The organism is Alkalimonas collagenimarina, from assembly GCF_030717845.1.
In the GTDB taxonomy this organism is placed as follows: Bacteria; Pseudomonadota; Gammaproteobacteria; order Enterobacterales; family Alteromonadaceae; genus Alkalimonas; species Alkalimonas collagenimarina.
In genome coordinates, this window is record NZ_JAUZVZ010000017.1 from 1 (window position 1) to 81,313 (window position 81,313).

The following is an 81,313-nucleotide window of genomic DNA, read 5'->3' on the forward strand; positions in this document are numbered from 1 at the left end:
AATGACGGTAAAAATCCCAATGGTCATTTTGCGAACGAACAATGGTTGGATTGTGTGGGAAAATTTTGCATAATCAAAAATGATTCAAATACGATTTTTAAATTATCACTTTGTCAGTGCCAGGGTGTTTGCCGCATGCGCAACGCTATGAAATTTATGTGTAACGATACATAGGGTGCTGAAGCGCAGTCGTTTTGGGCTGGAATAATTTAAGGACAAAATTATTGATGACAATACAAGCACTGTTAGGTATAGGTACTGACTTTTCACCGGTGAAGTCCGATCTCAAGCCGGCTGGAGAGATGGCATTCAGCATGATGTTTTTCTCAGACATCCGCAAAGACATTACTAGCTCAGAGAAATACGACTTTATCACCGCACTGACCCAGTTTGCAGATCAGTCTAAGTTCACCGCGGTTTACTTGCCTGAACGCCACTTTCATGAGTTTGGCGCGATTTTCCCAAACTCTGCGGTCATGGCGGCTTATCTTATCCCACAAACAAAACATATCCGCTTTCGAACTGCGGGCGTGAGCCTGCCACTGCACCACCCTGCAGAAGTGGTGGAGTGGTGGGCCATGAATGATATTCTCTCCAATGGGCGTGTTGATCTCGGGTTTGGTTCAGGGTGGAATAAGCCAGACTTTATTTATGCCCCAAATAACTATGATGACCGTCGCGAGAAAATGACGGAGCAGATCTCCATTGTTAAACGACTGTGGGCGGGTGAAAGTGTTGAGTTTGAGGGGCCTGACAACGCTTACTATGCGACCAAAGTTTACCCAAGACCAATTCAAAAGTCGTTGAAAGTGTGGATGTTAGTCGCGCAAAATGACAAGGGGTTTGAACAGGCTGGGGCGAGTGGATACAACGTATTCACCATGCTTTACGGCGCTGATCTAGCCTCCATGGAGCGAAAAATCAGCATTTACAGAGCCGCGAGAGAACGGGCCGGTTTTGACCCTGAGACGGGCGAGGTCACACTGATGTTACATACCCTGATTGGGGATTCCATTTCGCAAGTGAAGCGCGCGGTGGAAAACCCATTCAAAGCATATATTCGCAGTGCCATGGAAGCGCACTTAGCCAGTGACGCGTTGCAGAAAAAGGGGGCCGCTGAATTTGGTGAGCAAGACAAAGACAGTATTTTGGAGTATGCGTTTCAGCGATATTTTAAGACAGGTGCGTTGTTCGGCACCGTTGAAGATGGAAAGCGGATCGTGAAACAGGCGCAGGACATTGGCGTGAATGAAATTGCGTGTTTAATGGACTTTGGCGTTGATTATGCCTCAGTAAAGGACTCTTTACTCCATTTGGAGCAGCTCGTAGCAGCATATACAGGAGTGAAATAAGTTTTGGATATAGAAAAACAGCGACTGGCGATCAAGGATTTTATGCGTGAATACGCGAAAAAACACACCGCTCAATCCGCCGACATAGACAGTGCCGAAGCAGGTCATACCGACTCCTCAGAATTAGAGCCCATCGCCATTGTGGGATTAGAAGGGTATTTACCTGGTTGTCAATCAGTGGCCGAGTTTTGGCAGCACTTAGATAAAGATGAGTCACTGATCGAGGAAATCCCTCAATCGCGTTTTGACTGGCGCTTATATGCTAATGAAGCGCCAACATGGGATGCTCAGCCCGATAAAATGCGCTGTCGTTGGGGTGGGTTTATTCCCGATATCCAAAGCTTTGATCCACACTTTTTTAAGTTATTACCCGATGATGCCCAGCGTATGGATCCCCAGCAACGGTTGCTATTGATGTCGGTGTATAACACTTTGGAAAATGCAGGCTATCGTCCGCAAGCACTGAAAGGCTCAAATACCGGGGTCTTTGTTGGTTTTGAGCGCAATGAATATTTATTGAACTTGATTGAGTCGGGCTATGATACTGGTGAGAGTCTCCATCAATCAGACAGTATGATAGCCAATAATATTTCATACTATTTTGATTTTTCAGGTCCCAGTGAAGTGGTCAATACAATGTGCTCTAGTGCTGCCGTGGCGATACACCGAGCTGTGGTTGCCCTGCGGACGGGGGAGATTGATCAGGCCATAGTCGGGGCGGCGAATCTATTGCTGCGACCAGATACGTTTGTTAAGTTGTCGCAAACACAACAGATGAGCCCAACACCGACCGTGAAGTCATTTGGCGATGATGCGGATGGCTATTTACGAGCGGAAGGGGTGGCCAGTATTCTCCTTAAACCCTATTCCCGTGCGCGCAAAGACGGGGATGCTATCTATGCCGTGATCAAGAGCTCAGCGGTAAATTATAATGGCAATCGATCTGCATCCATTGCAGCGCCCAATACCAGTGCACATGCGTCTCTGATCCAAGCATGTTACGCCCAGGCCAACATAGATCCGCGTGAGGTCGACTATATAGAAGCACAAGGCATGGGTAATCCGGTCTCCGATATTTGCGAGTGGGATGCATTTAACCTTGCACTGAATAACCTGGCGCAGCAACAGGGGGTCGCATTGCGCCCAGCTCAATGCAAGGTGAGCACCTTAAAACCTATGATCGGTCATATGCACTCTGCATCTTCATTGGGGGCTTTATTTAAAGTCATACATAGCTTACAGAGCGAAAAAATACACAAGATACTCGGTATTGAGCAGATCAGTGCGGATATTGATACTGAACACAGCGTGTGTCAATTGGCAACAGAGACCATACCGTGGCCAAAGAAGTCGGGCAATCGACTGGCGGGGATCCATGCGTACGGGGCGGGTGGCAATAATGCCCATGTATTAATTGCAGGCGTAGACTGGGAGTCCGAACCGACCGTCAAGGAGGCGGCTGAAGGCGAGCAAGTTTGGGCGCTGCCGGTGTCAGCACTGAACAAAGCGTGTTTTACCGCTCAGCTCACTGCGCTACAAGCGGCATTACGTCAGTGCGCATACCCAATTTCACATCTGGCATTTACATTGCGACATGGCCGAGACAGCCATGCCTATCGCTGCATATTTTTGGCATCATCGAGGGAGCAGCTATTGCAACAAATCGAGGATGTGTTGGATGCGCGAACGAATGCAAATGTATTTGAACATGGACACAGCCAAGCGCTGGGTGAACGCGATCAACCGATTGCGGCACAATGGCTGGAAACCGGCCACTGTGAGTGGCCTGAAATGTCATCTGAAGGGCGTCAGCGCGTGCATCTGCCTGGCACACAATTTAACCTAAAAGAGTATTGGATAGCACCCGACATAGCGCCGCAGGCGCACGATACCTCGATGGATATCACCTTAGAGCCTGCACCGACGGACGCTGATGAGCAGCGTATTGCCGACATACTGATTGCAATACTTGCGGAACATTTGCGCGTTTCAGAGCAGGAGATTGATCTTGAGCGTGAATTTAGCGATATGGGGTTTGACTCCTTATTGGTTTCCAGGGTGTCAAAAGCATTGAGTGCGAAATTAGCCACCCAGATAGCGCCGGCGGTGTTGTTTGAAGCAACGACCCCCGCCAAGCTGATTGATCATTGTAAACGGCATTTTCAGCAAGCAACGACAGGCGCAAGTTCACGCGGGAAATTGACCGTGAGGAAGACGTCGTTCACGAGACAGCCGATTGCCATCATCGGGCTTGCCGGGCAATATCCTGATGCGGACAATGTGTTTGAGCTTTGGCAAAACCTGGCGGCGGGTAAAAGCAGTATTCGAGAGATCCCCAATGAGCGCTGGCCCATTGCAAATTACTTTGACACACAGGCTGATGGTGAAGGAGATAGCTTTAAGTCGGCTGCAAAGTGGGGCGGTTTTTTAGACGGGCTCAATTATTTCGACAATGAATTTTTCAATTTACCGCCTTTTGAAGCCGCTTATATGAGCCCCAAAGAGCGGCTCTTTATGCAATGTGCGTGGCATGTTGTTGAAGATGCCGGATACACCACAAAGACATTGGAGCGCGATACCGTCGGTGTGTTTGTGGGGATCTCTAAAGCGGGGTTTGACAATTATAAGGACTCTTATTTTTCTGCGGCCAACCGGATCTCTTACCGCTTTAATTTTGGCGGCCCCAGCATGCCCGTCGACACCGCGTGTTCGTCGTCTTTGTCAGCCATCCATGAAGCTTGCTTGCACCTCTATGCAGGAGAGTGTGATGTGGCCGTTGCCGGTGGGGTGAATGCCTATACTCACCCCTCTACATTTGCCGAGTTCACGAGGCTGAACGTGTTATCCAAAGATGGGACGTTAAGTGCCTTTGGCGCGCAGGCAAACGGGTTTGTGCCCGGAGAGGGGGTGGGCGCGGTGTTATTAAAGCCCTTGGCCAAAGCCATTGCTGATGGTGATCACATTTATGGGGTGATCCGCGGCACAGCAATAAACCACGGGGGCAAAGTGAATGGCTACACCGTACCGAGCCCGTTAGCGCAGCAAAATCTGATCCGTACCGCCTTGTCCAGAGCCGGGCTTTGTGCTGCGGACATCAACTACGTTGAAGCGCATGGCACCGGGACTTTATTAGGGGATCCAGTAGAGTTTAAGGGGTTAGATGAGGCGTACAAAGCGGATACATCGGCACAGCAATTCTGCGCGTTAGGGTCGGTAAAAACCAATATTGGTCACCTTGAAGCGGCTGCGGGTATTGCAGGGCTGACAAAAGTGTTATTGCAAATGCACCATAAAAAGCTCGCGCCGACCTTAAACGCCGAGCAATCAAACCCACACATTGATTTTGCGGCCTCAGCATTCAAGTTACAGCAGACCCTGACAGATTGGCAGCTGGACACGACCGAGCGTAACGCGAAGCGGCGCGCAGGCGTGTCGTCGTTTGGTGCTGGCGGTAGCAATGCCCATATTGTGGTTGAGGAAGCGCCTATTAGCACACAAAGTAGTGCGCCTGAATCGTCTTACTTATTTGTGTTGTCTGCAAAAAGTGGATCGGGACTGGCGCGTTATGTCGATAAGTACATTGATTTTCTGAGCGAGCAGCCATCCTTATCACTGGCCAATATGAGCTACACCTTGCAAGCAGGCAGAGAAGCCATGCCTTATCGGCTGGCATGTGAATTTGACTCGCTAGAGGCCTTACTCGAGATGCTCAAAGCATACAAGCAGGGCACGGCATGTGCGCAGCTGTGGCAAGGCCAGGTAGATAAACATCGAGGGGTTGAGGCACTGTTTCAGGAGTCCTCAGCACAAGCGCTGGTAAGGCATTGGCTCGCAGAGAGAAAATTTCAATATATCGCTGAGTTGTGGACCCAAGGGGGTGAAATCGATTGGCATCCTGGCAAGCCTGCGCAATATCAGCGTGTCAGTTTACCCGGCTATCCTTTCGCACAGATTGACATCCCAAAAGCACCGATGCTTGTGCCCGTAACGGCACATGGCCATGGCGCTTTGGCACCGTCGACAACAGACAGTGTTGTGGGGATGTTGCTGATGACGCTGAGTTGGCGCGCACTTGATGAGACGCCTCATGAGCTGCTGGACGAAGACCTAGAGCAACACATTGTGCTGTGCGATTATCCGGCGTTGTCGGCACTGGACGGGATGGTCCACTTGTCTAGTTCGGCGGCACACCCTGCTGCCAGTTTGACGCAATTTTGTATTCAATTGACGGCTCGATTTGACGCCATTATACGTTCAAAGTGTGCGTCACATAAGATCTTGCAAGTGGTCGTTCCGAAAGAGCCGAACTTACAGTCAACCCTGCCCGCGATGTCGGCGTTGTTAAAAACATGCTCGCTGGAAAACGATAACGTCACAGGGCAGCTCATTGAGTTGCCGGTGAACTTGCCCCAGGAGCAGGTATTTAACTTGCTTGCTCAGGCGAAACGGCACGCGCATTGCCACTGGTTTAAAGCTGAGGCTGAGCACTTGATGGCATGCGATCTGGATGTGCTTGACACAATTTCTGTCCCGCATCCGTGGCGTGATCAAGGGGTGTATTTGATCACCGGTGGGCTGGGTCAGTTGGGGTATTTGTGTGCGTGCGATATTGCGCAAAAAGTGCAGGCGCCTATCTTGATTTTAACGGGTCAGCGGCCTTTGGATACCCTCAGAGAAAACCAACTCGCACGCTTGAAAGAGATGGGCGCAACGGTGCACTATGAGGCGGTGGACTTAACGGCGCTCGACGCAGTAACAATCTTGGTACAGAATACCGTGCGTGCGCATGGTGGGATCAATGCGGTGCTGCACTGTGCCGGGGTTATCCAAGATGGTCTGTTACGCAATAAGGATGCAGAAAGCATACGACACGTTCTCGCGCCAAAAACCTATGGTGCATGGCACTTGGGACAGGCATGTGAAGAGATAAAGCTTGAGCACTTTGTGCTGTTCTCCTCAGCGGTTTCCATGGTCGGTAATGTCGGGCAGGGCGATTATGCCGCCGCCAATGCCTTTTTGGACCTGTATGCGCAGCAGCGACAACAACGGGTTAATCAGGGCCTGTGTTTTGGTCAAAGTTGTGCTATCGGCTGGGGGTTGTGGCGTGATGGTGGGATGCAGGTATCTGATGATATTCTCGCAGCATTGTATGACATGTCGGGTATGCAGCCGATTGACAGTGATGTGGGGTTGTCCGCGCTGTATCAAGTGATGCACCAAACGCATACCCGCACCATTGCCATTGCTGGTGATACGGCGAAACTTGCGCATCACTTCTCTCGCTCGATTGGCGCAGCACAGCCTGTCGCAATGGCAACCAAAACCACACAGCCGGATCATGACCAAGTGCAGCGTGAGTTAATGTCGCGATTTATCGCCGCTGCCGCTGCGGTTGTCGGTGTGGCACAGAGCGCACTTGATCTGCATGTCGGGCTCGATGAGCAAGGCTTTGGGATCGTTGAGTTGCACGCCATTATCAATGAGTTAAATCAACATTTTGATTATGACTTCAGTTTAAACACCGCGAACGTCTATCGTACGTTACACGACTTGCTCGATGCGTACAGCGACGCTTTAACCGGCAAAACCAAGGTGCAAGGGCACACTGGCGCCTTATCATCTGCCGATGATGATGTCCTGTTGGCGTCAGTATGTGATCAATTGACTATGGTGCTCTCACAGGTGACAGGGTATGCAAAGGAAAAGCTCGCTCAGGATACCGGCTTTGATGAGCTGGGCATTGACTCATTGGTGGTGACCAAGCTGACCAATAAGTTGGAATTTATGTATGGGGCACTGCCAAAAACCCTGTTTTTTGAACATCACACAATTGCGCAATTGGCTGAGTACCTGTTTACTGCACACCGCAGCCAACTTGAGACGTATCATACGCCTCCCCCCAGTTCGAGTGATGCCCACCGTGCAACCAGTTTGCATGAGTCGGTTGAACCGCAAAGATCGTCCGTCGCTGGCGCATACACAGATCACAGTCGTGATGCACAGGATACGGATATTGCCATCATCGGTATCTCAGGACGCTACCCTCAGGCAAATACACTGCAAGCGTTTTGGCAGGTGCTGGCTGGAGGTCAAGATTGTATTACTGAGGTGCCAACCAGCCGCTGGTCTCATCGTCATTATTATGATGAGGAAAAAGGCAAACCTGGCAAGACGTATGCGAAGTGGGGCGGTTTCATCGATGGTGTCGATAAGTTTGATCCGAGTTTCTTTAATATTTCACCTCGCGAAGCTGAAATCATCGAACCACAGGAAAGGCTGTTTTTACAAACCGCCTACGAAGCGATTGAAGACGCGGGCTATACCCGGACGTCTTTGGCACAAACCACCGCACTCGATGGTTCGCCCGGCGCGGTCGGTGTGTATGTTGGGGTGACGTATCAGGAATATCAATTGTACGGCGCGCAGGAAACCATGCTGGGCCGGCCTATGGTATTGTCAATGAGCCCGTCGTCTATTGCCAATCGCGTATCCTATTTTTGCGACTTTCACGGTCCGAGTTTGGCCATTGATACTATGTGTGCTTCGTCATTGACGAGCATTCACCTAGCTTGTCAAAGCTTACTCAGCGGTGAGTGCAAAGCAGCCATTGCCGGAGGCGTTAATGTGTCTATTCACCCGGCAAAATACTTGATGCTGGGATATGGCGGGTTCGCATCGCAAACAGGCCGTTGTAAAACCTTTAGCGCTGAGGCAGACGGATTTGTGCCCAGTGAAGGGGTCGGGGCTGTGCTACTCAAACCATTGCGTGAAGCACTGCAAGCTGGCGACCATATTTACGGGGTGATCAAAGGCAGTGCGGTCAATCATGGCGGCAGAACCTATGGTTACTCTGTACCTAGCCCCATGGCTCAGCAGGCGGTGATCGCTCGGGCATTGGCTCAAGCCAAGGTTAAGCCTCAGCAGATCAGCTATGTGGAGGCACATGGTACGGGGACTTCGTTGGGCGATCCCATTGAAGTGGCCGCTTTGAACAAAGCATTCTCTGCCGGAGACAGTAAAGACCGTGTCTGTGCGATTGGCTCTGTGAAGTCCAATATTGGCCACTGTGAAAGTGCTGCGGGCATCGCGGGCCTGACCAAGGTGCTCTTGCAAATGAAGCACCAGCAATTAGTGCCTTCATTACACAGTGAACAGATAAATCCTAAGATTGAGTTTGCTCAGTCCCCCTTTGTTGTGCAACAACAGCTAGCACCTTGGCCAAGTCGCGATGACGCCCCGCGTATTGCCGGTGTATCATCGTTTGGCGCCGGGGGCTCAAATGCCCATCTTATAGTACAAGAAGCGCCTGAACAGGCCGAGCTACAAGGGGATAAACGATCACATGTTCAAGTGATCACGCTATCTGCCAGAAGTCACGCACAGCTCAAAGAGATGGCTAGTAATTTACTACACCACTTAAGGCGAGAGCATCTATCTCAATACGATGCACAGCGCATTGCGTATACATTGCAAACGGGTCGAGAAACCTTTGACCATCGCTTGGCATGTATAGTGATCGACTTGACGGAGATACAGGCAGGGTTAGCGCTATTCTTGGCGGCTGATAGTGCGCCAGCGGCGTCTGAAATCTGGTTGAATGGCACGGTATGCATGGGGGTTGTCGACGATACACAAGCGCAGTCTGCGCCACTCGATCCAAGCTTTTTAGGTACCATCAGTAGCACCGATGAAGCGCAAAAAGATGTGCGTTGTAAAGCGCTTGTCAGCGCGTGGTCGCGAGGGGCGGACATTCAGTGGTCTGTGTTATATCACCTGCAGAGCCCCAGGAAAATCAGTTTACCGACCTATCCATTTGCGGCAAAACGTTACTGGAAACCGGCAAGTGATGAAGCGTTACGCGCTCAGAGGGTGAATGAACTATCGCATAATACACCTGTGTTGCCAGCGCCGCAGGAACCTAAGTCGGGTAAGATCCAACTAGTCGAACCACACGTGTTTGCTGTGAAAAAAGCCGCTTTGCCCACGCCTGCTCAGTCGGGTGAAAAGGTGCCTGCTCCTGCACCTCAGCCAGACTCGCCAGTCGAAGCGGTGACAGCGAGTGACATGCCTAACACCCATGCCAGCGAAGACACTGATACCTTCAACAAGACCTTTTTACGGGCTAGTTTGGCCAGGGCGTTAATGATGAACGAAGATGAAATATCTGATAATACCCCGTTTTCAAACATTGGCTTAGACTCCATCGTTGGTGTAGAGTGGGTACGTGCCATTAATGCTCAGTATAAGTTGGCGTTGGCGGTCGAGCGCATACATGAGTACCCCAGTATTAATCAGTTGCATGCGTACTTGCTGCAAAGTGGGGAAGGCGAGACGTTGGCAGCGCAGCCAGAAGTGAGGGAAACGAGGTTATCGACACCTGCACAAGCAGAAACGGCTGATGATGCGGCGGTGATCAATACCGTTATCTCCACCTTGGCAAATGCCTTGTTACTCGATGCGGGAGATATTCGCGCGCAATCTCGCTTTGTTGATTTGGGCTTAGACTCTATTGTTGGGGTTGAATGGATCCGCGCCATCAATGCCCATTTTGGCACGCAGATTGAGGCAAATGCGGTGTATGAACACCCGACGCCAGCCGCGTTTGCTCAGTACCTGACTTCGTTGTTTGCTGAGCCACAGACCTCGACCGATGAGGCTGCAAAGGCTGACTCGACAGTGTCATTGCAAGCGCCAAATGAATACACTACGTTAGACTTTTTGCGCACGTCGTTGGCAACGGTTCTGATGATGGCTGAGCTGGAAATCAAAGTTGTGACTCGATTTGCGGATTTAGGACTGGATTCGATTACAGGGATGGAGTGGATCAAGGTGATCAATCAGACCATGCAGCTCAGTTTGAACGCCGATATCGTCTACGAACACAACACGTTGGAAAGTTTTTCAGGGTATATCCAAAGTCAGTTAGAAAGCAAAGGGATGCAACACACACAGGAAATAATCCAAGCCTTACAAGCTGTACAGCGCAGCGATGAGGCGGCACAAGGCACACACTTGGGTGTGGCCGGTCAACATAAAGAACATAAACAGATGGAAGAAGTACTATGAATATCGCAGTCAATGTCGAAAGAAGTCGGGTACAAGCAGTGGTGTTAGATTGTATTCGTCAGCTAGTCCCCACTTTGCAAGATCATACGTTTAAGCAGGGCGATAGCCTAGCCGCTTTGGGTATGAACTCGATGGAGCGGGTTGAAATTATCGTGGATATTCTGGCGGCATTGTCGCTCAGAATACCGATGACTGACACTATGTCAGCGACCAATTTGGATGAACTGATAGATCTCTTGCATGACAGACTCAATCGCCGTTAATATGCGTAATTCGCCTGCGCTGATCACAGGTATGGGCGCCGTGACTGCGATCGGGCAGGACATAACAGCCATCTCTCAGTCACTCAAAAAAGGCACTTCGGTGTTTTCATTTATGACCCGGGAAGGGCGCTGTTCTGACGACTTATTTATTGGCGCAGAACTGCCTGCACTGACGATGCCAACGCAGTTTGACGCATATAACCTGAGTACCTGTTCACTGAGTGCAAAGGCGGCATTAGTTGCGCTACAGCAGGCGTGGACAGACGCAAGGTTAGATACCGTCGAGCCTGAAAAAATCGGCCTGATTGTCGGTGGCAGTAATGTACAACAGCGACACTTAAATAATTTGCGTGACAAGCGTAAAAATGCGCCGTATTTTATTCAGCCCAGCTATGCACTGAATTTCATGGACTCAGATATCTGTGGGATCTGTACTGAGCTATTTGGCATACGCGGCAGTGCTTTTTCGCTTGGTGGTGCGTCTGCCAGTGGACAACTGGCAGTGATAGAAGCGGCAAAAGCGGTGACAAGTGGGGCACTGGATGTGTGCGTTGTGGTTGGGGCGCTCATGGATTTATCCTACTGGGAATGTCATGCATTTAGCTCTTTGGGTGCCATGGGGAGTAGCCGGTTTTCTGATGCACCCACCCAGGCTTGTAGGCCTTTTGACCAACAGCGAGATGGGTTTATTTATGGTGAGGGCTGTGGCGTGTTAGTGCTTGAGCGCCATCAGCACGCGTTGCAAAGAGGGGCTCACCTTCGCGGAGCTATCCCCGGGTGCGCGGTGGTGATGGATGGTAATCGCAATCCGGACCCTTCTTTGGCAGGGGAAATCGCAGTGATCCAACAGGTATTGCACAACTCAGCGATGACGGCATCAGACATTGATTATATCAATCCGCATGGCAGTGGCTCGGTGCTGGGAGATGACACCGAGTTGCAAGCATTGGCCAAAACAGGACTACGCAGTGCGCCATTGAACGCGACCAAGTCACTTTTTGGTCATGCTTTGAGCGCAGCTGGGTGCCTTGAGATCATCGCGACCTTGATCCAGATGGAACAGGGCTTTTTACACCCCAGTTTAAATCTAGACAACCCGATACAAGCAGATTTCAATTGGGTGACGACGACAAGGCATGAAACCAACATCAAGCAAGCGCTGAGTTTGAGTTACGGGTTTGGTGGGCTAAACACCGCGGTGTGTATCATTAAGCCTTGACAAAAGTGAGTAGGAGTAAGTAATGGAATGCTGTGAAGTAGGTATTGAAGCGATGAACGTATATGCTGGCACTGCGTGTTTGGATGTACGTAAACTGATCGATCACCGCGAGCTTGATATCGCGCGTTTTAATAATCTATTGATGTCAGAAAAAACCGTGGCACTGGTCAGTGAAGATCCGGTAACGTTTGCAGTCAATGCGGCCAAGCCCATTTTGGATGCATTGAGTGAGGCTGAAAAAAACAGCATTGAAATGTTGATCACATGCACTGAGTCAGGCATTGATTTTGGTAAGTCCATTAGCACCTATGTGCATGATCACCTTGGCTTGAATAAAAACTGCCGGGTGTTTGAGGTTAAACAGGCGTGCTACTCAGGTACGGTTGGCTTACACAATGCGGCGAACTTCATTTTGTCTAACACCTCACCTGGGGCGAAAGCCTTAGTGATTGCGGTGGACCTATGTCGCTTCATGGTGTTAGGCGAAGAGGACGTCAATAAAAAAGACTGGGCGTTTTCAGAGCCCTCGGGTGGCGCCGGCGCAGTGGCGATGCTGATCAGCAACAAACCGGAAGTTTTCAGGTTGGATGTTGGGGCCAGCGGTTATTACTCCTATGAGGTAATGGATACCTGCCGACCTCAGCCAGACAGTGAAGCGGGCAATGCAGATATCTCCTTGATGTCCTATCTGGATTGTTGCGAGCAAACTTTTTTGCAATACCAGCAACGTGTCGACGGCGCGAACTACGCACATACATTTGACTATTTGGCATTTCATACCCCGTTTGGTGGTATGGTTAAAGGCGCACACCGCTCGTTGATGAGAAAATTTACGCAGCAGCCACCGGCGCAAATCGAAGCCGATTATCACCAGCGAGTGACGAACGGACTGACCTATTGTCAGCGTATTGGTAACATTATGGGCGGGGCGCTGTACTTGTCTTTGGCGGGGGTGATAGAGACGGGTGATTTTAGCACACCCAGACGGATAGGGTGTTTTGCCTATGGATCTGGGTGCTGCTCTGAATTTTACAGCGGTATTGTGACGGAGCAGGGACAAGCACGCTTAAAGTCACTGGAAATCGCATCGCATTTGGAGAGCCGATATCAGCTCTCCATCGAGGAGTATGAAAGGTCTTTACGGCAAAACAAGGACGTGCGTTTTGGCACTCAGGATGTGATTGTTGAGTGCCCAATCACCGATAAGATCCAACAACAGCAGTTAAGTCCGCGTTTGTACTTGAAGCGGATCAACAATTTTCACCGGGAATATGAATTCCAATAATGATGTGTGAATGCCAATCGTGACGTATGAGATGATCAAGGTTAGTCACAATGCGGAGATATGCACGCTCCAATTTAACCGGCCTAACCATAAGAATACTTTAAATAAGCAAATGATTGAGGAGTGCTTGCGGGTGATCTCCGACTGTGAGTCGCGCAGCAAGATTTTGGTTATCAAAGGACTGCCGGAAGTGTTCTGTTTCGGCGCTGACTTTTCCTGGATGGACAAACAAGAATACACAGACAACCAGCAGGGCAGTGAACACGATCCAAGTATACTGTACGCGCTGTGGAAGCGAATTGCGCTGGGACCCTTTATCTCTATTGCCGTGGTAGAAGGGCGGGTGAATGCCGGAGGAATGGGATTTGTCGCTGCGTGTGACATTGTGTTGTCAGGCAGTCGCGCACAATATAGCTTGTCCGAGCTCATATTTGGGATTTTGCCCGCCTGTGTAATGCCGTTTTTGATCAAAAAAATTGGCTGGCAAAAAGCCAACTATATGACCTTGATGACCGCCCCTTTTAACGCCAATGATGTTGCTAATTGGGGGCTGGCTGATACCGTTTCTGATGACTTAGATGAGTTGCTAAGACGGCACCTGCTGCGCCTGAGACGCTTACCTCGCGATGGCATAATACGGCACAAACACTATATGAATACACTGAATCCACAATTACTTGAACACGAGCCGATCGCGGTACAGGAAAATCGTGCAACGTTTTCTTTGCCCACTGTGGTGACCAATATTGGACGTTATGTGCAAAGCGGCAAGCTGCCATGGGAAAGCTAGAATAATGACAAAAATAATCATCAACTCGGTTGTATCCATCATCGAGCAGAGTAACGGTGTTGTCCAGATCACCATGGAGGACCGTGATAATAAAAATATGTTTAGCCGTGATATTTTGTCAGGGTTGATGCAAGCGTATAAAAAAATTGAGGAAAACCGTGCTTGCAAGGCGGTTATCATCACTGGCTTTGACAGCTATTTTTGCAGTGGCGGCACTCAGGATAGCCTGCTGTCGTTAAATGACACACAGGGTAACTTTAGCGACGTCAATATTTATAGCTTGCCATTGGAATGTCGGGTGCCTGTGATATCTGCCATTCAGGGCCACGCCATTGGTGGCGGGTTTGTGATGGGGTTATTCTCCGACATCGTGTTGCTCAGCAAAGAGAGTTATTACACCCTAAATTTTATGAAGTATGGATTTACGCCGGGGATGGGCTCGACCTTGATAGTGCCCACCAAACTGGGCGTGGATCTGGGCAGTGAAATGTTATTAAGTGCCAATCAATATCGCGGTGATGAATTACAACAACGCAGGGTGGGGCTGCAAGTACTGCCGCGCAAAAGCGTCCTAAGCCGTGCTTATGAACTGGCTGACCTAATCGCTCAAAAGCCGTTGCGCTCAGTCTCTTTATTGAAAAAACATCTCTGTCAGCAGGTGAGCGAAAAGCTGCCAAAATATATTGAACAAGAGCTGGCGATGCATGCCCAGACCATGCATCAACCAGAGGTGACGGACAATATCAAGCGCCTGTTCGGTCAGCCAAGCTCCACATCAGCACGTCTGTCCAATGCACTGGAGCGCGCACCGATTGAGACTGCAGTGCACAACGAGCGTAGCGGGGATACAACGCGTCGCGACACCACAACCTCAGCGATTTCAGAGCAAGATATTGCGATCGTCAGTGTCGCTGGGCGCTTTCCGGAAGCTGAAAACGTCGATACATTTTGGGCAAACCTACAACAAGGTATGGATTGTGTGGTAGATATACCCGATGAGCGAGCGGCGTTATTTGGTTCTGAAAGTGCTGCGTTGAGATGTCGTTGGGGCGGATTTATCCACGGAGTCGATAAGTTCGATCCGCTGTTTTTTAAGATCTCCCCGCGCGAAGCACAGTTGATGGACCCACAAGAGCGCTTGCTCTTAGAGGAGGTTTGGCACCTGCTTGAGCGTCGTGGCTACACAAAGCAAAAACTGGCACAGCAATACGACCACAAGGTGGCGGTCTACACCGCATCTATGTACCAGCAGTACCATGCTTTTGATACCGAACAAGATAAAAAAGCCATGGTCGCCATGTCATCGCTCTCCAGTATGCCCAATCGTATTTCCCACTTTTTTGACCTTCATGGCCCAAGTATGGCGGTGGATACCATGTGCTCGGGCGCTGCCAGTGCAATCTATCTTGCCTGCCAAAACCTGCTGAGCGGGGCGTGCCGGCTGGCCATTGTCGGGGCCACCAATTTGTCTATTCACGGCTACAAATACCAGGCGTTAAGTCAGTCTCAATTGTTGGCTGAGCAAAGCGCCGTACGAGGGTTTGGTGAATCTGGAGGGTTTATTCCCGGCGAGGCGGTCGGTGCGGTGTTATTGAAGCCTTTGCGTGATGCGATCCAGGACAATGATGATGTGCTGGCCGTGATCAAAGGCGTGCATACCGACCATAAAGGCGCGACAGATGGGTTTAATGCCTCAGATCCCGATGCTCTAACACGTTTGATGACCGGGTGTCTGCAAAATGCCAAGATGACGCCGCAGCAGATAGACTATGTTGAAACCTCAGTGGCGGGCGCCACCGTATCAGACAGGGCAGAAATTCAAGCGATGAAGCAGGTATTTTGTGACATCGCGGGCAAGAGAAAACTGCCCATAGGCACCGTAAAACCAAGTATCGGCCATGCTGAAGCCGCATCCGGGCTGACACAGCTGATCAAGGTCGCCATGCAGCTGAAGCATGGGGTGCTGACCCCATCCATCTTGCACCAGCCGCTCAATCCCAAACTTGATTTAGACTGCACCCCATTTACTATCCAGGACCAGTTTGGCTCGTGGACAACTGCCGACCCTGAGCAGCCAAGAAGCGCGATGATCAATACGTTGGGCGCAGGTGGGTCGGGTTGTTGTATGGTGCTGGAGGCGTGCCTGAGTGCAAAACTCACAACGAAACCAGGCCGTGCACACAGTGCGCGTGTGATGGTGTTTTCAGCGCAGAATGAAGCACGCCTCAGGGAATTGGTGACACGTTATATAACGCACTTTAGCACTGTGCAAGACACTCACCTCGATGATGTAGCGTATACCTTGACAGACGGCAGAGAGGCGATGCCGACTCGACTCAGTTGTGTGGTTCGCACCATTGAGGCATTGCGTGACTGCCTTGCAGCGTGGCTCTATGGCAAGGCACCGGCGCAAGTCTTTTTTCATGATACTGAACATTCGTCGCGCCAGGCATCCATTGAGCTAGACGCTGCGAACGATACTGAACTGGTAAAACAGGCCAAGTTATGGGTGCAAGGAGGGCAACTGAGCTGGGAGTCGCTGTATGGTGAACCGCATGATGTCTCGCCACAGATCATTGCCTTGCCGACTTATCCGTTTGCGCGTCGTCATTGTTGGTTACCCAAGCCGGCGGAAAAACCACCTCAGGTCGGTGCACAAAAGAGCAACACGCCCGCTCAGCCAGCCACGGACATTGCGCAGGATATGGGGGCCAATTCGGCGCAGTCATCCCTTCACACCGAGGTGGTTGAGTTAGTGCTAGAGACGGTTGGAGAAATCTTAGGTCTTGGCCGTGATGAGCTGCAACTAACCACGCCGCTCAAAGCGTTAGGTGTCACGTCAGTCACCAAGATGTTGATAGTGTCTGCACTTTGCGATGGTATTGAGCAACTCGATGAAACTCAAGTGGGCAGTGAGTTACTTCAAGCCGATAGTGTGTCAGATCTTATGACTGTGATTGAACGCGCACAACCGGCACCTGCTCAGGTGACTGGGGCCAATCACATGCCTGTTGACCTTCCGGGCTATATCTCTGAGGCCACGAGCCGTGGTTTTCGCTTTGAATAAGAGAACGGTGCCACACAGATGCTAGATGAAATAGATGAACACAGTGTAGTTGTGATCGGTGCAGGTCCTGTGGGGATCATGGCAGCGCTGAGCGCCGTGCTCAATGGGGTTGAACAGGTTTACTTGTTTGAAAAACGCTTGGCCGTTGACCGAATGCAAATGGTAACCCACTATCAAAATGCGTTGCCCTATTTACAGCGCTTTGGTGTACTGACGCAGATCTTTGAGCGCGGCACGCCCATTTTACAGCACAACTTCTTTTATACCGACAGTGATAATGAGTCTAGGCGTTATTATCAAAAAGAGATAGATGAGGCACAGCTTGCTGCGACCCAACTCAATGCAGCAGGAAACACACTCAAGCGTGCCTACGATGAATTTGTAGGCGAGTCGGTGTTGGCTATCTCTTTGGCTGATCTGCAAGATGTGCTGCTCATTGCTACACGCGAGCAGGGCGTGCATATTTACTTTAATGTGGAGGCAGAGGTCGTGCCGACAGAGTTTGAGCAAGCCAGCGTGACATTGAGAAATTTGCAGCTGAAGTCACACGCCACTGTCACACCTGAATTGGTGATCTTGGCCGATGGTGAGTGCAGTGAAAATGCACAGGCTATGGGGATCTGTTACGACATTGAAACCGCCAATAAGGGGGAGAAATGTTGGTATATTTATCACTGCCGTGTCACTGGTAATAGCTCAACACTCAACTACAAATTCTCTTTTGATGATCAACAGCAGCTATCAGGTTGTGAATTTGGGCTCTTTTACCCAAATCGTGATGAGCTGGGAGTGGTGGTGTACAGCGCGCGCAGTTCTTCTGTGATTCGCAGCAAAGCACGGTGGGAGGCGTATTGTGGATCAGTAAACCCATTGATGTGCACTATACACGTGCGAGTACCTTTATCAGTAAAAACATCATGCTTACCGGAGATGCGTCAGGAACGGGCTCGCCTGTTGCTGGCATGGGCGCAGTGCTGCCCATATTCGTCTATGCCAGTGCGATAGATGAGTACTTTAAGCTCAGAGAGCGTGACAAGCAGGCGGCTGAGCAGGCGTATAACGAGCGTCAGAGTGCATTTGTGGATGCCTGTCATGATCGCAGCTGCGATATTTGGTCAAAGATAGATAACTTGCCGAGTTCACATCAATCGAGCGGGCAATCCGCGCAGTAAAATTTGCAAATGGAAGCACCTTTATGAAAGTACAAGCACATGATGGATTAATGCTGGACGTTAACCTTAATCAGTTTGATAGCACCAAGCCTACTGTGGTCTTCATCAATGCGCTGGGTGTGGACAGCTGTATTACACAGGCGCTGTCTGACGCCATGGTGGCGCGCGGTCATAATTTTGTGACTTGGCGACGTCGGGGATTTCCAGGAGTATACGATGAACGTTTTCGCGAGTATTCCGTGCAGGATCAAGTTCAAGATTTAACCAGTATCGTGACTGAGTTAGCATTGCCCTCGTTCACTTTGGTTGCTTGGTGTACGGGTATCCAAGTTGCATTGGTTGCAGCGGCACAAAAGTCGTGTCGAATAGAAAAAATGGTGCTATTCAATGCGCCGAATTTCTTTAACCAAGGCACACCTGGCCTCACTGGCGATACCATAGGCCAGGTTTGTCGCATGTTGATCCATGATGAAAAGAAGCTTGATTTCCTCCATCAGAATATCGTGGCGTACAACACAAAAAGCATGCAGGACAAGCTGGCGCGTATTGATGATAAACAGTACCAATACATGATCCAGGCACCTTTTAATAGCGGTAAAGAGGCGTTTTTACGGTTTGCCCATCTGGTGAACACCACCCATGAATTTAAGATAAACCGCACCTTAACTGAACAGATCAGCTGCCCAACCTTCATTGTCGGTGGGGGGAACGATGATATGGTCGCTTGGCAAGAGTCCGTGGCGCTTGCCGAAATTATTCCGGATGCCGAATATAAAATTTTTGCTAATTGGGGGCATTACAACCTATTTACCGACACCAAAGAGGTCTGCGAAGACTTAATTTTAAACGGCCATTAGACAAAGTACGAACAGCAAAGCATTTAATCGTCACCACGGGCTTGATAAGCGCTTGGATTTGGGGCGGTGCAAAATAATGACAGAAGGGGATCGGAGTGAGCAACCAAAAAATAGCGATCATTGGGATATCAGGAAAATACCCAGGCGCAGATAACCTAGATGAATTGTGGGAAAACCTCAAGCAAGGCAAAGATACCGTCACGGAAATACCCAAAACGCGATGGGATCACGCTTTGTATTATCAGCCAGGTAACCGGGTGTATGGTAAAAGTTATAGTAAATGGGGCGGATTCATCAATGACGTCGATCAGTTTGACTCCCTTTTCTTTAATATGGCGCCAAAAGTTGCTGAGCTGATCGATCCTCAAGAAAGGCAATTTCTCCAGTGTGCTTATCACACCGTTGAAGATGCAGGATATTCGTGTGAAGGGCTCTCAGAGAGAGGGCCTGTCGGGGTCTTTTGCGCGGTAGAGTACAATGAATATTTGATGTACAGTCAGGCCAATACGCCTGTTTCCGCACTCAATGCCTCTATCACCAACAGAGTCTCTTACTGTTGTAATTTTACCGGCCCCAGCATGACCATTGATACCATGTGCTCGGGCTCCATCAGTTCGGTACACTTGGCGTGTCAAAGTATTATAAACGGCGATTGTCGTGCCGCCATCGCCGGTGGCGTCAACCTGACGCTGCACCCCAATAAATTTATTTTACATAGTGCGGGGCGCTTCTCATCGCAAACCGGGCGCTGTCATAGTTTTGGTGATAAAGCGACAGGCTATGTGGCCTCTGAAGGGGTGGGGGCTGTGTTGCTCAAACCGCTAGACGATGCACTCGAAGACGGGGATCATATCTACGGGGTGATCCTGGCGACGGCTATCAACCATGGGGGCGCGTCGAGAGCCTATACCGTACCAAAAGCCTCTTCACAGGCAGAGGTGATAAGCCAGGCGCTGGCAAAAACGGCGTCTGATCCCATCAGTTATATTGAGGCGCATGGTTCAGGCACCGCGATAGGAGATGTGATTGAAGTCGATGGCTTACAAAGAGCATATAATGATAGCTATCTGGCCAAGAATGCACAGGGCGAAGCGGCATGTTTAATCGGTTCCATCAAATCGAATATAGGTCACTGTGAAAGTGCATCAGGCATTGCCGGGTTAACTAAGGTTTTGCTGCAAATGCGCCATAAAACCATTGCCCCTTCTATTCACTCACAAACGCGCAACCCTTATATTGATTTTGACAACTCACCGTTTGACGTGCCACATGAAGCGCAGCATTGGCAAGTTGCTGAGGGGAAAAAACGCGTGGCAGGTATCTCAGCATTTGGCGCTGGCGGTTCGAATGCGCATATGGTGATTGAAGAATATGTCGCAGCGGCGCCCGTTGAACACCAGTCCGTATCTGTGCCCTGTTATATCGTGTTGTCGGCTCAATCCCTAGAGCAGCTGCACAGAGCGGTAAAGCAACTACACACCACACTTGAACACACCGGCCAGAGTATCCATGATGTGCAGGATCTTCGTCGCATTGCCTGTACTTTGCAAGTGGGTCGATCTCATCATGAGCACCGACTTGCCCTCGCAGTGAATTCGGTGGATGAGCTTAAACAGCAACTCGCCTACACACTGGCGCATCAACTTGATGACATTAACAAACCGACCCATTGCTGGTACGGAGAAATGATTAAAGGCAAAGCGTTGGATGCCTTTATTACCGCCAACAATTTAGTCTATGCCGATCTCTTATCTAAGGCGGATTGGCCTGCCTTGATAGGGTTGTGGATCCAGGGTTACCCGGTTGACTGGCGCGCCTTATATGGCGGCGCCTTGCCAAACAAAGTGAGTTTGCCGGGGTATCCCTTTGCAAAGCAGCGTTACTGGGCACCTGACACCGATGTTGAACGTACCTATCCGCCTTTAGCACAGCTCGAAGCGCTGGCTGCGAATACAACGCCGCTGCGCGAGCGGGCGGCATCTTATTTAAAGCCTTTGCAATCGATTATACACTTGACCGGCAGTGAGTATTTTATCGCGCAACATGGAGTCAACCAGCATCCGATCCTACCCGGTGTGGCATATCTGGAACTGATCAGAGAGGCGCTCAGCACCTTATTGGCGGAACATCAGCATTACTCAATCGACAATGTGACTTGGCGTCGCCCGATGATTTTTGATGGTCAGAGCAAACAGGTTGTGATCGAGCTGTCTTGCCTGCCGCAAGCTGGGCAGCGTACGCGGTTCAGGATTTACGATTTGCGCGATCAATCCAGCGGCGACTTTTGTCGTGGGGCTGTAAACTTATGTGAGCGCGAAGCACCCAGCCAGGTCCCGGAGTTAGCGCAATTGCGCGCCACGGGTAAGGTTATTGAGGTGGATAAGCAGACATTCTATCGCCAATTTTTGCAGGCTGGGTTGGATTATGGACCCGTATTTCGCGCGGTTGAGTCATTGCAACGCAGTGGCTCATATGTGGTGGGGCGACTGCAAGCGCAGCAACCACAGCCGCAGCTATCCCATGCGATGAAGTGGCGCCCGGAAATACTCGATTCAGCATTGCATTGCATCTTGGGCTTTTATCTCGGCGAACAGTCCTGTGTGGATGAGGCTGACGCTGACGCTCAACAAGGGCCGATGGTGCCCTTTGCGCTCAGTCAGGTGAGAGAATATGCTCCCTTGCCAGAATCGGTCTGGGTGCTACTTGATGCCAAACAGTGTACAGCCAGCACTCAGAATATTGATTTGTCGTTGTGTGATGAGCAGGGCAATGTGTGCCTGCAATTGCTCGGTTATACTGCACGCGTCATGAAGCAGTCGACAGCGTCGACAAAAGAGCAGGCTGAGGCACGCGGACCGAAAAAAACAGAGCGAGCAGAGCCTGTGGGTGAAATCAAACTATTATCACCGACGTGGCAGCCACAGCCCTTAACCGATGCGACCACAAGTGATGACTTTAATGGCGATGCGACGTGGATTGTTTTACTGGGCGAGGCGGCACAGTGGTCCGCTCAATTAGACGCGCGCTTTAGCGACGCAGAGGTGCTGTGCATCGATGCACCTGCCGAAAAGCCGGGCACGCCCTTATGCAGGGCAGATCATTACCAGCACTATGCACAAGCGCTGCTGGCGGTTTTACAACAAGTTATTCAGCATCAAGAAGCCAAGCCAGAGCGGATCCAATTGGTGACGTCATCTGGCACTGAACAACGCATGTATATGGGGCTGTTGCCGATGCTCGAAGCGGCCATTCACGAGCATGTGATTAAATTTGCGGATGTGATCATGGCAGACTCTGGCGCTGAAGTTGAAAAGCAGATCAGACGTAATGGCCAAATACATACCCCCAGCTGTGTTGAACTCAAGTCGCAACAAGGTGACATAAGGCGTTGGCAGGCTTTGCCTGCGGCTGAAAAAACCGTGTCGCCGTGGCAGGAGCAGGGAGTGTACCTGATCACTGGCGGCTTTGGTGGCCTTGGCAAAATATTTACCCAAACGATTCTTGCCCAGACGCGAGTCAGCACGGTGATCCTATGGGGCCGAGGCGAGCTGGATTTGGTGCGCCAGGAATGGCTGACACAGTGCAATGCGCAGGGTGTCAGGGTGCATTATCAAGCGATTGATATCACGCAATTAAACGTGGTGGAAGATGCCATTACACAGGTGTTGGAAGAGTTTGGCCACATCACTGGGATTTTGCATGCCGCGGGGGAATTACAAGATGGCATGATCGTCAGAAAATCGGCAGAGCAGATGGACCGAGTGCTGTCGCCAAAAGTACAAGGGCTCGTCAATTTGGACGCCGCGACGCGCATATGTGATTTGAAGTTTTTTGCCCTGTTCTCATCGATCAGCAGTGTGCTGGGCGCGCCTGGTCAGGCCGATTATGCGGCGGCAAACGGATTTATGGACTGGTTTGCCCACGACAGGGCACAGCGTGTTAAACGGGGTGAATGCGCCGGCCATAGTGTGTCCGTTAATTGGCCGCTGTGGCAAGATGGCGGAATGCGAATGCCCCGTCATGCGATGCGCGAACTGAAAGAGACATCAGGATTAATCCCTCTGCCAACTGAGGCAGGGCTTGACGCATTTTCGAGCGCGTTGGCCGCCAAGGTATCACAGGTGCTGGTGTTGTATGGTAAGGGGGAGGCCTACCAAAATTTAGCGCATACATTACAGGCTGTGGATGAGCATCACACCACTGAGCAGCCAGAGCTGCGTCGGGAACCGGTGTCTTTCAATATGCAGGATGTTATCCGTGCGGCAAGTGATTTACTGAAAGTCCCTCAGTCGAGCATTGATGGCACAACGGCACTGTTTGATATTGGCTTTGATTCAGTGTCTATCAGCGAGTTAGCGCATGTGCTGACCCAAGCGACTGGGGTAGAGCTGCCTGTCAGTGTATTTTATGACTGTACTCAAATTGATGAGCTGACCCACTACTTGCAAGCGCAGATGTCTCAAGATGAAGAGACCACAACAGCACAAGAGACAACCGCTGTGCATCAACCGCCCGGTACTGCTGAGATAGCGCCATCGCTCAGTGAAGAGACCGTGATTGCAATGATCAGTGAGTTACTCAAAGTGCCTGCATCGAGCATTGATGCTAATACGGCGTTTTCGGACATTGGTTTCGATTCGGTTTCACTGGGAGAGCTTGCCAGTCATTTAAGTCAGGAATTGGATATTGAGATCTCTGCTACGCTGTTTTATGAGTGCACTGTGGTGGCTGAGCTGGTTGCATATGTGCAAACACAGCTCACCCATGCATCCACTCAGCCTCCCGCGCAACTAACCAATACGGCACCAAGCACGCCATGCAATGAAAGGGATGTTATTACTGAGATCAGTGAATTGCTCAAAGTACCCGTTGCCAGCATTGATGCAGACACGACATTTGAGCAGATCGGCTTTGACTCGGTTTCCCTGACCGAGCTGGCAAGTGTCCTCAGTGCACGCTATGAGGTTGAATTGTCCACCATGGTTTTTTATCAGTGCACCAGTGTGGGTGAATTGACGCAACATATGAATGTGTTGCTCAGTGATGCACAGTCCCAGGGGCGCAGGAGTGTGCCTGTGCACTCATCGGCGTACACCGTTAAATCGCGCAATGAGATGCGCTCAGACATAGCACAAACACTGCTGATGTTGATCAGTGAAATGTTGAAAATCGCCCAGCATGACTTTGACGTCCATACCCCGTTGGAGCAATTGGGCTTCGATTCGGTGAGCTTTGCCGAGTTAGCTCAGGCGCTTAATCACCGCTACCAAGCAGAGCTGGCACCCACCATTTTTTACGACATTAACACCGTGTCGGCACTGGCTGCTCACCTTGCGGACTTACAGCGCGACGATAAAGCACCGCTTGAATACGTCGAGCAAGTCAAGGCAGGGCATTCACAACCGCCGGTCGAGCCTTCGGCGAGGCCGTCCGCAGACGATATGCCAGGGGCCGAGCAACACGCACACCAGGCGAAGGTAAACCCGGATGATGATAGCATCGCCATTATCGGCATGGATGGACAATTTCCCGGCGCCAATGATATTGCGCAATTTTGGGATAACATGGCACAAGGGAAAGATTGCGTCACTGAAATACCGAGGGATCGCTGGGATTGGCGCGAGGTGTATGGAGACACTAAACAGGACCCCCGAGTAACGCGCAGTAAGTGGGGCGGATTTCTGGCTCAGGTTGACCAGTTTGATGCGGGGTTTTTTGGCATTTCCTCTCATGAAGCCAGACAGATGGACCCCCAGCAAAGGTTGCTGCTGCAAAGTGCCTGGCACGCAATTGAAAACGCAGGGTATGCACCGGAATCGCTATCAGGGTCAAATACGGGAGTGTACATAGGCATTGCACATACCAGCGGATATGGTTCTGTCGATAGTGTTAGTGATCAAGATGAGGACACATCGACGGAGTTGTCTGGGCCTATCAACGCACCATCTTTAGGACCAAATCGGATCAGCTACTTTTTGAATTTAAAAGGCCCAAGTGAACCGGTTGAGACAGCGTGTTCGAGTGCTTTGGTCGCTTTACACCGGGCTGTCACAGCGCTGCGGAGTGGTGACTGCCGCTTATGTTTGGTCGGGGGCGTCAATGTGATCGTGACAGCACAGGGCCACATAAATTTGAGCCGTGCAGGCTTACTTAGCGAAGTGGGCCAGTGCCGTGCCTTTGCTGCAAATGCGGATGGCTATGTGCGCAGTGAAGGCGTTGCGACTGTATTATTGAAGCGCTTATCTGAGGCAAAGCGAGACGGGGATAATATCCTTGCCGTGATACGCAACAGCAAAGTGGGCTATACCGGTAAAGGGAGCGGATTCGCAGCACCGAATAGCAATTCACAAGCGGCGTTGATCAAAGCATGTTATGAAGAGAAAAATATCGACATCGCCCGGGTGAGCTGTATTGAAGCGCAGGGAACAGGTACTGAAATAGGGGATGCCGTTGAGTTTCAGGCATTAACCAAGGCATTTAAGGGGGCGCAACAAGGTCGGTGTGCTCTCGCCTCGGTTAAAACCCATGTTGGACACATGGAAATGGCATCGGGCATGGCTTCTCTGCTTAAGGTTGTCTTGCAAATGCAACACAACCATTTGGTTGCAAACTTGCACTGCGATGAGTTAAATCCGCACATCAACATTACACAGTCGCCATTTTATATTCCCTCAACGGCCAAGCCATGGACAAGTGGTGCACTGCGCGACCCCAAAGTGGCAGGGGTCAACGCCTTTGGATTTGGTGGCGTTAACGCACATGTCATTGTCGAGCAATACCTCGCACATGATACCCATAGCACGCAGCAAACACATGGCCCCTATGCCATGTTGCTGTCTGCGAAAACTCGGCCGCAAATTGAAACCCAGGCGCGCAATTTACTGGCTTGGCTTGATCGTGAACCTCAACTGGATCTGTATCGTGTCGCCTACACACTGCAGGTGGGGCGCAGTGCGATGGAAGAGCGACTGGCCATGGTGGTCAATTCGAAGGCCGAATTCGTTGAGCGCCTCACCCAGGTAGCGCAAGGTGAATACAATACCCCTGGCGTGTATCAAGGTACGCGCGCGAGTAGCTCGTCGATTGTGTCTTTGCTGCAAAGCGACACTGCGTTGCAGGCGGTGGTAGATGGTTGGCTGAAATCTCGTGAACTGAGCATGCTAGCGTCACTATGGTGCAACGGCTTATCTATCGCATGGCAAAACATGTATCAGGGTGAAGGGGTACGACGGGTAAATTTACCAGGATATCCGTTCAAAACGACGCGACATTGGATTGGTGAATTTGAACAGCAAGTCAACCAATCAGCGGACCACGCTGAGCAGGTGACTGCGGACACTGAGCTTGCCGAACACTTATTGAGGCTGGCGCAAGATAGCATGGCCGGGCATCAAAATCTGACCCTTACTGGTGCGCTGGACCTGAGTGGGTGCAGTTCAGTGGAGCTGGTGCAGTGGCAACAAAAAATTCACCAGACGCTCAATGTTCAAGTTGCCACCGAGGACTTAATGGCCACCAACAGTATTCGTGCACTTGCTGCGCAGTTACGTGCCCTTCAGGCTGATGCGTCCCCTCAAGCAAAGCGCGCCATGGTGTCTCTTTCTGGCGCTAAGGGCGTGGGACCTGCCCTGATCTGCGTACCGGCAGCCGGTGCTATGCTGAGCAGTTTCTCCTCCCTGGCGAAGCTGTTACAAGGCAGTATGCGTCTGTATGGCTTTGGCCATCGTGGGTTTCATGATCAGCAAACCCCGCATGACAGCATTCAGACTATGGCACAGGACTATGTGGCGCAGCTGTCATCGCTACCCGAGCAACAAACGATCTATTTACTGGGACATTCCCTGGGCGCTAGTGTGGTGTATGAAATGGCCTGTTTACTGCGCAATGTTGGTCGTAAAGTGCATATTTTCATGCTGGACAGTGAGCTGTACGCACAAGGTGGTATCTCTTTGTCGACGTTTTTCCAATTTTTTGTTCGCGATAAACAGGTGGCCAATACATTGGCTCACAAACAGGCCCATGGTGACGATGTTGTTGCGCCTCTGGCACAAGCCTTACTGGATGAAACCGCGGTATCAACGGTTCACAGTAAGGCGTATTTGCAACAGATCATGCACGCCTATGCGCAACAGATATTGATGGGATTGCAGTATGTGCCGTCGCAAAAATACGATGGAGATATTACCTTGTTGTTGGCTAAGCAAAGCCATATGGGAGGTGAGAACCGCCAACAAACGCTGGCGAAATATCGCCGCTATTGCTTACAAAATATCTCCCTCGTGTCGGTCTCAGGCGGCCATTACAGCGTACTGGAAAAAGCCCATGTAGCGGATGTGGCGCAGATCTTACGTCAGACGATTACGCCGCAGTCAATCGTGCCGGCCGGTGAGGTAAATGATGCTTAACAACCGAACAATGGCCGCTATAGCGCGCCCCTGTTGCTCCCCTCGCATGTTGACTCATAGGCAGGAGGGTCGCTTATGTCACTAGTATTTATGTTCGTTGGGCAGGGCTCTCAACATTACAAAATGGCCGAGACACTCTTTAACAACAATGCTGCGTTTCGCAACATTATGCAGCGCTTGGACAGGGTTGCCATTGAAGCGGGGGGAAGATCCATACTCGCCAAGCTATACTCGACCACAGAACAGGCAACCCCTGTCTTTGATGAGTTGCGTTATACCCACCCAGCTATCTACATGCTGGAATATGCATTGGCAGCAAGCTTGATACAACAAGGCGTTAAACCTGACTTTGTGCTGGGCTCGAGCTTGGGTGAGGTTGTGGCTGCAACCATCGCCGGATGTATTGAGCCTGAACAAGGGATGCGTTTTGTAATCGAGCAAGCTGATATTTTTGAGCGCTATGCTGAAGCCGGTGGCATGACGGCCATTTTGGCAGATCCTCAACAATGTAGCGAACTCAAGTTGGCGGAGCGCGGCCTTGAAATTGCTGCGCTGAACTATGATGCCCATTTTGTGGTTTCGGGGTCACGTGAAGCATTGACTGAACTCGAGGCGCAATTGCCGCAGTACGGACATGCATTTATGCGTTTGCCCGTCACCCAGGCCTTCCACTCCTCGAAACTTAACCGGGCAAAGTCTGCATTTCTCGAGTTGTGTCAAAAGTATCGATTTTCTGAACCTGTCCTGCCTTTGATCTCCAGCACGACCGAGCAGTTGGTGAAGCGAGTGGATGGCGATTATTTTTGGCAGGTTGTCCGTCAAGTTATTCAATTCCCACAGGCTGTGGCCACCGCAGAAAAACTCGGTGCCCGCCATTTTTGTGATTTAGGCCCGTCAGGCACGATGGCGAATTTTGCCAAAAGGTGCCTCATGCACCGTAGCGCGTGTGAGATCACTGCGTTACTTAACCCTTTTGCAGCAACTTTGGATTTATTCAATGAGTTGATAGCAACATATTCGCATTCAGAACAAGGTAATAAAAATATGAGCATGACCAATACAGCAATCGACCCAACCGCCAAAGTGTATATGTTTCCAGGCCAAGGTGCGCAACAGGTGGGCATGGGCCGTGAGTTATTCGACAAATACCCTCAGTTAATACGTGCTGCAGATGAAATTTTAGGCTATTCAATCAAAGAACTATGTTTGAATGGACCGGTCAGTAAGTTGAGCAACACGCAATATACACAAGCGGCATTGTATACGGTCAGCACACTGAGCTATTTAGACAAAGTCGCCAATGAAGCCGAACCTGACGTGGTCATGGGGCACAGTTTAGGTGAGTTCAATGCGCTCTTTGCAGCGGGTGTATTTAGCTTTGAAGATGGCTTGAGGCTGGTGAAAAAACGGGGTGAGTTGATGGCGCAAATGTCCGACGGGGGGATGGTTGCGGTGATGAAATGTGCGCCCGAGGTGATCCAGAAAGTGATGGATGCCGCGCACATCAAAGATATTGACTTTGCGAATTACAACAGCCCTTCACAACTGGTATTGGCAGGGCCCAAAGACAGTTTGGCGCGTTTAACCTTAGACCTAGAAGACGAAGGTGCCGCGGTTGTACCGCTGAATGTCAGTGCACCGTTCCACTCTCGTTATATGGCGCAAGTACGGCGCCACTTTGCGCACTATTTGACACAGTTTTCATTTGCCAACCCAAACAAGGTCATTATTTCAAATGTGCATGCTCAGCCATATGATGTGGCGCAACTAAAACAGTGTCTGGCGATGCAGATCTCTTCACCAGTACGCTGGTGCGATAGCATCGAGTACTTATTGCATAAAGGGGTGAGCAACTTTCATGAGGTGGGCCACGGTCAAGTCCTGAAAAATTTACTGGCAAAAATCCAAACTGCATGGGTAAGTGCGCACGCCACACAGGTACAGAGCAAGTCATCAACGCCTGCGCCTGCAAATGTAGCGCGCCCGACTCTCGCCGTGGCACCGCTCACGGCACGACAGCTCGGCTCTGAACACTTTAAGAAGAAATATGGCTTGCAATATGCCTACGCAACGGGGGCCATGTATAAAGGCATTGCCTCAAAAGCGCTGGTGACCCGTATGGCGAAGGCCGGGTTTTTGTCCTTCTTTGGCACAGGTGGGTTAAGTGACGAAAACATTGCACAGAATATTGATGACATTCAGCAGGCCCTTGGCAGCGCGACGACGGTTGGGATGAATCTGGTGTGTAATTTAGCCAATCCAGATAAAGAGATGCGTACGGTTGAGCTGTTTATGCAAAAGGGGATCACAGTGATTGAAGCCGCTGCGTTTCTCAGTGTGACACCGGCCTTGGTACGATATCGTTTACAAGGCCTGAGTCGAGATGCACACGGCAATGTGCATGCGGCGAATCGCATTATGGCGAAGATCTCCAGACCAGAAGTCGCCGAGCAATTTTTGAAACCCGCTCCCGCGCATGTGGTTAAGAAATTACTGGAGCAGGGGCTGGTGAGCAGTGCGCAAGCCGAGCTGGCGAAAACCATTGCGATGGCGGACTCACTTTGCGTTGAGGCGGATTCCGGCGGGCACACGGATATGGGGGTGTTGTCGGTGATTCTGCCCACCATTATTCGGTTACGCGATCGGGTCGCCCAGGAGTACAGCTACCAAGCGCAGATCGATGTCGGCGCAGCTGGCGGGATTGGTACTCCAGAGTCAGCAGCATCCGCTCTGATGCTCGGAGCAGACTTTATTTTAACCGGTTCAATTAACCAATGTTCGCCAGAGGCGGGAACCAGCGATGAAGTGAAAGCGCTGCTGCAAGACGCCAATATCCACGACACGCGATATGCCCCGGCAGGAGATATGTTTGAAATTGGTGCAAAAGTACAGGTGCTGAGAAAAGGGGTCTTTTTTCCAGCCAGAGCAAACAAATTGTATGAGTTGTGGCAGCGGCACCAAGCGTGGCACGAGGTGGATGCTGAGACACGAGACTTAATCGAAAAGAAATACTTCAAGCGTTCTTTTAACGCCGTGTATCAAGAAACGTGTGAGTATTACAACAAAGCGAAGCCACAAGAGATAGTGCGCGCCGAAAAAGACAGCAAGCATAAAATGGCCTTGGTATTTCGCTGGTATTTCATTCATACCAACCGCATTGCTATCAGCGGCGCTGCCGATAAAGTGGACTATCAAATTCACTGTGGCCCGTCCCTTGGGGCGTTCAATCAATGGGTGAAAGGTACCCGATTTGAGGCGTGGCAAAACCGGCACGTTGATGAAATCGCCCACTTGTTATTGGAGGGTACCGCAGAGTACATGACACAAAAATATGCGCAACTGATGACTCGCGCGCAACAGCCTAAACAAGGTGCAGCAATGCCTGAGGTGGCATTACAAGATTAAAAATCGGTTGCGTCAATTACGGCACACAACCCTGTAGTTTAAAGATGAGACGAGTGTTCAAGGATAATAAGAATGTCGACAATTTCACATAAAGATATCGCAATTATTGGTATGGCGTGCCGCTTTCCCAAGGCTGAAAATTATCATCAGTATTGGGAAAACCTTTTGGCTCAGAAAAGCTGTATTTCTGATATTCCACATACCAGATGGGATTGGAGGCATTATGATGGTGATCCACTCGTTGAAGTCAATAAGAGCAATTCTCGATGGGGTGGGTTCATCGACAAAGTGAACTGCTTTGATTACCGTTTTTTTGGTATTTCCCCTTCCACGGCACAAGCGATGGATCCGCAACAGCGGATCATGCTGGAACTCTCATGGGCATGTATGGAAGATGCCGGAGTGGTACCGCAATCGCTGGCTGGTCAAAACGTGGGGGTGTATATTGGGGCGTTTAACTTTGATTATAAGGAGCTGTTAGAAAAACATGATCGACCCATTGAGGCCTATCAGTCGACGGGCACCGCGAATGCTATTATCGCCAATCGGATCTCGCATTTTTATGATTTTAATGGTCCCAGCGTGACCGTGGATACGGCGTGTTCGGCATCAATGAACGCGGTACACAGTGCCATGCAATCCCTGCAATTAGGAGAGACAGATTTGGCGCTGGCTGGCGGTATCAACTTGATCCTGACGCCCACACGACACATATCATTTTCAAAAACTGGGATGCTGTCTCCGAGCGGCCAGAGCAAATCATTTGATGCGGGCGCTGATGGTTATGTGCGCAGCGAAGGGGCGGGACTCATTTTGTTAAAGCCCTTAGCGGCTGCCCTGGCCGACAACGATCAGATCCACGGAGTGATAAAAGGGGGGGCCGTTAATCACTGTGGTAAGACCCATACACTGACCTACCCTAGCTATCAAGCCCAAGCCCAGGTTATCTCCCGTGCGATGCACAATGCCCAGGTGACCCCAGATACGATGACCTACATCGAAGCCCATGGCACCGGGACACCCAAAGGCGACCCGATAGAGATCCAGGGACTCCAGCACGCATTCCAACACAGCACCGATACTCAGTACTGTGCCATTGGCTCGGCCAAGTCCAATATCGGTCACCTTGAAGCGGCTGCGGGCATCGCTGGGATCATCAAAGTGTTACTCTCCATGCGCGCCGGTGTACTACCAGGGTTGGCGAATTTTAAATCGCTCAATCCGCGCATCACCTTGGATGACTCGCCGTTTTATGTGCTGCAAAACACCCAGCCATGGCAACAGCGCACCGATAGCCAAGGTTACTTGCTGCCGCGACGTGCAGGCGTCAGTGCATTTGGTTTTGGTGGCACCAATGGACATATTGTGCTTGAAGAAGCCCCCGCAAGGGCGCAGCCATCACCGCAAGAAGCGGCTCAATCACCACATATATTTGTGTTTTCAGCCAAAGCTGAGGCCAGCTTGCAGGCGCAACTGACCAATATGCACGCTTGGTTGTCACGTCAAACTACGTTGGCGTTAGCGCAGCTCAGTGCCAACTTGTATAGGCATCGCACGCACTTTAGTAAACGTGTTGTGGTGATAGCGAGCTCACAAGCAGCCTTGTTGGAAAATTTACAAGATGCCATCGCGGCGGTTGCTGAGCAGGCATATGGTAAGCCTTTTCATCGCGAGCGCCAGAGAGAGGCGCCTGTGTATGACCAGGCGGCGCAATGGCTACAGGGGATGGACATTGACCATCACCAGGTTATCCCTGAACTGACGCAGCATATCAGCTTGCCCAGTTATGCCTTCGAACCATCACCGTGCTGGTTTGAGTTGCTACCTGAAGCTGACAACCAAGCACTGTATGCGCCAACAGAGGCGACACCAGAATTGGCTGTGCACCGCGTAGTGCAGGGGGAGAATATGGCTGCGGGCGTCGGAAAATGTGCGCTTGTACCGCGTTGGGTACCACTTGAACCACAGCTTCAAAATGACGTAGCGAGCAGCCAAACCGGCACGGTGTGTCACGAGGGGGTTGTTTGTGTGGTGGGGGCGAATGTATCGCAACAAACGACACTGTCAGCACTGCATGACAGGGTCTATTTTTTTGACGCGCAGCAATCGCCGGATAAGGCATTGGCTGAGATAGCCTCACAGCACATCAGCCATGTCATTTGGATCCCACCGATGGCTGGTGATGACGTCCCTGGCGGCGCTCAGAACCGCGCAGTGCAGGTCTGTTTTCAATGGCTACAGTTTGTCTTACACGGGCTGTCGGTTGCACCATCCTGTGTGACATTGCTGATGCAACAAGATAAAGACCTGCCAGAAGATATTGCTTTTGAGCACGCACCTCTGGTGGGCATGCTTGGCAGTATTAGCAAGGAGTATCCGGCGCTGAATGTACGCTTGTTTGATGTGGGGAATGACACTGAGTGGCCGCTACAGATCATTGGTGACATACAGCGACGTGTTGACGGGGTCCATCTGTATCGTAATGGACAGTGGCTCGTGCGTCAGTTTGTGCCGATCAAATGGGCGAATACCTTATCAACAACCGCGCAGGAGTCTGTGTTATGTCGCCCTGGTGGCGTGTATGTACTCGTGGGAGGGGCAGGGGGAATTGGTCGCGCTGTCACAGCATATATGCTCAAACAGCAAAATGTGCATATTGTCTGGCTGGGCCGCAGAGCTTTGGATCCGCAAATTCAATCATCTATCGAGCAATTGCGCAAAGAGGGGGGGACATTGCAGTATGTGCAAGCCGATGTCACAGAGTATGGTGCTTTGCAAACGGCCTACCACACGATTCTCAAGCAGTTTGGTCGGGTCAATGGCGTGATCAATGCCGCGATGGTTTTTAAGGCCTGCGCCTTTAAAAATATGAGCTTTGATGATTTTTCCGCCGTCTATGATGCCAAAGTACAGAGCAGTGTGAACCTTGCCCGGCTATTAAAATATGAATCGCTGGATTATTTGGTGAACTTCTCATCGATCAATAGCTTTATCACCGCTGCAGAGCAAAGCCACTATGCGGCAGGGAGCATGTTTCAAGACACCTTATCAAATGCGTTACAACGGGTAGTACCGTTTCAGGTGAAAACCATCAATTGGGGATACTGGACGGCTGAGGGGGCACTGGCTGACTCTGACATGTTCCAATATTGGCGTGCCAAATCCGGGGTGGGGGATTTAACCATCACCGATGCGATGGCAGTCCTTGAAACCGTAATGCGCTCAGAGCTTCATCAAGTGGCGTATATTAACGCCTTGACGGCATCGGCTAACCTGCCAAATACCGACCTAAAACAGCGCTGTTACGTTGATGCCGTGGCGCGTCGTGATGCACTGGAACTCAGTGATTTGAATCGCTTTTTGTTGCCGGCTGGGCCTGAACTGGGCGGTGGCTTGACGTTTCGTGCGGCAGATGAATTGACCATCCAATATATGTGGTACCAACTTTACCGCTGCGGCCTGTTTGACGGTTCGGATTTGACTCTGCAAGCACTCCAGCAGCGTTTGCAGCAATTGCGCGCAGAGCAAACCGTTTCTTATCTCCAGCTTTGGTTACACAAGGCCATCAATTTACTGTGTGAACGCGGCATGCTTGCTTATCAGACCTCTGAGCAAGGTGCACAGTGCGGATTGTCTATCACCGAACAAGGTCGACAACTTGCGACGGATGAGCGGATCTTAACGCAGTGGGCTGAGGCGTGTGCAAACTGGACCGCGGATCCTGCTACGGCGGCACAAGCCCGGTTACTCGACGCGACTTTATCGGCACTACCAGCCGTTCTCAGCGCAGAAAAACGGGCGACTGAGGTCATGTTTCCTGAGTCCTCCATGCGCCTGTTGGAAGGCATTTATAAACATAATCCGGTATCGGATTACTTTAACCGTTTGGTGGCGGATGTGGTTTCGCATATTATCCGGCACGGCTTTATGCACGGGAAAAAAACGCGCATATTAGAGATAGGCGCAGGCACTGGGGGCACCAGTGCGCTGATCTTCGAGACCTTGCAAGGCGTGCAACATCAGGTAGAAGAATACTGCTATACCGATATTTCACGCGCTTTTTTAATGCATGCACACACGCACTATCAAGCGCACAACCCGTTTTTGAAAACGGCGATTTTTAACGTTGAGCAGCCAGTCGACGAGCAAGCAGTGGAGCGCGGCAGTTATGATATGGTGATCGCAACGAATGTGTTGCATGCGACGCGAAATATTCGCAACACGTTGCGAAATGCCAAGGCGCTGCTGAAAGCTGGCGGCGTTTTGATCTTAAATGAATTATCCGAAGATTCCATCTTTTGTCATATGACCTTTGGCCTGCTCGAAGGATGGTGGTTACACGAGGATTCCGCGATCAGGATCCCCGAATGTCCGGGGCTGACATCACTTGGCTGGAAACAAGCGCTAGAGCAAGAGGGGTACCATGATGTGGCTTTTCCACAGCTGAGCGCACATCCGCTGGGTCAACAAATTATTGTTGCCAAAAGCAATGGCGTACAGTTTGCGCAAACACAGCCATCCGCAGACACTCAACCGCCACCTGCTGCGGCCAACATTGACACGGATGGCGCAAGTATAAAGGATGAGACTGAGACCAATGTGCAGCCTGTGGCCACGCAGGCGCACAGCGTATCAGAGCTGAAAAACACCATCAAGCAGGTCATCGCGGATGCCTTAAAATACAGTGTGAATGACATTCAAGTCGATGAGTCATTTGCGGATTATGGGGTAGATTCTATTACGGGCGTGAATGTCGTTCAGGCTTTGAATGAGGCACTGTCACTGACTTTACACAGCACATGTTTATTTGATTATACCAATATCACACGGCTGGTTGACCACATTGCCTCGCAGTTGCCCGAAAAGCACATTGCTCAGAATGAGAGCACAGATGATGAGGGGGCGGCTCAAAACCAGCCTGAGCTACAGAGTCGTGCACCAGCAAGCATGCCTGCGGCATCATCCGATGACGATATCGCCATTGTTGGCATGAGCGGTCGCTTTGGTAAAGCGGACAATGTATCCGCGCTATGGGCTGCACTGGAAAGGGGCGAAGATTTGGTTGAGCCGGTGCGGCGTTGGAATTTGGCGCAATATTATCCGGATACTGACCCGAGTGAGTATTGTGATACGGGAGCATTGCTGACGCGTATTGATCAATTTGATCCTGGCTTTTTTAACCTGTCTCCCAAAGAAGCCACTTATATGGACCCGCAGCAGCGGCTGTTTATGGAGACCTGCTGGCACGCTTTGGAAGATGCCGGGCTCAGCGAGCAAAGCCTAGATGGTGAAGCGGTCAGCATCTATGTGGGGTGCGAGCAGGGAGATTACGACCACTTGTTTGACGATGCGCCGTTAGCGCAGGCTTTTTGGGGCAATGCGCCGTCCATTATACCTGCCAGAATATCTTATCACTTGAATCTAAAAGGGCCGGCCATCGCGATTGATACCGCGTGTTCAAGCTCATTGGTCGCTATCCATCACGCCTGTGAGAGCTTGCGACATGTCGACGTCGATATTGCCATTGCCGGTGGGGTATTTGTGCAATCCACCCCAGATTTTTATCTTAAGTCTAATCGCGCCAATATGCTGTCTAAGTCTGGCAAGTGTTATACCTTTGATGAGCGTGCCGATGGATTTGTACCCGGCGAAGGGGTCGGGGTGGTTGTGCTCAAAAGATTGCGTGATGCCATTGCCAACAAAGATAGAATTTATGGCGTGATCAAAGCCAGCGGTATAAACCAAGATGGTACCAGCAATGGGATCACCGCGCCAAGCTCGATGTCTCAAGAGTCTCTGATCAGAGATACCTATGACAATTTCAATATTAATCCAGAAAACATCCAATTGGTTGAGGCCCATGGCACAGGCACTCGCTTAGGCGATCCCATTGAATATGAAGCCTTAAGCCGCGCATATCGCCACTATTCCAAGCACACCGCCTGGAGTGCATTAGGATCGATAAAAACCAATTTAGGACATGCCGCGACGGCTGCGGGCATGGCCGGCCTGTGTAAAATATTGCTGTCGCTACAACATAAAAAAATACCCGCATCGCTGCATTACAACACGGGGAATCCCGCGATCCAATTTGATGGTTCCCCTTTTTATGTCAACACCGAGCTGTCGGACTGGCAGTCGCATGGGCAGCGCCCCAGAGCTGCGGCGATCAGCTCGTTCGGGTTTAGCGGCACTAATGCCCATTTAGTGATTGAAGAAGCGCCCGAATTGCCGCCCACAGAAGCGACACAAACCCATTACTTACTCTGCTTGTCGGCAAAGACGGCGCAGCAGCTCAGTCGCCGCGTTGAAGATCTCCTGGTACATGTACAAAGAGGGCTTGTCAGCAGTTGTGCGGATCTGAGTTACTCTCTATTGCTGAGACGGTCTCACTTTGAGTACCGCTTTGCGTGTGTGGTTGAAAGTCTGGCGCAGGCTGAGCAGACCCTAAAGCAGTGGATAGCCCGTGAGCCGGGCGCGCAGGTTTACGACAATATTCAGTCAGTGACTGCCAGCGCGGCGCGACCAGGCTACGCACAGTTTGCAATGGACTCACTGAACAAAGCGATCACTGCGCAAAATCATGAGCTTTATCAGCAAGCCCTTGCTATGCTTGGGCAGCTCTACAGCGAGGGCGAGGCATGTGATTTTTCAGTGCTATTTCAGCACAGTGCAGCCCGGGTAATCACACTGCCTGACTACCCTTTTGAACGCAAGACTATTTGGATAGATAACCCAGGTGAAACCAAAAGCAGCGCGGCTGTGCAGCAGCGGGCCAACACTCTTCACCCATTAGTGCATCACAACGCGTCTACCTTTTTGCAGCAGCGTTTTGTCAGTCACTTTGACGGCCAGGATTACTTTTCACAACAACATGTGATCCATGGCAAAAAGATATTACCCGGTGTCAGTATGGTTGAAATGGTGCGTGCGGCGCTGTCAATGTCAACGCACGGTACGAAGCCCGTTGAGCAACAAACACTGGTGATGAACAACATTGGATGGTTGACACCTTTTATCCTCGATGAGCCCGCAAAAACAGTGCACATTGACCTGTCTCGTGATGAAACCTGCACGCGATTTGAAGTCAACAGTGTTACGAGCTCAGCGCAAGCCGAGCCACTGACGCATTGTAGCGGAGAAGTGCAATTGGAAACATCTTCTGCGCCATCGAGTCGTGCTGAGCCTGAACGCCCTGAAAGCGGGTCGCTGGTGTTATCTGCTGAGTCTGTCTATGCGTATTTTGAACAGTGCCAGATTGCGTATGGTGTGCAGTTTAGGCGGGTTTCACAATTGACCCTCTCAGGCACGCACGGGGTGGCGGATATTGTGGCGCACCCGGAACAAAGCGTGACACAAAAAGAGATGATGATTGAACCGGGTATGTTTGATGGGGTGTTGCAATCCGCTGCTGTCCTGATTGCCCGCAGTTGTCATATTCACGAGGCACTGGTGCCAATTGCGCTAGAGCAATTGTGGATCTATGGTGCATTCAATGGCACTGTGCGCGCACATATCAACCTGCATTCCGATCTCAGTGCGCACGCCGGTGTGCACAAAGTGAATATTGAAGTGTTTAGCGAAGATGGAAAATTGATTGCGAGCATGACCGGGTTGAGTTTTCGAGCCATGGTACCGACCTCTCCCTCACCGGACAAGGTGCCTGTGTCAGCGGCGCAGGACGGGCAAACGTTACAGTTTAGCCGCGCGATACAACCGACAGCGCGTACGGTGAGTTTCGCACCGAGTGACCGTGTTACACTGGATAAAGCGCAGTTGATTGTGGTCTTGGATGAGGGCCAAGTGCAAATCCAGGTCGGCGCCGATTCTGCGTCGTGTCAGGCACAATTGCAGCAAGTGTGCGGGCAATTTAATGGCGCTATTCATCAGGACTTTGACAAGACTTTGGCGCAGTATTCGACCTGCTTGCTGGCTATTTTGCAGTTGCTTATACAGCAAAAACATCTGACTGAGATCCGCTTGCAAGTGGTCGCCGTCGCACCGATGGCTGAAGATGATGCAAACATCCTGACATCGGTTACGTCGAGCTTATCCGCGTTGTTAAAAACCATCGCACTGGAAGATCCGAGATTTCATTGCCAGTTTATCGACCTCGCAGCGCGACAAGGGACTGCGCCACCCAGCCAGGCACACATTAGTGGACTGTGTCATGTCGCTGCTAAGCATCAGGGTGAAGCGTATTTGCTATATAAAAACAACACGTTATACCGAGAGACTTGGACAGAAATGGATCCAGTTGCAACGCCTTTGAGTCCGTGGCGTGATGATGCGGTATACCTGATCACCGGCGGTTTGGGCGGGATTGGCTATGCAATTGCACAAGATATTGTGCAGCATGCGCGCACCGCACGTATTTTCTTACTGGGGTCGCGTCAAGCGGACAGGCAGACTGAGCAGCAGATAGCTCAACTCAACGGGCTTGGTGGTCACGCGTCTTATCACAGTGTCGATGTGACGCAAGTGGGTGCACTCAATACCTTTATTGCTGCCCACAAAAATGCGCTGAAACGTATCACCATATTGCACTGTGCCGGGGTGACGCGTGACAGCCTGGTGGCCTATATGGCACCTGCGCATTTGCACCAGACATACCAGCCAAAAACTGCTGGCGTGGTGAACCTGGATATCGCCACCGAGCATTTAGATGTTGAACACCTGGTGCTGTTTTCTTCTGTGAGCGCCGTACTGGGGAACGTGGGTCAGGGGAATTATGCCACTGCCAATAAGTTTATGGACTGGTATGCGACTTATCGCAATCAGTTATCTCAGCGCGGTGAACGCAGAGGTCGTACTGTGTCCATCAACTGGCCTATTTGGGGCACTGAGGGGATGGCAATTGATGCGCCGACCCTTGCGCGCATGCACCAGGATTGGGGGATGAGCACGATGGCGCCGCAAGAAGGCCTGCAAACGCTCTACCAAGTCTTACAGGGTCGACACGACAATGTGTTTGTCATGCATGGTGTCAGCGCGCGGATCCGGGCGCTGTTCAACGCGCCATCTGAGCCCCAATCGTCTGATCAGACAATGGATTTTTTGATAGCACAGAGCTGTGAATTGACTGGTGTGGCAGCGCATGAGCTGGACACGCATCTTGCATTTGATGAGTACGGTTTTGATATGACACAGCGGAGCGCGCTAATCGACCGGCTCAGTGCAAAGTTAGGTGAGAGTATCGACAAAGCAATTCTGTATAGCGCACGCTCTCTCGACGAGCTAAATGCGTATCTTAATCACCCAACTGATCACCCTCAGCAGAGCCCAGAGCTGTCCAACTCAAGTGCGCAAGTCAGCTCAGAGCAGCACACGCCAGTGGCGACGCAACAGTTCACTGACAATGTTGCGCAGCTGTTGCGTGAACTGGTGCAGCAACATACCGATATCGCACTGGAGGACATTACCAGTGAGGCGCATTTTGAGCGCTACGGCATTGATTCTCTGATGGTGGTGAGTATGACGAGTGCGCTTGAGAAGATATGTGGGCGTTTACCCAAAACGCTGTTTTTTGAATACAATAGCATTGCCCAGATCAGCCAATATATCTCAGAACATTACCCTGACAAGTTGCAAGCGCACTTTGCGCCCACAACTGATGTGGACGCTCGTACAGCTGCGACGGAGGGAGAAAGCATTGACGGTGAGCTCACTCAGCACTGCGCCGCATCACAAAAAGAAGCGCAGCAAGCGGAAAACACGGCATTGCCAGCGCAACCAGAACACATTGCCATCGTGGGTATTGCAGGTCGCTATCCCAAAGCGAGTTCGCTCCATGAGTTTTGGCAAAATCTCGTACAAGGTGTTGATGCCATTACTGAGATACCGGCCTCGCGTTGGGATCACAGCCGTTACTTTGATGAGCGCAAAGGGGTGCTCGGTAAAACATACAGCAAATGGGGCGGTTTTATTGATGGAGTGGATGAATTTGACCCCTTATTCTTCAATATCTCTCCCCATGATGCGGAGTTTATGGATCCGCAGGAGCGTATATTCTTGCAGTGTGCCTATCACGCGTTAGAAGATGCTGGTTATGCCGATACCTATTGCGCTCAGCCAGGTGCCAACCCGCTGGGTGAACAAGTGGGTGTATTTGTCGGCGTCATGTATTCGGAATATCAACTTTACGGCGCGCAGCAAGGTGTGCACGGCACACCGATTTCACTGGGCGCAAGTGCAGCCTCAATAGCCAATCGGGTGTCATTTAGTCTCAACTTTACGGGACCGAGTTTGGCTGTCGACAGTATGTGCTCAGCGTCATTGACGTCAATTCATTTAGCGTGTGAAAGCATTCTCAATGGTCACTGTGATGCCGCGATTGCTGGCGGGGTTAACTTAAATCTGCACCCGAATAAATATTTAAACCTGGCGCAGGGTAACTTTGCTTCATCAGAAGGGCGTTGTAAGAGCTTCGCCGCGGATGGCAATGGCTATGTGCCCAGCGAGGGGTGTGGTGCGCTGATCCTGAAGCCACTTTCACAGGCGTTACGGGATAATGATCACATCTATGGCCTGATAAAAGCATCGTCGATTAATCACGCGGGTAAAACCAATGGTTACACTGTGCCCAGCCCCAATGCGCAAGCTGAGGTGATCAGCCGTGCCCTGTCCAGTGCCGGTGTGGATGTGACCACGCTTGGCTATATCGAAGCCCATGGTACAGGCACATCGCTGGGCGATCCGATTGAAATTTCAGGGTTAGAAAAAGCCTTTAATGGCATGAGCAGTGCACCATTTAGCTGCCGGATCGGCTCTGTAAAATCGAATATTGGACACTGTGAGGGTGCGGCAGGGGTGGCTGGTGTGAGCAAAGTGCTGTTGCAGATGAAGCATCAAAAATTAGTGCCATCAATCCACGCTCAAACACTGAATCCAAATATTGATTTTGAGCATTCTTTGCTGCAACTACAAACCGACTATGAAGATTGGCCTCACCAGCAGCTGGGTGGCACCATGTTACCTTATCGCGCCGGTATCTCTTCGTTTGGTGCCGGGGGGGCAAACGCACATATTGTGCTTGAAGAGTATCCCGCACCTGCCCGAAGTGCCGCTGATGACCGTGATGTGGTGCTGCCATATATGTTCTCTGCTGTAACGCCTCAGCAGTTGAGTACCTTGGTCAGTGATTTCTTAGCGTGGTTTGCAGCGGGGCATTTTGACTTAGTTACGCTTGCTGATATCGCGTATACGCTGCAAGTGGGACGCAAAGCACTCAAAGAACGTTTGGTGATCATTGCCAGTTCTCGCACAGAGTTGGTTGAGAAGCTCAAATCGTATCAAGGTGGGCAGGCCGTAACCGGCGTGTTCAGTGCAAATATCAAAGCGGCGCGCGAAGCGCCAGACCAAGTCGTTTCAGGCTTTATCGCCTATCCCTGGTTGCTCGACTGGTGCTTGGGGCACAGTGTGGATCCCCAGGCACTGTGGTTTGCACACCAGCAGGTTCGCCGCGTGTCTTTGCCGACCTATCCATTTAAGCAGGACTCATATTGGTACACATCAATTTGTGATGATGCACCACAGCTTGCGCCTGTGACGCCACACCAGCATCCGTTGTTACAGCGTAATACATCCAATTTTGCGGGCGTATGTTATGAAAACGATTTTAACGGCCAGGAGTGGTTCCTGCGCGACCATCAAGTGAGTGGCGAAAAAGTTCTGCCGGGCTTGGCCTATCTGGAAATGGCGGTGCAAGCTGCCAAAGACGTCAGTCAACTCAGCGATAGTAACCGTCTCTCGCTGTCAAATATTATCTGGCGCCGCGCTGTGGTCGTGGGTGAACAGGGGGGGCGAGTTGATATGACCCTGACACCCAAAGACAGCAACAACGACATTGAGTTTATGGTGCAACATAACGGCGCACTGTGTATGAGTGCGCAGCTAAACATCCATCAACCGGGGTCACAGGACGACCGCTCTGGTGGCAATAAACAACCCGATTTACAGCAATTAAAGGACAGTGCACGCGCCATGGCACCTGCTGGTTTTTATGCGGAATTTGCGCGCCACGGCATTACTTATGGTGAGACACACCGTTTGGTTCAAGCGCTGTACGTCACGCCAACTCAGGTACTTGCCAGTATCGCGCTTGCGCAGACGCAGCAAGACCAGCTGCGTACGTTCACTTTACATCCGGGCCTGATGGATGCCGCTTTGCAATCAATCAAAGCATTTTACATACAAGATGCGGATCCACGTTTGATGGTGCCGTTCTCCTGTCAGCAAGTGCTCATCCACGCAGCGCTCAGCCCCACTATGTGGGTGCTGTGTCGCCGGGATAACAAGGGGGCAAAACATCAATTTGATATTGAGGTGTTCAATAACACAGGTGAACTAAGCGTGCAATTTAAACAGTTAGCAGTGATGCCATATCATGGGCCGGGTAGTGTCCATCACGCGCCTTCAGATGAGCAGGACAATATGACCAAAATCAGCGCAAGCCAGAGCGCGACGTCAAGGGTAGCAAGCCAGCACGAAGCGTGGGATCAATATTTGATACCGCGCTGGACAACGGTCGCCGTTGCCGCTGAGCATGAAAGTCGCGATACGCAACGCAATACGTTAGTGGTGGAGCTGGGAGACTACTCAAAAGCGCTCAGCGTATTGCAATATAACAAAGGGACAAGCATTGCGCTCAAAGAGAGCTACTCTGTCGAGGACATCGTCAACAAGATCACCCATGCAGGCGAATTTGATGAAATCGTGTGTTTAGCTGCCAATGTTGAACTGGACTATGAGAGGGCGTCAGGTCATGATTTAGACCTTGCATACACTAAGCTCAGCAGTATGCAAAAAGGGAGCGCATTGTTGTGTTTTAATTTTATCAAGGCGTTGCTACAGAGTGGTTATGCGAATCGTGCACTTGATATCAAACTGGTTACGATCCATGCCTTTTCGGTCTTGCCGGGTGAAGGTGCAGATCCCGCTTATGCGAGCTTACATGGCCTATTTGGCTGTCTGGCCAAAGAGTATAAAAACTGGCAAGTCACGGCTGTGGATAGCGATTTTATCAGCGGCTTGCCAATACACGCGCTGAGCCGTATTGAGCAAGCTACGGATGGCGTATCGATAGCCTACCGACAAGGGCAATGGTTTATCCAACAACTATACTCTTATACGCCACCGAGTGTGTCGGATGAGCCCTATCGCGATGGGGGGGTTTACGTGGTTGTTGGCGGCGCGGGCGGTTTAGGTCAGGTGTGGAGTGAAATGATGATTAAAACTCATCAATCCCATGTGATCTGGATTGGCCGTCGTGAGCAAGATAGCGCGATCAGCGACGCCATAGAACGTCTTGCACAATATGGCCCTAAGCCCTGGTATCTGTGCGCGGATGCCAGTGATCCCGTTGCGATGCGTGACGCGTTAGATGCAATTAAGTTACGCCATTCGCACATTCATGGGGTCGTGCACTCAGCATTGGTGCTGCAAGATCGCAGTTTGGCCAGAATGTCACAGGATGAGTTCCTCGGTTGTTTAAGTGCCAAAGTGGATATATCCCTGTGCTTGGCACAAACATTTAAGGCAGAATCGTTAGATTTTGCTTTGTTTTTCTCATCCTTAATTGCCTTTACACGCAATCCAGGGCAAGCAAACTATGCCACAGGATCGGTGTTTGAAGATGTCTTCGCGACACAAATAAACCGCCATTGGTCATGCAAGGTGAGCGTGATCAACTGGGGGTATTGGGGGGATGTCGGCGCGGTTAGTGATGCGTCTTATCGTCAGAGAATGGAGCAAGCTGGGATATTATCGATCCAACCAGCGCCTGCCATGGCGGCTATTCATCACTTGCTGAGCAGTGATGAACCACAACTTGGATTTATTCGTGTGGATAGCGGGGCGCAGGTAGGCGGCGTGAACGAGCACGCTCAGATCACACGTGCTCAGGCGCTGCCTGATGTATTACCGGATATTCAGGCTGAATTTAACTTGGCCTACCAAGCAGGCACTGCGCGTCAACAAGCCCTCAGTCACCTTGAACAATTAGATCAGCAAGCCAGTCAAGCCCTAGCTGACGCTTTGCTGCCATTGTTAGCCGTGCAACTACGTGCTGCGGGAATCTTTGCTATGAACCATGGCTCAGAGGTGAGCATGTCCGATCTGGTTGGCAGCATACAAAGACTGGGGTTAAATGCGTTTCATTCGACGATGTTTAGTCAGTGGTTGACTTACAGTGTGGAGTTATTACAGCAAGCAGGATGGATCAAACAAGCGGGGCAGCAGTTGCTCTCATTGCAGCCAGTGCAGGCACTTAATGCGGACACCTGTTGGCAGCGCTGGAAACAATATTGCCAGCATAACCAGGACAATAATCTAATCGCGGCTAAAGCGACGCTATTGGATGCCATGGTTACGGCCATACCTGGCATCATCACGGGTAAGCTAAAAGCCACCGATATTATGTTCCCTCAGTCGTCCATGGCTTTGGTCGAAGGGGTGTACAAAAACAATGAGGTGTCGGACTACTTTAACCATGATGTCGCATTGACTGTATGTGCTGCTATTCGAGCCTGGCAACAACAGGGGCATGGTCGCACCTTGAGAATACTGGAGATCGGTGCCGGCACGGGCGGCACCACCGCTGGTTTGTTAGAAAAGCTGCGACCTTTTGCGCCACAGATCGCTGAATATTGTTACACCGACGTCTCACAGGCATTTCTCAATCATGCACAAACCCATTATGTGGCAGACTTTCCATTTATCAAAACACAGTTGCTCAACATCGAACAGCCCCTCTTGGCGCAAGGGGTGAATACAGGCAGTTATGATATTGTGATAGCAGCACAAGTATTACATGCCACTAAGAGTATCAGTACGACACTGGTCCACACCAAAGCACTGCTCAAACGAAATGGCGTATTGATCCTCAATGAACTGAGCGAGCGCTCTGTATATAGCCATCTGACTTTTGGTTTGTTAGATGGTTGGTGGCTGTATCAGGACGCCGCTTTGCGAATGCCGTATTCGCCAGGGTTATCCTCATCAGGCTGGCAACATTGTTTGGCTGCACAAGGGTTTAGCCAAAGCTACTTCCCCGCACCACAATCTCATGGCATGGGTCAGCAAATTGTCATTGCGATCAGTGATGGCAATTATATTCTACCCAGGCAGGCAGGTAGCACAGAGCTTCCTTTAGGTGTCGGTAAACCGACAGAGCAGGCAGCACAGACTGTGCCTGCGGCCAGTGCCAGTTCAGGGCAAACTGCACATGCGCTGACACAGGTAAACTCAGTGATCATGCAGGCATTTTCGGCGGCCTTGAAAGTGCCAACAGAGTCCATTGACCCCACAGAAGCGTTCTCGGATTATGGCTTGGACTCGATCACGGGCGTTAATGTGGCGCAAACCATTTCCACTGAGTTGGGGGTGGATCTGAATACGACGGCGCTATTTGACTATGTGAATGTGGAGCAGCTGGCACAGTATGTGGTGTCTTTGTTATCAGACCAGGCTGAAAATGATATACCCCACGTCAAGCCAACGATGAGTCGCGCAGCACCCGGGCACTCGTGGCAAGTTGATCACGCTGAGGTGATGGCCGTTATCACGCGTGCGCTCTCGTATGCATTGAAAGTGCCGCCAGAGGTGATTGAACCAACGGAAGCCTTTTCGGATTATGGGCTAGACTCCATCACGGGTGTGAGTGTGGCGCAAACCATTTCCAATGATTTAAACATTGACCTCAACACCACGGTGTTATTCGACCACGTCAATGTGGAGCAGCTCTGTCAGCATATATTGGCACAAAACCCTGACATCACCGAAGCAACAGTATCGACATCAGCGCCACCAGAGTGGGCAGCGGCGCAGAGCAGCCAGTCAAAGGTCGCGGATGATGCGCAGCAAGCTGCAATTTATGCGGTGATCACACAAGCGCTGTGCGATGCATTGAAAGTGCCTGCGGCTGACATTGATCCCCACGAAGGGTTTGCGGACTATGGTTTGGACTCGATCTCTGGGGTCGGTGTGGCACAACAAATTTCCCAGCAGTTGGGCATTGAGCTCAGTACCACCGTGTTATTTGATTATGTGTCAGTACACCAGCTAGCGGACCATATTTTGACGAGCTATCCAAGACTCGGCATCGCAGTAAAGGCGAGCAGTGCTGACGATGCGCAAGCGGTTCAAACCGCTTCGGATAATGATCTGATGCCTTCGGCCAATGACGTTCAGCAGACGCCTAAACATGATGTGCAAGATGCGCCAGCTTGGCGTGAGTACCCAGATGAGGCGATCGCGGTGGTGGGAATGAGTGGCCGTTTTCCAGGCTCCGAGAGTGTGGATGCGCTGTGGCACAATATTGCCAACCGAGTTGATCTGGTGACGCCATTAACACGTTGGGATATGTCAAAATACGCAGGACTATCCGCTGATTTTTGTGCGCAAGGGGGCTTTCTTAGTCACATCGATCAATTTGATCCCGGGTTTTTTAATATCTCCGGGACAGAAGCAACCTATATGGATCCACAGCAGCGATTGTTCTTACAAGAGTCTTGGAAAGCGCTTGAAGATGCAGGTTATGCTGGCGACCCCAACTTTGGTGAAAAAGCGGGTGTGTATGTTGGCTGTAATAGCGGTGACTATAAGAATATTTTGTCGCAAGAAGCCCCTGCTCAGGCATTTTGGGGAAATGCCAGCTCTATCACACCGGCGCGTTTATCTTATTACTTAAACCTGATGGGTCCTGCCGTGGCGGTAGATACGGCCTGTTCAAGCTCTCTGGTTGCGATCCATTTAGCATGTCAGGGGTTGTGGTCTGGCGAACTTGATGTGGCGCTGGCAGGTGGGGTGTTTGTGCAATCAACCCCTGAATTCTATCTGCAAGCGGATCGTGCCAACATGCTGTCTAAACGTGGCCGCTGTCAGACGTTTGATGCCGCAGCGGATGGCTTTGTGCCCGCTGAAGGGGTCGGTGTGTTAATACTCAAACGATTAGCGGATGCCCTGGCGGATGGCGATCATATCCATGGTGTCATTAAAGGCAGTGGTACCAATCAAGATGGTGCCAGCAATGGCATCACAGCACCCAGCGCAAAGTCGCAACAAAAGCTGATAAAAGAGGTCCACCGTCGTTTTAACATTGCACCTGAGGATATTCAGTTGATCGAAGCCCACGGTACAGGTACTAGTTTAGGGGATCCAATTGAAAGTGAGGGTCTCAAGGCGAGCTTTCAAAGTGACAGCGCTCAGCCAGCGAACGCGTGTGCTTTAGGGTCAATAAAATCCAACATGGGGCATGCGATCACAGCGGCTGGCGTTGCCAGTGCGATCAAAGTCTTAATGGCGTTAAAGCATCGTCAGCTACCTCCGACAATTCATTATGAGAAGCTCAATGCGAAAATCAATTTTGGCGACACGTCATTTTACGTAAATACTGAACTCATGCCGTGGGCGCAGCCTGTGAGCAAGCCAAGAACAGCGGCGATCAGCTCATTTGGATTCAGTGGTACCAATGCACACCTGGTGCTTGAAGAAGCGCCGATCACCGGGCATGTCCAACCGCAGCGCGCACAGTATTTATTTATCTTGTCGTCACAGTCACAGCCCCAACTGGTGACCATGGCCAAACAACTCCTTGCACACAGTCAAAGTCACGAACTTGATCTGGCAGCAACGAGCTTTACCTTACTCAATGGTCGGAAGCACTGTGCACACCGCCTGGCGTGGGTTGCCCGTGATCAGCAAGAATTGGCACAGATCTTAACGGCATATATCGAAGGCACAGAGCACCCCGCCTACAGTTATGCGCAATTTGATAGAAAAGCGTTTAAAAAACAATTATCACTACAGGCATATAGCAACGAGTGTGTACAGCGCTTTACGAGCAGCCAAAGTGCACAGGAGCAGTATGATGCATTGCGTATCATCGCTGATCTGTTTGTCCAAGGGTATCGCATTGAATTGAGCCGTCTATTTTTAGACACAGAGCGCCGCCGAGTGCCTTTGCCTACTTACCCCTTTGAGCAGAAAAAATATTGGGCTCCTGCCTCTGAGGGGGGAGACGATACTGGCGCTGAGCCGGCTCCTGTGTCCAATGCGCAGCCTTTTTCTTGGCTGTTAACACAGCCTCATTATATCCCAGTTCCCTTTGATGCCGTGGCTTCATGGGATAAAGCCGTGGCGAAACTGGCGGGTAAAACCCTGTATCTGTTAGGAAATGAGCCGCAAACAGCGGCGTTGGCTAAGTTACTCAATCAAGTGTGTGATAAAGCCGGGCTGGTCGATGTTCCAGCGCTAACCTGCTTGTCCTATCAGCAAGCCGCAGTCATGGACTCGTTAGCGTCATTGCCTGATCATATTTTATGTATAGATACGTTAGACGACAGCGCACGACAAGCGCAAACAGGCTTGCAGGGGTTATTTGGATTACTCAAAACCACGATGAAAAGTAATTGGCATCAGGCTGTTGAAGTGTATTATATCTATGAAGACAGATCTGCCAGCCAAGCGTATCTTGATGCGATGTCCGGATTTTATGAATCCGTGAATCGAGAAAATGAAGGCTATCGCTTTACTTTGATCCAGCATCGTTCTCAGCAGCAAACCTTACAACAAATGTTGCTACAAGAGGTATTACAGAGCGATGGCGTCAACAAAGCGGTTAAAAAAGTGCAGTATCAGCAAGGGATGCGCCACGTAGAGCAACATGTTGAATACCACCAAGATGAGGCTTTCGGGGCTTCAATGAATGGGGCTGAGCCGGTCGCCTTTGAGGCTGGAAAAACCTACCTCATTACAGGCGGGTTTGGTCCTGTTGGTCGTTTGTTATGTGAACGACTGGTGAAAACCTGGCAGGCCAACTTTGTCGTGCTGTCGCGCTCTGTGCTGGACGATGAACAGCGAGCGCTGTGCGAGCAGCTCAACCAATACAAAGGGCGCATCCATTACTATGCGGTGGATATTTGTGATCAACTGGCACTGCAGCATACCCTGGATCAGGTTACTCAACAATTGGGAGCGATCCATGGTGTGGTGCATATGGCAAGGTTAGTGCACGATAATCTATTGGTAGCGAAAAGTTGGCAGGAATTTAGCGACACGATACAGGCAAAAGTCACAGGTACGGTTAATCTGGATCAGTGCCTCGCCGAGGCACCATTGGACTTTTTTGTGATGTTTTCGTCGATTGCCGCTTTTGGCTTGCGCGGCGGAACGGATTACGGTTATTCGGCGGCCTTCCAAAATAGTTTTGCACGCTATCGAAATGGCCTGACAGCACAAGGGCGACGTTCTGGTCGAGCAATATCACAATGTTGGGCTGGATGGAGCGTAGACCGATATATGCCAGCTGCGCGAATGGATGTCATGCAAAAACACGGTATGGTCCCCATCGATATGGATGCTGCGATGCCAATGTTCTGTGAGAGTTTGAATTTATCCGAGCCCGTGGTCGGGTTTGTCGGGATCTCTGATAAAGACAAAGCGAAGCACTTCTTTGGCGTCGATATGCAAGACACTGTGACACCCCAGTCGAAGCAACTTGAACAGCTCTTGAGTGAGTGGTCGACACAACCGTCATACCTGAGTGACGGCGACAAAGGGGCAATGAAGGATGCAATGGTTGGCATGTTAGCTCAGTTTGATGTCAATCACTTCAGCGATGCCCAAGTAGCAAAAGTGCATGGGATCTTGTTTGGCCAAAGCCAAGCGAGTACTGAGGATGCCGTGCGTAAAGTTGCCGCTGAGTCAGCGACTGAGCAGCCACAGGGGGAGCAACGCGACATCCAAAAAATTGTCCTGGACACCGTAAAACACGCGTTACTAGTCGAGGAGATCTCGGTTGATGAATCATTACAATACTATGGTATGGACTCTGTGTCGGCTATGCAGATCTCTTCGCGTTTAAGTAAAAACTTGGGTATGCAGATCGAACCGGTTTGGCTGCTCGAAAACCCAACTGTTCGAGCGTTTGCAGATCACTTAAATGCGCAGTTTGCAGACTCAATATAAAACATGACATGAACAGAGTGCCCCTCGTTGCTGCCAAACGTGGTCATAGTGCAGGGGCAAGTTACGATATTTTAAGGATTAGAGGTTTAAATATGATGAGGCTATCCTGTTTACATTCTGTCAAATACTTCCTGGGAGAAGTGGAGCACCAATATGATGATGTTGAAGTTTTTCACAGTGTGTTAGCAGAACATGGACTGCCAAATATGCCCAAGCTGTTTGCTTGGGGAGGGTATCGCACGTCAGCCAAAACGATATTCGAAATGGCATTTGATACTATGCAGCAGACACTTGCCGTAGCACCCGTGGAGGCACAAGAGGTTGACCTTGTGATCATTTGTAGTTCCGATTTTAGTCCATTGGATGAAACCCTGTCGTATAGCCAGCTGCTGCTATCTTTGGGGATGGAGCGCGCGTTCCCAATGGGTGTTACGGTCTCTGACTGTGCGAATCTACTGTCAGTATTAGATATGGCCAGAGACTTTATTGAAAGTGGTAAATATCAGCACATTTTGCTGGTCACCAGTAATAAAATCCGTGATGAGCAGCATCGCTTTCAAGATTACGCGCTGTTTAGTGATGGTGCAGCAAGTTTTATGGTGTCCAGTAAAAAGGCGTTGAGCCAGATGCCTGAAGACGGGCTGGATATTGTGGATTCTCAGATCAATGCACACTTACAGTTAAAATTGGCGGGGGAAGACATCGACGATACGCCGCTATTTACCATCACAGCACAACAATTAATGGCGCGTAATCACCTGACTATTCGCGACCTTAGCAAAGTCTTTAGCAACAACCTTTACATGCCGGTGATCACCCTCAAAGAGGGCTGTATTGGCGTCAGCAAAGCACAGCTCTATCTGGACAATATCGCGCGATTTGGACATTGTTTTTCTGCCGACTCGATTATTAACCTGGTCGATTATATGGCCAGCTCAGCGACGACTCATGGGGAGTACTTTGCATTGCACTCCAGCGCGTCAGGGCTAAGAGCACAAGTGTTGTTGCAGGTATGTCGAGACTAACCATACCCATATCAACAAGGGATTTTTAATAATAACCGGGTAGGTGAGCGGCTGCCCGTGGAGGCGTTTATGAAAGACAGTGCACCGGATATGCTCGCTGCGCGGTATGCCTTTTCCGATTCTGTGGTGGTTAAAAACCGCATTTTTAAATCGGCGATGAGTGAACAGTTAGGTGATAAAAATCATAATCCAACTGATAAGTTAGTGACCTTATATCGTTTATGGGCAGAGGGAGATATTGGTATTTCAGTGTCTGGCAATATTATGATTGATAGGGCGGCCCTGTCCGGGGCAAGGGATGTGGTGTTAGACCAACACAGTGATCTGGACAGCTTTCTCCGCTGGACCGCTGCGGGCAGTGAAAATAACACCCATTTTTGGGCGCAAATCAATCATCCCGGGAAGCAAATTATTAGCCAGTTATGTGCTCAACCCGTGGCCCCCTCTGTGGTGCCTTTGAGCAATGGCCTTGCGCGCCATTTTAATTTGCCACGGGCACTGACAGACGAGGAGATCCTGGCCCTGATAGACAAGTTTGCAAGCTGCGCAGCGCTGTGTAAACAAGTGGGCTTTGGCGGTGTACAGATCCACGCAGCCCACGGCTATCTGATCAGTCAGTTTCTCTCACCACTGCATAATAGACGTACAGACAGGTGGGGCGGGAGTTTGCAAAACCGGATGCGCATCTTAGTGGCAATTTATGAGTCAATTCGCCTTGCCGTTGGCCCGGATTATCCGGTGGCCATAAAACTCAACTCGGCAGACTTTCAGCGGGGCGGGTTTAGTGAAACAGAGTCAATGGAGGTTGCCAGAATGTTGGATGATATGGGGGTCGACCAAATAGAGATCTCTGGCGGCACCTATGAGAACCCGGTCATGATGGGGAAGATGAAAGACAGCACCCAGGCGCGGGAGTCTTATTTTTTTGAATATGCCAAGCAAATTCGCACTCAGGTTAACACGGCGCTGGTTGTTACGGGCGGGTTCCGAAGCGCCAAGGGGATGAGAGCATGTTTACAGAGCGGCGCTGCGGATTTTGTGGGGGTTGCGCGGGCTTTGGTCGTCGATCCCAAGTTTGCCAGACTGGTGCTCGCCGATACACAAAGCGGGTTGACCTTACCGAGAGATCCGCAAGGGGAACATATGAGCATCGCTTGGTATGAGAGTAAGATCAGAGGGCTGACTCGTCAGGCTGGCACAAGCAGAGTGTCAAAAATAAGCAAACAAGAAGGAGTGTAATTGTGCGTGAAACGGTATGTGTTACGGGGGCAAGTGGCTATTTAGGGACACATGTTGTCGCTGAGTTGCTTTCACAAGGTTACCGGGTAATCGCCTCGGTGAGAGAGGTCGCAAGTGAGGGGGCGCAGCATCTGCGCCAGCTGGCACTGGCACATGGCGCAGATACGCTTGAGGTGATGCGCGCTGATTTTACTGTGCCAAATAGTTTAGATGCCGCCCTGGCAGGCAGCGACTTTTTGATTGCCTGTGCGGCAACGACGGCACTGGGGTTTACCCGAGATGTCGATGTGCCACACACACACCAGGATGCGAACATCATAGGTGCCGACAATATGTTGCAAAGCGTGAAGCGCTGCACACATTTGAAAAAAGTCGTGTATAGCTCTTCAATGGCTGCGGTATTTCGTTCGGATGTTGGCGGCGATCACCTATATGACGAAAGTGACTGGAATAATGATAGTAAAGCCAATAGTGAGCCCTATTTTTATTCTAAAACACAGGCTGAGCGGTTATTAAAGACCCAGCATGAAGCGGATACATCGGGTGCATTCCCCCCACTGGTGCGATTTAACCCATCTGTTTTGATGGGGCCGTTTACTGCCAGGGCGCACCAAGATTCCAGTATTTCCATATTGCGTAATTTACTTAATGCACGCGCAAGTGGCTGTCCTCGCTTGTATTACAGCATTGCCGATGTGCGCGATGTTGCGAGAATATATGTGGAAGCTTTGCGCAATCCTGCTGTCGAGGGGCGTTACTTATTGCCGGGTAAGTCAATTTCGTTGTTGGGCATTGCCGCCGTTGTCGCACAGCATTTCCCTATGTATAAGATGCCGCGCCGTGAATTAAAGGGTGCGATGGTGTACGCCTTAGCGGCGCACAACACGGGGTTAACGACGGCTTACCTGGACAAGTTCTTAGGTATTGAGCACCGCTTTGATGACAGTAAGTTAAAGCGGGATTTTTGTGATCCATATCGCATCGATTTAGTGCAGACCCTGATAGACTCTGTGACTGCGATACGCACCGTTGCTCAGCCAGGTGTCCAGTCTGCGATTTAATTCAGGCCGGTACAGACTCAAGTGCCGGAAACCCCCACCTGGCCTGAATGTGCGTGGGCAGCTGCAGTAGCTCGACGGAGAGTGAGGCACTGTGCACATATGCACTATTGGATATCGCATCGCCCATCGGCAGACATAACGGTTGATAACCCGCATCCAATAGACTTTGGTACAGGGGCGCAAAATCAGCGTGCTCTCGAATGCCGAGGGCAATATTGAGCACCCCCTGATCTGTGGGGGCCTTCGTGTGATGGGCACAAGTATCGCTATATTGGGTGAGCTGTAAGTGATAACTGCCGCATACCAGTGCTTTACTTCGTCGTGTCATTTCACTGTGTTGCGTCTGCTCAGACAAGCGTTTAAATTGCGGATCAAAATGCGCAGGTGTCGTGCATTCAGATAAACCAAAGCCCTTAGTGAAGTGCGCAACTTCGCTGTCCAAATCGCTCACGGTGGCCCCAATCCCGCGAAGTGTTGGCTTAGTCAGGGTTCGCGAAGTCGAACTGGAAAAAATATCCAAGATATTATTATCAATGTCTCTGACCAACAGGTGTTCGGTGCCCTGCTCATGATACCGGCATATTTGACGCATATGGGGAGCAAGTTGCGGATCTTGACAGATCTCATCAAGGGATGGTGCCTCAATAAACAGCATATTGTAGCCGCGTGTTAGCATATTGTCTGTGTTATCTGTCGAATGGGGCTGTTCAAAGTGAAAGATCTCCAATTGAAAAAACGGGTCGTCGCCAGTGAGCCAATAACATTGTGCTCGCACTGTTTTACATCTGAAAATGCGGGCGGCGGCAATGCCGTGTACCGCGCGCTCCCCACTGTCTTGATAGCCCAGCAGCTTTTTATAAAAGCGGCGGCATAGATGGGGGTGTTTGGTGGTGAACGCCAATTGACAAAGATGTGGATACATAACCGTGCCCTATGCAGTTTGGTGGTGTGCAAGCGGCGTAATGCTCAAGGCAAAATCCGGGTCAAGAGACAGAGAAGGTTTGGTGTAGTCCAGTGCCAGATCCGCAATATTGCCCTCGTACTTAAAATCTGCAAACTTCAGGATAGTGGCGAGGTTGAGCGGCAAAATAATGTTGGATAAACCCGCTCCAATACAGGTGTGTGGGCCTTTTCCAAAGGGGGCATAGGCTTGCGATCCAACATCAGGATCGGCAAATCGCTGTAATTTAAACGTATAGGGTTCGCTAAAATAGCGTGCGTCAGTGTGACAAGCTGACAAGAAAAAGATCAAGGTCTCTCCTTGTTTGATTTGATAGCCATTGAACGCAAAGTCATTGGTTGCAACACGGTAAACTGCAAATGCAGGTGGGTATAAACGCATGACCTCTTTGGTGAACAAATTGATTTTGGTCATGTCGTTGATCACCGACAGATCGGGCTCATTGAGATTTAACTGCGCGACTTCTTGTTGTAACTCTTGTCGAATATCGGGGTTGAGTAAGAGCTCTCGCAGCGCAAAACTTAAGGCAGAGGTCACCGTATCAATACCCGCAAGAAACGGGATGATAGCGTGATTACGTATATCTCCGGGTGTGAACCACTGCGGTTTATTCTTAAGCCCTTGTGAGATCAGCACATCAATATAACGTTCTTTTGCATGCTCGGCTTGCTTATTGTGAATGATCCGATCGGCCAGCTCATGAACGGTTTTCTTCGCTTGTAGATATTCAGGTGAGGTCAGCACTCTTTTTGAGATACGCTTAAAGGAGCACGCATTCATGACTGTCGCTTGATAATCGATCAATGCCTCCACTTCTTCAGGAGTGGGGGCATAACCTTGTAACGCATAGCCTATCTGTGTTGACAAAGTGTGGCGCAGAAACGGGCAAAGTCGTGTTGATGGCTCGCTATACCGAGTGCTTAAAATCTCTCGGAATGTTCTTGCAAACTCGCCGACGTTGTCTTTCAAAGAGGCTTTGCAAAACATCGGTGCCATCAAACGGCGCTGATAGCGATGCACATCACCATCTACGCCAATAAATGAGTGCGGGCAATTCATTTCATCGAGCGTCTCTGACCAAAATGCATTTGAACTTAAAAAGTCCTTGCTCTCAGTACTCATAAGCTGGTTGGCCTTGAGTCCGGCCAATACAGTGACTGAGCTTTTCTCCGAGCCGATCCTAAATATATCACCGTATTGGTCATAGCACTGACGCAAGTAGGTGAGCGGGTTGTCTAACCAGGTGATTGGTTTTTTGCCGTCCGTGATATTTTTTGCGATGGGGGGCTTGGTCATCGCTTGTTCCTGTAAACTCGTCGTTGTCACAACCATTTCCTTTTTTGTTGAAAAGCAAGAGCCCAACATCTGAGGCTCTGCATAGCTGGCATAGGGTGTCTTGGCTATGCTTATCTTTGTTATATTTCCAGTGCGGCTTGAGGTGCTATCACTGGTGCAAATTTTAATTCCCATTGGAAGTGGAACTTGTAGAGCTGATGTTGCACCTGCTCGGCAACCTCATCTATCTCTTCGCGTGGTTGGGCAAAGTGCACCCTGACGATACTGCCTGTTGACATATCATTGATGACTTCTACTGTGAAATCGAGCATATCATGCAATGCGTGTATGATACTGTTGACGCAGTTTATCAGCACCTCCTGGCGCAGTGGCAATTTGAAAATTTTTCCAACAGGGGTCATAGGTAACTCAGGTACAGTGATTATCTCTACTGGCGACGCCGCGGGTTCGGGTATGTTATCTTTGCAATATTGTTTTAACGTGTCCGCATCGAGTGTGGAGTCAGGATTGAGGGTCACATAGGCAACAGGCAACTCTCCGGCGTACGCATCGGGCTTTCCGACAGCGGCAGCCATAATGACATCGGGGTGCCCCACTAAGGTATTTTCAATCATCAGTGGGTCGATATTGTGTCCACCTCGAATGATCAAATCTTTTTGTCGGCCGGTCAGCCACAAATAACCTTCGGCATCGAACTTACCCAGATCACCCGTATTCAACCACTCCGGCTCTGGCCATGCATTTACATTGGCGAATGCTTGCTGATACTCAGGGATCACATTGGGACCTTTGATCAGCAGTACCCCTACCTCACCGTGTGCACATTCTTTTATGATGTGTCCATCGTCGTCCAGTTGTACGACACGAATGGCTTGATAAGGAACTCTCAAGCCTACGGAGCCAACTTTACGCGCACCATAATAGTAGTGCGTTGACGCACAGGCGGTTGTTTCTGTCATGCCGTAGCCTTCACAAATATCAGCCCCTGTGCGTTGGGTAAATTCATTAATGAGTACTTGTGGCATGGGGGATGAACCACAGCCGCAATAAAATAGGCTGTCGATGTTGTGTTGCTCGATTGGCTGTTCTAGCAATGCGGCGTAAACGGTGGGCACGCCGGCAAAGAAATTGACTTTAAAGCGCTCTACAATGCGCCAAAAGTCTTGCATGAGTGCCCTGTTTCTAAATCCTTGCTGTCCTGCGAGTAGCAACTCGGAGCCATTGAGCAATGACGTTAATGAGGAAACCACAATGGCATTGACATGAAATAGCGGCAGTGCACACAGAGAGACTTTCGATTTGGTATTTAGTAGGGCTTCAGTGGGACCGACAATCAGCATTTGACAGGCATTGACGATTGCACCTCGATGGGTGTGTCTGGCTATTTTTGGTGTGCCCGTGGTTCCGCCGGTATGAAAATAGGCAGAGGTTTCGTGACCGTTCAATGGACGATGGAAAATATACCGGTCGGTGGGCTGCTTTTTTAACTCTGAGTGCCAGTTGATTGTCTCTTTGCAGGGCGTGCCTATGGTCACTAACGTCACTGGATGGACTGTGTTGTGCTTGACTGCCTGCGCTTTTTCGAAAAGCGCAGGGTTGGTATCACTTGAAAGCGTCACTAAAATGCGCGCCTGAGTTTCTTTCATAATGCCACAAATATGCTCCACTTCCAGAAATGGATTGATAGGTGTGCTGATTGCGACCGCCTGCGCGCCCCACAAACCAAACACCATCTCGGGCATATTGGGTAACAAAAATGCTATCGAACTGTCGCTATCTATCCCCAGCGAGTGAAACAGATTGGCAGCACCAATACATTGCTCCAGAAACTCTATGTAACTCCAGCTTTGCACGGGATCGTCTGCACGCCCATTGGGTAAATAACTCATGGCGCGGGCATGTTGGTACTTCTGTGCCGCGATGAATAGCGCGTCGGTCACTGAGTGGCAGGGAAAGCGCTCAGAAGCAGGTTGCTTTTCTAATTGTTCGATATCGTGAATGTCACGAACTTGTTCGGGATCACCTGCAAAGCGCTTCACAAAAGGATGAAACAAGTATTCTTGATTAAGGGGGGAATCATGCATTTTATTTAAATTCCTTATTAGCCCTGACCCTGGCACCTTGTATTACAACGCGCCAAGTCTCACAGAGTATGCTGTACTCACGCCTTACACTGAGCGTGTCTGAATGTATATGTCAGTCACGACAATGGGTGGAATCGTCATATTAAGTAAGTGTCATCATTAATTTCGCGGAAAGGTAGAGGCCAATGCCAAATGACAGATGAGCCAATAGACTTCTGAATCTCAGTGTGTTGGGATTAGGGAGCTTGGAGGCCGCGACACCCATGCCAAAACATGGCTGCATAATGAAAAAAGGAAAGACAATGGTGACAACGCCAGCCACCAAAGCTGGCATTAGGGTCGGTGATTCAATCCACGCACTGCCCAACACTAAAAAAAGCAGTGAGGCAAAAGCAATACCGATCACGTAGTGCGCTATCCAACCAAGTGTATTTTCGCCCGAAACTGACGGTGTGTTCATTATGCCTTGATGAAATATTTTGCCTTTGGTGAGATAGACAAACCACCTGCCAACCATACCGTAGTTTAATGAAGGGATCCCAAAACTGACTTTTAATAGTAAGGCCCAAAGATCCATGATCAAGGTTGCACCTATCCCTACTAATATAACTTGAACTAAAGATTCCATTTTTATACCTGTGTCTTGTTACTATTTGCATGTATATACGAGCCACAAACGCGATCATATGATGACCGTGTGCGCAGCTAGTAACATGCGCGACAACACATCGATCGCGGGGCGAATGATTTTATATACTCAGTGTTTCTTGCGACCACGTTTTTGCTTGATGCTACGTACATCGCAGGGTGTTTAATACTATGGTGATTGCCACAATATTACTGCCTAGTATATCCATATCGTGACGCATATTTCAACGAAATAGCAGCAGTCTGTCTTGAACAGTCAACACAGTTGATGCAGGTGGCATGCAAATTAAGAGGTATCGCGATTGTGCGATTCCTCGGACCTGTCGATCTTTGCTGTTCATAATTCAATCAACCCACATTGACAGCCACATGATGCAACAGGCCAAAGCCAGCGTACTTGTGTAATTCCGAGCTAACTTGTCATATCTTGTTGCTACGGAGCGGTAATGCTTTAGCCTGGAAAACGCATTCTCTACAAGGTGTAGATATTTGTACAAACACCAGTCAATATCGCCAATTTCCAACCTTTTAATTCCTTTTGCGTGGAATGGTTGGAATACCATTCTTTTGTCGAACCTGTTCACGGATTTTCTCACTGTCATAACCGCGATCTGTAACTACATGCTCTGCTTCGGGCAACTGCTCAAGCAATTCTGGGGCTGCTTTACAGTCATAAGCTTCACCGCCCGTGATAATAAAATCTACCGGTAAGCCACAGCTATCAACAGCCATATGGATTTTCGTCGTGTTGCCACCACGGCTTTTCCCGATAGGTTCCTTTCCATCAGAGCGAGCCCCCGCCGCATGCTGATGGGCTTTAATGATACTGCCGTCTATGAATTCCCATTCTAAATCAGCTAATTGCCTTAGCTCTGCAAAGAGCTACATAAGAATGCCTTTCTGTGACCACAAAAGTTAAACCGCTGCTAGATAGCACTCCAATGCCCAAACGCATCTGGAACGTCGCGCCAGGGGCAACCGATCGCATCCGGTACAGCATCCCTTCGAAAGTATTCTTGTGCTCCGGCTTGTCATAAACGCGGCCAGTTTTCAGCATCAACTGGATTAGCTTTGACCAGTGGTCATCTGTTAATATCGTTCTTGGCATGATGGGATGCTGTGTGGTTAGTTTTTGGCGAAAATAATTATACCAGCACATCATGCCGACTAATAACTCACCACGAAAGATCAACAGCCCCTAATATAAGTGAAATAATGACACTCAAGCCTGCTGATTTGTCTCATGCGTGAGACAAGCTGCCAGAGCGGGCTGTCACAAATTACGCTATGCAGGCGTTGCGGGTAGGCAGATGAACTGTGGTATGATGCGGCTGTTTCCCCCGACGCTGAGCGCTCGCGTAACCAATGTTGTCATGGAGCAAGCCAGTGAGTGGCCATCTCATCCGCTCGGTGCGGTTTATTCGATAGTTTATCTGGTTTGTATTGTCGTTGACATTCGTCTCATGGAAAGAATACAAAGCCGTTATGGCCGATTTGAAGTGCGTTTATTGCTCAGCCCACCAAAGAAGACGTCCTGCTGGAACTGACGCGATTTGCACAAGCGTAGGATGAGCCATATCCGCAAACAGCCAAGTCATGGCGTGCGCACTGGTATAACGAACACACTGTTTAATTACCTTGAGGATATTCGTAGAGCGATTCCTACCGCGACCTTTCAATTTATAGAAGGCGTGTGGGGTGATCTGAATTCATTTTTCGTGTGTAAGAGTTGCTTGAGCCGAATCTTGTATTGAGTTAGTATCAAAATGTCATGTTCAATGACGTATCATAATTTAAGATATATCATAAATTGATTTTTCGAGGATGCGAAGCTAATGGAAGGAATATACCAGTTTGTTCAGAGTACCTTTTCTGAAGTCTGCAATATAGATAGTGACGAGATCACGCCAACGACCAATCTGTTTTCAGACTTGGGTATAGAAAGCATGGACTTTATGGATGTGTGCTATTTAATTGATGAGAAATACAGCATTCGTATTCCCATCGGTGAATGGATGGGGCGGGTTAATGAAGGCGATGAGTCTGCAGCAGACTTATTTGTGTTTGAAGGCTTTGTGAAGGCGATCTCTAAGCTAGTTGAAGCTGAATTTGCTTAATGCTACTTTGTCGTTCTAAGATGTGTTATCTAAAAGTAATTTATAAACACAACTCTACACGTATGCGCATACCCTATGCCTGTGCGGCTGTCAGCCAGAGACGGTAATGAATAATAACTTGTGGGTCTCATAAGTTAAGTGTACGAATGTTTATTTTAGATAGGCCAATTATAAATAATATGATCTGCTGTTGTGCCCAATTGCTGTGTTTTTGCGCGACTGAAAGCTGCTGAAGCAGGCAAACGGCTGATATATTTTCAATACTGTTACAAAACCGTTGGGTGCGCATTAATAACCTGTGAGCCATAGCGCATTAAGCGGGGTGATCGGTCAGAAGTTTTGGAGAAAACGCATGGATAGTTTGCAGTCGTTTGATGATAACGCACCCATAGAGAGGGTCATTACTGCGCTTTTAAAAGATGGCGCGGTTATTCTTGATAAGTTGATTAGTGATGATGAAGCAGAGCAGTTAAAAGCCGAAATTGAACCTGCGTATGATGCATTTCATGGCAAGGCCAATTCCAAATTCTATGGGTTTAAAACCCGCAGGGCCCTGAAGCTGTTTGAGTACTCAAATAAAGCGATTGAGGTGTGTAGTCACCCTCGGGTCCTTGAGATCGCTGATAATATACTGCTACCGCACTGCGACTATTATCAGATAGATAAGTCAGTTGGCATTGAAATCTTCCCCGGTGAAGATAGACAAGCAATACATCGCGATGACGTACAATATCCAATCCAAATGCAGGGGATGAACTTAATGTTCAGCTGCTTAGTCGCATTGGATGAGTTTACCAATGACAATGGTGCCACCCTAGTGGTGAAAAATAATCGCAGCATTCACAATGAGCCGACTTACGACCAAGCCTGCTCTGCGGTGATGAGCAAAGGGTCTGCGGTCGTGTATTTGGGCAGCACTTATCATGGTGGAGGCAGTAATGACAGTCTTCACTCGCGCAGTGCGCTTGCCACCATGTATAGCCTAGGCTGGTTAAGGCAAGCTGAAAACCCGTATCTGTCCCTTGCGCCTCAAACAGTCGAGAAGTTACCGCTGAGAACCCAGCAATTACTTGGATATAGACAATTTGGAAAGTACCTCGGTCACTATCCTAGGGATCCAGAACGGCGTTATCCTGGTGGGTATTAATCCATGACACCTTTTCATTACTATCAGAATTAGCAAGGACCTAGAGTTGCAACATGAATAAATTGGCACCAAAAAACGGCAAATATACAAGTTATCAGGATGTGATCGCAACCGATAAAATCGCCCCGCCGGAGGATATGCATACGCACTCTTCGGCGCAATATGATTTTCACTCTATCTTTAAAGCCCGTTATACCGAGGCTGAATACCATGACTTGGAGATGAAAAAAGTGTGGTCTCGGGTATGGCAAATGGCGTGTCGTGTCGAAGATATCCCAGAAGAGGGGGATACCTATGTCTATGAGATTGGCCACCTCTCCTTAATCGTGGTGCGTGTTTCAGACGATGAGCCGCAAAGCTTGAGTGAGACCATGGTTATCAAGGCATACTATAACTCCTGTCGCCATCGTGGACGTAAACTGGTTGAGCATAACACCAGTATGCAATGTATCAGATGTCCGTATCATGGTTTCACTTGGTCTCTGGATGGAGAATTGACGGAAATTCCGTACGAGTGGGACTTTTCCAAAATAGAAAAGAAGTCGATGCCACTGCTAGAAGTGCGCGTCGATGTGTGGGATGGCTTTGTGTTCATTAATATGGACCCAGATGCTGAATCACTTAAATCCTATTTAGAAATTTTACCCGAGCAGCTTGCCAATAACTTTTACGGCGAGCAAGTGGTGGTCAAGCATAGTCAGCAAGTGTTACCCGCAAACTGGAAAACCGTCATGGAGTCCTTCATGGAAGGATTGCATGCCCAAGAGACCCATGGTCATACATGGGCGCATCTCAGTGATATATTGCAATATGATACTTTTCCGGATGTCCGCCATATATCGAGAAGCTTTCACGCCGTCGGGCTGCAGGTCAGTGAAGGCCGAGAAAAGCTAACCGAGCAGGAGATCATGAACCATTTCCATTACAATGTGCATTTGGGCAATCCAGATACGCCGCCGCCTCAGCTAGGTGAAGGGGTGACGGCTCGGCAATATATGGCAGATATCATGCGTGCCCAGCATACCTTAAAAACGGGTAAAGACTATATGCATCTGTCCGATGCTGAGGCCCTGGATGTGCTGCAGTATACCCTGTTTCCTAATATCATTTTGTTCCGCGGGATCACCTTGCCGATTATTTTACGCTTTAGGCCAAATAAAAATGATCACAGCCAATGTATTTTCGATATTTTCTTTCTTGAAGATAAACCGAAAAGTCAGGGTGAGCTTCCCGCTGTGGAGACGGTTCATATGGTTGCCGGTGATACTTATGAAGAAGCCGGCGTTTTGGAAGATTGGCTAGGCCATGTGTATGACCAAGATATGGTGAATATTGAGAACATGCATGCGGGCTTGTTGTCAGGGCCAGATCAGGAAGTGTACCTAAGTGACTATCATGAGTCGCGGATCAAACATTTTCACCACGCATTGAACCTGTACATGAATAAAAGCTAGGAGGCGAATAATGCTGGTCAACAATGAAACATGTGTGTCTACAAAGCCCTATTTTGAGATCCCAGATAAACATGTGGCTGAGTTTTTGGAGTATTGTGATATGTTCATTGCCAAGACGGCCAATGAGCCAAAATGTATGCATTACATTTTTTCTTTTGATGGTAACAAAGGCCACTGCCAAGAGTGCTATGAAGACGCTGAGGGCGTTCTGGCGCATTTGCAAAATATTGATGAGTTAAATCGCCAGGCAATGCACTTAGCGACCATATTTCGCTATGAGGTGCACGGCCCAAAAAGCGAATTAGATAAACTCAGGGGGCCTTTGGCTTTTTTGAACCCGATTTATTATGAGACCCGGTGTGGTTTTCGTAAGGTATTGGAACCGACTACTTAAGGCCAGGTGGGCGGATACCAGGCTGCCATACAAGTTATGGCATACACCGAAGATGGAGTGATCCTGTCCGCTCTTTTAGGTCGCCTTTTTATAACGTGAAAACTCAGACAAGCAGGGTTGCCTGCTTTAAACAAAGCTTAGTTGCCTGGGCGCGTATAGTAAGATGGATGTAGTAGCAGTTCCCTCTATGGATGTGAACACCTGCAGTGATGCCAAGTGGTGAGCGCAAAAATTTGTTAGCTAATGCTTTACTGGTGTGAGTAGATAGGCCGTCAACGTTTACTCAAATGAACAAGATAATCTTTATTGGTGCGAAATTATATGATGAATATGGATGAATTTAAGCAACGAATTCAATTAAAAAATAGTGAAATCCACTTGAGCTCTGCTCCTGAATTAACCGATGGCAATGCCGCTCTTTTTGCACAACAAGTTCGTGCATTATTAGAGGGAACATTACCGTTAGATGAAGCGCACCTGAAAGGTCATGTCAGCACTGACAGTGCAGCCCCTTTTAGTTTGTCGGATATTCAATATGCTTATGTGATCGGTCGAAATCCGGGCGTTGAGTTAGGCGGTCGCTCTAGCAGTTTCTATATTGAGATTGACGTTGAAGATGCGGACATTGACGTATTAACGACGTCACTCAATCATGTGATCTCACTGCACCCCATGTTACGCGCGGTACTCAGTGGTGATGGCCAGCAAAAAGTACTCGAACAGGTGTCACCCTACCATATTGAAACACTGGATGTGTCTGGCTTGGATAAGCATGCACAGCAGGCTGCATTGGCCGCACATCGCCATGAATTAGAGACCACATTACTACCTTTAGATAAAGCGCCTTCTTTTTTGGTCAAGGCCATTCGCCTAGACACGGGCTTGGTTCGCCTGGCCATCTATTTTGATTTGATCTTTGTCGATATGCACAGCGTGTACCTTGTACTACAGGACTGGTTTGGCCATTATCAAGATGGCACAGTGACCACGCAATCACGGCCGAACTTCAGTGATTACTTAAATTGTGAAGCATTACTCACTGACGCAGCGCAAGGACGCAAAGACACGGCATACTGGGAAGACAAACTCAATCAATTGCCACAAGCACCGGAAATGCCGTTAGAAAAGGCGCCGAGCTTACTGTCTCAACCACAATTTTGTCGCCTGTCTAAATCTCTGCCATCAAGCTTAATTGAGCAGCTCCGAGTCGTTGCACACCATAGCGGAATTACACTCGAAACCTTGTTTCTTGGCGCCTATGCAGAGGTAGTTCGGCAATGGTCAAAGGCACAGAATTTCACCTTGACCGTGACTCAGATGAGTCGTCGCCCCTATTTTGAAGGGGTAGAGCATACGGTGGGTAACTTTTTACAACCCGTGTTGTTGCCTATCGAGGGAGGGCAAAACGAGACCTTTTCACAGCGACTATTGGCCGTACAATCTTCCGTCATCAGCAACCGCTTGCATTCGTCCCACAATAGCATCAAGGTGCTGAGAGCGCTAACAAAGCAAAGTCAATCAAATCGCGCGGCATCATTTCCTGTGGTGTTTAGTAATACACTCGATTATGACCTGCAAGAAGTAGTGAAAAGCCCGTCTTGGCCTGGCATTCACTGTCGGTATATGAGCAATACAACACCGCAGCTATGGTTAGAAAATCAGCTTACCTGTGAGCAAGGGGAAGTAATGATAAACTGGAACTATGTGGAAGAACTATTCCCAGACGGCATGATCCAGCAGATGCAAGAAGCGTATCTGGCGCTGTTAAATGCCTGCGCCAGTGATGCGACAGTGCTTGAAAAGCAAGGCGTGGTTGTTGATTTACCGGAGCAGGATGCCCGCGCTCGACAGCTTGCAAATGACACGGATATAGCGCTCAATCCGACCTTGCTACAAGATTTAGTGCTTAACGCAGCACAAAAGTATCCTGAGCAGGTCGCCTTAGTACAAGGTAGTCGCCAGGTTACTTACTCTGAGCTGCTCCTCAAAGCACAGTGGATCGCCAACCAGATCGGTCGCAATGTCAACATATGCGCGAATGATATCGTGGCCGTTACTCAGCAACAAGGCCCAGATCTTGTCATTGCGATAGTGGGGGTGTTGTTATCGGGTGCCGCTTATGTGGCGATAGACCCGAATCTACCCAGTGCCAGAAAAGTGAAATTGTTAGAGCGCTGTGATGCCAAAGGGGTGGTTGGAGACACAGATACCTTAGCTGACTTTAAACAGGTAATTGATATTCCACACTGTGACTTATTCGGGTATGACGCGACGCAGACGGCACCTGCTGTATCTCATCCTGTTCCCGAGCTGGACGATTTGGCGTATGTGATCTTTACATCAGGGTCCACAGGAGAGCCCAAAGGGGTAATGATTTCCCACCGCAATGCCGCCAATACGGTAATCGATATCAATCGTCGCTTTAATGTGAGCCGTGAGGATGCGGTACTTTCCGTGGCACCCGCTGGGTTTGATTTATCGGTATACGATTATTTTGGTGTACTCGGTGCCGGCGGGCGGATTGTCTTTGGCAAGCCTGAATCGGCACAAGATCCGCTGTTGTGGTATGAAGAGTTGATCGCCCATGACGTGACGATTTGGAATAGTGTCCCGGCGCCAATGAAAGCGCTCGTAGACAAAAACACAACCAATCTGTCTCAGTCAAAACTCAGATTGGTGTTGATGAGTGGTGATTGGATCCCGGTTGATTTACCAGATCGTATCAAAGACGTGCTACCGCGCTGTGAGGTTATCAGCTTGGGCGGTGCAACCGAAGGGTCCATATGGTCTATTTTCTACCCGATCCAAGCCGTTGATGACAAATGGTCAAGCATTCCTTACGGCAAGCCATTGGCAAACCAACGTTTCCATGTATTAAACGAGTGGCTGTCTCACTGCCCGCGTTGGGTGACGGGTGAGCTTTACATTGCCGGTGAAGGGGTTGCACAAGGGTATCTCGGCGATGCAGAAAAAACGGCCCAGCGCTTTTTTTACCACCCTGTGACGGGTGAACGCTTGTATAAAACAGGTGACTTAGGAAAATACATCGCCGATGGGTACATTGAGATTTTAGGGCGAGAAGATAATCAAGTAAAAATCAATGGTTATCGGGTTGAACTCGGTGAAGTGGAAGTGTGTTTGTTGGATCATGAACACATCAGTCATGTTGTGGTGGGGGCCCCGGCACACCCAAGAACAGGGCAAAGACATATCGTCGCATGGATTGTGTCTGACAAGCCTCAAGCTGAGTTAGATCATGACGCGCTGCAAACCCAGTTGCGGAGCATGGCCCAGCGTGAACTCCCTAACTACATGATCCCGTCATATTATATTGTGCTCGATGTAATGCCACTCACCAGCAACGGAAAAATAAGTCACAACGACCTACCCAGCCCCTGGCAAGATCTGGGCAATGAGGCCGAGCAGAGTGTGCAAGCGGGCAATGAAATCGAAGCTGCACTGTTAGATATCTGGATCAAACAGCTCAAGCACGATTCGGTCGACGTGACCAGCGGCTTTTTCGATATTGGCGGAGACTCCTTACATGCAGTGGCCCTAATCGGCACGATCAGAGAGCAATTTGGCATCAATACGGAGACCGAACAAGAGATCGTGGAAGGGCTATTTATGAACTCAAATATTCAATATTTTGCCCAACTCATCCACAAGGACAACGAGACAGAAGTAGAATAAGGAAAGCGTCAATGTACAGCGACGAAGTGCATGATCAAGTTTTTGATTACATTGTTATTGGGGGCGGAACGGCCGGATGTGTCATGGCTGCTCGATTGTCTGAAGATGAACAGGTCTCGGTATTATTAATTGAGGCAGGTCAGGACTCTGATGCAAACGAGGAAAATAGCCCGCTAAGAGATGCCTCTCAATTGGTTTTGGATGGGTATAATTGGGATTATGAAGCGAACCTAAGTGGCAGTAACCGCTTCTTGCCTGAACAGCCTGAGCAGTCCTCGAAGCCGGGTAAGCGTGTGCCAGATAAATTATTTGGCTACAAAGCGGGTAAGGTGGTGGGGGGCTCATCAGCGGTCAATGGCGCTGTGGCGTTGCGCGGGTTTCCCAGCGACTTTGATACCTGGGCAGAACTTGGTTGCCCCAACTGGCAATGGGATAAGGTAAAACCCTGGTTTGATCATTTAGAAGCTGACGCTGATTTTGGCGACACCGAGCATCATGGTAAAGATGGTTATTTGCGGATCCGGAGGCCATCAGAGACTGAACTGCACCCGTTGGATGTGCTCTTCTCTCAGATCTGTCAGGAATATCACATTCCCTATACTGAAGATTTAAACCACGGTGAGCAAACGAGCGTGGGGCTGGTTCCCTCCAACGTAGGCCGAGAAGCTGAGCGACTGGATGTGTATCTTTCGTACCTTGAACCTATACGAGGGCGGAAAAATCTCCAAGTTTTAACCGATGTTATGGTCTCTCATGTGCAATTTTCGGGAAACAAAGCGACCGGGGTTAGGGTACAACAAGACAACGCAGAGCGTGAACTGCAGGCGAAACATGTGGTGCTGTGTGCCGGTGCGATTGGCAGCGCAGCAATTTTGCAGCGTTCAGGCGTGGGTGATGCGACCCACCTAGACAAGCTTGGTATTCCTGTGGTGGCAGATTTACCTGCTGTGGGGGGCAACTTACAAGATCACAGTGCCGTGGTGTTATGGGCCAAACCCAAACAAGCGTTATGCACGAGTGGCTCGCCATGGCGACAGGTCGCCGCCCGCTTACCCAGTGGTTATGACAGCCAAATTGATGTGCAAATTGGTCTACTCAACAATGTGAGTAGCAAAACAGTGCCGCGCTTTAGTCAGCAAGGTGAAGATACCATGCTCGTGGGCGCTTCGGTGATGCTGATGCGGCCCCAGGCGCGTGGCCGGGTGTTTATCGAAACGGCATGTGCTAAAACCAGCCCTATGATTGATTTTCCAATTCGCCAACATGATGAAGATATTAAACGCCTGATAGGTGGCGTGAGAAAGATCTGGTCCGTAATAAGACACGAGAAACTTGCTGACTGTTTCGAGGACATTCCTATCTGGTCCGATTCCATGATCAACAATGATGTCGTTATGCGCAATGCGATGAAAAACCTTGTGAACCCTGGTTGGCACGCCTCTGGTACTGTGTGTATGGGCGAGCCGGGACAAGCGGGCACAGCCGCTGATGAACAGGGCAAGCTCCATGGCCTCGAGGGGATCACGGTTGCCGATACTTCGTTATTCCCACGTGTACCGTCAATGCCGACTAATTTGACTACCATCATGGTAGCGGAGCGGATCGCCAATTGTTTAAAAGTAGGAGCACTACAATGAGTGTGGATAAAAAAAGAATTGTGTACGCCTTTCCGCACTTGGGGGCTGGGTCTGCGGTATATAACACGTGGAGTAAACGCGCGCAGGAACAGCCTCAGTTGTTGTTCAAAGCGATTGAGATCCCTGGCAGAGGGGCGTTAGGCTGTGGGGCACACATTCATGAGTTGAACGAATTAGTGAATAAACTCGCCGATGCGTTACATTTGCATTTTCTCAGTACACAAGATCAGTGTCAGGATTGGATCACATTTGGGCATAGTTTTGGCGGCGTGATCAGCATGGCAGTCAGCCAGTTGCTAGAGCGAAAATATGGGATGCGACCGGCGTTGAGTATCATTTCTGCCTCTCCGGCCCCCTGTGTGCAAGAGCAGGAGAATCTGCATTTGTTGAGCGATGAAGCGATCTTGGAAAAAATCAGAAGAGATAAAGGCACGCCCGACGCGGTACTCAATCAGACTTTGATTGCCAACCGACTTATCAAGCAGCTGCGCAGTGACTACACAGTGAAAAGTCAGTTTAGCGCGTTAAAACATATGCGAGTTACGCAGCCACTCACCCTTATTACCGCATCAAAAGACTTTGATGTGCCAGAGCAGGATGTCTTCGCATGGCAGCAACACTCTACCGGCAGAACGAAACATGTGGAAGTGGCAGGAGACCATTTTGCAATTTATGACAATTGGACCGTGGTGGTGCGCGAAATGTTGCAAGGGTTCGTGTCTGAGCAACCGGTATGTTAAAGAACTGAGGGGATAGCAGTGAGTAAAGATATCGATTCTTACAACGAGTTTAGAGAATACTGCCGAAACTTTTTGCAACGAGAAGCCGTGCCTTATCAACCGCAGTGGGAGCTACAGGGGTTAGTGGACCGCTCATTTTGGAAAAAGTTGGGTGAAGCTGGGTTGCTTGGTATGGAGATTGACCCCGAGTATGGTGGTCAAGGACGCAAGGGCATTTCTCATACGGTCATACTGACAGAAGAACTGATCAGTGCAGGACTGACAGCGCCCATCATTATTTCTCACAACGATGTGTTGGCCAGTTACATCAATGCGCATGGCACAGAGCAACAAAAAAGGCGCTGGTTGCCAGCGTTGTGTAGCGGTGAAAAAGTGGCCGCGATTGCCACCACTGAGCCTGGCGGTGGCTCAGACTCTACTGAGATAAAGACCACTGCGGTACGGGACGGGGAAAAGTATGTCGTCAATGGTAGCAAGGCGTATATTACCAATGGCGTTAACGCAGACATCGTTGTAACCGCGGTGCAAACGCGCAGCGGTCAACGCGGTCAAGGACTGAGCTTATTGGCCCTTGAGCGTGGCTTGAGTGGTTTTACACGCGGTGATGCATTGAAGAAATTAGGTTGGCACGCCAGTGATACTGCCGCGCTTTATTTTGAGGATTGTCATGTGCCCGTGGATAACCTGATTGGCCTTGAAAACATGGGCAGTTACTACTTTATGACGGCCATGACTCGGGAGCGTTTAAGTATTTCGTCGGTAGCAGTGGCCACCGCTGAAACCATATTGAAAGAGACGCTGGAATACAGCAAAAACCGTATTGCATTTGGTCAACCTATTGGCTCTTTGCAACACAATAAGTTCACACTCGCCAATTTAGATACCGAAGTCAAAATTGCTCGGATCTATCTCAATGATGCGATTGAAAAGTTTAATCGCAAACAACTCAATGTCGATGACGCGGCGCGTGCCAAGTTATGGACAACCAATTTGCAGGTCAAAGTGGCTGAACAGTGCATGCAGTTGCACGGCGCATCAGGTTACATGAGAGACTCCAGCATGGGGAAACATTGGGTAAATAGCAGAGTGCAGAAAATTTATGGTGGCACCAGTGAAGTGTTGCAAGAAGTAATTGGAAAATCGATAGGCCTTTAGCAAATTTGGAGAGAATAATGAGCGAAAAATTAGATGGTTATAAATTAATGCAGGACCACCAGTCTTGGACGTCAAAACCTGCGACTTTGGAAGAGTGGCAAATTGTCAACGAATGGGCGCTAGCTGAAAAATGGGATTTGGGCCTGGGTGATACCGAGTGTTTCTTTAATATTGATGATCAAGGTTTTTACTTGGGCTATGTGAATGGAGAACCCGTTGCATCGGTGTCTGTCGTTAATTATAGCGATGAATATGCTTATGCCGGGTTTTATTTGGTTGCGCCTGGTGCGCGTGGAAAAGGATATGGACTGCGTTTGAGTTATGATGCATTTGATCACTGTGACAAGCGCTCAGTGGGGCTCGATGGCATGCCTGAACAGGAAGAGAATTATAAAAAAGGCGGATTTGTCACCCATTATGAAACTTCGCGTTTGGTCGGGGTGCATCACCAACACGTTGATGCACCCCAAGGCGTGCAAAATATTACGGTAGATAATATCGAGGCAGTCATTGAATTTGATGCGCAAATTACGGGCTATTCACGTGCTGCGTTACTGCAAAATTGGTTCAGCGGCGAAGGACGTCACGGCTTTTTAATTGATTCGGGTGATGGTGTTCTGGGGGTGGTTGGGATCCGCCGCTCCACCGACGGGTACCGACTGGGTCCGCTGTATGCTGAGAACCAGGCGGTCAGCGAGAAACTGTTTGCGATGGCGATGGCGCAGGTGCCACCTGGCACACAGGTCACAATTGATGCACCAACGTTGGATCTTGGCTTTATCAACACCTTAAAAGCGTTAGGGTATGAGGAGATATTCCATACATTCCGGATGTATAGAGGCACAGAGCCACAGGGTGAAAAGCATAAAATTCAGGCTATTGCATCATTGGAGCTCGGCTGATCATAGCGCCTGACGCGCGCTTGGTTAGACATCATCACGTCCGAATAAGGAGATAAATAATGACAAAACAGCCCACACTATTTGAATGGATGGGGGGACGGGAAGCCGTGGCCACCCTATTAGAAAAATTTTATGAAAAAGTGAAACAAGATGACTTGCTGAAGCCACTGTTCCAACATATGGCAGATGATCATCACGCCCATGTTGCGATGTGGTTTGAAGAAGTGCTCGGTGGGACTACGATTTATACCGAAGATCGCGGTGGCTTTAAAACCATGCTCCGCAGACATCGGGGGAGAAAGATCCAGCCGGAGCAGCGAGAGCGTTGGGTTGCATTGATGCTGCAAACAGCAGATGAAATTGAATTGCCTACCGATCCCGAGTTCCGCTCGGCCTTTGTGGCATACATTGAATGGGGATCTCGACGAGCCCTAGCTAACTCACAACCGGATGCACCCCCCTCAAAACGGGAAACCGTGCCGCGTTGGGGATGGGGGGAAGCACCTCCGGGGACAGAGTAAGTTTTTAACCTAAATTACACTAATCATTGGTAGAAAAAGATGGATGAACATAAAAAGAAAGCGCGTATCCTGATAGGTGCCTCTGGATCTGTGGATATCGTTTTGCTTCCTAAATATTTGCAAACCATTAAAGCCAACATAGATTGTACTTTAACGGTATTGATGACTAAATCAGCTGAGGTTTTTATTCCGGCGACCACCATCGCCCTGTTCGCAGATCGGGTGATCAGTGGTGAAAAGCCTGAAGACTGGCCAACGGATAAGCCTTCCAGGATCATTGCAGATCATGACATTGTGGCCGTGATGCCTGCGACTGCCAACACCTTAGCGGCAGTGGCAACTGGCAGTGCACCCAATCGACTCACCACCATTATTATGGCTGCAACGTATCCCGTGCTGTTCTTTCCCGTGATGGGGACGAGTATGTGGGAAAAACCCGCTGTACGCAGAAATGTTCAGCAATTGCGAGAAGATGATTATCAGGTGGTGGAGCCTGTGTGGCACGAAAACTTTGATGTTTCGTTGGCACGTATGGTGGGACACCCTTCTTTTCCTAGTCCGGAGGATGTGGTCGCTATTTTACGCGACAGCATTGGGGGTTAACAAAGCGCGCGGAGGTATTAAAGCGAAAACAGGTCAACTGGGTGTTGCGCGTTGCTCCAGTTGGTTTTCACAACAAAAATAATTAAAAGGTGTGAAAGAATGTACCAAGCAAGAAGAGATAAACGACAAACAATATACGCGCATTGGCCGTGGTATTGCTTGCTGATGATGAGCCTGTTGTTCCCCGCAACAATATTGAGTGCCCTCCACACCAATAAACCAGACTTTATCGGATTTGAAAGCGGTCCGGTTCGACCTATAGTGATATCCACTGCTGACACTTGGCTTAGTATTTAGACTGTGTCATAGGCCTGTGACTTTCACCGCTGTACCTCCGGGATCGGGTTATCGGATCGGAATTAATAGAGATACCGATGGCCTGCCAGGTGGGTTTTACTGGTATCCTTGGGGGAATTAACAAACAGGGTCATAACGACTATGGGTTATGACCCTGAGGCATCCCCAGAAAATTATTAGATAAAACAAAAAGATGAAATCGGAAGGAACATCCATTACGTTCGGTGATCAGAGCTATCGCCAAACAAACCTGCCAAGGACACGCCATGAATGTTCGCACCATCTTGACCAATATCGTTTCATTTGTCACACCTAAAATGCATGCAACCAGACAAAAAGCTGTGACTGACTGCGTTTACAGCCTGGCAAATGGCAGCTCTGCCACCGTTACCAGTATTGGTCGCGGCATAGACACCGCAGCCTATGAAAAACATAGTATTAAACGAGCTGACAAGCTTCTCTCTAATGCGAATTTACTGCGTGAGAAAACGTTAGTTTTTGGGGCCGTCTGCCGACTATTCTGTACAGCCAAACATCCGACGATAAGCATTGATTGGTCTGATCTTGATGAGTGTAAAAGACATTTTCTGTTGCGAGCTGCGTTGAGCTTCGATAGTCGCTCTATCACGCTGTACGAGGAGGTTCATCCACTGAGTACCAAAGAGAAACCTGTAACTCATAAGCTGTTTCTGCGAACATTATTGCTGCTTCTGCCTGTTGACTGTAAACCGGTTATTGTAACCGATGCAGGGTTTAAAACGCCGTGGTTCAGACAAATTGAAGCTCTGGGCTGGTATTTTGTTGGCCGGGTACGCAAACCTAACCTTTACAGCACCGACAAGGGCACGCACTGGCAGTGTATTAGCCAATTGTATGACAAGGCATCTCAGCGGCCCAAGCAATACCAAGCTGAAATAGCGCGAAGTTCGCCGTTTGCCTGCACGCTTACACTGTACAAGCAAAAAGCTAAGGGGCGTCATGCATTCAATGCTGATGGCAGTAAGAAAGCCTCTAAAACATCGCAGTCAAATGCACGAGCGAATACAGACCCATGGCTGTTAGCATCTAATTTGTCGCAGCCCCACCGTCAGGGTAAAAAGTCGTGGCGATTTACCAGCAACATATGCAAATAGAAGAAAGCTTCAGAGATATGAAGAGCAGCCTGTTTGGTTTAGGGTTTGAAAAAAGCTGCACTACCAAACTTAATCGCCTCAGTATTTTACTGCTGCTGGCCAACTTAGCTTCACTGGCACTCATATTACTCGGAGTCGGGGTGACGGTTGCCCAAAGGCATTGGTAGTTTCAGGCGAATACAGAGCGAGAAAAACGCGTGTTATCGTTTCATACACTGGGTTACGTGCTATCGCAAAACGTTTAAAGCTGACAGTAAAGCAATGGCGCAACACTTTGAAGCATTGCATGCATTTACTCGACAGCAAGAGTTGCAGCATTATATGAGGGCACGATTTCGTAGGGATCCCTCAGGTTATGACCCCAATTAACGGCTGAATGCTATGTGTGTATCGCTTTGTGCTTCGCGTAACGGCACGACGTGATTAAACTGTATACCGGGAGAAGAAAAATCACCAGTTGTGTACTGGATGGCCAATGCGCCTTGATACTCTGTGCTTATTTGAAACTGCCAAAACTGGTAGTTTTCGTTCACCAGGGAGCCTGGCGCGATATGACATACATGAATGCGCTCCCGTAAAAATTGAAAATAAAACTGATTTAGGGGGAGCGACATACCCTGCCCGCAGGCTTTGATATATGCCTCTTTCAATGTCCATAGCTGATAAAAGTAGTGGCGCCGTGTTACGGGGTCCAAGGCTTGTAAGGTCTTAATCTCGTGCTGTGTAAAGTACCGCGTCGCTATTTCGGTGAGTTTCTCTCGCCTGTGTATCCACTCGATGTCTACCCCAACTTCACCTTCACAATGCACGACCAGTACCACTGCCCCTTTGGTGTGAGAGAGATTAAAGTAAAGAGGTATATTGAGGTGGTTCATAATGGCTGGTTTACCAAAACGATTCCTCTTGAATTGCCATTGATGCGGTGCAATGTATGGGCAATATCGGGACAAAGTGCTTCTTACGAGTGCGCGAGTAACTAAATATTGATGTCGATGACCATTGTAGATGAATCGCTGGTATTGTGTTCGCTCTTCATCACTGAGCAGTAATTGATATTGGTTTAATAACTCCGGGCAGGTGATCTGTTCATCGTTTGCAATCCAAAGCTGTATCGGATGATGCTGAGTCATACCGGGCCCATTAGCAAGACACGGTTTCTATTTCACACGGCAGCTTGATATGTACTTCGTTGTTTCCGACCAGAATATCGTAACTTGTTAGTGGACGCTTGGTGAGCGAACCCAGAGACGCGCCATCGGACAGGTTAAATTGCGCGCCATGCAACGGACAGATCAGTTTTCCAGCTTTGATTTTGGCGTTTGTCATTGGCCGACTTTGATGGGGGCAGCTATTTTTAAACGCGTAATACTGGCCATCGAATTTGCACAACAGGATATTATACCCGTTAATTTTAAGTGCCATGCTCTTTCCTTCTTTGAGCTGATTTTCTGTTGTGGCTTTATGATAGCTTCCTTGAACTAATGTCATGGTTTCATCCTTCCAATACTTATTGTCTGGTTCTTGTCAGAACAATCGCTCATTACAAAATACATGGAGTATGTATATCAGATGTCGTGAAATTGGCCTGTTTGAAGCCGAGCCCCTTACTTAAAGGAACTGAGAGCGACAAAATCTAGCATAGCCTAATCCCTTATGTAATGCTACATTCAAGATGCTAAAATCGTGAGAGATATTACGGTTCTGACCCTGTGTCGAGGAGATTTTCTAGGCGTGATACAGATGCAATCGCGCTATCAGAGGACCCGCTTTGGCATCTTTGATGCGCTTGCCCGTATAGGGTTTAAGTGGTGACAGTTTAGGCCGATCATTTAAAACAATGAGAGGCGAGTGAGCAATCATAGTGGTTTTATTGAATTCCCCATTTTGACTACGGTTGTATTTGAGATTGACGATCGGGGTAATGCGAAGTGGTCTGACTGTTCGGAAATATTCGCTATCCTCATGTAAGATCTCCATGTGTGGGGATCTTACTCATCGACAAAAGCAACCGTTCAGCCTGATATTGCTGGTCGAGTTGTTCAAATAGTCTTTTACGCAAGAAGTGCCGAGCGGGTCGAGTCTGCATCTTCCGGTTTAATGGCATTCGCTCTAAATCTCATGCACCTGGCTTGTTCATCAGAGGACATGCCACCAGAGATTATTAACCGTTGGATTTTAAATGCTAGCAAGGCAGTATCAGATTCTCCGAGGGGACAAACTAGCCGGTAAATTTGTTCGAGTTAACATGCGGTCTCCTCGCGCGCGTGGGAAAAGGAATATAAAAAATTAAAAAAAGAACTATTTCGCAGGGGTGGGTAGTGGTCATTTTAACCACCGTTATTTGAAAAGTTTTGTGACATGAAAGTGCTTACTAGGTGTTAAGTGGCGTAAGTCGAAATGTGGTTAACCAGTTCGCAAGCTATTGATGTAACTATTAATACCATTTTTCGCAGGTGTGCGCCTTTTACCAACTTTTCGCGGGGTTGCCCTCCGGAGGCAGAGGTCAGAGGTTCGAATCCTCTCGGGTGCGCCATAAATGAACAAACCGCCATTTCGGCGGTTTTTTCATTTACAGTACCTCGTGGGATGAGAACCTTAGTTCGACAAAAACGCCGGGAGCGTTTTTGAACCGCGTCAGCGGGCCCTTTAGGGCGAGGGCAGGACAGCCCGAGTAATCCTCTCGGGTGCGCCATATAAATCAAGGTCTTAGCTTAACGGCGAGACCTTTTTTTGTGCCTTGAATAAATTTTTATAGCGTATTTGTAGCAAATTTCATTTCGATTGAAAGGTGCTCATAAAATTGGTTTGCTTAAAAGACAGTTGTATAGACATCTGAATATATAGTGTTCAGCTAATATAAAATAAATTCTTAACTATTACATGGTTTTACTATGTAGTTGAAGCTCCTTGACTACTAGGTTAAACTGATAAAGCTCTTTAGATTATGACGTGACTCGTCTAGTCGGGTGTTTAGCCAGACTCTAACTTATTGAACAGTTTTAGGTTGCGAAAGATTCGCATCCTAACCTCGTTCCTCGCTTAGGATGCGAATCTTTCGCTTCCTTTAGTAAAGAGCTTAAGCCCAGGAGTCTTTTCTTGGGCTTTTTTATTAGTGCGAATCGGATTAGAAGCGAGATATGAGCATTGTTACGGCGTTAGCGAAGAAACTGAATAAATCTGAATATGAAGTTTCAAGCTTTTTGCTTGATGCACCCAAAAAATATAAAGTTTACAGCATTCCAAAACGTAAACATGGTCATCGAGTGATTGCTCAGCCTTCAAAAGAGCTGAAATCCTATCAGAGGGCTTTTATTGAGTTATCCTCTTCAAGCTTCCCCATACATGATTCAGCTAAAGCTTACATAAAAGGCATTGGAATTAGAGAAAATGCCTTATTGCACTCTAAAAATAGCTATTTACTTAAAATGGACTTCGAAAACTTTTTTAACTCAATTAATAAAGAGTTATTTTGGAGGGTTTGGGATTCAGTTGTTCGGAAGCCATTGTCTGATTCAGAGAGGAGAAATATTGATAAAATTATTTTTTGGCAGCCAAATAAGAAGAACAGGAAGAAGTTAGTTCTGAGTATAGGAGCTCCAAGCTCCCCAATGATATCAAATTTTTGCATGTATGAGTTTGATAGTTTAATTGCTGATCTTTGCTTTGAACATGGCATTAACTATAGCCGATACGCCGATGACATAACTTTTAGTACAAACGTGAAAGATGTGCTTTTTGATATACCTAAGATAGTTCAGTCCGTTCTTAAAAAATGCTTTGGAATGAGGATGACTATTAATCATAGCAAAACTGCATTTTCATCTAGAGCCCACAACAGACATGTGACTGGTGTGACAATATCAAATGATGGTCAGTTGTCCTTAGGTAGAAAGAGAAAGCGTTACATTAAGCATTTAGTTTATCAATATTTGCAAGGAAATTTGGACTTGTCAGATATTAACTACCTTAAGGGAATAATTTCTTTTGCAAATCACATTGAATCTGGGTTCTTGCAGTCATTAAAAAATAAGCACCCTCAGCTAGATTTTAATAAATTATTTGAGGCTGTAAATGAGCAGAAATAAAACGATTAGACAGACTGAGCAGCATGCACTGAAAGGTGATCTAATGGCTATTTATCAGCTTGCCGAAAATTATAGTGAACCTAAAGGCTCTGATGATGACAAAATTAAATCACAATATTATATGGATAAATGTTTAGATTTTCTGAATAAAAAGGATGAGGAAGAGAAGCCAGAAAACGAATTTATCCTAAGAAAAATAGAATTGATCTATTTTAGAAAATTTGAATCGATAAAAGTCGATTTTGATAAAAAATTGAATGTGATAATCGGAGAAAATGGCTCTGGTAAAACAGCAATAATTGAGAGCATAGCAAAGGTTTTAAGCTGGATATGTGCTGGCATAGAAACTGAGGGAAAAAATGCCAAAAGGATTGAATATACAGATATTAATGTTGCCTGCCCACATTATTCGGATTTAAATGTAGAATTCACATTTGGTCTTAACACGAAAGTCAAAGCTAACCTTTCTAGAGCTAAGAAAGGTACAGAAGAGAAAAGAGATAGCAATGTTTCGGAAATTAAGTCACTTGCAAACATCTTTCGAGTAGTTAACTCACACGAAGAGATCGACCTCCCCATTTTTGCATATTACTCCGTAAGCAGAGCTAGTGAGAAGGTTAATAATACGTTTGACCTTGAGAAATTTAAAGATGGAAAATCGAAAACTAGGTTTGATGCATATGATGGAGTCTTAGATGGTGAGGGGCAGTTTGGAAAGTTTATAGAATGGTTCTTATTCCTTGAAAATATTGCAAATTCGACAAAAGACTTACACTACATAGAAGAGTTAAAGGAAGATCTAAAGTTTATAAAGAAAGCCGTAAAGTCTGTCTCTGATGATTTAAAAGCTAGTTTTAATGAGATGATTAAAACTAAAGAGCAGTACATACGACAAGCAGAAGCAAGCTTGACAGGTGGTTACACTAAACTTAGGAAGGCTGTCCTGACTGCAATAACGGGTACAGTAACGACAGTTTCTGAGATGAAGGTGGATCGTTCAAGTGGACGTGCAGAGTTAAAGGTAAATAATAATGGTCTTTGGATCAATATCAATCAGTTATCACAGGGACAAAGAGTGGTGTTAGGGACAGTTGCTGATTTAGCTCTTAGAATGGTCATGTTGAACCCTAAACTAATTGATCCATTAAAGGGAAGAGGAATCGTTTTAATCGATGAAATTGAATTGCATTTGCATCCGAAGTGGCAACAACAAATAATTCTTTCCCTTAAAAAAGTATTTCCAAATATTCAGTTTATTCTTACGACGCACAGCCCGCATGTACTATCTACTGTTAATAAAGAATCAATAAGAGTTCTGCAAGATAATGGTGATGGAACCGTTACTGCCTCCAGCCCAGAGTTCCAAACTAAAGGTGTAGTCAGCTCAGATATACTAGAAACTTTAATGAATACTTTTTCTATACCTCCAGTAGAGGAGGCTCAATGGTTTGAAGACTTTACAAATTATGTTGAGCAAGGTTATAAAGATAAGCCTGAGGCATTGAATTTACTGGAAAAATTGAATCGTCATTACGGCCCGAATCATCCAGTGATTAAGCAATGTGACTCGATTCTCAGGTTGCAGGATTTAAAGGAAAGAGCACGTTCAAAAATAAAATAATAATCAAATATGAAAAAAATTAATAGAAGTAATGCGCCAACATGTTTGACACGTTATGGTGCTGCCAATTTGTGGTCAGAATTATGCTCAAATGACAGAGCTATAATCTGGCAACAACTGGATCAGATGCAAAACGGGTTTTGTGCTTATTGTGAGTGTAAGTTAAAGAAAAAGCACATCGAGCACTTCAGAACAAGAAAAAATTATCGTCATTTGACTTTTACTTGGTTTAACTTATTCGGCTCGTGTGACTATAAAACACGGTGTGGGCATTTTAAAGATAGTAATAAGACATTTCCATACTCACCAGATGAAATAATTAAGCCAGATTCTGATGATCCTGAAGAATACCTGCGTTTTTTAACAAATGGTATGGTGCGACCTATCGAAGATATTGATGCAGTTAAAAAGAGAAAAGCACAAGAAACTATACGTGTTTTTAATTTAATTGGTGATCCTTCATTAGTTAATAGCAGGAGATCAGCTCTGAAAAATGAACTTAAAAATATATTGGCATTATACGATCTAATTGACTCTATATCGTTTGATGACTTTAAAGAGCTCCTTTCAGATGAGCTATCAACTGTTGAGGACAGAGAATACAGAACTGCACTTGAACATGCTTGGAAATTTAATGAGAGCTATTAATTAATT

The 81,313-nt window shown here is 49.0% G+C and carries 38 protein-coding genes and 2 pseudogenes; 32 read left to right on the top strand and 8 right to left on the bottom strand.

Going from position 1 to position 81,313, the window contains the following annotated elements; translation table 11 throughout:
• The first annotated feature begins 227 nt into the window (after positions 1-227).
• The 15 genes from Q3O60_RS12200 (at position 228) to Q3O60_RS12270 (ending at position 54,171) form a co-directional block, all read left to right on the top strand.
• Positions 228-1,352, top strand: a complete 1,125-nt coding sequence (locus tag Q3O60_RS12200) for a MupA/Atu3671 family FMN-dependent luciferase-like monooxygenase (RefSeq protein ID WP_305894257.1) — start codon at positions 228-230, stop codon at positions 1,350-1,352.
• Positions 1,353-1,355: 3 nt separating this feature from the next.
• Positions 1,356-10,418 (top strand): beta-ketoacyl synthase N-terminal-like domain-containing protein, encoded by a 9,063-nt coding sequence (locus Q3O60_RS12205; protein WP_305894221.1) that lies wholly within the window; start codon positions 1,356-1,358, stop codon positions 10,416-10,418.
• Positions 10,415-10,681, top strand: a complete 267-nt coding sequence (locus tag Q3O60_RS12210; protein ID WP_305894222.1) for a phosphopantetheine-binding protein — start codon at positions 10,415-10,417, stop codon at positions 10,679-10,681. The genes Q3O60_RS12205 and Q3O60_RS12210 overlap by 4 nt, the downstream gene beginning before the upstream one ends.
• Positions 10,659-11,900: a beta-ketoacyl synthase N-terminal-like domain-containing protein gene (locus Q3O60_RS12215; protein WP_305894223.1), complete on the top strand. Its 1,242-nt coding sequence runs from the start codon at positions 10,659-10,661 to the stop codon at positions 11,898-11,900. Before Q3O60_RS12210 ends, Q3O60_RS12215 begins: the two co-directional genes overlap by 23 nt.
• A 22-nt stretch (positions 11,901-11,922) precedes the next feature.
• On the top strand, positions 11,923-13,185 hold the full coding sequence (locus Q3O60_RS12220; protein ID WP_305894224.1) for a hydroxymethylglutaryl-CoA synthase family protein: 1,263 nt from the start codon (positions 11,923-11,925) through the stop codon (positions 13,183-13,185).
• Between the two features lie 10 nt (positions 13,186-13,195).
• Positions 13,196-13,975, top strand: coding sequence for an enoyl-CoA hydratase/isomerase (locus tag Q3O60_RS12225; protein WP_305894225.1), 780 nt, complete (start codon positions 13,196-13,198; stop codon positions 13,973-13,975).
• A gap of 4 nt (positions 13,976-13,979) precedes the next feature.
• Positions 13,980-17,042: a polyketide synthase gene (locus Q3O60_RS12230; RefSeq protein ID WP_305894226.1), complete on the top strand. Its 3,063-nt coding sequence runs from the start codon at positions 13,980-13,982 to the stop codon at positions 17,040-17,042.
• 18 nt (positions 17,043-17,060) lie between these two features.
• Positions 17,061-18,047: an FAD-dependent oxidoreductase gene (locus tag Q3O60_RS12235; protein WP_305894227.1), complete on the top strand. Its 987-nt coding sequence runs from the start codon at positions 17,061-17,063 to the stop codon at positions 18,045-18,047.
• A gap of 190 nt (positions 18,048-18,237) precedes the next feature.
• Positions 18,238-19,071 carry an alpha/beta fold hydrolase gene (locus tag Q3O60_RS12240; protein ID WP_305894228.1) on the top strand — a complete coding sequence of 278 codons (834 nt, stop codon included), beginning with the start codon at positions 18,238-18,240 and terminating at the stop codon, positions 19,069-19,071.
• Between the two features lie 95 nt (positions 19,072-19,166).
• Positions 19,167-27,476 (top strand): SDR family NAD(P)-dependent oxidoreductase, encoded by an 8,310-nt coding sequence (locus tag Q3O60_RS12245; RefSeq protein ID WP_305894229.1) that lies wholly within the window; start codon positions 19,167-19,169, stop codon positions 27,474-27,476.
• A gap of 75 nt (positions 27,477-27,551) precedes the next feature.
• Positions 27,552-30,881, top strand: a complete 3,330-nt coding sequence (gene fabD, locus Q3O60_RS12250) for an ACP S-malonyltransferase (RefSeq protein ID WP_305894230.1) — start codon at positions 27,552-27,554, stop codon at positions 30,879-30,881.
• 72 nt (positions 30,882-30,953) lie between these two features.
• Complete coding sequence (locus Q3O60_RS12255) at positions 30,954-50,846, top strand: SDR family NAD(P)-dependent oxidoreductase (protein WP_305894231.1); 19,893 nt, start codon at positions 30,954-30,956, stop codon at positions 50,844-50,846.
• An 8-nt stretch (positions 50,847-50,854) separates the two neighbouring features.
• Positions 50,855-51,871, top strand: a complete 1,017-nt coding sequence (locus tag Q3O60_RS12260) for a hypothetical protein (protein ID WP_305894232.1) — start codon at positions 50,855-50,857, stop codon at positions 51,869-51,871.
• A gap of 69 nt (positions 51,872-51,940) precedes the next feature.
• The gene (locus tag Q3O60_RS12265; protein WP_305894233.1) at positions 51,941-53,110 is read left to right on the top strand and encodes an NADH:flavin oxidoreductase/NADH oxidase family protein; all 1,170 of its coding nucleotides are present in this window, start codon (positions 51,941-51,943) and stop codon (positions 53,108-53,110) included.
• Between the two features lie 2 nt (positions 53,111-53,112).
• Positions 53,113-54,171 carry an NAD-dependent epimerase/dehydratase family protein gene (locus Q3O60_RS12270; protein WP_305894234.1) on the top strand — a complete coding sequence of 353 codons (1,059 nt, stop codon included), beginning with the start codon at positions 53,113-53,115 and terminating at the stop codon, positions 54,169-54,171.
• 1 nt (position 54,172) lies between these two features.
• Here the strand turns inward: Q3O60_RS12270 and Q3O60_RS12275 are convergent, their stop codons facing one another.
• The 5 genes and pseudogenes from Q3O60_RS12275 to Q3O60_RS12295 form a co-directional block, all read right to left on the bottom strand.
• On the bottom strand, positions 54,173-55,093 hold the full coding sequence (locus tag Q3O60_RS12275; protein ID WP_305894235.1) for a hypothetical protein: 921 nt from the start codon (positions 55,091-55,093) through the stop codon (positions 54,173-54,175).
• Positions 55,094-55,102: 9 nt separating this feature from the next.
• Entirely contained in the window at positions 55,103-56,458 is a 1,356-nt protein-coding gene (locus Q3O60_RS12280) for a cytochrome P450 (protein ID WP_305894236.1), read from the bottom strand.
• Between the two features lie 89 nt (positions 56,459-56,547).
• Positions 56,548-58,512, bottom strand: a complete 1,965-nt coding sequence (locus tag Q3O60_RS12285; RefSeq protein WP_305894237.1) for an acyl-CoA synthetase — start codon at positions 58,510-58,512, stop codon at positions 56,548-56,550.
• Between the two features lie 142 nt (positions 58,513-58,654).
• Entirely contained in the window at positions 58,655-59,140 is a 486-nt protein-coding gene (locus Q3O60_RS12290) for a DUF2938 domain-containing protein (RefSeq protein ID WP_305894238.1), read from the bottom strand.
• Positions 59,141-59,504: 364 nt separating this feature from the next.
• Positions 59,505-60,268: pseudogene (locus Q3O60_RS12295) on the bottom strand (IS5 family transposase).
• 338 nt (positions 60,269-60,606) lie between these two features.
• On the opposite strand from Q3O60_RS12295, the pseudogene Q3O60_RS17745 reads away from it, so the two are divergent.
• From Q3O60_RS17745 to Q3O60_RS12360, 14 genes and pseudogenes are all read left to right on the top strand, one after another.
• Positions 60,607-60,827: pseudogene (locus Q3O60_RS17745) on the top strand (transposase); the annotation flags it as partial.
• A gap of 168 nt (positions 60,828-60,995) precedes the next feature.
• Positions 60,996-61,277, top strand: a complete 282-nt coding sequence (locus tag Q3O60_RS12300; RefSeq protein WP_305894239.1) for a phosphopantetheine-binding protein — start codon at positions 60,996-60,998, stop codon at positions 61,275-61,277.
• A 352-nt stretch (positions 61,278-61,629) separates the two neighbouring features.
• Positions 61,630-62,424, top strand: a complete 795-nt coding sequence (locus Q3O60_RS12305) for a phytanoyl-CoA dioxygenase family protein (protein WP_305894240.1) — start codon at positions 61,630-61,632, stop codon at positions 62,422-62,424.
• Between the two features lie 53 nt (positions 62,425-62,477).
• On the top strand, positions 62,478-63,878 hold the full coding sequence (locus Q3O60_RS12310; RefSeq protein WP_305894241.1) for an aromatic ring-hydroxylating oxygenase subunit alpha: 1,401 nt from the start codon (positions 62,478-62,480) through the stop codon (positions 63,876-63,878).
• A 10-nt stretch (positions 63,879-63,888) separates the two neighbouring features.
• Complete coding sequence (locus tag Q3O60_RS12315; RefSeq protein ID WP_305894242.1) at positions 63,889-64,272, top strand: putative quinol monooxygenase; 384 nt, start codon at positions 63,889-63,891, stop codon at positions 64,270-64,272.
• A gap of 321 nt (positions 64,273-64,593) precedes the next feature.
• Entirely contained in the window at positions 64,594-67,965 is a 3,372-nt protein-coding gene (locus tag Q3O60_RS12320; RefSeq protein ID WP_305894243.1) for a non-ribosomal peptide synthetase, read from the top strand.
• A gap of 11 nt (positions 67,966-67,976) precedes the next feature.
• A complete protein-coding gene (locus Q3O60_RS12325) occupies positions 67,977-69,602 on the top strand; it encodes a GMC family oxidoreductase (protein ID WP_305894244.1) in 1,626 nt (541 codons plus the stop codon).
• A complete protein-coding gene (locus Q3O60_RS12330; RefSeq protein ID WP_305894245.1) occupies positions 69,599-70,342 on the top strand; it encodes a thioesterase II family protein in 744 nt (247 codons plus the stop codon). The genes Q3O60_RS12325 and Q3O60_RS12330 overlap by 4 nt, the downstream gene beginning before the upstream one ends.
• Positions 70,343-70,360: 18 nt before the next feature.
• Positions 70,361-71,497 carry an acyl-CoA dehydrogenase family protein gene (locus Q3O60_RS12335; RefSeq protein WP_305894246.1) on the top strand — a complete coding sequence of 379 codons (1,137 nt, stop codon included), beginning with the start codon at positions 70,361-70,363 and terminating at the stop codon, positions 71,495-71,497.
• Positions 71,498-71,514: 17 nt separating this feature from the next.
• Positions 71,515-72,399 carry a GNAT family N-acetyltransferase gene (locus Q3O60_RS12340; RefSeq protein WP_305894247.1) on the top strand — a complete coding sequence of 295 codons (885 nt, stop codon included), beginning with the start codon at positions 71,515-71,517 and terminating at the stop codon, positions 72,397-72,399.
• Between the two features lie 59 nt (positions 72,400-72,458).
• The gene (locus Q3O60_RS12345; protein ID WP_305894248.1) at positions 72,459-72,920 is read left to right on the top strand and encodes a group II truncated hemoglobin; all 462 of its coding nucleotides are present in this window, start codon (positions 72,459-72,461) and stop codon (positions 72,918-72,920) included.
• 39 nt (positions 72,921-72,959) lie between these two features.
• Positions 72,960-73,523 carry a flavoprotein gene (locus Q3O60_RS12350; RefSeq protein ID WP_305894249.1) on the top strand — a complete coding sequence of 188 codons (564 nt, stop codon included), beginning with the start codon at positions 72,960-72,962 and terminating at the stop codon, positions 73,521-73,523.
• A 563-nt stretch (positions 73,524-74,086) separates the two neighbouring features.
• Positions 74,087-74,953, top strand: coding sequence for an IS4 family transposase (locus Q3O60_RS12355; RefSeq protein WP_305894250.1), 867 nt, complete (start codon positions 74,087-74,089; stop codon positions 74,951-74,953).
• Positions 74,954-74,970: 17 nt separating this feature from the next.
• Positions 74,971-75,120, top strand: coding sequence for a hypothetical protein (locus Q3O60_RS12360; protein WP_305894251.1), 150 nt, complete (start codon positions 74,971-74,973; stop codon positions 75,118-75,120).
• Positions 75,121-75,318: 198 nt separating this feature from the next.
• On the opposite strand, the gene Q3O60_RS12365 is transcribed toward Q3O60_RS12360, so the two are convergent.
• The 3 genes from Q3O60_RS12365 to Q3O60_RS17715 form a co-directional block, all read right to left on the bottom strand.
• Positions 75,319-76,083 (bottom strand): 4'-phosphopantetheinyl transferase family protein, encoded by a 765-nt coding sequence (locus Q3O60_RS12365; protein WP_305894252.1) that lies wholly within the window; start codon positions 76,081-76,083, stop codon positions 75,319-75,321.
• 10 nt (positions 76,084-76,093) lie between these two features.
• Entirely contained in the window at positions 76,094-76,441 is a 348-nt protein-coding gene (locus Q3O60_RS12370) for a Rieske (2Fe-2S) protein (RefSeq protein ID WP_305894253.1), read from the bottom strand.
• Positions 76,442-76,678: 237 nt separating this feature from the next.
• Positions 76,679-76,930: a DNA replication terminus site-binding protein gene (locus Q3O60_RS17715; RefSeq protein ID WP_369812668.1), complete on the bottom strand. Its 252-nt coding sequence runs from the start codon at positions 76,928-76,930 to the stop codon at positions 76,679-76,681.
• A 1,160-nt stretch (positions 76,931-78,090) separates the two neighbouring features.
• On the opposite strand from Q3O60_RS17715, the gene Q3O60_RS12375 reads away from it, so the two are divergent.
• From Q3O60_RS12375 to ptuB, 3 genes are read left to right on the top strand one after another with little or no spacing between them, the layout of a single operon-like run.
• Positions 78,091-79,038 carry a retron St85 family RNA-directed DNA polymerase gene (locus Q3O60_RS12375; RefSeq protein ID WP_305894254.1) on the top strand — a complete coding sequence of 316 codons (948 nt, stop codon included), beginning with the start codon at positions 78,091-78,093 and terminating at the stop codon, positions 79,036-79,038.
• On the top strand, positions 79,025-80,659 hold the full coding sequence (gene ptuA, locus Q3O60_RS12380; RefSeq protein WP_305894255.1) for a retron Ec78 anti-phage system effector ATPase PtuA: 1,635 nt from the start codon (positions 79,025-79,027) through the stop codon (positions 80,657-80,659). The genes Q3O60_RS12375 and ptuA overlap by 14 nt, the downstream gene beginning before the upstream one ends.
• Before the next feature lie 9 nt (positions 80,660-80,668).
• Positions 80,669-81,307, top strand: coding sequence for a retron Ec78 anti-phage system effector HNH endonuclease PtuB (gene ptuB, locus Q3O60_RS12385; protein ID WP_305894256.1), 639 nt, complete (start codon positions 80,669-80,671; stop codon positions 81,305-81,307).
• Positions 81,308-81,313: the final 6 nt, after the last annotated feature.

What these genes read in the sequence shown, in the direction of transcription:
- Q3O60_RS12200 (WP_305894257.1), top strand. Translation starts at nt 228, where the DNA reads ATGACAATACAAGCACTGTTAGGTATAGGTACTGACTTTTCACCGGTG.
- Q3O60_RS12210 (WP_305894222.1), top strand. Translation starts at nt 10,415, where the DNA reads ATGAATATCGCAGTCAATGTCGAAAGAAGTCGGGTACAAGCAGTGGTG.
- Q3O60_RS12215 (WP_305894223.1), top strand. Translation starts at nt 10,659, where the DNA reads ATGACAGACTCAATCGCCGTTAATATGCGTAATTCGCCTGCGCTGATC.
- Q3O60_RS12220 (WP_305894224.1), top strand. Translation starts at nt 11,923, where the DNA reads ATGGAATGCTGTGAAGTAGGTATTGAAGCGATGAACGTATATGCTGGC.
- Q3O60_RS12225 (WP_305894225.1), top strand. Translation starts at nt 13,196, where the DNA reads ATGCCAATCGTGACGTATGAGATGATCAAGGTTAGTCACAATGCGGAG.
- Q3O60_RS12230 (WP_305894226.1), top strand. Translation starts at nt 13,980, where the DNA reads ATGACAAAAATAATCATCAACTCGGTTGTATCCATCATCGAGCAGAGT.
- Q3O60_RS12235 (WP_305894227.1), top strand. Translation starts at nt 17,061, where the DNA reads ATGCTAGATGAAATAGATGAACACAGTGTAGTTGTGATCGGTGCAGGT.
- Q3O60_RS12240 (WP_305894228.1), top strand. Translation starts at nt 18,238, where the DNA reads ATGAAAGTACAAGCACATGATGGATTAATGCTGGACGTTAACCTTAAT.
- fabD (WP_305894230.1), top strand. Translation starts at nt 27,552, where the DNA reads ATGTCACTAGTATTTATGTTCGTTGGGCAGGGCTCTCAACATTACAAA.
- Q3O60_RS12255 (WP_305894231.1), top strand. Translation starts at nt 30,954, where the DNA reads ATGTCGACAATTTCACATAAAGATATCGCAATTATTGGTATGGCGTGC.
- Q3O60_RS12260 (WP_305894232.1), top strand. Translation starts at nt 50,855, where the DNA reads ATGAACAGAGTGCCCCTCGTTGCTGCCAAACGTGGTCATAGTGCAGGG.
- Q3O60_RS12265 (WP_305894233.1), top strand. Translation starts at nt 51,941, where the DNA reads ATGAAAGACAGTGCACCGGATATGCTCGCTGCGCGGTATGCCTTTTCC.
- Q3O60_RS12275 (WP_305894235.1), bottom strand. Translation starts at nt 55,093, where the DNA reads ATGTATCCACATCTTTGTCAATTGGCGTTCACCACCAAACACCCCCAT.
- Q3O60_RS12285 (WP_305894237.1), bottom strand. Translation starts at nt 58,512, where the DNA reads ATGCATGATTCCCCCCTTAATCAAGAATACTTGTTTCATCCTTTTGTG.
- Q3O60_RS12290 (WP_305894238.1), bottom strand. Translation starts at nt 59,140, where the DNA reads ATGGAATCTTTAGTTCAAGTTATATTAGTAGGGATAGGTGCAACCTTG.
- Q3O60_RS12300 (WP_305894239.1), top strand. Translation starts at nt 60,996, where the DNA reads ATGGAAGGAATATACCAGTTTGTTCAGAGTACCTTTTCTGAAGTCTGC.
- Q3O60_RS12305 (WP_305894240.1), top strand. Translation starts at nt 61,630, where the DNA reads ATGGATAGTTTGCAGTCGTTTGATGATAACGCACCCATAGAGAGGGTC.
- Q3O60_RS12310 (WP_305894241.1), top strand. Translation starts at nt 62,478, where the DNA reads ATGAATAAATTGGCACCAAAAAACGGCAAATATACAAGTTATCAGGAT.
- Q3O60_RS12315 (WP_305894242.1), top strand. Translation starts at nt 63,889, where the DNA reads ATGCTGGTCAACAATGAAACATGTGTGTCTACAAAGCCCTATTTTGAG.
- Q3O60_RS12320 (WP_305894243.1), top strand. Translation starts at nt 64,594, where the DNA reads ATGATGAATATGGATGAATTTAAGCAACGAATTCAATTAAAAAATAGT.
- Q3O60_RS12325 (WP_305894244.1), top strand. Translation starts at nt 67,977, where the DNA reads ATGTACAGCGACGAAGTGCATGATCAAGTTTTTGATTACATTGTTATT.
- Q3O60_RS12330 (WP_305894245.1), top strand. Translation starts at nt 69,599, where the DNA reads ATGAGTGTGGATAAAAAAAGAATTGTGTACGCCTTTCCGCACTTGGGG.
- Q3O60_RS12340 (WP_305894247.1), top strand. Translation starts at nt 71,515, where the DNA reads ATGAGCGAAAAATTAGATGGTTATAAATTAATGCAGGACCACCAGTCT.
- Q3O60_RS12345 (WP_305894248.1), top strand. Translation starts at nt 72,459, where the DNA reads ATGACAAAACAGCCCACACTATTTGAATGGATGGGGGGACGGGAAGCC.
- Q3O60_RS12350 (WP_305894249.1), top strand. Translation starts at nt 72,960, where the DNA reads ATGGATGAACATAAAAAGAAAGCGCGTATCCTGATAGGTGCCTCTGGA.
- Q3O60_RS12355 (WP_305894250.1), top strand. Translation starts at nt 74,087, where the DNA reads ATGAATGTTCGCACCATCTTGACCAATATCGTTTCATTTGTCACACCT.
- Q3O60_RS12360 (WP_305894251.1), top strand. Translation starts at nt 74,971, where the DNA reads ATGAAGAGCAGCCTGTTTGGTTTAGGGTTTGAAAAAAGCTGCACTACC.
- Q3O60_RS12365 (WP_305894252.1), bottom strand. Translation starts at nt 76,083, where the DNA reads ATGACTCAGCATCATCCGATACAGCTTTGGATTGCAAACGATGAACAG.
- Q3O60_RS12370 (WP_305894253.1), bottom strand. Translation starts at nt 76,441, where the DNA reads ATGACATTAGTTCAAGGAAGCTATCATAAAGCCACAACAGAAAATCAG.
- Q3O60_RS17715 (WP_369812668.1), bottom strand. Translation starts at nt 76,930, where the DNA reads ATGGAGATCTTACATGAGGATAGCGAATATTTCCGAACAGTCAGACCA.
- Q3O60_RS12375 (WP_305894254.1), top strand. Translation starts at nt 78,091, where the DNA reads ATGAGCATTGTTACGGCGTTAGCGAAGAAACTGAATAAATCTGAATAT.
- ptuA (WP_305894255.1), top strand. Translation starts at nt 79,025, where the DNA reads ATGAGCAGAAATAAAACGATTAGACAGACTGAGCAGCATGCACTGAAA.
- ptuB (WP_305894256.1), top strand. Translation starts at nt 80,669, where the DNA reads ATGAAAAAAATTAATAGAAGTAATGCGCCAACATGTTTGACACGTTAT.